Source organism: Rhizobium cerradonense (genome assembly GCF_030182455.1).
Classification (GTDB): domain Bacteria; phylum Pseudomonadota; class Alphaproteobacteria; order Rhizobiales; family Rhizobiaceae; genus Rhizobium.
Genome location: NZ_JAQJCK010000006.1, coordinates 113,089 through 228,431, shown reverse-complemented (window position 1 = coordinate 228,431; position 115,343 = coordinate 113,089). Strand labels below are relative to the sequence as shown.

At 59.0% G+C, this 115,343-nt stretch carries 97 protein-coding genes and 3 pseudogenes (2 of these 100 only partly in view); 61 read left to right on the top strand and 39 right to left on the bottom strand.

Annotation, left to right across the window (positions count from 1 at the left end):
* Positions 1 to 992: the 5' portion of an ABC transporter substrate-binding protein gene (locus tag PH547_RS16255; RefSeq protein WP_104826125.1), read on the bottom strand. Its footprint begins 124 nt before the window's first position; the window shows 992 of its 1,116 coding nt (coding positions 1-992); the start codon lies at positions 990 to 992; its stop codon lies off the left edge, out of view.
* A gap of 327 nt (positions 993 to 1,319) precedes the next feature.
* Here PH547_RS16255 and PH547_RS16250 point away from each other — a divergent pair, with 327 nt between their 5' ends.
* From PH547_RS16250 to PH547_RS16225, 6 genes are read left to right on the top strand one after another with little or no spacing between them, the layout of a single operon-like run.
* Complete coding sequence (locus PH547_RS16250) at positions 1,320 to 3,401, top strand: hydantoinase/oxoprolinase family protein (RefSeq protein ID WP_285168839.1); 2,082 nt, start codon at positions 1,320 to 1,322, stop codon at positions 3,399 to 3,401.
* A 10-nt stretch (positions 3,402 to 3,411) separates the two neighbouring features.
* Positions 3,412 to 5,079, top strand: a complete 1,668-nt coding sequence (locus PH547_RS16245; RefSeq protein WP_260304686.1) for a hydantoinase B/oxoprolinase family protein — start codon at positions 3,412 to 3,414, stop codon at positions 5,077 to 5,079.
* A complete protein-coding gene (locus tag PH547_RS16240) occupies positions 5,076 to 6,287 on the top strand; it encodes a pyridoxal phosphate-dependent aminotransferase (protein WP_285168838.1) in 1,212 nt (403 codons plus the stop codon). Before PH547_RS16245 ends, PH547_RS16240 begins: the two co-directional genes overlap by 4 nt.
* A 15-nt stretch (positions 6,288 to 6,302) precedes the next feature.
* A complete protein-coding gene (locus PH547_RS16235) occupies positions 6,303 to 7,115 on the top strand; it encodes an NAD-dependent epimerase/dehydratase family protein (RefSeq protein ID WP_285168837.1) in 813 nt (270 codons plus the stop codon).
* A 9-nt stretch (positions 7,116 to 7,124) separates the two neighbouring features.
* Positions 7,125 to 8,318, top strand: a complete 1,194-nt coding sequence (locus PH547_RS16230; RefSeq protein WP_285168836.1) for an NAD(P)/FAD-dependent oxidoreductase — start codon at positions 7,125 to 7,127, stop codon at positions 8,316 to 8,318.
* Positions 8,319 to 8,339: 21 nt separating this feature from the next.
* Positions 8,340 to 10,025, top strand: coding sequence for a thiamine pyrophosphate-binding protein (locus PH547_RS16225; RefSeq protein WP_285168835.1), 1,686 nt, complete (start codon positions 8,340 to 8,342; stop codon positions 10,023 to 10,025).
* A gap of 51 nt (positions 10,026 to 10,076) precedes the next feature.
* Here PH547_RS16225 and PH547_RS16220 read toward each other — a convergent pair whose 3' ends face one another.
* Entirely contained in the window at positions 10,077 to 10,808 is a 732-nt protein-coding gene (locus tag PH547_RS16220; protein ID WP_104826130.1) for a FadR/GntR family transcriptional regulator, read from the bottom strand.
* Between the two features lie 79 nt (positions 10,809 to 10,887).
* A complete protein-coding gene (gene ydiJ, locus PH547_RS16215; RefSeq protein ID WP_285168834.1) occupies positions 10,888 to 13,926 on the bottom strand; it encodes a D-2-hydroxyglutarate dehydrogenase YdiJ in 3,039 nt (1,012 codons plus the stop codon).
* A 97-nt stretch (positions 13,927 to 14,023) separates the two neighbouring features.
* Between ydiJ and PH547_RS16210 the strand changes: the two genes are divergently transcribed.
* Genes PH547_RS16210 through PH547_RS16195 form a run of 4 tightly spaced genes read left to right on the top strand, consistent with a single transcriptional unit; the run spans position 14,024 to position 17,073 of the window.
* Positions 14,024 to 14,773 (top strand): SDR family NAD(P)-dependent oxidoreductase, encoded by a 750-nt coding sequence (locus PH547_RS16210; protein ID WP_260304692.1) that lies wholly within the window; start codon positions 14,024 to 14,026, stop codon positions 14,771 to 14,773.
* Entirely contained in the window at positions 14,766 to 15,506 is a 741-nt protein-coding gene (locus tag PH547_RS16205; RefSeq protein WP_285168833.1) for an SDR family oxidoreductase, read from the top strand. Before PH547_RS16210 ends, PH547_RS16205 begins: the two co-directional genes overlap by 8 nt.
* 48 nt (positions 15,507 to 15,554) lie before the next feature.
* Positions 15,555 to 16,880: a DUF3422 domain-containing protein gene (locus PH547_RS16200; protein WP_285168832.1), complete on the top strand. Its 1,326-nt coding sequence runs from the start codon at positions 15,555 to 15,557 to the stop codon at positions 16,878 to 16,880.
* Positions 16,881 to 16,890: 10 nt separating this feature from the next.
* Entirely contained in the window at positions 16,891 to 17,073 is a 183-nt protein-coding gene (locus PH547_RS16195; RefSeq protein WP_260304695.1) for a hypothetical protein, read from the top strand.
* Between the two features lie 38 nt (positions 17,074 to 17,111).
* On the opposite strand, the gene PH547_RS16190 is transcribed toward PH547_RS16195, so the two are convergent.
* Entirely contained in the window at positions 17,112 to 18,134 is a 1,023-nt protein-coding gene (locus PH547_RS16190) for an Ldh family oxidoreductase (protein WP_285168831.1), read from the bottom strand.
* A gap of 60 nt (positions 18,135 to 18,194) precedes the next feature.
* On the bottom strand, positions 18,195 to 19,223 hold the full coding sequence (locus tag PH547_RS16185; RefSeq protein WP_285168830.1) for a trans-3-hydroxy-L-proline dehydratase: 1,029 nt from the start codon (positions 19,221 to 19,223) through the stop codon (positions 18,195 to 18,197).
* A 204-nt stretch (positions 19,224 to 19,427) separates the two neighbouring features.
* On the opposite strand from PH547_RS16185, the gene PH547_RS16180 reads away from it, so the two are divergent.
* Together PH547_RS16180 and PH547_RS16175 are read left to right on the top strand one after the other, a co-directional pair.
* Positions 19,428 to 20,126: a GntR family transcriptional regulator gene (locus PH547_RS16180; protein WP_260305280.1), complete on the top strand. Its 699-nt coding sequence runs from the start codon at positions 19,428 to 19,430 to the stop codon at positions 20,124 to 20,126.
* A gap of 606 nt (positions 20,127 to 20,732) precedes the next feature.
* Complete coding sequence (locus PH547_RS16175) at positions 20,733 to 21,734, top strand: glycine betaine ABC transporter substrate-binding protein (RefSeq protein WP_104826138.1); 1,002 nt, start codon at positions 20,733 to 20,735, stop codon at positions 21,732 to 21,734.
* Between the two features lie 61 nt (positions 21,735 to 21,795).
* Here the strand turns inward: PH547_RS16175 and PH547_RS16170 are convergent, their stop codons facing one another.
* Entirely contained in the window at positions 21,796 to 22,728 is a 933-nt protein-coding gene (locus PH547_RS16170; protein WP_285168829.1) for a LysR substrate-binding domain-containing protein, read from the bottom strand.
* Between the two features lie 252 nt (positions 22,729 to 22,980).
* Between PH547_RS16170 and PH547_RS16165 the strand changes: the two genes are divergently transcribed.
* Both PH547_RS16165 and PH547_RS16160 read left to right on the top strand, forming a co-directional pair.
* Complete coding sequence (locus PH547_RS16165) at positions 22,981 to 24,108, top strand: alcohol dehydrogenase family protein (RefSeq protein ID WP_285168828.1); 1,128 nt, start codon at positions 22,981 to 22,983, stop codon at positions 24,106 to 24,108.
* A 14-nt stretch (positions 24,109 to 24,122) separates the two neighbouring features.
* Positions 24,123 to 25,238 carry a mandelate racemase/muconate lactonizing enzyme family protein gene (locus PH547_RS16160; protein ID WP_285168827.1) on the top strand — a complete coding sequence of 372 codons (1,116 nt, stop codon included), beginning with the start codon at positions 24,123 to 24,125 and terminating at the stop codon, positions 25,236 to 25,238.
* A 96-nt stretch (positions 25,239 to 25,334) separates the two neighbouring features.
* Here the strand turns inward: PH547_RS16160 and PH547_RS16155 are convergent, their stop codons facing one another.
* The 9 genes from PH547_RS16155 to PH547_RS16115 form a co-directional block, all read right to left on the bottom strand.
* Complete coding sequence (locus tag PH547_RS16155; protein WP_104826141.1) at positions 25,335 to 26,387, bottom strand: proline racemase family protein; 1,053 nt, start codon at positions 26,385 to 26,387, stop codon at positions 25,335 to 25,337.
* Positions 26,388 to 26,471: 84 nt separating this feature from the next.
* Complete coding sequence (locus tag PH547_RS16150; RefSeq protein WP_260304701.1) at positions 26,472 to 27,485, bottom strand: Ldh family oxidoreductase; 1,014 nt, start codon at positions 27,483 to 27,485, stop codon at positions 26,472 to 26,474.
* Between the two features lies 1 nt (position 27,486).
* Positions 27,487 to 29,472, bottom strand: coding sequence for an oxidoreductase (locus tag PH547_RS16145; protein WP_285168825.1), 1,986 nt, complete (start codon positions 29,470 to 29,472; stop codon positions 27,487 to 27,489).
* Between the two features lie 30 nt (positions 29,473 to 29,502).
* Positions 29,503 to 30,744, bottom strand: a complete 1,242-nt coding sequence (locus PH547_RS16140) for a DUF3422 domain-containing protein (protein ID WP_285168824.1) — start codon at positions 30,742 to 30,744, stop codon at positions 29,503 to 29,505.
* Between the two features lie 26 nt (positions 30,745 to 30,770).
* Positions 30,771 to 31,847: a quaternary amine ABC transporter ATP-binding protein gene (locus PH547_RS16135; RefSeq protein WP_285168823.1), complete on the bottom strand. Its 1,077-nt coding sequence runs from the start codon at positions 31,845 to 31,847 to the stop codon at positions 30,771 to 30,773.
* Complete coding sequence (locus PH547_RS16130; protein ID WP_104826146.1) at positions 31,840 to 32,727, bottom strand: ABC transporter permease; 888 nt, start codon at positions 32,725 to 32,727, stop codon at positions 31,840 to 31,842. The genes PH547_RS16135 and PH547_RS16130 overlap by 8 nt, the downstream gene beginning before the upstream one ends.
* A gap of 95 nt (positions 32,728 to 32,822) precedes the next feature.
* Positions 32,823 to 33,824 (bottom strand): ABC transporter substrate-binding protein, encoded by a 1,002-nt coding sequence (locus PH547_RS16125; RefSeq protein ID WP_285168822.1) that lies wholly within the window; start codon positions 33,822 to 33,824, stop codon positions 32,823 to 32,825.
* A gap of 64 nt (positions 33,825 to 33,888) precedes the next feature.
* Entirely contained in the window at positions 33,889 to 34,683 is a 795-nt protein-coding gene (locus PH547_RS16120) for a pyrroline-5-carboxylate reductase family protein (protein ID WP_104826148.1), read from the bottom strand.
* Between the two features lie 12 nt (positions 34,684 to 34,695).
* Positions 34,696 to 35,325: a TetR/AcrR family transcriptional regulator gene (locus tag PH547_RS16115; RefSeq protein WP_104826149.1), complete on the bottom strand. Its 630-nt coding sequence runs from the start codon at positions 35,323 to 35,325 to the stop codon at positions 34,696 to 34,698.
* Positions 35,326 to 35,471: 146 nt separating this feature from the next.
* Here PH547_RS16115 and PH547_RS16110 point away from each other — a divergent pair, with 146 nt between their 5' ends.
* The 8 genes from PH547_RS16110 (at position 35,472) to gfa (ending at position 44,223) form a co-directional block, all read left to right on the top strand.
* Entirely contained in the window at positions 35,472 to 37,508 is a 2,037-nt protein-coding gene (locus PH547_RS16110; RefSeq protein WP_104826150.1) for an NADH:flavin oxidoreductase, read from the top strand.
* A 40-nt stretch (positions 37,509 to 37,548) separates the two neighbouring features.
* Complete coding sequence (locus PH547_RS16105; protein WP_285168912.1) at positions 37,549 to 38,154, top strand: dimethylsulfoniopropionate lyase; 606 nt, start codon at positions 37,549 to 37,551, stop codon at positions 38,152 to 38,154.
* 37 nt (positions 38,155 to 38,191) lie between these two features.
* Positions 38,192 to 38,941: an electron transfer flavoprotein subunit beta/FixA family protein gene (locus tag PH547_RS16100; RefSeq protein WP_104826152.1), complete on the top strand. Its 750-nt coding sequence runs from the start codon at positions 38,192 to 38,194 to the stop codon at positions 38,939 to 38,941.
* Between the two features lie 27 nt (positions 38,942 to 38,968).
* The gene (locus tag PH547_RS16095) at positions 38,969 to 39,910 is read left to right on the top strand and encodes an electron transfer flavoprotein subunit alpha/FixB family protein (protein WP_285168821.1); all 942 of its coding nucleotides are present in this window, start codon (positions 38,969 to 38,971) and stop codon (positions 39,908 to 39,910) included.
* 7 nt (positions 39,911 to 39,917) lie between these two features.
* Positions 39,918 to 41,582, top strand: coding sequence for an electron transfer flavoprotein-ubiquinone oxidoreductase (locus PH547_RS16090; RefSeq protein ID WP_285168820.1), 1,665 nt, complete (start codon positions 39,918 to 39,920; stop codon positions 41,580 to 41,582).
* 32 nt (positions 41,583 to 41,614) lie between these two features.
* The gene (locus PH547_RS16085) at positions 41,615 to 42,742 is read left to right on the top strand and encodes an S-(hydroxymethyl)glutathione dehydrogenase/class III alcohol dehydrogenase (RefSeq protein WP_285168818.1); all 1,128 of its coding nucleotides are present in this window, start codon (positions 41,615 to 41,617) and stop codon (positions 42,740 to 42,742) included.
* Between the two features lie 4 nt (positions 42,743 to 42,746).
* Complete coding sequence (gene fghA, locus PH547_RS16080) at positions 42,747 to 43,580, top strand: S-formylglutathione hydrolase (protein ID WP_260304708.1); 834 nt, start codon at positions 42,747 to 42,749, stop codon at positions 43,578 to 43,580.
* Between the two features lie 70 nt (positions 43,581 to 43,650).
* A complete protein-coding gene (gfa, locus tag PH547_RS16075; protein ID WP_260304709.1) occupies positions 43,651 to 44,223 on the top strand; it encodes an S-(hydroxymethyl)glutathione synthase in 573 nt (190 codons plus the stop codon).
* A 105-nt stretch (positions 44,224 to 44,328) separates the two neighbouring features.
* Here the strand turns inward: gfa and PH547_RS16070 are convergent.
* Positions 44,329 to 45,609: pseudogene (locus PH547_RS16070) on the bottom strand (M24 family metallopeptidase).
* A gap of 272 nt (positions 45,610 to 45,881) precedes the next feature.
* Here PH547_RS16070 and PH547_RS16065 point away from each other — a divergent pair.
* A complete protein-coding gene (locus PH547_RS16065; protein WP_260304710.1) occupies positions 45,882 to 46,766 on the top strand; it encodes a LysR substrate-binding domain-containing protein in 885 nt (294 codons plus the stop codon).
* A gap of 22 nt (positions 46,767 to 46,788) precedes the next feature.
* On the opposite strand, the gene PH547_RS16060 is transcribed toward PH547_RS16065, so the two are convergent.
* Entirely contained in the window at positions 46,789 to 47,280 is a 492-nt protein-coding gene (locus tag PH547_RS16060) for an Lrp/AsnC family transcriptional regulator (RefSeq protein ID WP_104826159.1), read from the bottom strand.
* Between the two features lie 288 nt (positions 47,281 to 47,568).
* Here PH547_RS16060 and PH547_RS16055 point away from each other — a divergent pair, with 288 nt between their 5' ends.
* From PH547_RS16055 to PH547_RS16045, 3 genes are all read left to right on the top strand, one after another.
* Entirely contained in the window at positions 47,569 to 47,778 is a 210-nt protein-coding gene (locus PH547_RS16055) for a hypothetical protein (RefSeq protein WP_104826160.1), read from the top strand.
* Positions 47,779 to 47,804: 26 nt separating this feature from the next.
* On the top strand, positions 47,805 to 51,509 hold the full coding sequence (gene putA / locus PH547_RS16050) for a trifunctional transcriptional regulator/proline dehydrogenase/L-glutamate gamma-semialdehyde dehydrogenase (protein WP_260304711.1): 3,705 nt from the start codon (positions 47,805 to 47,807) through the stop codon (positions 51,507 to 51,509).
* Between the two features lie 283 nt (positions 51,510 to 51,792).
* Positions 51,793 to 53,979 carry a methyl-accepting chemotaxis protein gene (locus PH547_RS16045; protein WP_285168817.1) on the top strand — a complete coding sequence of 729 codons (2,187 nt, stop codon included), beginning with the start codon at positions 51,793 to 51,795 and terminating at the stop codon, positions 53,977 to 53,979.
* A gap of 728 nt (positions 53,980 to 54,707) precedes the next feature.
* On the opposite strand, the gene PH547_RS16040 is transcribed toward PH547_RS16045, so the two are convergent.
* Both PH547_RS16040 and PH547_RS16035 read right to left on the bottom strand, forming a co-directional pair.
* Positions 54,708 to 55,367 carry an acyl-homoserine-lactone synthase gene (locus tag PH547_RS16040; RefSeq protein WP_283053274.1) on the bottom strand — a complete coding sequence of 220 codons (660 nt, stop codon included), beginning with the start codon at positions 55,365 to 55,367 and terminating at the stop codon, positions 54,708 to 54,710.
* 144 nt (positions 55,368 to 55,511) lie between these two features.
* Positions 55,512 to 56,255, bottom strand: coding sequence for a helix-turn-helix transcriptional regulator (locus PH547_RS16035; RefSeq protein WP_260304714.1), 744 nt, complete (start codon positions 56,253 to 56,255; stop codon positions 55,512 to 55,514).
* A gap of 881 nt (positions 56,256 to 57,136) precedes the next feature.
* Here PH547_RS16035 and PH547_RS16030 point away from each other — a divergent pair.
* From PH547_RS16030 to PH547_RS15985, 10 genes are all read left to right on the top strand, one after another.
* Positions 57,137 to 57,574 (top strand): lipocalin-like domain-containing protein, encoded by a 438-nt coding sequence (locus PH547_RS16030; RefSeq protein WP_260304715.1) that lies wholly within the window; start codon positions 57,137 to 57,139, stop codon positions 57,572 to 57,574.
* A gap of 49 nt (positions 57,575 to 57,623) precedes the next feature.
* Positions 57,624 to 59,075 (top strand): glycoside hydrolase family 15 protein, encoded by a 1,452-nt coding sequence (locus tag PH547_RS16025; protein WP_283053276.1) that lies wholly within the window; start codon positions 57,624 to 57,626, stop codon positions 59,073 to 59,075.
* On the top strand, positions 59,072 to 59,515 hold the full coding sequence (locus PH547_RS16020) for a hypothetical protein (protein WP_104826168.1): 444 nt from the start codon (positions 59,072 to 59,074) through the stop codon (positions 59,513 to 59,515). The genes PH547_RS16025 and PH547_RS16020 overlap by 4 nt, the downstream gene beginning before the upstream one ends.
* Before the next feature lies 1 nt (position 59,516).
* Positions 59,517 to 61,274, top strand: coding sequence for a GMC family oxidoreductase (locus tag PH547_RS16015; RefSeq protein ID WP_285168815.1), 1,758 nt, complete (start codon positions 59,517 to 59,519; stop codon positions 61,272 to 61,274).
* Between the two features lie 179 nt (positions 61,275 to 61,453).
* Positions 61,454 to 63,310, top strand: a complete 1,857-nt coding sequence (locus PH547_RS16010; protein ID WP_260304718.1) for a GMC oxidoreductase — start codon at positions 61,454 to 61,456, stop codon at positions 63,308 to 63,310.
* A 43-nt stretch (positions 63,311 to 63,353) separates the two neighbouring features.
* Positions 63,354 to 64,460 carry a ferritin-like domain-containing protein gene (locus PH547_RS16005; RefSeq protein ID WP_285168813.1) on the top strand — a complete coding sequence of 369 codons (1,107 nt, stop codon included), beginning with the start codon at positions 63,354 to 63,356 and terminating at the stop codon, positions 64,458 to 64,460.
* On the top strand, positions 64,457 to 65,002 hold the full coding sequence (locus tag PH547_RS16000) for a hypothetical protein (RefSeq protein ID WP_285168812.1): 546 nt from the start codon (positions 64,457 to 64,459) through the stop codon (positions 65,000 to 65,002). The genes PH547_RS16005 and PH547_RS16000 overlap by 4 nt, the downstream gene beginning before the upstream one ends.
* Positions 64,999 to 65,937 carry a myo-inosose-2 dehydratase gene (gene iolE, locus PH547_RS15995; protein ID WP_283053283.1) on the top strand — a complete coding sequence of 313 codons (939 nt, stop codon included), beginning with the start codon at positions 64,999 to 65,001 and terminating at the stop codon, positions 65,935 to 65,937. Before PH547_RS16000 ends, iolE begins: the two co-directional genes overlap by 4 nt.
* A 2-nt stretch (positions 65,938 to 65,939) precedes the next feature.
* Positions 65,940 to 66,956, top strand: coding sequence for a sugar phosphate isomerase/epimerase family protein (locus PH547_RS15990; RefSeq protein ID WP_285168911.1), 1,017 nt, complete (start codon positions 65,940 to 65,942; stop codon positions 66,954 to 66,956).
* Between the two features lie 48 nt (positions 66,957 to 67,004).
* Complete coding sequence (locus tag PH547_RS15985; protein WP_285168811.1) at positions 67,005 to 67,934, top strand: heme-binding protein; 930 nt, start codon at positions 67,005 to 67,007, stop codon at positions 67,932 to 67,934.
* A gap of 139 nt (positions 67,935 to 68,073) precedes the next feature.
* Here PH547_RS15985 and PH547_RS15980 read toward each other — a convergent pair whose 3' ends face one another.
* The 3 genes from PH547_RS15980 to PH547_RS15970 all read right to left on the bottom strand — a co-directional run bounded on the left by PH547_RS15980 (position 68,074) and on the right by PH547_RS15970 (position 70,425).
* The gene (locus PH547_RS15980) at positions 68,074 to 68,976 is read right to left on the bottom strand and encodes an NADP-dependent oxidoreductase (protein WP_350223738.1); all 903 of its coding nucleotides are present in this window, start codon (positions 68,974 to 68,976) and stop codon (positions 68,074 to 68,076) included.
* Between the two features lie 114 nt (positions 68,977 to 69,090).
* On the bottom strand, positions 69,091 to 69,513 hold the full coding sequence (locus tag PH547_RS15975; protein WP_260304725.1) for a DoxX family protein: 423 nt from the start codon (positions 69,511 to 69,513) through the stop codon (positions 69,091 to 69,093).
* A gap of 75 nt (positions 69,514 to 69,588) precedes the next feature.
* On the bottom strand, positions 69,589 to 70,425 hold the full coding sequence (locus tag PH547_RS15970) for a DODA-type extradiol aromatic ring-opening family dioxygenase (RefSeq protein WP_285168809.1): 837 nt from the start codon (positions 70,423 to 70,425) through the stop codon (positions 69,589 to 69,591).
* A gap of 130 nt (positions 70,426 to 70,555) precedes the next feature.
* Here PH547_RS15970 and PH547_RS15965 point away from each other — a divergent pair, with 130 nt between their 5' ends.
* Positions 70,556 to 71,500: a LysR family transcriptional regulator gene (locus tag PH547_RS15965; protein ID WP_285168808.1), complete on the top strand. Its 945-nt coding sequence runs from the start codon at positions 70,556 to 70,558 to the stop codon at positions 71,498 to 71,500.
* 30 nt (positions 71,501 to 71,530) lie between these two features.
* On the opposite strand, the gene PH547_RS15960 is transcribed toward PH547_RS15965, so the two are convergent.
* The 5 genes and pseudogenes from PH547_RS15960 to PH547_RS15940 form a co-directional block, all read right to left on the bottom strand.
* Positions 71,531 to 71,887 (bottom strand): hypothetical protein, encoded by a 357-nt coding sequence (locus PH547_RS15960; protein WP_283053293.1) that lies wholly within the window; start codon positions 71,885 to 71,887, stop codon positions 71,531 to 71,533.
* Positions 71,888 to 71,957: 70 nt separating this feature from the next.
* Positions 71,958 to 72,801 (bottom strand): annotated as a pseudogene (locus tag PH547_RS15955) (DUF3313 domain-containing protein).
* A gap of 224 nt (positions 72,802 to 73,025) precedes the next feature.
* Positions 73,026 to 74,456, bottom strand: a complete 1,431-nt coding sequence (locus tag PH547_RS15950) for an efflux transporter outer membrane subunit (RefSeq protein ID WP_285168807.1) — start codon at positions 74,454 to 74,456, stop codon at positions 73,026 to 73,028.
* A gap of 184 nt (positions 74,457 to 74,640) precedes the next feature.
* The gene (locus PH547_RS15945) at positions 74,641 to 75,930 is read right to left on the bottom strand and encodes a HAMP domain-containing sensor histidine kinase (protein ID WP_260304731.1); all 1,290 of its coding nucleotides are present in this window, start codon (positions 75,928 to 75,930) and stop codon (positions 74,641 to 74,643) included.
* A 2-nt stretch (positions 75,931 to 75,932) separates the two neighbouring features.
* Entirely contained in the window at positions 75,933 to 76,619 is a 687-nt protein-coding gene (locus tag PH547_RS15940; protein WP_260304732.1) for a response regulator, read from the bottom strand.
* A gap of 157 nt (positions 76,620 to 76,776) precedes the next feature.
* Between PH547_RS15940 and PH547_RS15935 the strand changes: the two genes are divergently transcribed.
* The 3 genes from PH547_RS15935 to PH547_RS15925 all read left to right on the top strand — a co-directional run bounded on the left by PH547_RS15935 (position 76,777) and on the right by PH547_RS15925 (position 82,388).
* On the top strand, positions 76,777 to 77,877 hold the full coding sequence (locus tag PH547_RS15935) for an efflux RND transporter periplasmic adaptor subunit (RefSeq protein ID WP_260304734.1): 1,101 nt from the start codon (positions 76,777 to 76,779) through the stop codon (positions 77,875 to 77,877).
* Positions 77,877 to 81,032 (top strand): efflux RND transporter permease subunit, encoded by a 3,156-nt coding sequence (locus tag PH547_RS15930; protein ID WP_285168806.1) that lies wholly within the window; start codon positions 77,877 to 77,879, stop codon positions 81,030 to 81,032. The genes PH547_RS15935 and PH547_RS15930 overlap by 1 nt, the downstream gene beginning before the upstream one ends.
* Positions 81,033 to 81,248: 216 nt before the next feature.
* Positions 81,249 to 82,388 (top strand): patatin-like phospholipase family protein, encoded by a 1,140-nt coding sequence (locus PH547_RS15925; protein ID WP_285168910.1) that lies wholly within the window; start codon positions 81,249 to 81,251, stop codon positions 82,386 to 82,388.
* A 17-nt stretch (positions 82,389 to 82,405) separates the two neighbouring features.
* On the opposite strand, the gene PH547_RS15920 is transcribed toward PH547_RS15925, so the two are convergent.
* On the bottom strand, positions 82,406 to 82,909 hold the full coding sequence (locus PH547_RS15920; protein WP_285168805.1) for a TetR/AcrR family transcriptional regulator: 504 nt from the start codon (positions 82,907 to 82,909) through the stop codon (positions 82,406 to 82,408).
* Positions 82,910 to 83,017: 108 nt separating this feature from the next.
* Here PH547_RS15920 and PH547_RS15915 point away from each other — a divergent pair, with 108 nt between their 5' ends.
* Both PH547_RS15915 and PH547_RS15910 read left to right on the top strand, forming a co-directional pair.
* Positions 83,018 to 83,785 carry an SDR family NAD(P)-dependent oxidoreductase gene (locus PH547_RS15915; RefSeq protein ID WP_260304736.1) on the top strand — a complete coding sequence of 256 codons (768 nt, stop codon included), beginning with the start codon at positions 83,018 to 83,020 and terminating at the stop codon, positions 83,783 to 83,785.
* Between the two features lie 9 nt (positions 83,786 to 83,794).
* Positions 83,795 to 84,145, top strand: a complete 351-nt coding sequence (locus tag PH547_RS15910; RefSeq protein ID WP_350223735.1) for a carboxymuconolactone decarboxylase family protein — start codon at positions 83,795 to 83,797, stop codon at positions 84,143 to 84,145.
* Between the two features lie 101 nt (positions 84,146 to 84,246).
* Here the strand turns inward: PH547_RS15910 and PH547_RS15905 are convergent, their stop codons facing one another.
* The 3 genes from PH547_RS15905 to PH547_RS15895 form a co-directional block, all read right to left on the bottom strand.
* Complete coding sequence (locus PH547_RS15905; protein ID WP_285168804.1) at positions 84,247 to 84,618, bottom strand: hypothetical protein; 372 nt, start codon at positions 84,616 to 84,618, stop codon at positions 84,247 to 84,249.
* Positions 84,612 to 84,857: a DUF1654 domain-containing protein gene (locus tag PH547_RS15900; RefSeq protein WP_260304737.1), complete on the bottom strand. Its 246-nt coding sequence runs from the start codon at positions 84,855 to 84,857 to the stop codon at positions 84,612 to 84,614. The genes PH547_RS15905 and PH547_RS15900 overlap by 7 nt, the downstream gene beginning before the upstream one ends.
* Positions 84,858 to 84,959: 102 nt before the next feature.
* Positions 84,960 to 85,241: a hypothetical protein gene (locus PH547_RS15895; RefSeq protein WP_104826189.1), complete on the bottom strand. Its 282-nt coding sequence runs from the start codon at positions 85,239 to 85,241 to the stop codon at positions 84,960 to 84,962.
* A gap of 177 nt (positions 85,242 to 85,418) precedes the next feature.
* Here PH547_RS15895 and PH547_RS15890 point away from each other — a divergent pair, with 177 nt between their 5' ends.
* The 4 genes from PH547_RS15890 (at position 85,419) to PH547_RS15875 (ending at position 88,929) form a co-directional block, all read left to right on the top strand.
* Complete coding sequence (locus PH547_RS15890; protein ID WP_260304738.1) at positions 85,419 to 85,886, top strand: MarR family winged helix-turn-helix transcriptional regulator; 468 nt, start codon at positions 85,419 to 85,421, stop codon at positions 85,884 to 85,886.
* 43 nt (positions 85,887 to 85,929) lie between these two features.
* Positions 85,930 to 86,907, top strand: coding sequence for a tagatose kinase (locus PH547_RS15885; RefSeq protein ID WP_285168803.1), 978 nt, complete (start codon positions 85,930 to 85,932; stop codon positions 86,905 to 86,907).
* Positions 86,907 to 88,178: a D-tagatose-bisphosphate aldolase, class II, non-catalytic subunit gene (locus PH547_RS15880; RefSeq protein WP_285168802.1), complete on the top strand. Its 1,272-nt coding sequence runs from the start codon at positions 86,907 to 86,909 to the stop codon at positions 88,176 to 88,178. The genes PH547_RS15885 and PH547_RS15880 overlap by 1 nt, the downstream gene beginning before the upstream one ends.
* A gap of 337 nt (positions 88,179 to 88,515) precedes the next feature.
* A complete protein-coding gene (locus PH547_RS15875; protein WP_483315548.1) occupies positions 88,516 to 88,929 on the top strand; it encodes an SgcJ/EcaC family oxidoreductase in 414 nt (137 codons plus the stop codon).
* 53 nt (positions 88,930 to 88,982) lie between these two features.
* Here the strand turns inward: PH547_RS15875 and greA are convergent, their stop codons facing one another.
* A complete protein-coding gene (gene greA / locus PH547_RS15870) occupies positions 88,983 to 89,465 on the bottom strand; it encodes a transcription elongation factor GreA (RefSeq protein WP_260304742.1) in 483 nt (160 codons plus the stop codon).
* A 316-nt stretch (positions 89,466 to 89,781) separates the two neighbouring features.
* Here greA and PH547_RS15865 point away from each other — a divergent pair, with 316 nt between their 5' ends.
* Genes PH547_RS15865 through PH547_RS15850 form a run of 4 tightly spaced genes read left to right on the top strand, consistent with a single transcriptional unit; the run spans position 89,782 to position 93,836 of the window.
* Positions 89,782 to 91,128, top strand: coding sequence for an LLM class flavin-dependent oxidoreductase (locus PH547_RS15865; RefSeq protein WP_285168801.1), 1,347 nt, complete (start codon positions 89,782 to 89,784; stop codon positions 91,126 to 91,128).
* Positions 91,129 to 91,153: 25 nt separating this feature from the next.
* On the top strand, positions 91,154 to 91,999 hold the full coding sequence (locus tag PH547_RS15860; protein ID WP_285168800.1) for an ABC transporter permease: 846 nt from the start codon (positions 91,154 to 91,156) through the stop codon (positions 91,997 to 91,999).
* A 50-nt stretch (positions 92,000 to 92,049) separates the two neighbouring features.
* Positions 92,050 to 93,054: an ABC transporter substrate-binding protein gene (locus PH547_RS15855; RefSeq protein ID WP_483315547.1), complete on the top strand. Its 1,005-nt coding sequence runs from the start codon at positions 92,050 to 92,052 to the stop codon at positions 93,052 to 93,054.
* Positions 93,055 to 93,065: 11 nt separating this feature from the next.
* Entirely contained in the window at positions 93,066 to 93,836 is a 771-nt protein-coding gene (locus PH547_RS15850; RefSeq protein ID WP_260304745.1) for an ABC transporter ATP-binding protein, read from the top strand.
* Positions 93,837 to 93,990: 154 nt separating this feature from the next.
* Here the strand turns inward: PH547_RS15850 and PH547_RS15845 are convergent, their stop codons facing one another.
* From PH547_RS15845 to PH547_RS15835, 3 genes are all read right to left on the bottom strand, one after another.
* Entirely contained in the window at positions 93,991 to 94,764 is a 774-nt protein-coding gene (locus PH547_RS15845) for an SDR family NAD(P)-dependent oxidoreductase (protein ID WP_285168799.1), read from the bottom strand.
* 195 nt (positions 94,765 to 94,959) lie between these two features.
* Complete coding sequence (locus tag PH547_RS15840) at positions 94,960 to 95,187, bottom strand: hypothetical protein (RefSeq protein ID WP_104826199.1); 228 nt, start codon at positions 95,185 to 95,187, stop codon at positions 94,960 to 94,962.
* A gap of 120 nt (positions 95,188 to 95,307) precedes the next feature.
* Positions 95,308 to 96,939 (bottom strand): MFS transporter, encoded by a 1,632-nt coding sequence (locus PH547_RS15835; RefSeq protein WP_285168798.1) that lies wholly within the window; start codon positions 96,937 to 96,939, stop codon positions 95,308 to 95,310.
* Positions 96,940 to 97,056: 117 nt separating this feature from the next.
* On the opposite strand from PH547_RS15835, the pseudogene PH547_RS15830 reads away from it, so the two are divergent.
* Both PH547_RS15830 and PH547_RS15825 read left to right on the top strand, forming a co-directional pair.
* A pseudogene (locus PH547_RS15830) lies at positions 97,057 to 97,287 on the top strand (methyl-accepting chemotaxis protein); the annotation flags it as partial.
* A 78-nt stretch (positions 97,288 to 97,365) separates the two neighbouring features.
* Positions 97,366 to 97,776 (top strand): hypothetical protein, encoded by a 411-nt coding sequence (locus tag PH547_RS15825; protein ID WP_285168797.1) that lies wholly within the window; start codon positions 97,366 to 97,368, stop codon positions 97,774 to 97,776.
* A gap of 172 nt (positions 97,777 to 97,948) precedes the next feature.
* On the opposite strand, the gene PH547_RS15820 is transcribed toward PH547_RS15825, so the two are convergent.
* The 3 genes from PH547_RS15820 to PH547_RS15810 are packed head-to-tail and all read right to left on the bottom strand — an operon-like array spanning position 97,949 to position 100,766.
* On the bottom strand, positions 97,949 to 98,710 hold the full coding sequence (locus tag PH547_RS15820) for an ABC transporter ATP-binding protein (RefSeq protein ID WP_285168796.1): 762 nt from the start codon (positions 98,708 to 98,710) through the stop codon (positions 97,949 to 97,951).
* Positions 98,707 to 99,747, bottom strand: coding sequence for a FecCD family ABC transporter permease (locus PH547_RS15815; protein ID WP_285168795.1), 1,041 nt, complete (start codon positions 99,745 to 99,747; stop codon positions 98,707 to 98,709). Before PH547_RS15815 ends, PH547_RS15820 begins: the two co-directional genes overlap by 4 nt.
* The gene (locus PH547_RS15810; protein WP_260304751.1) at positions 99,744 to 100,766 is read right to left on the bottom strand and encodes an ABC transporter substrate-binding protein; all 1,023 of its coding nucleotides are present in this window, start codon (positions 100,764 to 100,766) and stop codon (positions 99,744 to 99,746) included. The genes PH547_RS15815 and PH547_RS15810 overlap by 4 nt, the downstream gene beginning before the upstream one ends.
* Positions 100,767 to 101,000: 234 nt before the next feature.
* On the opposite strand from PH547_RS15810, the gene PH547_RS15805 reads away from it, so the two are divergent.
* The 4 genes from PH547_RS15805 to PH547_RS15790 all read left to right on the top strand — a co-directional run bounded on the left by PH547_RS15805 (position 101,001) and on the right by PH547_RS15790 (position 110,111).
* Positions 101,001 to 103,562: a patatin-like phospholipase family protein gene (locus PH547_RS15805; protein ID WP_285168794.1), complete on the top strand. Its 2,562-nt coding sequence runs from the start codon at positions 101,001 to 101,003 to the stop codon at positions 103,560 to 103,562.
* Between the two features lie 393 nt (positions 103,563 to 103,955).
* A complete protein-coding gene (locus PH547_RS15800; RefSeq protein ID WP_285168793.1) occupies positions 103,956 to 105,674 on the top strand; it encodes a thiamine pyrophosphate-binding protein in 1,719 nt (572 codons plus the stop codon).
* A 172-nt stretch (positions 105,675 to 105,846) separates the two neighbouring features.
* Entirely contained in the window at positions 105,847 to 108,693 is a 2,847-nt protein-coding gene (locus PH547_RS15795; RefSeq protein ID WP_260304754.1) for a peroxidase family protein, read from the top strand.
* The gene (locus PH547_RS15790; RefSeq protein ID WP_260304755.1) at positions 108,690 to 110,111 is read left to right on the top strand and encodes a hypothetical protein; all 1,422 of its coding nucleotides are present in this window, start codon (positions 108,690 to 108,692) and stop codon (positions 110,109 to 110,111) included. Before PH547_RS15795 ends, PH547_RS15790 begins: the two co-directional genes overlap by 4 nt.
* A 21-nt stretch (positions 110,112 to 110,132) precedes the next feature.
* On the opposite strand, the gene PH547_RS15785 is transcribed toward PH547_RS15790, so the two are convergent.
* The gene (locus PH547_RS15785) at positions 110,133 to 111,716 is read right to left on the bottom strand and encodes a Na+/H+ antiporter (protein ID WP_285168792.1); all 1,584 of its coding nucleotides are present in this window, start codon (positions 111,714 to 111,716) and stop codon (positions 110,133 to 110,135) included.
* A 241-nt stretch (positions 111,717 to 111,957) separates the two neighbouring features.
* Between PH547_RS15785 and PH547_RS15780 the strand changes: the two genes are divergently transcribed.
* From PH547_RS15780 to PH547_RS15760, 5 genes are all read left to right on the top strand, one after another.
* On the top strand, positions 111,958 to 112,212 hold the full coding sequence (locus PH547_RS15780; RefSeq protein WP_104826210.1) for a hypothetical protein: 255 nt from the start codon (positions 111,958 to 111,960) through the stop codon (positions 112,210 to 112,212).
* Between the two features lie 273 nt (positions 112,213 to 112,485).
* The gene (locus tag PH547_RS15775; protein WP_104826211.1) at positions 112,486 to 113,241 is read left to right on the top strand and encodes a transporter substrate-binding domain-containing protein; all 756 of its coding nucleotides are present in this window, start codon (positions 112,486 to 112,488) and stop codon (positions 113,239 to 113,241) included.
* 9 nt (positions 113,242 to 113,250) lie between these two features.
* Complete coding sequence (locus PH547_RS15770; RefSeq protein WP_285168791.1) at positions 113,251 to 114,612, top strand: GGDEF domain-containing protein; 1,362 nt, start codon at positions 113,251 to 113,253, stop codon at positions 114,610 to 114,612.
* A gap of 70 nt (positions 114,613 to 114,682) precedes the next feature.
* Positions 114,683 to 115,198, top strand: coding sequence for a hypothetical protein (locus PH547_RS15765; protein ID WP_285168790.1), 516 nt, complete (start codon positions 114,683 to 114,685; stop codon positions 115,196 to 115,198).
* A gap of 69 nt (positions 115,199 to 115,267) precedes the next feature.
* Positions 115,268 to 115,343, top strand: partial view of a hypothetical protein gene (locus PH547_RS15760; protein WP_104826213.1) — the beginning only. It continues 149 nt past the right edge of the window; 76 of the gene's 225 nt are visible here — the first part of the coding sequence; it begins with the start codon at positions 115,268 to 115,270; its stop codon lies beyond the right edge, outside the window.

The following is a 115,343-nucleotide window of genomic DNA, read 5'->3' as shown; positions in this document are numbered from 1 at the left end:
AGCCAAGCGGCCTGAGCCTTCAGGTCTTCGCCGGCCTTGAGCGCGGCAACGATTGCCTGAGCGTTCGCGTAGCCATACAGGACATAGTTTGCCGGGGTGATGTTCGCCTTCTTCAGCGCATCCTGAACGCCCTTCGTGGAGGGGTCTTCCAGCGGATCGGGTGTCGCCGAGTAGTAGACATTCTTCAGGTTCGCCGGGCCGCCGGCGGCGGAGACAAGTTCCGCCTGCGCGAAGGCGTCACCGGTGACGAATACGACATCGACGCCCTGTTCCTTAAGCTGGCGAACAAGCGGCCCGCCTTCCGGGATGAGGCCACCAAAGTAGACCGCGTTTGCGCCGGAGCTCTTGATCTTGGTGACAAGCGCGTTGAAGTCGCGCTCCCCGCGCGTCAAGCCTTCATAAAGGACCGGCTTGATGCCGCGTGCTTCGATGGTCTTCTTGACTGCATCCACCAGGCCCTGACCGTAGGTGTCCTTGTCGTGGATGAGAGCGATCTTGTCACGCTTCAGCGTATCCAGAATGAAGCTGCCGGCGACGACCGCCTGCTGGTCGTCACGACCGCAGCCACGGAACAGATTGTCAAAACCGCGATCGGTGACCGTCGGGTTGGTCGAGGACGGCGTCATTTCCAGAATGCCGGCATCGTTATAGACCTCGGATGCCGGGATTGTGCTGGACGAGCAGAAATGTCCGATCACGGCGTTTACTTTGTCCTGATCGACGAAGCGGTTGGCAACCGCGACGGCCTGCTTGGGTTCGCAGGCGTCATCGCCCTTCACCAGCTCGATCTTTTTGCCGTTGATGCCGCCGGCAGCATTTACGTCATTGATATAGGCCGACACCCCGTTGAACACCTGTTCGCCGAAGGTGGCGTTTGCGCCCGTGAATGGTCCGGCGACGCCGATCTTGATCGTGTCTGCCGCCAAGGCGTTGGAGAAGAGCAGGGCGGACGTGAGCATGGTCGCCGTCAAGAGCCTGGAAATCGATTTCATGGAATTTTCCCTCTGGTTGAAGCTACTTCGTTCAGGTTGATCAGATGCGGGTTCAGCCCGTATTCGCATGTTATTGATTCAAAGAACTACCTAATTTCATTAGGTAATTCTCGCTTTTTGGAGTTCGGGGCTTGGCGCTTTTTGCAGCGTTTTTAGCCCTCTTCCCAGTTGACAGTTATATGATAAGTGACATATACAAAGAACGTCAAGCGGAAATGTTGCGGCACCGCTTGTCGTGGAGGAGAATGCTCAGACGCGCGGCCGCATGGTTGCGGTCTCAACCGGATCTGACGCTTCGGGCGGAAGACAAAAGTGGGGAACAAGCTGGTGAACAACGCACCACGAAACTGCCGGGTCGGCGTCGACATCGGCGGCACCTTTACCGATATCGCGCTCGATCTGGGTGGCGCGCTTCACTCGACGAAGGTTTTGACGGATTACACGGCGCCCGAGCGCGCGATCCTGAAGGGTGTGAGGGCCGTCGCCGACATGGCGGGCATTGCGCTTTCGGAGATAGACATTCTCATTCACGGCACGACCCTTGCCACCAATGCGCTGATCGAGCGGCGCGGCGCGAAGACTGCCTTCGTGACGACGGAGGGTTTTCGTGATGTGCTGGAAATGCGCACCGAGAACCGTTTCGAGCAATATGACCTCAATATTTCCCTGCCGCCGGCCCTCATTGCGCGCGCCGACCGCTTCGTGGTGCGTGAGCGCGTCGATGCGTCGGGCAAGGTCCTCCTGACGCTAGACGAGGCCTCGGTGGCGGCTGTGGTCGAAAAGATCGCGGATGGCGGCTATGAGAGTGTCGCTATCGGCTTCATCCATGCTTATGTGAACGGTGCGCATGAGGTTGCCGTCCGCGACGCCATCCTGAAGCGTCTTCCGAATGTCTCGGTGTCGATTTCATCCGAGGTCTCGCCGCAGATGCGCGAGTTCGAGCGCTTCAATACGGTTTGTGCCAATGCTTATGTAAAGCCGGCGATCAAATCCTACCTCGATCGCCTCGTCGTCTCGCTGAAGGACATCGGCGTCGGTTGCCCGGTCTTCATGATCCATTCCGGCGGCGGCATCGTGTCCGTCGAAAGCGCCTCGGAATTTCCAGTGCGACTGGTCGAATCCGGCCCCGCCGGCGGCGCGATCTTCGCGGCTGATATTGCCCGTCATCACGGTCTCGACGCGGTTCTTTCCTTCGACATGGGCGGCACCACCGCCAAGATTTGCCTGATCGAGAACCAGGTTCCCAAGACGGCCAAGACTTTCGAGGTCGCGCGCACCTATCGTTTCCGCAAGGGTTCGGGCATGCCGATTTCCATCCCGGTCGTCGAAATGGTGGAGATCGGTGCGGGTGGCGGTTCTATCGCCTCCGTTGACGGCATGCGGCAAATCCGCGTCGGACCGCATTCGGCAGCGTCCGAACCTGGCCCTGCCTGCTATCAGCGCGGCGGCAAGAACCCCACGGTGACAGATGCCGACCTTATCCTCGGCAAGCTCGATCCGGAAAATTTCGCCGGCGGCGCCATCCGTCTTTCCATCGATGCGAGCCGCAGGGCGATGAGCGACGATATCGGATCGGTCATCGCGCTCGATCCGGAAGCGGCGGCTTACGGAACCTGCGAGATGGTGGATGAGAACATGGCCAATGCCGGCCGTGTTCACACCGTCGAGAACGGCAAGGACATTTCCGATTTTACGATGATCACCTTCGGCGGCGCGGGGCCGCTGCATGCGGCGCGCCTGTGCGAGAAGATGGGCATTTCCACTTTCCTTGTGCCTCCCGGCGCTGGCGTGGGCTCCGCCATCGGCTTTCTCAAAGCGCCGTTCGGCTACGAGTCCGTGCGCAGCGCCGTCTTCAATCTTTCGAGCTTCGATTTCGCCGAAGCCAACCGGTTGCTGGAGTCCATGAAGGCCGAAGCCCTCGGCTTCGTTGAAGGTGGTCTCGACAAGGGCGCACCGACCATCGAGCGCACCCTGTTCATGCGTTATGCGGGGCAGGGCTGGGACATTCCGGTGGCGCTTGAAGACGACCGGTTTGATGCGGCCAGCGCCAAAAAGATCACCGCTCTGTTCGAAAGGGAGTACGAGCGCTTCTTCGGCCGTGCCATCGAAGGCCTCGATATCGAGATGGTCAGTTGGTCGGTCAAGGCGAGCTCGCCGCTTCCGCCGGTTGATCGCGTTCCGCCGATCGCTGAAGGCAGCGTCATCAAGCCGAGCCAAACCCGCCGTCTGTTCGAAGCTTCGCAGGGCTCTTATCTCGAAGCAGGCATTCACGAGCGCACGAGCCTGAAGCCCGGCGACGTGGTCAAGGGCCCCGCCGTCATCGTGGAGCGCGAAACCTCCGCGGTTCTCACCTCTTCCTTCAAGGCAATCGTCCAGAACGATGGCTGCCTCCTCGTAACGCGGTTTTGAGGATAGCTACATGAACCAATCCATGATCGATATCCATATGCAGGTCATGTGGAACCGCTTGATCTCCGTCGTCGAGGAACAGGCGCAGACGCTGATCCGCACGGCCTTCTCCACCTCTGTCCGCGAAGCGGGCGACCTGTCCGCCGGCGTCTTTGACCTGGATGGTCGCATGCTGGCGCAGGCCGTCACCGGCACGCCTGGCCATGTCAACGCAATGGCGGAATCAGTCGCCCATTTCATCCGTGACATCGGCCCGGAGAACATCTTCGAAGGCGATGTCTACATCACCAACGATCCGTGGAAAGGCACGGGCCATCTGCACGACATCACCGTCGTCACGCCTTCCTTTCACCATGGCAAACTGGTCGGATATTTTGCCTCCACCGCCCACGTCGTCGACGTCGGCGGACGTGGCTTCGGTCCGGATGCGCGCGAGGTCTATGAAGAGGGTATCTTCATCCCGATCATGAAGTTCTTCGAGCGCGGAGAGCTGAACCGGACGCTGATCCACATTGTCCGCAACAATGTCCGTGAAAGCGACAAAGTGGTCGGCGATTTTCACGCACTTGCCGCCTGCAACGAGACCGGCCATCGCCGGCTCATCGACATGCTGACGGAATTCAATCTGGAAGATCTGTCGATGATCGGCGGCTTCATCCTCAAGCACAGCCGCGAGGCCACGCTGGAGCGGTTGAGGAACCTTCCGCACGGTTCATGGAACTACAGCCTCGATCTCGACGGCTATGACGAGCCGGTGCATCTGGCCGCAAAATTGACCATCGGCCCGGATGGCGTCGTAGTGGATTTCGATGGCACATCGGGCATGAGCAAGTTCGGCATCAACGTGCCGCTGGTCTATGCGAAGGCCTATGCCTGCTACGGCATCAAATGCGTCGTCGCTCCGGAAATTCCGAACAACGCGGCCTCCCTCGCTCCGTTTGACGTCGTCGCGCCGGAAGGCTGCATCCTCAACGCCAAGCGTCCTGCCCCGGTCGCCGTCCGTCACGTGCTCGGGCATTTCGTCCCCGATCTCGTTCTGGGGGCGCTTCATCAGGCGCTTCCCGGACAAGTGCCTGCCGAAGGTGCAAGCGCCCTCTGGAACTTGCATATGAGCGTGCGACCTGTTTCCGATCAGATCGGCGGCAAGGGTGCCGAAATCCTGATGTTCAATTCCGGCGGGTCCGGCGCACGCGCCTCGCTGGACGGGCTCAACGCAACGGCCTTCCCGAGCGGCGTCCATACCATGCCGATCGAGGCGACCGAAAATGTCGGCCCGGTCATCGTCTGGCGCAAGGAGCTGCGCGAGGGGTCCGGTGGCGCAGGCGCTCAGCGCGGCGGTCTCGGTCAGATGATCGAGATCGAAGCGGCCGAAGGTTACAGCTTCCGTTTCTCGGCGATGTTCGACCGGCTCAATCATCCGGCTCGCGGCCGCGACGGCGGACTTGATGGCGCATCGGGCGGCGTTTCGCTTGACGACGGCACGATGCTGAAGGGCAAGGGCCTGCAATTCGTGCCGGAAGGCCGGCGCCTCGTTCTGTCGCTTCCGGGCGGTGGCGGCTATGGCGATCCTGCCGAGCGCCCGGCCGAGGCCGTCGAGCACGATCTCAAGCACGGCTATATCACCAAAGAACAGGCCGCAGCCTATGGCAAGGGCGGCACCCGGGGAGGGCAGGCATGAACATGATTGCATTCGAAAGCAGCCGCACGGCCACCATCAAGTCGTCGCCGTCTATGGCGGTTTCCCTCGCCGCCAAGGCGATGCGGGCAAGGGGCGAGCATGTCGTCGATCTCTCGCTCGGAGAACCGGATTTCGATACTCCCGCCCACGTAGTCGAAGCCGCGATCGAGGCTATGCGCAAAGGGATCACCCGCTATACGGCCCCGGACGGCCTGCCGGAACTGCGCCAAGCAATCGTTGCCAAGTTCAAGCGCGAGAACGGCCTGGACTACGCAATGGACGAGATTTCCATCGGCAACGGAGCCAAACAGATCCTCTTTAACGCCTTCCTCGGCACGCTCGAGCCGGGCGATGAAGTGGTCGTTCCCGCACCCTATTGGGTTTCCTACACCGACATCGTTATTCTGCATGGCGGGACGCCCAAGGTTGTCCCTTGCGGAGTGGAAGACGCCTTCAAGATCACGCCGGAACGGCTGGAGGCGGCAATCACCCCTAAGACGCGTTGGTTCCTATTCAACTCGCCGTCCAATCCGACAGGCGCAATCTATACGGCTGAAGAACTGGAAGCGCTCGGCGACGTATTGGCGCGCCATCCGCGCGTTGCGATCATGTCCGACGAAATCTACGAGCATATCGTCTGCGGCGATGTGCCGTTTACATCCTTCGCCGTGGCGTGTCCGGCTCTCAAGGACCGTACCTTGATCGTCAACGGGGTCTCCAAGGCCTATGCCATGACCGGCTGGCGGCTCGGTTATGCCGCGGGTCCGAAAGAACTCACCAAGGTGCTGAACAAGCTTCAGTCCCAGAGCACAACATGTCCTTCCTCGATTACTCAGTATGCAGCCGCGGCAGCGCTGAATGGACCGCAGGATTTCGTGAGGAAAGCTGTCGAGGAATACAAGGCGCGCGGCGATCTCGTTGCACGGGGCTTCGGCGCCATTCCCGGACTTGAAGTGCGTGCGCCGGAGGGAGCATTTTATCTCTTCCCTAAATGTGCTCCCTATATCGGCAAGACGGCGCCTGACGGGACGAAAATCACCAACGACACGGCGCTGGCATCCTACCTCCTCACGGAGGGCAAAGTCGCCACCGTGCCGGGCGCTGCTTTCGGCGTCGAACCCTATATTCGCCTGTCTTTCGCAACGTCTCGCGAAAACCTCTCCCTTGCCATCGAATGGACAGCGGACGCGCTGGCCAAGCTTCGCTAATCAGGACGAATTCTCATGACCGACTACAAACGCACGCTTCTGACCGGCGCCGCCGGCGCTCTTGGAACCCAGCTCCGTAAATCCGGAACGAAGCTTGGGAAGATCGTTCGGCTTTCCGCGCGCAATTCCTGCGAAAACCTCGAGCCGCATGAAGAGGATTTTCCAGCAGACCTCGCTGATTTCGATGCGGTTTCCAGGGCCGTCGAGGGCTGTGAAGCCATCATCCACATGGGCGGCCAGGGCTTGGAAGCACCCTGGAAGACCATTCTCGATGCCAATATCGTCGGCAGCTACAACATCTACGAGGCGGCGCGGCAGCACGGCGTCAAGCGCATCATCTATGCCAGCTCCGTTCACGCCATCGGCTTTTACGATCGGACGGAAACCATCGACGGCAACGTGCCGACCCGCCCCGATAGCCTTTATGGCGTGTCGAAGACGTTCGTCGAGAATCTCGGCCGGTATTATTTCGACAAGTTCGGCATCGAAACCGTGAGCCTGCGCATCGGCTCGTCCTTCCCGGAGCCGACCGACCGACGCCATCTCATCACCTGGCTTTCCTATCGCGATTGCCGCCAGCTCGTCGAAAAGAGCCTGTCGGCCGAGCGCGTCGGTTTCATGGTTGCCTATGGAATGTCCAACAATAGCCGAGCGTTCTGGGATAACCGCACGGCGGCATCCCTTGGTTACAGGCCGGAAGACAGCGCCGACGACTACGCGGAAAAAGTGTTCGCAAAGACCAAGCAGGGTGATCCGAACGATCCCGCGGTTCGCTTCCAGGGCGGCAGCTTCGCGGCGGCTGGTCACTATGAAGACGAACACAAGTGAGGCGAGCCGATGCAAGCTTCCAGATCTGCATATGACGTGATCATTGTCGGGGGCGCAGTCGTCGGCAGCTCCGCAGCTTATTTTCTCGCGACTAATCCCGACTTCAAAGGATCGGTCCTCGTGATTGAAAAGGACTGGACCTATCAGCGCTCGGCAACGGCGCTGTCTTCCAGCTCCATCCGCCACCAGTTCTCGAACGCGATCAACGTGAAGGTCTCGCAGTTCGGCACGGAATTCATCCGCAATTTCAAGGAAAATGTCGCCGTCGATGACGACACCCCCGAAATCGGCTTCCACGAAGCGGGCTATCTCTTCCTGGCCGAGGATGAGCGTGGCGAGCAGGTCCTGCGCCGCAATCATGAAACACAAGTCTCTTGCGGGGCGGAAGTAACGCTTCTCGATCCGGAAGGCTTGGGCCGGCGATTTCCCTGGCTTAATCTCGAAGGATTGACGCTCGGCAGCACCGGCGAGCGCGGCGAAGGCTGGTTCGACAGCGTCGGTCTGCTGCAGGGCTTTCGAAAGAAAGCGCGCTCGCTCGGCGTCGAGTACATCGAAGACGAAGTCGTTGCTGTTGACAGGGAAGGAGACCGCGTCGTTTCCGTATCGACGAAGAGCGGCCAGACGATCGCCTGCGGCATGATGGTCAATACGTCCGGTACCAACGGCAAGAAGGTCGCGCGGATGGCCGGGCTCGACGTCCCCGTGGAGCCACGCCGTCGCTCTCTCTTCGTTGTCGACTGCCGCACGCCCTTGGAGGGTAAAGTTGGCCTGACCATCGATCCGACCGGCGTTTTCTTCCGCCCGGAAGGCAAGTTCTATCTGATGGGTACCTATCCGAAACACGATCCGGAAGTGGACCCGAACGATTTCGACGTCATGCATGACGAGTTTGACGAGGAAATCTGGCCGATCCTTGCAAACCGCGTGCCTGCCTTCGAAGCGATCAAGGTGGTCAACTCCTGGGCCGGTCATTACGACTATTGCACCCTCGATCACAACGTTGTTCTCGGACCCCACACGGACGTCAAAAACTTTCTCTTCGCCAACGGCTTTTCGGGCCACGGTTTGCAACAGTCGCCCGCGATGGGCCGGGGCCTGTCGGAGCTCATCACCTATGGGGGTTTCAAGACGCTCGATCTTGCGCCTTTCGGCTACGAACGGGTGGTAGCGAACCGACCCTTCCTCGAAGACGCCGTCATTTAACGAACAAGATAAGGGAACCCCATGAGGTACGAAACTTCAAAGCGCAGCGGCGGCCAGGTTCTGGTCGATGCCCTGCGGATCCACGGCGTCGATCGCGTGTTCGGTGTGCCGGGCGAAAGCTATCTTGCCGCGCTCGATGCTTTTCATGACGCAGAAGGTGCCATCGAATTCGTCATCTGCCGTCAGGAGGGCGGGGCGTCCTATATGGCGGAAGCCTATGGCAAGATGACGGGCAAGCCCGGCATCTGCTTCGTCACCCGCGGCCCGGGCGCAACGAACGCTTCCATCGGCGTGCACACTGCCTTCCAGGACTCCACGCCGATGATCCTGTTCATCGGCCAGGTGGCGCGTGACCAGATGGAACGTGAAGCCTTTCAGGAGATCGATTACCGGCGCATGTTCGGTCAGATGGCGAAGTGGGTGGTTGAGATCGAGGATGCGGCCCGCATTCCCGAATTGATCAGCCAGGCATTCCATCGCGCTGTCAACGGGCGCCCCGGCCCGGTGGTTGTGGCACTGCCGGAAGACATGCTGACCGACATGGTCGACGTTGCCGACACGCCGGCCTACCGGCGCGTCGAGGCCTATGCCGGCGAGCCGCAATTGCAGGAATTGCAGGCACTCCTGTCCAAGGCCAAGCGTCCGATGGCCATCGTCGGTGGCGGTGGCTGGACGCAGCAGGCGGTGGCGGATCTGAAAAGCTTCTCGGAAACTTTCAGCCTGCCGATCGCAGCCTCCTTCCGCTGCCAGGACCTCTTCGACAACACGCATCCGAATTATGCCGGCGACCTCGGGCTGGCGGCGGGACCGAAGCTGATTCAACATGTTAAAGACTGTGACCTGCTGATCTCGATCGGGGCCCGCCTCGGCGAAATGACCACCGGCGCCTATAGTTTGATCGACATTCCGGTTCCGAAGCAGACGCTTGTCCATATTCACCCCGGTGCGGAAGAACTGGGTCGCGTCTACCACGCGACATTGCCGATCAACGCCAGTGTCGCGGGCTTCTTGGCCCAGGCGGTGAAGCTCAAGCCTGCAGCGGCACCCGCCCGGACCGATTGGACGGCGGCGGCGCATGCCGACTATCTGGAAAACCTCAAGCATCCGCAGGTTCCGGGTCCTGTCCAGATGGGCGCTGTAATGGAATGGCTGCGCGGCCATCTGAAGCCGGACGCGATCCTGACGATGGGGGCAGGCAATTATACCGCCTGGGCGCACCGCTTCTATCAGTACCGTACCTTCCGAACCCAGCTTGGTCCGACCAATGGCTCGATGGGTTACGGTGTCCCGGCTGCGGTCGCCGCGAAGATCACTGATCCTTCGCGAACTGTCGTGGCCTTCGCCGGCGACGGATGTTTCTTGATGAACGGACAGGAGCTGGCGACCGCCATGCAATATGACGCACGCGTCATCTTCCTCGTCATCAACAACGGCATGTACGGAACAATTCGCATGCATCAGGAGCGCAACTATCCCGGCCGTGTGTCAGGCACCCGGCTGACGAACCCGGATTTTGCCTCGCTGGCCCGGTCCTATGGGCTGCACGGCGAAACCGTGGAGGTGACGGAGGATTTCGCCGGCGCCTTCGAACGTTGTGAAGCATCGGGCAAGCCGAGCCTGATCGAAATCCGGATCGATCCGGAAGCGCTGACGCCGAAGATGAGCCTTACGCAAATTCGCGATCAGGCAATCGCACAGGGCAAATAAAAAGACGATGCGCCGCCCGGCAAACGGGCGGCGCAGGCCACTTTTTCTCCGCTACTGCTCCGTTTCGCTGCTCACAGGCTCATCGAGCAGCGCGCGATAGCGATTGAGGCTTTCTTCCAGATGGGTTGCCAGCGCGCTTTTTGCCGCCTTAGGATCGCCTTGAGTAATGGCGGATAAAATGGCGGCGTGTTCCTTGTTGATCTTCTTCAGATAGGTGCCGTAATTGCGTGCGGATTGCCGATGCTTCAGCAGCAGATCGAAATTGATCCTCTCGATCACCGCTTCCAGAAAGTTTGGGAAATGTGGATTGCGGGTGGCGCGGGCAATGGCGAGGTGAAATTCGAAATCAGCGCGCGCTTCGACTTCCGCATCTTCCGTTGCAAGCGTTTCCAGCCGATCGTAGGCGCGTGCGATCTCAGCAAGAGCTTCCGGCGTACGCCGCGTAGCGGCAAGCGCGACGGACTGCATCTCCACACCAAGCCGGAGTTCGAGGATCTGCATGGCCGAGCGGATGTCCTCGATGCGGCCTATCTCGAAATTGAGGGCCTTGGCATCCTTTTCGCTCACATAGACGCCAGCGCCCTGACGCGCGGTGACCCGGCCTCCCACTTTCAGGGAGGTGAGCGCCTCGCGAATGACGGTCCGGGAAACGCCGAACTCTTCGCAAAGCTGCGCGCTTGACGGAATCTTCTCGCCGGGCGCATAAAGACCGGAATCGATGCGCTCACTGAGTTTCGCAACAACGATTTCCGCGAGATTTCCCCGTTGCGTGATGATCGACACCTGATTTTGCTCCGATTTTCCTGGGCCGAATTTAGCACATATCACATATCATGCCACATTTGATCGCGGCATGGTCGTGCTAATCTGCAATTATTTCATTCAGCACTTCAAACGGATGCGAGATTCTTTTGTGATCTATCTGCTTGACTTGAGACCGGCATGAATAACCTGTGGCCATCAGCATGTTGGTTTTATCCTCGGCTTCAATCTCGCGTTTCCAGCTCATTGCATAAAGCCGCTCCGAGATGGCGCGGTTGCGCGCTTCATGGCCGAAGGTGCCTGCCATGCCACAGCAGCCGACGTCAGCCGTCTGAAGTTCGATGCCTAACCTTCCGAACACCGCTTTCCATTGCCCCAGGGAAGCGGGCGCGTTCGTGCGTTCCGTACAATGGGCCAGCAATCGGAACCTCTTGCCTTCGGCGGTCGATGGCAGGGCGCCGAGCCTGTCGACATTGGCCGTTAGCCATTCCTGCGGCAAGAGGACGGTTGCCTTCAGCTTCGCACCGACCGCGCTTTTGTATTCGCTGCGATAGGCAAGTGTCATCGACGGATCGAGGCCGACGAGAGGCACGCCGCTATCGGACAGGCGATTGAAATAAACGGCGGATTGCCCTGCAGTCCTCTCAAAGCGGCCGAGATAGCCATGGACATGCAACGCCTTGCCGTTGGTATGATGGGCGGCGAGAAAGGGCGACAGGCCCATTTTCCGCGCCAGTTTTATCGCAGCGACGGCAACTTGCGGGTCGAAATGCTCCGTGAAGCTATCGGGAACGAAAATGACGCTCCGTTTCCGTTCGTCAGGCGACAAGGCTTCGATCCGGCTGGGGGTCGCGATCGGCACGCCCAGGCGGGCAGCCTCTCGCGCCAGGGAGAGGCGTGGAAGCAGCGGCAGCGCCGTCAGCCCGGCGACATGCATCAGCTTCTGGCCCACAAGCGTTCCCACGAATAGGTTGTATGCGGGACGCATCCGAACCATCAAGGGCAGAGTGGTCTCGATGGTCGCGACGAGCAGATCCTTCATGGGGCGCAGGTAGCGTCCGTAATAAAGCTCCAAAAACTTGGAACGAAACGATGGGACGCTGACCTTGACGGGGCATTGGCCGGCGCAGGCCTTACAGGCCAGGCACGTGTCCATCGCAGCGCGCACCTCATGCGAGAAGTCATCCCGGTTTTTGGGATTGAGTGAGTTCAAGGCGCGCCGGGCGAGATCAAAAACGGGATTGGCGCCGCGCGCCCGCTCTGCTTCCCTGCGCGGATCGACGCCCTTCTCGGCAAGGAGCCGCAGCCATTCCCGCATCAGTGCGGCACGGCCTTTTGGAGAGAAGCGTCGGTCGCCTGTCGCCTTATAGGAAGGGCACATCGGGCTTGCTTCGTCAAAGTCGAAACAGGCGCCGTTGCCGTTGCAATAGGCGGCATTGTCGAAGGCGGCGCGGATCTCGTTGCCGAGAACGCGGTCGACGCTGCCGCGAAGCGGCACCTCGTCTATTTTCAGAAGCGGTTCGTTTGAAGGCGCCGCGATCTTGCCGGGATTAAGCCGGTTCTCCGGATCGAATGCCCGCTTGATCTCCTGCAGGCAGGGATAGAGGTCGCCAAAGAATTCCGGCACATATTCCGAACGCACGCCCTTGCCGTGTTCGCCCCAAAGGACGCCGCCATATTTGCGGGTGAGCGCCACCACTGCGTCGCTGATGTTGCGCACCAATGGGACATGATCTGCGCGGGTTAGGTCGAGCGCCGGTCGCACATGCAACACGCCGGCGTCGACATGGCCGAACATGCCGTATGAAAGGCCCGCACCGTCCAGCAATGCACGGAACTCGCGAATATAGGCCGCGAGGTTTTCAGGGGGAACAGCCGTATCTTCGACGAAGGGCACGGGCCGGACCGGCCCTTCCACATTGCCGAGCAGGCCGACGGCGCGCTTGCGCATCGACCATATCGCTTCGATCTCGGCATGGCTCCGCACCACCGTGTAACCTCTTCGGCGTGCATTTGCACCGGTATCGATAGCTGCGGTTATCTCGGATAACTTGCGTTCAAGCTCGTCCTCATCGTCGGCGAGAACTTCGGCGATATTAATCCCGTTTGCCGATCCGATTGCATCATCGGGGAAAAACCGGGCGATGCTGTTCCAGACAATGTCGCTCTTGGCGAGCTTCAAGACTGTCTCGTCGATCGTTTCTACCGAAGCGACTTTGAGCGCCGCCAGGGTCCGGGCATCCTCCAGCGCCGTGTTGAAATCGCCATATCTGATGTTGATCAGCGCGGCGTGGGCCGGAAGCGGCAAAAGATTGAGCTCCGCCTCGGCGATTATCGCCAATGTTCCCTCCGAGCCGCAGAGAATGGCGTTGAGGTCGAAACGCCCGTCGGGATGCCGTATGTGGGCGAGATCGTAACCGGTCATATAGCGATTGAGGTTCGGAAAGACCTCTGCGATCCGGTCGTGCTTTTCTCTAGCGATCCGGTCGACCGTCCTGTGGATCTCTCCAATCCGGTCCTGGCGCGCTGCAGCCTCGGCAAGCGCTGCCGCATCCAGTGGGCGCGACCACCATTCGGAGCCGTCGACGAGCACGATACGCAGGCCGAGCACATGGTTGCTGGTCTTTCCGTAGAGACACGAGCCCTGGCCGCAGGCATCGGTGGAAACCATACCGCCGATGGTCGCGCGGTTGGAGGTGGAAAGCTCAGGCGCAAAGAAGAGGCCGTATGGCTTCAAGGCGCGATTCAACTGATCCTTGACGACGCCGGCCTGGACGCGAGCAACCCTTCGGACCGGATCTATGTCCAGTATGCTGTTCATATGCCGCGAACAGTCGACCACAACGCCCGATGTCAGCGATTGTCCGTTGGTGCCGGTGCCGCCGCCTCGTGGTGCAATCGCGATCGTGCGGAAGGCCGGTTCCGAAAGGACGGTTGCGACAATTTTCAGATCTTCGGCGCCCTTCGGAAAAAGAATGGCTGCGGGCTCGACCTGATAGATGGAATTGTCGGTCGCAAAAACCGTCCGCGTCGCGGCGCCGGTTTCTATGTCACCGTTGAAGCCTGCTTCAATGAGCCGTTCGAAGAAACTGGCCGGGGGCAGGGGCGTGACGAAATTCGCCCGCAGACGTGGAATCATCGGAAAACCTTTATAAAGCGCTTGAGCTTTGTCAAAGTTGGCATATAAGTGATAACATACAAATTAGGTGACGCAACGCAAAACAACGAGGTGGAACTTGAAGAACCAAACCGCAATCATCGTCGGTGGCGCATCTGGTCTCGGGCTGACGACAGCGAAGCTTATGATCTCTCATGGTGCAACCAAAATCGGCCTGATCGACCGCAATGAACAATTGCTGGCTTCGTCCGCGCAGGTGCTGCGTGCTCTCGGCGCAGAGGTGGCGACGGCGGTCGCCGACATCTCCCGCGCCGAAACGGCGCATCGGGGTTTCAACGAAATCGTCGGGCAGCTTGGTCGCATCCATGTCCTCGTCAACAGTGCCGCGATTTATCCGCGTCGGCCGATTCTCGAAATCACCGATGAGGAGTGGGATCTCGAAAACGCCATCAACGTCAAGGGCACCTATCACATGATGGTAGCTGCCGTACTTCATATGCGCCAGCATGTGAATGCTCCGGAAGTGACGGGACGCATCGTCAACGTCACCTCGGTCGACGCCTTCAAGGCACATCCCCAGAATGCCCACTATGCCGCGACCAAGGCAGCCGTGGTCAGCCTGACCAAATCTTTCGCTCAGGAATGCGCCAAGGATCAGATTCTCGTCAATTCGGTTGCGCCGGCCGGCTTTGCGACCGATCGCGCCAAGGAACTTGGCTTCCTGCCGGAACTGGCCAAGGCCAGCGCGCTCGGCCGCGCAGCTGAGCCGGTCGAAATGGCGGAGTGGATCGTCATGATGGCATCAAGCCGCAACACCTATGCCACCGGTGAAAACGTCGTCATCAGCGGAGGCTACATCTATGTCTGATGTCTATCGCACCGTGGTCGTAACCGGAGCGACCAGCGGTATCGGCAAGGCGATTGTCGTCGCTCTTAGGCAACGCGGATTCACGGTCTATGCGGTCGGCCGCAACGAAGATGTGCTCAAGGAACTCTCCGAGACCAGCGGTGCGATCCCGATCAAGGCGGATGTGCGCGATACGCAGAGGATCGCCGAAGCGCTGAATGGCATAGAGGTTGATATCCTCATCAACAATGCCGGCATCCTGTCGACCCGGGCATCCTTCCATGAGATCGATCTGGACGAGATCGACGCCATGATCGACGTCAACCTGAAGGCGCCGATGCGTCTCACGCGGGCGGTTGTGCCGGGCATGGTGGAACGCAGGCGCGGTCATTTGATTTTCATCGGCTCGATCGCGGGGCGGGCCGCTTTCCCGAATTCGTCGGCCTATGGCGCCTCCAAAGCCGGCTTGAGCCTGTTCTGCGACAATCTTCGTCTTGATTTGCTGGGGACATCGGTGCGCGTCAGCGAGATCGTCCCCGGACGTGTCGAGACCTCACTTTACCGCACCTCTATTCCGGATGGTCAGGCGAATGCCGTGCTCTATGACGGCTATCGCTCCATTCAGCCTGAAAACATCGCTCGCGTGGTCGAAAACATCATCGACCTGCCGGTCTTCGTCGACGTCTCGCGTGTCGAGGTCTATCCGACGGATCAAGCAGCGGGCGGGGGAACCATGGTCAAATTCCAGCAGTGAGAGCAGACCTATCTCCTTGATTTCTGTTCGGTATCTGGAGGGGGACCGATGGCAGACACCACTGCAATTGAAAGGGCGGCGCCTATGCTTTGGCCCCATGAGGACCGGGCGTTTGTGCTTGAGGAGGTACATGCCCGGCCGTTCAGGCCGATCGAAACGCCGGCACGTCTTTTGCATTTCGCGTTTCTTTCAGCGGGAGCCGAACGGGACACTGAGCGCGAAGCGCTTTCGCTTTACTGCCAGGAAAACGGCCACGACCCCATTCCGGCCAATGCGAGACATCATCGCGTGTCGTTCGGCGATATTCATCTTCGCTGGGAACGGCACAGCGAATTTGCGACCTATTGCTGGTATTACAAGCATCCCGCCCAGGCGGATTTTGCTGCGGAACCGGCAACTCTTGCTCCGCAGATGTATGCCATTCTCCAGCCAGGCCCGCACCTCGTCGCCATCGACCTGCACATAGTTGATGTGTCTTCGGCGCCCGATATCGATGCAATGTTCGCAAAGGAGTCCCTTTGCGTCATGACCGCCGAAAAAGGGGGCGTAATAGTTGCCACGGATTTCAAGCCGGACGCCGGCGGCTTCGTCAAAATTCTCGTGGTCAACAATGGCGTGCCCGCCATGCGGATTGGTGCGCTTGCCCAGAGACTGCTTGAACTCGAAACCTATCGAGTCCTCGCTCTATTATGTCTGCCCGAAGCTCAGCGTCTGGAGCCGTCCGTGCGCCAGATCGAGCGTTCACTGGTCGATGCAACGCAGGAAATGACGCAAACCGTCTCGCTGGAAGACAACGAAAGCTTGCTGGATAAGCTCGTCGTGCTTGCAGCACGCCTTGAAGCAGGTGCGGCGAAATCCCTGTTCCGCTTTGGAGCAAGCCGCGCCTATCAGAATATTGTTCTCGGAAGGATCACCGCAATCGGTTTCGAACCGGTGCCGGATCGCGAAACCTTTCAGGCATTCCTCAATCGGCGCATGGCGCCGGCGCTTCAAACATGCTTTTCGCTTGAGGAAAGGCAGGTCAACCTTTCGCGGAAGCTGGCGCGCGCGACCCAATTGTTGCGAGCGAAAGTCGATGTGGCGATGGAGCGACAGAACAGGGACATTCTGCAGACGATGAGCGAACGCGCTCAGCTTCAGCTACGTCTCCAGCAGACGGTGGAGGGGCTTTCGATTGCGGCTGTCAGCTATTACGTCGTTGGGCTGCTTGGCTATTTCCTTAAAGGTTTGGCGCATGGAATCCATGCATTCGACGCGGAATTGGCAATGGGATTAGTAAGCCCGATAGCTGTCGTCTTCGTGGCAACCCTTATCCGCCAGCGCACGAAACACTTCCATTCATCCAGCAATTCTCACAATTACAGCACTCGCTGAGGGTCACATCATGCGCCGCAAGATCGAAAATCAGCCGAACGAAGTCTCAGACCTTGCCGACAATTATGGGCCAATTGCCATCAAGGCGGTGCTTGCCGCCTTCAGCGTGAAGATGCCAAAAGCTGAAAAGACCAACACGGCAGAAGATGATTTTCCACGGCACCCGGACTTTCATGGCTATGAGGTAGACTAATCTTCGTCTTCCCTGTTGAGCGCCAGAAGAACGCCGTTCTATTGAGCGAATGAACGTAGCTGTTCGTAAGTGCTGGCGCTCAATCGGATGCCATCGCGCTCTGACGCTGCTCGTGTCCTATACCTTCGGTCTGACGGCAGTCGTGTTCCGCCGGACTGCCGGACCAATTCAATCAGATGGGCAACCCGGCTTGCAAATGCGTTATTGTTTCCGCACGTCGGATCAATAAGGATCAGAGCCTGCCCGGTTTTCGGGGTTTCTGCACCGGGATGAGTCGAGAAATCGACCTCCGTTGAAAATTGACCACCCGTTAGCCCAGATGCCAGAACCTCCACCATGAGTGAAAGGGCGAAGCCCTTGTGGCCGCCGAACGGAAGAAGAGAACCGCCCGCAAGAATTCTTTTCGGATCCTCGCTCAACTGGCCCTCGGCATCGACTCCGGTGCCCGGCGGAACGTTATGGCCCTCACGCGCCGCGATCCGCAGATCGCCATTCGACATTGCGCTGGTCGCGAAGTCGAAAACGAAGGGATCAGCGCCCGCAACCGGTGTTGCAAAGGCAATGGGGTTGGTTCCCATGATCGGCTTCGCACTTCCCGGAGGCGCAACGCATGCCAGTCCGGACACCATCGAAAGTGCGACGAAACCCTTTCTGGCAAACGGTTCAAGATCTTGCCAAAGCGCACTGAAATGATGCGAGTTCCGGATCGCGAGGACTGCCGCGCCGTATCTTGAAGCTTTTTCGATCAACAGCGGCGTGGCAGCCGCTAGTGCCGGTTGAGCAAAGCCGTTCCTGGCGTCGACGCGAACGAAGGCCTCGCCGCCATCTTCGATGGTAGGCACTGCCTTACCATCCACCCAGCCGCTCCCAAGCGTGGCAACATAACCGGGAATACGAAACACGCCATGGCTCATGCTGCCGTCGCGTTCACATCCGGCACAATTTTCGGCCAGGATCGCCGCATTCGCCTCGGAGACCCCGAAGCGAACAAAGATCTTGACCAATAGCAATTTTAGATCGCCAAAGCTGATACGGATGGAGTCTTCTGGATTTTCGATCATCCGATTAATCCTTCGAGACCGGCGTATGGCTCGACATGTATCAATGGCAAGATTTGCCTCCTAGATATCCATGGGCCAAGTGTCCGAGAGGCGATAACCCGCTTGAAATGGGTCGCTAGGATCGACCATTAGCTGTTTCGTACCGATCACCCACGCCCGGCCTGAAATGATCGGATTGATGCCGAGCTTGCCGTTGATGTCAACTTCACTGTCGATGCTGCAATGGAATTCCGTATCGAGCAACGAGGTGCCCACGAACTTGTCGCCCGGCTTCATCTGGCCCTTCGCATGGAGAATTGCCATTCGCGCCGAGCATCCGGTCCCGCAAGGGGAACGGTCGATCTTACCCGGACGTATGGCGACGGCATTCTTGCCCCAAAGCACGCCGTCCTTCATGACCACAGGATCGGTGATTTGGCAGAATGAGATGTGGCCCCAGTCGTTTGCCGGATGCTTGAAGCCAAGCTGTTCGTTCGCAGCTTCTGTGATCTTTACGCCAAGCCGGGCGATATCTCGAGCCTGGTCGGGCTGGAGCTGCAATCCCAGCGACGCCGCGTCGACGACGACGAAGCTGTCGCCGCCATAGGCGGTGTCGACAGTCAAGGTGCCAATTCCTTCGACTTCGAGCTTGGCATCGAGCTTATCGGCGAAGGAAGGAACATTCCGCACACGGATACGCTCGGCCTTGCCATTGCGGCACTCTGCCTCAACCTCGATCAAGCCGCCTGGCGGTTCCAGCACCATGCGCGTGATCGGTTCCTGCATCGGGATAATGCCGGTATCGAGAAGGACGGTTGAGACGCACATGGAGTTTGAGCCCGACATGGGTGGGGTATCGGCCGGCTCCATGATGATCCAGCCCATCTGCGCCTTCGGGTTCTTTGGTGGGACAAGAAGGTTCACATGTCTGAAGACTCCCCCGCGAGGCTCGTTCAGGACGAAGTTCCGCAGCGTTTCGTCCTCAGCGATCCAACGAGCCTGATCCCAGACGGTTGCGCCCGGCGGTGGGGCGACGCCGCCGACGATAACATCGCCGACCTCGCCTTCGGCGTGGCAGCTAACAACGTGCACAACCTTTGACGTTCGCATCTTCGTTCCCCATGGATTATGTCACATTCGCATCAATTTCGGATAACGTATACGATCTACGAAAGGTGAGTCAAGGCTGGCTTATGGAAGATGGCGTACGGAAGCATCTGCGACGTTGGACGTCCCGACAAATGCGGAAGCCTTGAGAACAAAAGTGGCCTACGATATTGCTCGCCTATCGAGAACCAAGGACGCGAACCGGGAATGCCGTTTAACTCAGAGCAGGCTACGAATTTGGGAAGCGTCCCAACGGCTTCGGACGTAATCGTCAAGTTCATCCGCGATTCCATCATTGATGGGACGCTCGACGAGGGTGAGCCGATCCGCCAGGACGAAGTCGCCCGCATGTTCAACGTCTCCAAAATCCCTGTTCGGGAAGCGTTGAAGCGCCTGGAGGCCGAAGGTCTCGTCGCTTTCCAGAGAAATCGCGGAGCGGTGGTGACGCCGACCTCCGAGCCGGAGCTCGTCCAGATTTTTGAGGTACGCGCGATCCTGGAATCCAGCGCGATAAAACTTTCAATTCCTCAAATGACAGAGGAGACTTACGCACAGGCGCAAGCCTATTGCGACGCGTTTGCTCAGGAAACGGACATCGGACGATGGGCCGAGCTCAATTGGCGTTTTCATTCACGGCTCTATGAGGATGCCCACAGGCCGTACATGGTGAACATGATACGGTCGGTGAATGATCGGATCGAACGCTACTTGCGGATTCAGCTCACGCTTTCGAACGGGCATCAGGTCGCCGACGATGAGCATCGTCAGATCCTCGAACTTTGCCGCAAGCGGGACGTCGAGGGTGCCGGCAGTCTTGTCTACGCCCACATTATGCGGGCGTGCCAATCTCTGATGGAGCACCTTCCCAAGGGCACCGCGTTGGCTCCCGCAACTAAGCGACCCTAAGGCGGACTTCTCCGCGGCGGACGGCGTTCGCCTCGCGATCACGTGTGTTCAGCCATCTCAGCGAGCATCTCTCGAAAATCGCTCCGGCGTTCCCGCCCGGCTGCAGATTCCCTCCGCGTCGGTGCAACGGCTGAGAAATTCTGGATCTTTGGCGAAATTCGTTGTTCTGGCAATAGCTTGGAATGTACATTAGAGTACACAAAACAACCATAGATGAAAATTTAATAGACATATATGTACATTTTGCTTGTTACGCTGATCCGCTTTTGCTAGAAGCTCTCCCAATCCGCTCGATGGGATGACGGGACGCGTGAGAACGCCGCTGGGGAAGGCCCTCGTCCATCGATGCACGACCGCTGTGAGTTTCCAAAAGAGGAGACGTGATGCGATGCCCATGAAAATCACCGGAAGCGGCGCGTTGTCCGACGACGCTTCAAATGATCTGCCGATGCCAAATCGTCGGCGAGGAGAATGACGCAATCTCCATCGGCTCAGGGCCGGCGTCACGCGGCTTTCAATCGATCGATAGACAGATGGGTTAACCTTCGGGACAGGTTCTGCGGCACCCTGTTCCTATCGACTGCCGCTAAGAATAGAGGGAACTCAATGAAGTATTTGCTTGCATCTACATGTCTCGCCGTCGGCTATTTGGGCCTGTCACTGCCTGCCTCTGCCGCCGGCTGTGGCACCGTCACCCTTGCTTTGCACAATGTTCAAAGCGCGGAAGTCCTGACGTATGTCGATAAGTTCATCTTGGAGAACGGTTACGGTTGCAGCGTGGAAACGATGCCCGGCGACACCGTGCCGTCGACGACGTCCATGGTTGAAAAGAGCGAACCTGACGTTTCGTCGGAGACCTGGGTTGATCTTCTGCCGGAAATCGTTCCTCGCGGCCTGAAGGAGCAGAAGATCATCGAGGCGGCAAAGGCGCTGCCGGACGGTGGTGTTCAGGGCTGGTGGATTCCGAAATACGTTGCCGAGGCGCATCCGGATATCAAGACGATCGACGATGCGCTCAAGCATCCCGAACTCTTTCCCGATCCTGAAGACTCGAGCAAGGGTGTGATCTTCAACGGAGCCCAGGGCTGGGGCGCAACCGTCGTTACCGCACAACTCTTCAAGGCTTACAACGCAACCGACAAGGGGTTCAACCTCCTCGACCCCGGCTCTGCGGCCGGTCTCGATGGTGCGATAGCCAAGGCTTACGAACGCAAAGAAGGTTTCATCACCTATTACTGGGCTCCGACTGCGTTGCTCGGAAAGTACGATATGGTGATGTTGAAGTTCACCGTTCCGCAGGATGCTGCCGAGTGGAAGCGTTGCATCACCAATCTTCAGTGCCCGGATCCCAAGCCGGCCGCTTGGCCCGTCGACAACGTCTACACCGTTCTGACGAAGAAGTTTGCCGACAGCGCCCCGCCGGAAGTCCTCGAATACTTCAAGACGCGCGGTTGGAGCAATGCGACCGTCGGCAAGGTGATGGCCTGGGAGACGGAAAACCAGGCGACCGGCGACGAAGGTTCCAAGCATTTCCTCAAGGAAAACAAGGATATCTGGACCAAGTGGGTTCCTGCCGACGTAGCAAAGAAGGTTGAAGCTGCTTTGTAAGTCTTAAGCGAGGGCGCGCGACGCTTCGCGCGCCCTAACTTATCGCCCACCGGCTTAAAGCCTATTTGCCTTTCCGAGGCATTGGTGCATCCCGCTCTTGCGCGGCGAGTTTCCTTATCCAGTCTCGAACTGTCTCCGCCGCCACCGAAAGTTCACGGTTACTGTTCCAGGTAAGGTAGTAGCCGCCGGGCGCCGGTATGACGAGATCGGTGAAGCGGACGAGTTCGCCCTTTTCCACGAGCGGCCCGACCAACCGATGCCAGCCGACCACCAGCCCCTGGTCTGCCATGGCAGCTTGCAGCGCCACGCTGAATTTGCCGAAGCGTCTCACATTCGCAGAGCTTGAGGCGACGCCTGCGCGCACCAATACCTCCTCCCAGCCCATCCAATCAGGTTCGACCCATTCGACGTTCAACAACGGAAGGTCACTCAGATCGGCAGTCGTTGCGCCTTGATGCCGTTCCGCAAATGCTGCGCTGCACACAGGATAGAGGCAATCGTCAAACAAAAACTCCGCCGTCTCGTCGATCCATGCGCCAAGGCCATAGCGGATTCTGAGCTCCACCTCGGCCCGGCGAAAATTCTTGACGTTATCGGAGATCAGGTGATCGACGGTTATTTCTTCAAAGGTCCGCCAGAAGTCCGGCATTCGCGGTACGAGCCACATCGTAGCGAAGACGTCGCTGCAAGCGATCGTGACGTTTCGAGCCTTGTCTCCACGTCGAATGGAATTGATGACATCTGAGGCGCGGGCAAATCCGGTCGCCAGGGCGTTGTATAACTCTTCGGCAGGCGCTGTCAGCGTCACTCCTCTCGCCTTGCGGGCAAACAGCAATACGCCAACATCGTCCTCCATGGCCTTGATCTGCCTGCTCACCGCCCCAGGCGTGACGTTCAATTCGGCGGCAGCCAGCGTGAAACTTCCATGTCGTGCAGCGGCTTCGAAAGCTGCCAGCGCCGTAAGGGAAGGAAGGCCGTAAAAGCGACGAACCAATTGTTTTTCTCCACTCTGGAACCGACACGATACGCCATCGCCACGCCGAGAGCGATGGTGAAAGGCTGCTTCTCCCAATCATTGTTGGGGAGGAGGCTCCCGTTGGAAATGCCTGACAAGATTGAGATTAACTCACAGCATTGCTGAGTTTTAAGTGCGTTGTCTTCAACCCGCAGATGCCGTTTTCATGCTTGGAGAGCACGCCAATTATCGGCGTCGTCCAAAGCCTCAAACAAGCAATAGTGGGTGAAGATGAGCCTGAACGAACCTGCAGCCACAAATCAGATTTCGGCGTCTTTGCCGGATCGCATGAGCGGTGTCGAGCTAGTTGGCCACGGTGGATTTGATAAGCTTCAATACCGGGACGATATTCCGGTTCCGAGGCCAGGCCCCGGCGAGATCCTGATCCGTGTTGCCGCCGCTGGCGTCAACAATACCGATATCAACACACGGATCGGATGGTATTCGAAGGCGGTAAGCGCAGGAACGGAAACCGGCGCGACAGAAGGTTTCCAGTCTGCGAAAGATCTCGATGCCAGTTGGTCCGGCACGCCAATGACATTTCCGCGAATTCAGGGTGCGGATTGCTGCGGCCGCATCGTTGCCGTTGGCGAGGGAGTGAACGTGGAACGCCTGGGCGAGCGCGTTCTCGTTCGCAATATGCTGCGGACCTATGTTGGATACCGGCCCTACGAATGTTGGACCTTCGGTTCCGAATGCGACGGCGGGTTCGCTCAATATGCGAAGGCGCCGTCTGCGGAAAGCTACAAGGTCGACTGCGATTGGAGCGATGTCGAACTCGCGTCCATACCCTGTGCCTATTCCACGGCGGAGGGCATGCTTCATCGCGCTAACGTAAGCTATGGCGAACGTATTCTGATCACGGGCGCTTCGGGTGGTGTTGGATCCGCGGCGATCCAACTGGCAAAGCGACGTGGCGCCTTTGTCACTGCGGTTGCCGGGCGCGATAAGGCCGATCAATTGCTCGCGCTGGGGGCCGACGAGGTTCTTCCCCGCGGCGAGAATATCGTCGAGAAGCTCGGGAAGGATTCGGTGGATGTCGCTCTCGACGTCACGGCTGGTCCGTCTTTCGGCGAGCTTCTGGAGGTCCTCAAAAGAGGCGGGCGATACGTCGTTGCAGGAGCTATTGCCGGCCCCATTGTCGAGCTCGACGTCAGGACCCTTTACCTCAAGGATCTGTCGTTCTTCGGATGCACATTTCAGGACGACGTCGTGTTCAAGAACCTCGTCGGTTACATCGAGCGTGGCGAGATAAAGCCAGTCATCGCAAAGACATATCCGCTCAAAGACATCATTCGGGCTCAACAGGACTTTCTGTCGAAAAGTCTCGTCGGAAAGCTCGTGCTCGTCATTCCGTGATTGAAGGATGGACCATGAAAGATTTGAAGATTGCCAAGATCGATGTTTTCAAGGTGGACCTGCCGTATGCGGGCGGAGTTTACCGCCTGTCCGGAGGGCGGGAATATCGAAGTTTCGATGCGACGCTCGTCCGCATTACGGCCAACAATGGCCTCGAAGGATGGGGCGAGAGCACGCCATTCGGATCGACCTGGATTGCCTCCCATGCGCTCGGCGTGCGAGCGGGGATCGCGGAAATCGCGCCGAGCCTCATCGGGCTCGATCCGAGACGTGTCGATCGGATCAACGATGCAATGGATGGAGCACTTGTCGGTCATCTTCACGCGAAGACGGCGATCGATGTGGCGTGCTGGGACGTGTTTGGAAAGGCGGTGGACCTGCCGGTATGCGATCTCCTTGGTGGCCGCACCGATGTCGCCATGCCCGTAATCTCTTCGATCTACATGGGTGATCCCGAAGACATGCGCCACCGGGTCGCACAGCACCGCGCGATGGGCTATATCGCCCATTCGGTAAAAATCGGAGACGAGCCGGCGATGGACGCCGCGCGCATTGCGGCATCGCTTGCTGATAAGAAGCCGGGCGAATTCTTTATCGTGGATGCGAACGGAGGCATGACCGTCGAGACGGCGCTTCGGATGCTGAGATTGCTGCCCGATGGCCTCGATTTCGTCCTCGAGGCACCATGCGCTACCTGGCGCGAATGCATTTCACTCAGGCGTCGAACCGATGTTCCCATCATCTTCGACGAACTCGCTACGGACGATGCTACGATTGCACATATCGTCGGCGACGATGCGGCAGAAGGGATCGGGCTGAAAATCTCGAAGAATGGTGGATTGACCCGGGGCAGGCGTCACCGAGACATCTGCGTAGCGGCCGGTCTTACAGTGAGCGTTCAGGAAACGACGGGTTCCGACATCGCCTTTGCCGCCATCGTGCATATGGGCCAGACAGTCCCTGAGAAGAACTTAAGATGCGTGCTGGAATGCCGCGATATCGTATCGATCAAAACTGCTGACGGCCCCTTCGAAGTCGTAGACGGCCGCGTGAGAGCGCCGAGCCTTCCGGGACTCGGAATAACACCGCGCCTTGAGGTGCTGGGTGAGCCGATAGCGAGCTATTGTTAGAGTAGAAACGGCGTCTTTGGGCGACGGCATTTCCATGCCGCCGCCCCTGATCCCAAGGCTCAATAGCTTGAGCCGTTGCTTTCTTTCGTCCGGCAATCAGGCCCAGGTATCTCCCACGGTGAAGCCCTCGACGAAGGGATCGTCATTGTCCAGGACGATCGTGTTGATGCCATAGATCCAGCTCGTTCCGCTGACTGTCGGCACCACAGCGTTCCGGTCGCCGATCTTGGCCTCTTCGACGAGCCTGCCGGTATAGATGTTTCCGAGAATTCCCTGATGGCGGAAATCCTGGTTGAGCGGCAGTTCGCCCTTGGCATGAAGCACCGCCATCTTTGCGCATGTACCAGTGCCGCACGGGCAACGATCCAGCGCACCCGTCCAAGTAGCCGGATTGTCCCATGAGAATTCCCCGGACGCCATGGTGACGGTGTTCTTCCAGTCCGCACGCGGATCGTCTGTTGGGCCGGAGAGTTGCGAAATGGTGATGCCGACGCCAGGATAATCCGGATGCGACACCGGCAATTGTTCGATGGCGGCTTCCCTGATCATGGCCGAAATTCTTGCGATTTCCCTGCCGTGCTCCGGCTTGAGCTCCAGCCCGCGGAACTGGCGAACATCCGCAATGGCATAGAACATCCCGCCCCATCCGACGTCCACGGTCACCTTGCCAAGGTGCGGCACGTCGATGACTGCGTCCAGATGCGCGGCAAAGGCGGGCACGTTTTTGAACGTGACGCTCTTCACCTTGCCGTTCTCGCATTGCGCGCTCACCCGGATAAGACCTGCGGGCGCCTCGAGAACCAGCTCCGTGACCGGCTCCTTCATCGGCAGCATCCCCATTTCCAGAAGCACGGTCACAACCGAAATCGTGTTTCCGCCCGACATGACGGGATATTCGATCTGCTCCATGATGATGTAGCCGGCCTGAGCCTCCGGATGGGTCGGCGGCACGATGATGTTGCAGCAATGGGCAGAATATCCACGCGGCTCGCGCAACAACAGTTTGCGCAATTGATCGTCATTGCTCTCGAGCCATTTCATCTTTTCGTAGACCGAATTGCCGGGGATATGGGGTATGCCTCCGGTGACAACACGCATGGGCGTGCCGGCATGCGTATCGATCGCCTGGATGGTGCGTTTGAATGCCATTTTCTTGTTCCTGTACTCTCGTGGTTCGATGGTTCGCGACGATTGGACGGAAGTCTCAGCCAGGGAGCTCCGATCTCTTTTTTGCTAGTTGCGCTCTGCCTGCAGCGACGCAAATCGACTGATGGACTCAAAGACGGTGCGCGGAATCTTAAGCTCCGCCGTCGGGGAGGGCGGGAAAGGAATTCCAGTGACGCCGGGAATGAAGACACCGTGATCGTGAAGACGAATGGTCTGCGCGTGAGCACGACGAATGCGCTCGTCTCCGAGACCTGGCATGATCGCAATAATGCTAAGGCCGACAGCGGGAGACGCATTCCCTGATCTGAAATCGGGAGTGTCCAGCGACCATGGCCCTCCGGAGAGGCCCGCGGAAAGCATCTCGACGAACAATGCCACGTTCCCTCCCTTGCGGCCGCCGAACGGCAGCAATGCTCCTGTCAGTGCCTTGGTGGCGTCTTGTGTCGGCTCGCCGTTTTCGTCGACAGCCCAACCGTCGGGGATCGGCTGACCCTGTTCGGCCGCCTGAACGATGTTGACGAAGGCGGTTGCGCTGGAAGCCTGGTCGATGACCAAGGGAAGGGTCTGGTCGCCAAGTGGAAAACCGAATGCCATGGGGTTCGTGCTGTAGACGGCCACACCGCCAGGCTTGGGTACGACCATTGCGTTCGCGTTTGTTGCAGCTAGCCCGATAAGACCTTCCCCGGCCAGCCTTCGAACGTAGTATCCGAGCTCTCCCGCGGTGTAGCTGTTGGTCTGCGTAAACACCGCGACGCCTAATGTGCGGGTGGTTTCAACCAGATCCGCAAAGGCAAGGTCAAAGCCGAGCTGGGCAATTCCGCCGTCGGCATCCGAAACCATGAATGCAGGGAAACTCCGTTGCAGACTGGGTTGCGAGTCGCCCTTGATCCGGCCTTCGGCGAAGGCATTGAGGTAATCCACGAAATGCGGGAAGCCCAGCGTTGCAGGACCAAAAAGCGCAGCCGACAATGTTGCGTCGACGAGGGAACGGGCGCTCGCCTGCGACGCACCGGCCGCTACGCAGGCGCGCATTGCGAGTTCTTCTGCTTCCGACCTACGGAGCGAGACCTCTTCTGCCATATCAAATCTCCAATCCTGTCTTTCGACCTTCGTAAAATGCGTAGGGAGCTTGTCGCGGGGCCGCGCAATCGCCGATCTGACGAATGGTGACACCCAAAGCCGACAGACCCGGCATCAGCCAATCCGCGGGAAGATTTGTCGTCGCCATGACCAGCGTATCCGCCTCTACAAAGTGATGTTCGCCGGTATTGTGATCCACGAGCGTTGCGCCGTTCCCCTTCCACTCGACCACGCTCGATTCGACGATCCACTGGACGCCGAGTTTGCGCAGGGCCTGTCGCATGGGGACGTCGGCTGCCGTTCGTTGAAGCTCTTTGCCGACGAAAGGATCAGGGGTGACGATGGTGACCAAATGACCGTCTTCGGCCAGCTTCCAGGCCGTGCCGCATGCCCTCCAGCCGCCGCCTTCGTCGAGAAGAAGAACGTGTTTTCCGGGTCTGACCTGCTTTGCCATCACGCCTTCGACGGTAAAGACGCCGCCCTTCTCGATGCCGGGTAAGGTCTCCACAGTCGGCAGCGCCTTCTGGAAGCCGGTTTCCGGCGAATAGGATCCCGTGGCCACAACGACCACATCCAACTCGGCCGCATTGATTTCCTCAGCTTCCACGTAGGTATTGAGCCGGACTTCGACGCCGAGGCTTTCGAGCTGGCGCTCGTACCATGCCAGGAGATCTAGTATCTGTGCCCGGCGTGGCTGGAGCCCCGCCAGCAGGAAGTTGCCGCCCAGGTGATTGGACGCCTCGGCGAGGACTACGCTATGGCCTCGCTCTGCGGCCACTCTCGCTGCCTCCAGCCCAGCCGGCCCTCCGCCGATAACGAGAACCCGTTTGGGGGCGTCTGTTTTTGTGAAGCGATCGCCGTTCCACTCGGACTCGCGGCCGGCAGAGGGATTGATCAGACAGCTTATCCAGTAATCGCGTGAGCGGCGGCCCCAACACATCTGATTGCACGAAATGCAGCCGCGAATGTCCTCAGGGCGACCTTCGCCGGCTTTCCGTGCCAGATGAGGATCGGCGATTTGGCCTCGCACGATCGAGACCAGGTCGCAGGCGCCCTCTCCCAGCACCGTCTCGGCATTCTCGGGTGTCCGGATGTGACTTTCTGCCGTGACGACCGCTTTCTTCACGACCTTTTTCAAAGTCGATGCCAGATCGGCCCCGAGCTTTTCAGGATAGATGAAAGTCGGCATCAGCTTGTAGAAGTCGAGATAGCCGCCCGATCCGCAGGTGACGTAGTCTATCAGGCCGAGCTCGTCATGGAGTTTGACGATCTCGGCGAGCTCCTCGCGTGAAAGAGCTGCCTTTACGTCAGGCTCGTCGCTGACGGCGATGCCGACGATGAAGTCAGGCCCGCAGGTCTCACGAATCCTGGAGAGTATTTCCCGAGACATCCGTGTGCGATTTTCCAGCGACCCTCCCCATTGGTCGTCCCGGCGGTTGCTCCAGGGCGTCCAGAACTGATCGACCATCCCGAGATAGGCCGCCCAGACCTCCACTCCATCAAAGCCCGCCTCGCGACATCGCCGTGCGGCCTGAACGAAGCCATCGATGGTTTCCCATATCTCGTTTTCGGTCATCGGATGTGAGCCGTCGCTATCGTGATAGCTCGGCAAGCCGGAAGGCGACCAATGAGGATGGAAGGAATTATCGGAGTCGCCGTGCGCGCCGACATGGTAGAGCTGCTGAATGGCAACGGCGCCGTTGTCTTTTATCGCCCGGACGACCTTTGCGAAATGCGGAATAACGGCGTCGTCCGAATGCCGGAAGTTGTGATGCGTCAGGACCGCGGACGCATGCACCGGCATCGGCTCGACGACAATCATCGCAGCGCCGCCGATCGCCCGCTCGGCATAATATGCCGCATGGCGTTCGGTCGGCAGACCCTCCAAGGCGAGGTTTGAGGTGTGCGCGCCGAAGACAATTCGGTTTCGAAGGGTACGGGAACCAATCTTTAGAGGCGCGAACAGGCGAGGAAACGTCTGGGACATGGTGTTGGCTGCCAAGATGAGTGTCGTTGGTTACGATGCGCTATGCGCTGCGATGCCCTTTCGGACATGCCGAATGCCCGCCCAGATCGCGAAGACTGCCACGGGAACGGTAAACAGCAGGCCGGCCTTTGCCAGATGGACGTCGAAGCCAAGTTCGCCGGCCGCCTCCAGGCACACCTTTGTCAGGCTGATGGCATAGTAGGTGATCGCGATGACCGAAAAGCCCTCGACTGCCTGCTGAATGTGAACCTGCACGCGTGCACGCTCTTCCATCGAGCTTAGGAGCGATGCGTTCTGGTCCTCAAGCTGTACCTGGACGGTCGTCCGCAGGAGATCGCCTGCAAGGCTGACACGCTCACCCACTTCGGAAAGACGCCGCTCCGTTGCATGGACGAAGCGAACGGCGGGCTGAAAGCGGCGGTCGATGAAAGTGCAGATACGCTGTCTGTCCTCCACTCGTTCTTCGCGCAGCTCAATCATCCTGCTTGCGACAATTTCGGCGTAGGCCTTTGTGGCTCCAAATCGTTGTTTTGCCTTTGCCGTCAGCTTCAAGACATCGGAAGATAGCTTCGTCACTTCCGACAGAAGCGCCTTGTCCACCTTTATTTCGCTCTGCATGTGCTCAATCAGAACGGTGAGGCGCCTGTCAAAATCCGAAAGTTGTTTGACCGTCTCACGCGCCACCGGCATGCCGAGCAGCGCCATCATCCGGTAGGTTTCAATTTCCAGCAGCCGCCTCACCATGCGACCCGTACGGTAGGCATTGAGGTTGCGGTTATAGACGCGAAATTCCACGAATCCGTCATCATCGAGACGGAAGCTCGAATAGACCTCCGCGTCGCCGCCGCCCACTTTCGATGCGACGTAGTCGACCCCGGGTTTTGGACGCGGCGCCTCCTTTTCGTCTCGCACCAGGACACGCACGGCAGCGATCACCTTGCCTTCTACGAAGCGAATGCAGTCGTAAAACGGCTTCGGCAATGCAGTCGGTTGGTCGATCGATGCCGGTGAGACGTAGGTCAACGTCACAAACTCGGTATGCGCCTCCCATTTCAATCGACCGTCGCCACATTTTCCTATGCCGTGGCTTCCCTGGCCTGTGATTGCGACATCATCAAGCTCCAGCAGTTCTGATGGGATGGGAGGAGCTGCGTTCTCCGAAACGATGGCGACGTGCCAGACATCGGTGTCGCCATCGAAATAAAGTGAAGGTCTTGCGTGGAGTTCCTGATGGAGTTCCCTGCGCAATGGATGTTCCGCGCCGACAAGCATCTGGTTGACCCTTTTCAAACAATGGATCAGCGCGCCATGGCGACCACGTCCCTTTGTCGTTCTTGACCTTGTGAACTGACCATTGCACAAGCGAGCTGGCGCAGCGTCACCACGCCGACAGGCTCGGAAGAGGCGCCTAGCACCGTCACATCACCATCCGGAACGGATGCGAGCAAGCGCACGGCTTCTTCCACCGTCGTCCCCGCGTGCACGGTAAGGCCGCTGGATGCTGTCGCGCCACGAAGAGGTGACATGATCGCCTCCACCTGGACGACGCGCCCGCGGTTTACTTCCTTGACGAAATTGGCGACATAGTCGTCGGCCGGACGCAGGACGATATCCTGGCTGGTTCCTTGCTGAATGATCTCGCCGTCGCGCAGAATTGCGATTTGATCACCGAGACGCAGAGCCTCGTCGAGGTCGTGGGTGATGAAGACGATCGTTTTTTTGATCTCCTTCTGGATGTCGAGAAGGACAGTCTGCATGTCCGTTCGGATCAATGGATCAAGAGCCGAATAAGCCTCGTCCATGAGCAGCACCGGCGCATCGTTCGAAAGAGCGCGTGCGAGGCCGACGCGTTGCTGCATCCCGCCCGAGAGCTGATTGGGATACTTGTCTTCAAATCCCTTCAGGCCCACTCGCTCCAGCCATCGCATGGCGACGTCGACGGCTTTCGAACGGGCGATCCCTTGGACCTCCAACCCGAAGACGGTGTTGTCGAGGACGCTACGATGCGGCAGAAGTGCGAACTTCTGAAACACCATCGCCGTCTGGTGCCGGCGGAACTCGCGAAGCTGGGTCTCGTCCATTTTGACAACGTCGACACCATCGACCAGCACTTCGCCCGCTGTCGGATCGATCAGACGGTTTATGTGGCGAATGAGTGTTGACTTGCCTGAGCCGGAGAGGCCCATGATGACCTGGATACAGCCCGATGGAATCTCGATATTGATGTCTTTCAGACCCAATATATGCCCGTGCGTTCGGTTGAGCTCGGCCTTGGTCATGCCCTTCTGAGCAGCCTCGATATGGGCTGCCGCATTGGGACCGAAGATCTTGTAAAGGTGTCGGATCCTGATACCGCCGAAATGATGATCAGCCATGAACGGTCTCCCGGTGCTTCTGGAGTCTTTTGCCGTATGCCTGGCTGACCCGGTCAAAGATGATGGCGATGCCGACAATGGCAAGTCCGTTGAAGATACCCAAGGTGAAGTATTGATTTGCGATTGCCTTGAGCACGGGTTGGCCGAGGCCTTGCACGCCGATCATCGAGGCGATGACGACCATTGCCAGTGCCATCATGATGGTCTGGTTGATCCCGGCCATGATTGTCGGCAAGGCAAGCGGCAACTGCACCTTGAAGAGCTTCTGTGATCGGTTGGTTCCAAACGCGTCTGCAGCTTCCAGGACATCCTTATCGACAAGCCGGATACCAAGGTCGGTGAGCCTGATCATCGGCGGAATAGCGTAGATGACGACTGCGATGAGGCCGGGTACGCGTCCGATGCCAAGAAGCATCACCACGGGGATGAGATACACGAAACTCGGCATGGTCTGCATGATATCGAGGATCGGGCTGACCAGCTTCTGAATGCGGTCGGAGCGCGACATCAGAATGCCGATAGGCAGACCTATGGCGATCGAGAGTACGGTGCAGACGAAAATCATCGAGATCGTGCGCATCGTGTCCTGCCACATGTCGAAATAACCGATCAGCAACAGCGTCACGAGACAGCCCAGGACGATCTTGAAATTGCGGCTCGCAAGCCACGCGACCGCCAGGATCAAGAGCGTGATGATCGGCCACGGGGTTTGGGTCATGAATTTCTCGGCCGCCATCAAGAAATGCTGCAGCGGCGTGAAAAAGCCCTCGATCGTGTCTCCGTAGGCTCTCGTGAATGCGCGAAAATTGTCGTCGATGAGCTTCTTGAGATCACGAAGCGCATCGTCGTTCATATGAGGGAAGGTGTAAAACCAGTCCATGCGGTTCCCCTTTTCTTAAAGAAGCCGTGCCAGTCTTTTTATGTTGTACGGCGGTGAGGAGCGGCGCGCCGTGCGCGCCGCTTGTTTACGGGCGGCTAGAGAGCGGCCTCGATCTTCTTGGCGGCGTCCGGAGTGACCCACTTCGTCCAGACGTCTTTGTTTTCCTTCAGGAAGTGCTTGGCGCCATCTTCGCCGCTTGCCTGGTTGTCCGTCATCCAGGCCATCAGACCGTTGACGGTCTGGTTGCTCCAGGAGCGCTTCTTGAGATAGTCCATGACTTCGGGGCTGACCTTCTCGGAAAAGGTCTTGGCAACCAGCGTGACGACATGGTCGGTCGGCCAGGCATTCGGCTTGGGATCGGCGCAGTCAGCCACTGTATTGCAGCGCTTCCACTCCGCAGGATCGTTCGGCACGCCTGCATCGAGCTTCACCATCGCGTATTTGCCGAGCAATGCCGTTGGCGCCCAGTAATAACCTACCCAGCCTTCTTTGCGCTCATAGGCTTTTGCAATCGAACCATCGAGGCCTGCCGCAGAGCCGGTATCGACCAGAGTGAAGCCTGCCTTGTCCGCATTGAAGGCCTTGTAATATTGCGATGTGACGATCGTGCCGCCCCAACCCTGGGGGCCGTTGAAGATAGCGCCCTTCTTGGCGTCTTCAGGATCTGGGAACAATTCGGGGTGCTTCAGCATATCAGGAATGGTCTTGATGTCCGGATGTGCGTCGGCAACATACTTCGGGATCCACCATCCCTGCACGCCGCCATCGGGAAGCGGGGATCCGACCTGAACGATCCTCCCTTCGTCGGTACCCTTCTTGACGACGTCTGGCAGCAGGTCGATCCAGGCTTCCGGCGCAATATCGGGTTCACCCTTCTCCGCCATGGAGGTGATCGTCGGAACGGTGTCACCAACGGTGATATCCGCTTCGCATCCATAGCCTTCGTTCAGGATGATCTTATCGAGATTGGAGAGGACTTCCGCGCTTTGCCAGTTCATGCTGGCGATCGTGATGTTGCCACATTCGGCGGCACTCGCAATGGAAGCTCCGCTTACCAGTCCAAACAACATGCAGGTCGATGCCAATAGCTTTTTCATTATCGTTCCCTCAGTTTAGCGGCTTGTCTTAGGGGCGGGGCGCCGCAAACCCGCATTCAGGCTATCAGGAAATCTGTCCCATTTTTATTGATTTTGCGAATGCTGCGGACAAACCATTTTGTACCGCGGTATCGAAGCCGGAAGCGCGCATTTCCTCGATCGCTGCTGCAGTTGTGCCGCGATAATCGAGAAAGGTGCGAACGATGTCGTCGGGATTTTCATCCCGCTTTTGCAGCAAGCCGCCCGTGCCGACCAGAACAGCGTTAACGGCGCGGTGCGCGACTTTTGGTTCCAGCCCGCGCGCGATCGCATCCTTCAGCATGGCAGCGGCGAGCAGGGCGGGGAATGCCGGCCCCGCGCCCGAAAGACCGGTCAGATAGTCGATGTCGCCTTCGCTTGCGACCTCGTCCTGCATTCCGCAGGCGTCGAATATGGCTCGAACAGCGGCCTTGTCTTCACCTGTCGCATGCTGCGTGGCGATCCATGGTGTATAGGAAAGCGCCACTTCCGCGGCTGCGTTGGGAAGTGCACGGACAACGCGCGGAGTATTGTGGTGATGGCAAAGCGCGGCGAGGGAGACACCGGCCATAACAGAGATCACCAACTTGCCTTTGGCATCGATACGCAATTGCCTCCAGTCGGCAGGTCGCACGGAAAGAAAAATGATATCGGAACGGTCTGCCAACTCTTGATTGTCGACGGTCCAGAAAGCTTGCGAAAACCTGTCCGGCCGCGTGCTTCGATAGGAGAGGGCAAGATCTTCGTCGCCGACGACGCCAGCGCTTACCAAAGACTCTGCAATCGCCCCGCCAAGCCAGCCTGCACCTCCAACGATACCGATCTTTCCTAAACCGCTCATTCTTGCCCGCCGTTAGTCTGGCTTGTAACCGTGCCGCGCAAAGAAGCGGTCCAGCTCTCTCTGCTGCGGCACCTGGCCAGTATAGATTGCGATATATTCAGGTATGCGCTTCATACGCAGACCGATTTCCTCGTTGGACTGCATCGAGATGTAGCCGATCTGCACCAGATAGGTTGTTCTCGCGCGCACGTCTGCGGCGGCGGCTTCATAGCCGAACCGCATGAACATCCGCGTAAGCGCCTCTACTCTTGCCTGGTCCGCGCGCTGAACCTCTTCGAGAATTTCCGACGATTGCAGTGCCCAACTGCGCACTGCGAACTCGAACTGCGAGTCGAAAAGGTCCTTATTCAGCCAGCAATCGAAAACATTGAGCATGGCTTCCGCCAAGGATTCTGCATATGCCTCCGACTGCTTGATAATGTTGCCGGTGTTCTTGTCTCTCCATCTTGCAAGCAAAGCGCCCAGCAGCTCCTCCCGATCCTTGAAGAACCAGTAGAAGCTGGTGCGGGAAAGCTTGAGCTTCTTTGCCAGCGGCAGGATTTTGACCGCATCAACTCCGGCGTCGATCAGCGAGCTGTATGCCGCCTCCAGCCAGCCTTCCTGCGATCCGCGCCAACCACTGTCGTTCAAACTCTGGTCCATGACCTATCTCCTATCAAATTGCGAAGGCCGACACAAGGAAAATGTACATCAGTGTCGAAATTAGAGACTAAAATGTTTTCCGCATTGACACGTATGTACATTTGCGCATAGCGTCATTGTGATGTTTCTAATCCGGAGCCCGACATATGTCGAACGATCCTCTTCTTCAGCCCTATAAATTAAAGCATCTGACGCTGCGAAACCGCATCATCGTGACATCCCACGAGCCGGCATATCCCGAGGACGGAATGCCGAAGGAACGGTATCGGGCTTACACGGTGGAGCGGGCGAAGGGCGGAGTGGCCTTGACGATGACGGCGGGATCTGCGGCCGTTTCGCGCGACAGTCCGCCGGTCTTCAACAACCTGCTCGCCTATAAGGACGAGATCGTTCCCTGGATCCGCGAAATGACCGATGCCGTTCACGAAGAGGGCGCGGCGATCATGATTCAGCTCACCCATCTCGGGCGCCGCACCCGTTGGGACAAGGGCGATTGGCTGCCGGTCGTGGCTCCATCGCATCACCGCGAGGCGTCCCACCGCGCCTTTCCCAAGAAGATGGAAGACTGGGATATCGAGCGCATCATCAAGGACTTTGCGGATGCCGCCGAACGCATGAAAGCGGGCGGCATGGACGGGGTGGAGCTGGAGGCCTATGGCCATCTGATCGATCAGTTCGCGTCTCCGCTCACCAACGAACTCGACGCTCCCTATGGCGGTCCGCTGGAAAATCGGATGCGCTTCTGTTTCGATGTCTTCAAGGCGATGCGTGAACGTGTTGGTGACGACTTCATTCTCGGCATTCGCTACACCGCCGACGAATGTCTTCCCGGCGGGACCGGTAAGGCAGAGGGTATCGAAATTTCCAAGCGGCTGCGCGATAGCGGTCTGGTCGACTACCTGAACGTCATCCGTGGTCACATCGACACCGATCCGGGCCTGACCGATGTCATTCCAATTCAGGGCATGGCCAATTCGCCGCATCTCGATTTTGCCGGTGAGATACGCGCCGCGACGAACTTCCCGACATTCCACGCCGCAAAAATTCCGGACGTTGCCACCGCCCGCCATGCCATCGCGGCGGGAAAAGTGGACATGGTCGGAATGACCCGCGCTCATATGACCGATCCGCATATCGTGCGGAAGATCATCGAAAAGCGCGAGGAAGACATTCGGCCGTGCGTCGGCGCAAACTACTGTCTCGACCGCATCTACCAGGGCGGCATGGCATTCTGTATCCACAACGCCGCGACCGGCCGCGAGCAGACAATGCCTCATATCGCGTCGAAGGCTGACACCCGGAAGAAGGTCGTCATCGTCGGCGCCGGTCCTGCCGGTCTCGAGGCTGCCCGCGTCGCCGGGGAACGCGGCCATGACGTCGTCGTTTTCGAGGCGGCGAACAATCCGGGCGGCCAGATCCGGCTTACCGCGCAGAGCGAACGCCGGCGAGAGATGATCAGCATCATCGACTGGCGCATGAGCCAGTGCGAGAAGTATGACGTCAAGTTCCACTTCAATACCTGGGCGGAAGCGGAAACGGTTGCTGCGGAGAATCCGGACGTCGTCATCATCGCGACGGGCGGCCTGCCGCATACGGAGGTATTGTCGAAGGGCAACGAACTCGTCGTGTCCTCGTGGGACATCATCTCCGGCGACGTGAAACCCGGCACGAACGTTTTGATCTTCGATGACGCCGGCGATCATGCGGGATTGCAGGCTGCCGAATTCCTGGCAAAGGCTGGCGCGAAGGTCGAGATCATGACGCCCGACCGCTCCTTCGCGCCGGAAGTCATGGCGATGAACCTCGTTCCTTACATGCGCTCGCTGCAGAAGCTCGATGTCACCTTTACCGTGACGTTCCGATTGGAGTCGGCTGAGAAGAATGGCAACCAGATCGTCGCCCATGTCGGAAGCGACTATGGTGGTGTCTCCAAGCAGCGTGTCGTCGACCAGATCGTCGTCAATCATGGCACCATTCCACTGGACGAACTGTATTTCGAGCTGAAGCCGCTCTCCAGTAACTTCGGCGAAATATCGCACGATGAGCTTCTCGCAGGAAAACCCCAGTCCGTCGTTCGCAATCCGGAAGGAAAGTTCCAGTTGTTCCGGATCGGTGACGCCGTCGCGGCTCGCAATACGCATGCAGCGATCTACGATGGCCTTCGGATCGCGAAGGACATCTAGCGCGGGAGGACGGTTGGTCGATCCGGCGGGAGGGGATGGAATGAGCCAAAGAAATGAGGACCTGCAGCACTTCATCGACGCTGCTTTCGTAGCCTTCGACAAATGTGTGAAGGATCCGCAGGGTCGCCGCTCGATCGCGGAAATCTTTTCGGCGCTGGAACGTCCAGGCATGCAAAGGGAAGGGAATGGCAGCCGTCTTCCGGTCTGCGCGTTCCTTGCCGACGCCTTGTCCGTCCACACGTCCGATCCTGCTCTTCGGCGCATAATGGAGCTTTTTCGGCGAGTTGAACCTCAGCTCGAGTGGAGACAGCGAACCAAGTATGATGCCGCCACGGCCAGCGAGAATTTCCTTGATGGCCACGCCAATGCGATGATCATTGGCCCGGGCGGTTTGGAAATTCGCAACGACCTCTGGTTCGGAGTGACCCTCTTGGCGCCCAGAGTTCGCTATCCGGATCACAATCACCCTCCTGAAGAAACCTATCTCGTGCTGTCTGATGGCGAGTTCCGGCAAGAGGACGGGGATTGGTTTTCGCCCGGTATCGGCGGGTCGTTCTATAATATCCCCGGTATCAAACATGCCATGAGATCGGTCGACACGCCTCTCTTCGCCTTCTGGGTGTTGCTTGCCGAACGACCGCACTGAACGGCACCAATCTTCGGAACAATGAAAGGGGTTCGCCATGAAGATTCTCGTCCCGGTGAAGCGGGTGGTTGATTACAACGTGAAGATCCGCGTGAAGGCGGATGGCACGGGTGTCGAGCTTGCGAATGTGAAGATGTCGATGAACCCATTCGACGAGATCTCGGTCGAGGAAGCGCTGCGGCTGAAGGAAGCCGGCAAGGCCGAAGAGGTGGTGGTGGTGTCGATTGGCCCGGCCAAGGCCGAGGAGACGCTGCGGACGGCGCTCGCCATGGGGGCCGATCGTGCGGTGCTGGTCGAGACCGACGATCAGGTCGAGCCGCTGGCGGTGGCGAAGATCCTGAAAGGGGTCGCCGAGGCCGAACAGCCCGGCCTGATCATCGTCGGCAAGCAGGCGATCGATGATGATAGCAACCAGACCGGCCAGATGCTGGCGGCATTGCTGGGCTCGGCGCAGGCGACGTTTGCCTCGAAGATCGAGATCGGCGATGGCAAGGCGACTGTCACCCGCGAGGTCGATGGCGGCCTGCAGACGATCGAGGTCAAGCTGCCGGCGGTGGTCACGACGGACCTGCGCCTCAACGAGCCGCGTTATGCCTCGCTGCCGAACATCATGAAGGCGAAGAAGAAGCCGCTCGACAAGAAGGCACCTGCCGATTTCGGCGTCTCCACCGAGCCGCGCCTGAAGGTGCTGAAGACCGAGGAGCCGTCGGGCCGCAAGGCCGGCGTCAAGGTCAAGTCGGTGGCCGAGCTCGTCGAAAAACTCAAGACCGAAGCCGGCGTGCTTTAATCCAGTCCGAACGAGGAGTTAGACACCATGGCCATTCTTCTTCTGGCTGATCATGACAGCAACCACCTTTCCGACCAGACCGCCAAGGCGCTGACGGCGGCGACCCAGATTGCCCAGGGAACGGGAAGCGATGTGCACATCCTCGTCGCCGGCGCGGGCGCCAACACTGCGGCCGAACAGGCAGCGAAACTCTCCGGCGTCTCCAAGGTACTGGTTGCCGACGATGCCAGCCTTGCCAACAATCTCGCAGAACCGCTCGCAGCCCTCATCGTGTCCCTGGCTGGCTCCTATGACACCATCCTGACGGCGGCCACCTCGGTCGGCAAGAATGTCATGCCGCGGGTTGCCGCTTTGCTGGATGTCGCCCAGGTCTCGGAGATCATCGAAGTCGTCTCCGCCGATACCTTCAAGCGGCCGATCTATGCCGGCAATGCCATCCAGACGGTACAGTCGACCGATGCCAAGAAGGTCATCACCGTGCGCACCGCTTCCTTCGCCTCTGCCGCAGACGGTGGTTCGGCCGCGATCGAAGCAATCCCGGCGGTCGCCAATCCCGGCCTGTCCAGCTTCGTCGCCGATGCGCTGTCGGCGTCCGACCGTCCGGAACTCACGTCTGCCAAGATCATCATCTCCGGTGGCCGGGCGCTCGGTTCGGCAGAAAAGTTCAAGGAAGTCATCCTTCCCGTCGCCGACAAGCTTGGGGCTGCCGTCGGCGCATCCCGCGCTGCCGTCGATGCCGGCTATGCCCCGAACGACTGGCAGGTCGGCCAGACCGGCAAGGTGGTGGCACCACAGCTCTATATCGCCTGCGGCATCTCCGGTGCCATCCAGCATCTCGCCGGCATGAAGGATAGTAAGGTCATCGTCGCCATCAACAAGGACGAAGAGGCCCCGATCTTCCAGATCGCCGACTACGGCCTCGTCGCCGATCTTTTCGAGGCCCTGCCGGAACTCGAAAAGGCGCTGTGATATCGCAATGACCGACGCTAGCGAGCTGCCAGAACGCGAAAGCATGGAATTCGACGTGGTGATCGTCGGTGCGGGGCCGGCTGGTCTTGCGGCGGCGATCCGTCTGAAGCAGGTCAATCCCGATCTGACGGTCGTCGTGCTCGAGAAGGGCGCGGAAGTCGGCGCCCATATCCTGTCGGGTGCCGTCGTCGATCCCATTGGCATCGACCGGCTGCTGCCCGGCTGGCGCCAAGAAGACGGCCATCCTTTCAAGACCAAGGTGACGGACGATCACTTCCTGGTGCTGGGGCCCGCCGGCTCCGTCCGCCTGCCGAATGCGCTGATGCCGCCGCTGATGAACAATCACGGCAATTATATCGTCTCGCTCGGCAACGTCTGTCGCTGGCTCGCCGAAAAGGCGGAGGCCCTCGGTGTCGAGATCTATCCCGGCTTTGCCGCCACCGAAGTGCTTTACAATGACGAAGGTGCCGTCATCGGCGTTGCCACCGGCGACATGGGTATCGACAAGAACGGCGAGCCCGGCCCGAACTATACCCGCGGCATGGCGCTGCTCGGCAGATATACCCTCATCGGCGAAGGCGTGCGCGGTTCGCTTGCCAAGCAGCTGATTGCCCGGTTCAAGCTCGATGAGGGACGTGACGTACCGAAGTTCGGCATCGGCCTCAAGGAACTCTGGCAGGTGAAGCCCGAGCACCACAAACAGGGCCTGGTGCAGCACTCCTTCGGCTGGCCTTTGGGCATGAAGACCGGCGGCGGCTCGTTCCTCTATCACCTCGAAGACAATCTCGTCGCCGTCGGCTTCGTCGTGCACCTCAATTACAAGAACCCCTATCTCTATCCCTTCGAGGAGTTCCAGCGCTTCAAGACGCACCCGGCGATCCGCTCCACCTTCGAGGGCGGCAAGCGCCTCTCCTATGGGGCGCGCGCCATCACCGAAGGCGGCTGGCAGTCGGTGCCGAAGCTTTCCTTCCCCGGGGGCGCGCTGATCGGCTGTTCGGCCGGCTTCGTCAACGTGCCGCGCATCAAGGGCAGCCACAATGCGGTGCTGTCGGGCATGCTGGCGGCCGACAAGATCGCCGCGGCGATCGCCGCCGGCCGCGCCAATGACGAGGTGATCGAGATCGAGAACGAATGGCGCCAGACGGACATCGGCAAGGACCTGAAGAAGGTCCGCAACGTCAAGCCGCTGTGGTCGAAGTTCGGCACGGCGATAGGCGTGGCGCTCGGCGGTCTCGACATGTGGACGAACACGCTGTTCGGCTTCTCCTTCTTCGGCACGCTGAAACACGGCAAGACCGATGCGCAGTCACTGGAGCCGGCGGCCCAGCACAAGCCGATTTCCTATCCGAAGCCGGACGGCGTTCTGACCTTCGATCGTCTCTCGTCGGTGTTCCTGTCGAACACCAATCATGAGGAAGACCAGCCGGTGCATCTCAAGGTCAAGGACATGGACCTGCAGAAGCTTTCCGAGCACGACATCTATGCCGGCCCGTCGACGCGCTACTGTCCGGCTGGCGTCTATGAGTGGGTGGAAAAGGACGGCAAGGACATCTTCGTCATCAACGCCCAGAACTGCGTGCACTGCAAGACCTGCGACATCAAGGACCCCAACCAGAACATCAACTGGGTGCCGCCGCAGGGCGGCGAGGGGCCGGTCTATCCGAATATGTAAACCACGAACGAAACGAGAAGGGAACCACATCCATGGACGTACGCGCCGCCGTAGCCGTTGCCGCCGGTAAACCGCTGGAAGTCATGACCGTTCAGCTCGATGGCCCGAAGGCCGGCGAGGTGCTGATCGAGGTCAAGGCGACCGGCATCTGCCATACCGACGATTTCACCCTGTCGGGCGCCGATCCGGAGGGCCTGTTCCCGGCGATCCTCGGCCATGAGGGCGCCGGCATCGTCGTCGATGTCGGCCCGGGGGTGACCTCGGTCAGGAAGGGCGATCACGTCATTCCGCTTTATACGCCCGAATGCCGCGAATGTTATTCCTGCCTCAGCCGCAAGACCAACCTCTGCACCGCGATCCGCGCCACGCAAGGCCAAGGCCTGATGCCGGACGGCAGCTCGCGCTTTTCGATCGGCAAGGACAAGATCCATCACTATATGGGCTGCTCGACCTTCGCCAATTTCACCGTGCTGCCGGAGATTGCCGTTGCCAAGGTCAATCCCGACGCTCCCTTCGACAAGATCTGCTATATCGGCTGCGGCGTCACCACCGGCATCGGTGCGGTCATCAACACCGCCAAGGTGGAGATCGGTTCGACGGCGATCGTCTTCGGTCTCGGCGGCATCGGCCTCAATGTCCTGCAGGGCCTGAAGCTTGCCGGCGCCGACATGATCATCGGTGTCGACATCAACAACGACCGCAAGGCCTGGGGCGAGAAATTCGGCATGACGCATTTCGTCAATCCGAAGGAGGTCGGCGACGACATCGTGCCTTATCTCGTCAACCTGACGAAGCGCAATGGCGACCTCATCGGCGGGGCCGACTACACCTTCGACTGCACCGGCAACACCAAGGTGATGCGCCAGGCGCTGGAATCGTCGCATCGCGGCTGGGGCAAGTCGGTCATCATCGGCGTTGCCGGCGCCGGCCAGGAAATCTCGACCCGTCCCTTCCAGCTTGTGACCGGCCGCAACTGGATGGGCACGGCCTTCGGCGGCGCCCGTGGCCGCACCGACGTGCCAAAGATTGTCGACTGGTACATGCAGGGCAAGATCCAGATCGACCCGATGATCACCCACACCATGCCGCTCGAGGACATCAACAAGGGCTTCGACATGATGCACAAGGGCGAAAGCATCCGCGGCGTCGTGGTCTATTAAAGCCATGAAGACCATATCGAAAGAGAGGTCGTTCGGCGGAACGCAGGGCGTCTACTCGCACGCGTCGCAGGCATGCGGGTGCGAGATGACGTTCGCCGTCTACGTCCCACCGCAGGCCGCCGAACGCCCATGTCCGGTCCTCTGGTATCTCTCCGGTCTCACCTGCACGCATGCAAACGTCATGGACAAGGGGGAGTACAGGCGGCTTGCTGCACATCTCGGGATCATCGTCGTCTGCCCGGACACAAGTCCCAGAGGGGATGCGGTGCCGGACGAGCCGGAAAACTGGCAGATGGGCAAGGGCGCCGGCTTCTATCTCGACGCCGCGCAAAAGCCATGGGCCGAGAAATATCGGATGTACACCTACATCACCCAGGAGCTGCCGGCTCTGGTTGCTGAGGAGTTCCACGCCGACATGGAGCGGCAAGGGATTTTTGGCCATTCGATGGGCGGGCACGGGGCGATAACCATCGCCCTCAAGAATCCGGATCGTTACCGAAGCTGCTCGGCCTTCGCACCGATCAGCCGCCCGAGCGTCTCCGGATGGTCGAAGCCGGCATTGGAGAAATATCTCGGACCCGACCAGCAAAGCTGGCGCGAGTACGACGCCTGCGCGCTGATAGAGGACGGACGCAGATTTCCGGAAATGCTCGTCGATCAGGGGACTGCTGACAGCTTTCTGGAAGATGGGCTCCGCCCGAACGAGCTGAAGGCCGCGTGCGACACCGCCGGCATCTCGCTTCGCCTCAGGATGCAGGAGGGCTACGGCCACTCCTACAGCTTCATCTCGACTTTCATGGACGATCATCTGCGCTGGCACGCCGAGAGGCTAGCGTAGAAGGCTCAAGAGAGAACTACAGCTCGGTCGCGGCATTCTGCCGTGACCCAGGAGGAAGGGAGAAACCTCAATGACGAGCATATCAATACATCCGACGGTCGACTCCGGATATCGGGCGACCGACGCATCCTTTTCCGGAGGCACCCTCATCTGCAATTGCGCAAGCAACCCGGTGAAGGTCCGCATCAAGGGCGACATTGCGCACAATCACGCCTGCGGCTGCACGAAATGCTGGAAGCCCGAAGATGCGGTATTCTCTGTCGTCGCCGTCGCGCCGACGGAGAATGTCGAAGTTCTGGAGAACGGCGACAAACTCGCGGTCGTCGACCCGTCGGCGCTGATCCAGCGCCATGCCTGCAAGGAATGCGGCGTCCATATGTACGGACCTGTCGAGCGCGATCATCCCTTCAAGGGACTGTCTTTCGTTCATCCCGAGCGTTTCGAAGGGAAGGGTTGGGCCGCGCCTGGCTTTGCCGCGTTCGTTTCGTCGATTATCGAAAGCGGATACGACCCAGCCAAAATGGATGCCGTGCGAGCCCGTCTGAAGGAACAGGGGCTTGAGCCCTATGATTGCCTGAACCCGGCGCTGATGGACTATATCGCCACCTGGACAGCCAAGAAAAACGGCGTGCTGGCCGCCTGAGAATAGATCAAATCATGCAAAGGCCGCCTGGCAAACCACCAGGCGGCCATTACCATCAGCGAATTGGACACTGCGGTATCAGATACCTGTCCGCAGTCCCGTGCATCAATTCTCCTCCCAAGGGAAGGTATCCAGCCTTTCCGCACCGTTCGCGGTAATGAGCACCTGGGTTTCCAGTTTGATACTCTCTGATCCGTCTTCGGCGATGAGACTTTCGACGTTCAACACCATGTTCTCTTCCACGACGCCGGCGAAATTCTCGTCATAATCCGGATGCAGCAACACGCCCGGCCACTCGTCGCACATGCCTGTTCCATGCAGCGCCAATGTATAGCGATAGGGTATGTATTTTTCCGGAATGCGCCAGGATCTTTCATTGAATTCCAGGAAGCTCAGTCCGGGCTTCAGCAGGGAAAGATTATGTTCGATCTGCTCCCTTGCCGCCGAATAGAGCTCGCGCTGCTTGGGTGTCATCGCCACATGGCCGCAAGTTCACGAGCGAGACAAGTCGGCACAATATCCGTAGGGGCCAATCATATCCGTGTCGAAGGAGATCATTTCTCCGGATTTCACCATGTAGTCCGAGCATTCCTGGTACCACGGGTTCGTTCTGGCCCCCGCGGTCAGCAGCTTCGTTTCAAGCCACTCGCCGCCGCTGCGCGCGTTCTCGAAATGGAGTTCCGCCCAGATCTCGCGTTCCGTCCGGCCGGGTTCTGAGGCCTCATACATCCGCGCCATGCCGGCCTCGCAAACGCGGATGGTCCAGCGCATCAGTTCGATTTCCTCGGCACTTTTTATGGACCGCGCCCGCTCCGCCAACTCCTGGCCGTCGAGCAGTTCTATGCCTCTCTTTTGCAGCGCAAAAGCGCCTGGAGGGTCGAGCCGGTCCACGGCCAGGCGGTGATTCCGACCTTTTTCCCTCAGGATGTCGGCGATCTCGTCAGCCCATCCTTCTAGTCGTTCTTCAACCAAATTGCCTGCGGTGAAGAAGATCCAGGATTTTGCCGGCCGGATTTCATCGACACAGGGAAGACCTTGGTTGAGGTGTTCCGAGCCCTCGAACTCAAACATGATCGCTGGTCCGTCGGCCAGGATCAAAGCGTAGCGGGCTGGATTATGCATCGTCCAGATGCTCATATTCGACGAGTCGAAAGCATATCTTATGTTCACGGGATCATAGAGAAGCAGGGCGGAACAGTTGGCTTCCTCCATCTTCATACGCAAACGACCGAGCCGATAATGCCGCGCCGTATCGAGAACATGCGCCGGAATGGAACTGCGGAGCGGCCGATCGGCGCCTTCTGGATTGAGATATGCTTTCTTTCGTTCGTCTTTGAAAACGGTTGTGTGATCATGACTGCCGATAAGTGCAGAGGCATTTTGCATTCGAGGCGTTCCTATAGGTCTGTGGATGCAGTGGATTTGCCGGAGGACGGATCTTCGGCGGAGCAACGGGAACCAAAGATGAGGTAAACGGTTGGCGCTGTGTCGGACCGCGACTTTGGGCAGGATGGGAGGAAGAGGCCCTTTTTCTCAACGGCAAAAATAAGCCGCCTTGACATAATGGAATGTAATGCAAAAAACTGCTGAGGCTGGTGCGGCTGCACCCCTCATCAATAAGGTTTTCCATGGTAAGTCTGCGGCGACGATTGCCTCCTTTGACCGGATTGACTGCATTTGAAGCCGTGGCTCGCAATGGCAGCTTCACGCGTGCGGCAAGCGAGCTCGGCGTTACGCAAGCCGCCGTCAGCCGGCAGATTCATCTGCTCGAAGAAATGCTGGGTTTCGATCTTTTTCGGCGCTTGCACCGCAGGATAGAGCTGACTGAAAAAGGAAGAACCCTGTCGACGGCCGCAACCACCGCCTTCAACCTTCTTGCCGAAACGATCTCTGAAATCACCAAGGAAGAGGCAGCCGAAGGGCTGACGATTTCCGCCACCGTCGCATTCTCACATTTCTGGCTGCTGCCGAAGATCTCTTCCTTCTCGAAAGTCTGCCCAGACAGCGCGCTTCGCATCATTACACAGGACAACGCGACCAGCCTTGGGAGCAGCGACGTGGACCTCGCCATCCGTTATGGCAATGGCATGTGGCCGGATGGACAGGCTGAACTGCTTTTCGATGATGAGATCTTTCCGGTCTGCAGCCAGGAATATGCTGAGAACCTCGGAAAAATCGGAGATCTTGCCGAGTTGGTGCGCTATCCGCTCATCAGCTCCGACACCGACGACCCAAGTTGGACAGGCTGGAACGAGTGGCTCGCTGCGTTCTCGGTGGAAGCACCCAAGCGCTCCCTCGGCATGCGCTGCAGTTTTTATACCGAAGCGGTTTACGCTGCATTGAACGGGCAGGGGATCGCACTCGGCTGGCGGCGCCTCGTTCAGGATCTCTTGAACAGGAAAGCGCTTGTTCGGCTGACCGAGCAGTCGATCGCGACGAGGAACGGTTATTTCATTGTTGTTCCGCGGCGAAGCGCAAAAAATCCGCATGTCGCTCAGTTTACCGCGTGGTTGAAAGAGACAGCGCATGCCATGCAGCAATGACGTTGCTGTCCGATGATGGCCGCTACAAGCCGCTTGTCTTTATTCGGCCGCCTTCCTTGACTGTTTCCATCGCCACACTTGTGGATGTGCTCGCCACGTAGGGGAGGGTCGATATTTTTTCTCCGAGGACGTGGCGGTATCGGCGGATGTCCCGTGTTCTTATCTTGATCAGATAATCAAAACGCCCTGCGATCATGTGGCATTCTTCCACCTCCTTGATCTTCCTCACTGCTGCATTGAAGCTTTTCAACGCGTCTTCCTTGGTACTCGTCAGCTTCACTTCCGCGAAGGCGACGTGATCGAGCCCAAGTTTGGCGGGATTCAAGATAGCCGAGAATCCCACGATGTATCCTTCGTCCACGAGTCTCTTAAGGCGAAGCTGACAAGGGGTTTTCGATAATCCGATCCGGCTGGCCAGATCCGTAATCGAGATTCGGCCGTCCTCGGTAACGACTTCGAGGATCTTCAAATCAAACTGGTCCAATTCACTAGTTTGAGCCTTTTCTGTAGACATTTTGCAATCCTATTGCCGTTCAAATAAGTGAATACATCAATCATTCGGCCTTAATCAAGTCTGAATGACTTTATCTCCTCGGTTATGATGAAGCGAAGCCGGTGGAGGAAGAAGTCCAGATGAATTCCGCAGCCAAGAAGGTCGAAGGATTCCTTCAAAAACGCGCTCATCGACATACCGTTCGGCGGATCAAACGATGCGCTTTGCATCTCAATCAGATTGCAGAGGCCTATGAGGCGGTCGGCATCTGATTTTGCCTATTTCGCTCGCGTCAAAAGGGGATCACGGATGTATAACTACAATAAGAAACGCGAAGTCAGTCAGGAGCCGGATCTGCTGGCTCACTATCGGCCGGTGGCGATCAGAGCGGTGGCGGCTGCGCTCGCTGTTAAGGCGAGCAAGCCGGATGCGGTGCCGCTTCGAGACACCGAGTATTCAGGTCCGGCCTGGCTGGACCATCCCGACGACGGCGAAGCCGGCGTTTCATTCATTCGCTAATCGACACATCGTTCACAGGTATTCCCATGCTAGACGCGGTACCCAATTCCACCTCTTCCCACGACGGCGTGTCACCCTTTGCTGACTTCGCGCCGCCCATTCGACCGCAATCCGAACTTCGGCAAGCAATTACCGCTGCCTATCGCCGGCCGGAAACCGAATGTCTGCCACCGCTTGTCGCTGCGGCCCGTGTCTCCGAAGCAAAGCGCTATGACATTCGCAGCACTGCCCGCACCCTGATCGAAGCGCTGCGCGCCAAGCATAAGGGCACCGGTGTTGAAGGGCTTGTGCACGAGTACTCGCTGTCGAGCCAGGAAGGCGTGGCTCTGATGTGCCTTGCCGAAGCGCTCTTGCGCATTCCCGACACCGATACCCGTGACGCACTCATTCGAGACAAGATTGCCGAGGGCGACTGGTCGTCTCACATTGGCGGCGGCAAATCGCTGTTCGTCAACGCTGCTACCTGGGGGCTTGTAGTCACCGGCAAGCTGACCTCCACCGTCAACGACCGCAGCCTTTCGGCAGCGCTGACGCGGCTGATCGCGCGCGCCGGCGAGCCAGTGATCCGCCGCGGTGTCGACATGGCAATGCGCATGATGGGCGAGCAGTTCGTCACCGGCGAAACAATCGAGGAGGCGCTGAAGCGCGCCCAACCGCTGGAGGCCCGCGGCTTCCGCTATTCCTACGATATGCTCGGCGAGGCGGCGACAACGGCGGCTGATGCCGAGCGCTATTTCCGCGATTATGAAAATGCGATCCACGCGATCGGGAAAGCCGCGGCAGGGCGGGGCATCTATAATGGGCCCGGCATCTCCATCAAGCTCTCGGCACTACATCCACGCTACAGCCGCTCGCAGTCCGGTCGGGTGATGAGCGAGCTGCTGCCGAAAGTGAAGTCATTGGCTGCGCTCGCAAAGGGATATGATATCGGCCTCAATATCGACGCCGAGGAAGCCGACCGGCTGGAGCTTTCGCTTGATCTTCTCGAGGAGCTTTGCTTCGATCCCGCTCTCAAGGGTTGGAACGGCCTCGGCTTCGTGGTGCAGGCATACGGCAAACGCTGCCCGTTCGTGCTCGATTACATTATCGATCTGGCTCGTCGCTCTGAGCGTCGGATAATGGTGCGCCTCGTCAAGGGTGCCTATTGGGACGCCGAAATCAAGCGCGCCCAGCTTGATGGCCTTGAGGATTTTCCGGTCTATACCCGCAAGATCTATACCGACGTCGCCTATGTCGCCTGCGCACGCAAGCTGCTTGCCGCGCCGGATGCGGTGTTCCCGCAGTTTGCCACCCACAATGCGCAGACGCTTGCTACGATCTATCATCTGGCGGGTCCGGATTTCGAAGTCGGCAAGTATGAGTTTCAGTGCTTGCATGGCATGGGCGAGCCGCTTTATGACGAGGTCGTCGGCAAGCAGAAGCTCGATCGCCCCTGCCGGATTTATGCGCCCGTCGGCACGCATGAAACGCTGCTCGCCTATCTGGTCCGACGTCTCCTGGAAAACGGCGCCAATTCCTCCTTCGTAAACCGTATCTCCGATCCGAATGTTTCGATCGACGCACTGGTCGCCGATCCCGCTGAAGTCGTCGCGGCAATGCCCGTGGTCGGCGCACCCCATGAACTGATCGCTCTTCCTGGCGACCTATATGGCAGAGCTCGTGCCAATTCCTCCGGTCTCGACCTGTCGAGTGAGAAGACCCTCTTCGAGTTGTCGCAATCGCTGGCCGCGACGGTCCAGACGCCATGGCACGCGCTTCCCATCCTCGCAGACGGTTCGACTGATGGGGTGACACGGCAGGTTCTCAATCCAGCCGATCACCGCGACGTCGTCGGGACGGTCACTGAGCTCAAGGTCGAAGAAGCAGCCCGCATTGCTCGCATGGCTGCCGAACACGCCCCACAATGGGCTGCTGTTCCCCCGGCAGAGCGCGCGGCATGCCTGGAGCGGGCCGCCGACATCATGCAGTCCCGTATCGAGACGTTGATGGGGATAGTCATGCGCGAGGCAGGGAAGTCGGCGGCCAATGCCGTTGGCGAGGTTCGGGAAGCCATTGATTTCCTGCGCTACTATGCCGACCAGGCCCGCAAGACGCTCGGTCCGGCGCATGCGCCGCTTGGACCGATCGTCTGCATCAGCCCGTGGAACTTCCCGCTTGCGATCTTCACCGGACAGGTGGCGGCAGCCCTCGTGGCAGGTAACCCAGTGCTTGCGAAGCCCGCTGGCGTGACGCCGATCATCGCATCGGAAAGCGTCAAAATCCTGCACGAGGCGGGAGTGCCACAGGGGGCGCTGCAATTCGTACCCGGTAGCGGTCGCCTTGGTGCTGCTCTTGTCGGCGCTCCCGAAACGGCAGGCGTCATGTTCACGGGGTCGACGGAAGTCGCCCGCCTCATTCAGGCGCAGTTGGTCGAGCGCCTATCGGCCACCACAGGCAAGCCCATTCCGCTGATTGCCGAAACGGGCGGCCAGAACGGCATGATCGTCGACTCGTCCGCACTTGCCGAGCAGGTCGTCGCCGATGTGATCGCCTCTGCCTTCGATAGCGCCGGCCAGCGCTGCTCGGCATTGCGCGTCCTGTGCCTTCAGGATGATATTGCAGACCGAACTCTTAATATGCTCAAGGGCGCCTTCAAGGAGCTGACGATCGGCCGCACCGATCGGTTGAACATCGACGTTGGTCCGGTCATCAATGACAGTGCCAAGACCGAGATCGATCAGCATATCGAACATATGCGCGGTCTTGGCTGCAAGGTGCATCAGTTGCCGCTCCACGAGGGCGCCGTGGCCGGGACGTTTGTGCCGCCGACGATCGTCGAGATCCGATCCCTTTCCGACCTCACCAGAGAAGTGTTCGGGCCGGTTCTGCACGTCATTCGCTACCGCAGAAACGGGCTCGATCGCCTGATCGATGATATCAACGCTTCCGGCTACGGTCTCACCTTCGGCCTTCATACCCGGCTCGATGAAACGATCGCGCATGTGACGAGCCGCATCAAGGCCGGCAACCTTTATGTGAACCGGAATATCATTGGAGCGGTCGTTGGCGTTCAACCATTCGGTGGACGTGGCCTCTCCGGTACCGGTCCGAAGGCTGGTGGCCCGCTCTATATCGGCCGCCTGGTTCAGAAAGCGCCTGTTCCGCCGCAGCAGGATTCGGTTCATACCGACCCGGCATTGCGGGACTACATCATCTGGCTGGATCGTCGGGGATTGTCAGCGGAAGGCGAAGCGGCCCGTGGCTATGCAAGCCGATCGGCGCTGGGACTGGAACGCGAGTTGGTCGGGCCTGTTGGCGAACGCAATCTCTACGCGCTTCATCCTCGCGGCCGAATCCTCCTGGTGCCGGAGACAAAGACCGGTCTTTTCCGCCAGATTGCCGCTGCTCTGTCGACAGGAAACCAGATCGCTATAGATGCGGGATCCGGTTTGGAATCCGTTTTGCCGGACTTGCCATCATCCGTTTCGAGCCGCATTTCCTGGACGTCGAACTGGGAGAAGGACGGGCCGTTTTCGGGTGCGCTGGTGGAAGGGGATCGGGCTAGGGTCCAGTCCATCAATCAGAAGATTGCGGCTCTTCCCGGCCCGCTCCTCCTGGTGCAGGCGGCGACCACGGATGAAGTAGAGAGCGACCCCGACGCATATTGCCTCAACTGGCTGCTGGAAGAGGTGTCGACCTCGATCAACACCGCGGCAGCGGGCGGGAATGCAAGTCTGATGACGATCGGATAGCCCGTTGTAGATCATATCGTGTGGGCGCGTTGCTTGCGCCCTCACGATCATCTCTTTGATGTTCAGATTTCGCCCATCGCGAACGCGGTCGCATGAACCGTCGACCGGTCCGTGTTTGACGAAATCCTTCTCGACTGATGCGTTCGCCCGATCCGCTATCAGAATGAGAGCCTATGCGCATAGCTCCGCACTTTTTGAAAAGTCACTCTGCGATTCTTCACGAGAAATTTATTTTCTTTTGAAAAAAATTCGAAAGATGCAGAAATGGAGCATGCGGATACCAATGAAGACGCTTTCGGGGAAGCTCGTAGTTGCAACCGGTATTGCAGTTGCGACGATTTTGCTTGGGTATACAGCAATCAACACAATTTCCGCCAAGGTCAGGACCGAACAGGAAGTCATGCTCAGGGCGACGGAGCAGGCAGCTTCTGTCAGCCAGAGTGTTGCTGTTCAAATCACCGAGGCGACTTCGGCAGGCAAGGCGCTAGCGTCATCGCTGGTAGGTTTTGTCGATGGCGGATCAAGAAAGCGGGCGGATATTGTTGCCATGCTAAAGACGGTGCCGCCGCAATACTCCAATGTATTCGGCGCCTGGATGTGCGAACTTATCGACGGGAAGTCCCCAAAGCCAACCTCCGGCGATGAGGGATTGAACAAGGAAGGTATTTTCACGCCTTATTGGACCAAGGGCGACAGCGGCCAGATGGAGTTCTCGACTTGGAAAATCGATCCCAAGCAGGAATATTATCGCGTTCCGCTGGAAACCGGAAAGCCGGTCATCACCTCTCCCTATCTCACCAACATGAAGAAGCTGGTCACGTCGGTTTCCGTCCCGATGACGTTGGATGGGCACGTCGTCGGGTTGGCGGGTGTTGACATAAAACTCGATGATCTGACAGCGGCGCTCAACACCATGCATCCGTTCGGAGACGGGCGTGTGATGCTTGTGGCCAATGATGGAAAATGGCTTGCGCATCCGAGCCAGGATAATCTCATGAAGGACTATGGCGACGTCGGCGCCGATCTGGTCAAACAAGCGCTGGCGGATGGCAAAATGCGCGTCGTCCCCGGGATGCCTGACGGCGTAGTTCGCCTTGTCTATCCGTTTAGCGCTCCCGGAATGAATACGACCTGGGCCGCGATTCTTGACGTTCCCGCTTCGGCCTTCGCGACACCTGTTCGCCAGCAGATGTATAGCGCCATCCTTGGCGGCTTCGCTATTCTGGTCGTGACGCTCGGCGTCATCCTGATCGCGAGCCGAAGCCTGATCGGCAAGCCGCTGACGAATGTGCTGGCCCATGTCCAACGCATGGCCGATGGGAACTATCGTGACGCGATCGCGGTCGGCAAGAGGAGCGATGAGCTCGGAAGCCTCATCTCGGCTCTGGAGATGTTTCGCCAGGAACTCGCCAACGGCGACAAGATGAAGGCCGACCAGGAAATCCTGCAAGGCCAGATCGAATTGGATCGAAAGACGCAGCGGGATCACGAAGTTGCCAAGGCCGAGGACCTTCGCCAGTTTGTTGAGACCGTGCAAACGCGATTTGAACGCCTTGCTTCCGGCGATCTCACGGTGCGTATGAACGAACCGGTCGCCCCGGAATTCGAGATGATCCGGCAAAATTTCAACACCGCCATCGCGGCTCTTGAGGAAACGATCCTCAATGTCGTCCAGTCAGTCTACACGATCAGGGGCGGGCTCAACGAGATTTCCAATGCATCCAACGATCTCGCGCGGCGCACCGAGCAGCAGGCAGCCTCTCTTGAAGAAACGGTCGCGGCGCTTGGTGAGGTTACCCGTGGCGTGAATGAGACCGCAGACGGCTCCCGCAAAGCGCAAGGCGTCGTTTCGCACGCGCGGGCAGATGCCAAAACCGGTAGTGACGTCGTTTCCCGCGCAATCTCGGCGATGATGGAGATTCAAACCTCCTCCAACAAGGTCGGCAATATCCTGCGGGTGATCGACGAGATTGCCTTCCAGACAAATCTGCTTGCTCTGAATGCCGGCGTCGAAGCTGCGCGGGCCGGGGAGGCCGGCAAGGGCTTTGCAGTTGTGGCTCAGGAAGTTCGGGAACTTGCGCAAAGATCGGCCCAGGCTGCCAAGGAAATTGCCGCGCTGATTTCGCTGTCGTCGTCACAGGTCGGAGCAGGTGTCGATCTCGTCGAGGAGACGGGAACATCTCTGTCGCACATCGTCACCAAGGTCAGCGATCTCACCGAGACCGTAAACGCAATTGCAGCCAGCGCTGCGGAGCAAGCGGTAAGTTTGCGAGAGGTTTCGGCGGCTGCGGACTTGATGGATAAGGTTACGCAGCAAAACGCGGCGATGGTTGAAGAGACGACGGCTGCCGCAAGAAGCCTTGCCGACGAAACAAATTCTTTGGCCAATTTCGTCGCACGGTTCAAACTGAGCAAAGCGCGCGGCTCCGTTGAGCACATAAGGGAAACGAACTTCGCCTTGGCGAGCTGACTGATCGCCCAGCTATCATTTGGGCAGCAGATACGAGAACTGCCCAGGCAGAAGGCGTGCGGAGGTCAATGGTAGCGTCATATCGCCTGCCGATTTGTCGATCGGCAGGCTTCATGCCCGAGATCCTGGGGCGATCGGCGCCGCCGCGCTTCACGGCGCTTTTTCTTGCAAGCTAGTGGACCTTTCTTTCGACCTCAGTTTCAGTTGCTACGCTGAGCATTTGAAGCAGATATCGTATCAATGTGACGTCCTCGGTGGACGTCTGGTTTTCAAATACCTGCGTGATGATCGCTCTCAAATTATTGGCCTGGTCGTGCACCAGCTCCTTAATATAGATTTCGGATTCCGCAAAAATTGCATTTTCGTTCTGTTTATCGCTTGTCATCTCACACCAACTGGTCCTGAAGCGTCTTTCCGGTTTGTCCGGCATTCTGCAGCCCTCAATTCTCGATCGAACTGATCGATCATGCGTTGCACCCATGGCTCATTGTAAACGTCGTCGCCGTCTCGATGGCGATCGCGTTCTTGGACGGATCTAATCTGCTCGACCAATGCTCGCAGCAGTGACATAACCCCCTCATTTCAGCTCGTTTCCGGAACGGAGCGACCTGGCGCATCTCGTTTGAAATCCATCGGCCGCGTTCGACAATCGACGCTTGCAGCGCCTTCCGATCGCATAATGTCGCCTGCTTCAAGCCGGCTCGCGCTTGCAAATCTGGCCATTGCTTTCACTTAGCCAAATAGGCGCTTTCATTGTGGTTTGAACGAGCTCTTGCATGAGCCAAATAGGGGAGGTGGCTCAAAGTAGTCTCGGGCTTCAGCGGGTTACGAAGCTCTGGTTCCAGCAAGAGGGTTGTTCCCTGGATGGAGTAGAGTTGATGATGCTTCATCAAACCGGCCATCGAAGGCTTTGCTTGGATCGGCACAATCAAGCCGCCCTCCAGCAGTGATGGCAATCCGAGTTTGGTTACCTGCCAACCCGTCGAAATCAGCAGATCCACCAACTTTGGATGCGTTTCGACAATCACCGAAGTAATGCCAGCGACAAGGCAAAACTCCATGACGCCGGTCATCAAGACATGGGAGGCCGGCACCTGATTGATCAGTATGTCACCTTCCGCGACACATCGGGTCCACTCGAAAATGTCTGGCGAGCGTGGCCATGTTCCGCCGTTCATTATCTGAGGGTATACGTCCGACAACAAATGCGGTTCTGTCGTCGGGAGCAATCGCGTATATCCGACAACGGCATCTTCGTGAAAGAGGGCGAGATGCACGGCGCGATCGCGATCGAACTGGTCAATTTCCAATCCGTCGCTTCTGCGAATGGCTTCCCAACCGAGCCTTTCCACAAATTGCTCGTGCCGAAAGCGCCAAATTTTCTCCATTGTTTGCTCGTTCGTTGCCGAGCAACCGACGTAGACTTTTATCATCCTTGCCCCTGATTTTACGGCAAGAATGCATGATAGTCCCTGTGATTTAAATGAGTAAAAATACCCAGCTTTCAGTCGTTAGCCGACTTCTAAGACCCTTTAGCGAAGTATTCCGAAACGAAAACTTTCCGCTATCATCTGCGCCGAATTCACGACATTCAGTTTGCGCTGAACATTCAGGATCTCATTCTGAATGGTGCGGTGCGAACGTCCCAGAATTTCGGCGATCTCGATGGCTGTCTTGCCCGCCGCGCACCATTGAATGATCTCGCGTTCCCGCGCCGTGATGCGCAAGAGGCTTCGGTCTCGCGATCTCGCCTCCTTTGCCATGAGGCCACGCAGGGCGTTGTGGGCGTAGATCGACAGAATATGCAACGCCCCTCTGGCGGCGTTGGAGAGGTCCACCTTTTCGGCACCAAATGTAACAACCGCCTGGAAGCCACTCGCTGTGTGCAACGGCACGCTGTAGCCGTCTTTCATTTTGAATTCTCTGGCTTCGTTCATGACGCGTCGCCCGTGACGGCCAAGCTCTTGATCTCGCAGCGCCTCGGACCAAACGAAAGCGCCGTCCTGCATCTTACAGAGCTGGATAATGGGATCGGCGTGAACGTAATTGTTCGACAAATAGTGTTCAAACCATTCCGTCGGCCAGGCATTCAACATGAAGTAGGAATCGATGCGTTCTGTGGGCAAGGGTATGCCGGAAATTGCAAAACAGTTGAAACCGAAGTGGCGTGCGGATCTGTCCAGGGATCCGAGTATGTCTTCCTTGCTTTTTGCGGCTGTTGTTTCCGACAAAAAGTCGAACATTAGATTTGCGGTTGCCACTGCTTCGCTGTTCACTCGCCCCTCCCCAGGATTTCAGACAATGTAGGGCATATTAGCTCAAGGAAGTATTATTTTCATGACCGCATCCCGCCGAATGCTGTGTGTATATGATATTTTTATAATAAACTTGAATACAGAAAGGAAGGTCATTGGCGAGAGCAGGGCGGTCCGCATGATCTGATGGACATACCACATCCCATGAATTGCACGGCTTCGCTTCGCTTTCATGCTCCTGGTCCGCGCTGGCAGCTTCGCCACAGGTCCCCTTGTCCAATCGAAAATGCACTTAAAGGTAGGCAAAATTGCTTATTTACCGTTGCGTAAGGTAGCTGTTAAATCCGACATTAAGGGAAGGAAATAACAGGCAAACGGGTGCGGGCTTACCGGAGGCCAACGATGGTCTTTCGTTGGAGGCAATGCCGTGCAGAATGGCATTGCCTGGCCGATCTTTCGGCATCTGGGAAAGAAATTCCAAAGAGCTATGCAGGCGGGATCGAACTCGCCGCTTAAACCTCCGATACCGACGGAAGCGCCGACTTCCGTCGGCACCAATAAAAATCGTCAGCTTTCAGAATCGATCCTCAACATCACTGGGTCGATGAGGCGGTGAAGCTACGGCTTGGCCGCAGCCAGGAGAGACCGGCAACGGGCACGCAGCATGTGCGGCCTGTTTCGCGAAATTATGACGTGTGACTGATGGAGGGGCACTTGTCCTGCCTCATCGATCAGTCTTCAGGCCTAATGATGAGACGTTTGCGCCGAGGTCTTAGCGATCTCGTGCCGAAGCGCCAATGCTTGAATTCCGAAAGTCGAACCAAACTCAAAGCCTTGCGTCACGGTCGTAGACGACCGTGCGGGGCGCAGCGATTACGTTTCCGGCAAGCGGAGAGGGGCCCATGAACAGCCTTAAAGGATCTTGGAAACTATCAGGATGGCGCAGGACGACCAGCAAGGGGGATGTTTCCTATCCGCTTGGTGAGGAAGCATCGGGTTTGCTTGTCTACACGTCGAGCGGCACGATGATGGTGCAAATGACGGCCGCAAACCGTCCGGCTTTCGAAACCAGCGATCCTCTCGGGGGGAGTGCAGAGGAGCGGGCGGCCGCATACTCAACGTGCCTCGCTTATTTCGGCAGCTACAGGGTTGCCGAAGGCAAGGTCACGCACCGGATCGAAGGCAGCTCCTTTCCCAATTGGTCGGAAACCGAACAGGTTCGCCCCTACGAGCTTAAGGGCGACGAACTGATCTTGCGCACGCCCCCTTCTGAGAGCGGCGGAATAACCACCGTAAACGAGATGTCCTGGATCCGCGTCAAGGGACCAGCCGACGCCTGATCCACTTGGGCGCGGCTGCGCCTCATTCATGCATTCGAGGGAGGAATAGATGAACATCACCAGCACCATCCATCATACGGCCCGTGCTCGGGCGGGAGTGCCGCTTGCTTTGGGAAGGCAGCACCCGAAAGCGGCCTATCAACAAACCGATCTGGCAGCTCTCGCCAAATATTTCATTCTGCTGATGCTGCGCAATGTCACGAGCGACGGCTATGTCATCGAGGATCCCGCCAATCCCGGGCAATATTCGGTGCCGGGATGCATTATCGCCGCGCCTTCCTTTCCTTCCAACACACCCGGCGTCGATCAAGACTATGTCTATAATTGGGTGCGCGACGCTGCGATCACCGCCATCGAGATCGCGGCTGCCGACTTGCCTGCAACCCCAGGCGGAGGCGTGCCGAGTCTCACGGATTATGTCAGCTTCGCCAGGCTCTGTCAGAGCAATGCCCATCCGACGCTGGGGCATGCATGCTTTACCGTGGCCGGTCAGCCGCGTCCCTGGACCGAACAGAATGACGGCCCCGCCATTCAGAGCCTCGCCCTCCTGCAGGCCTATCCTCAGTTGGACGCAGCGACACAGGCCATCGCAAGACAGGTCATCGAAACAAATATCTCTTATCTCCTCGGCGCCTACCAGCAGCCAACCACCAATCTGTGGGAGGAGCACGAAGGTCTGTCCTTCTTTGCGCGCTCGGTTCAGCTCCGCTGTTTCCGGGAGGTTGCCGCCAATAGCTACGGCATCGGCGTTGCCGCCAATGTCCCAACGGCAATTGCCTGGCTTGAAAACGCCCTCCAGGATCATTGGAACGGCTCGTACTATGTGACGATGCTGGCGCCGGGCGCCGGTCCCGGCGTTTCCATTGTTTCCGGCGACCTTGGCTACGATCCAAACATCGACATCATTTCAGCCTGTGTCTATGGAGCGGTGCCGACAACCGACACGAGGTTGCTTGCGACGGCAGCCCGCCTGCGCAGCCAGTGGGCGGACCCCAATTCCAATTCGTTCTACCCGATCAATGGTACGGATCAGGCACGCGGGATTGGTCCTCTCCTCGGTCGCTATCCGGGCGACACCTATGACGGCGATGTCGCCCATCCCGTCGCCGGCGGGCATCCCTGGGCCCTGTGCACATGCAACTTTGCGGAGCTTTACTATCGTCTCGCAAACGACGTCGATCACGCAGGCAAGGTTCCCTTGGACAGTCTGTCCGAGGATTTCTTCGCACAGGTTGGGGTGACGAGCACGACCTCCATTGCCGATGCGTCCGCCGCGCTGCGAAACGCGGGTGACGCTATGCTGCGCGCGGTTGTCTATCACAGCGATCGTTATGAGTTGAGCGAGCAGTTCGACGGCACGTCCGGCTACGAAAAGAGCGTGCACAATCTGACATGGAGCTACGCATCATTTCTGTCTGCGGTGCGCGCCAAAACCGGCGGAAGCAAATTGTCCGGTAAGGCCGCCAGCAAGTCCGCGCGGACGTCCGGAGGCAAGAAATGAGCGAGCGCTTTGCAAGCTTCATTGCTCTCTCAAGCGTGCTGACCGGTTTCAACGCGATGCAGCTTCACGCCACCGGCCTGGCGGAAACCTATCTCGGCCTGCTGGATCAGATCGTTCCCGTCGATATCGTGAACGATCTGCTCGAAAGCCTTCGAGAACTGCCGGCGAACCGGGATGGTGAGCGATCAGCGGCAATTCTTAGGGATCCGCAACTTGGGCCGATCGCGCGCAACGTGATCATGCTTTGGTACTGCGGCACCTGGCAACAATTGCCTGCGGGATGGCGTACCGCCTTTGGAGCATCGCCGCTCGACAAAACCCATCTGGTCTCCGGTGCGGCCTATCAGGCCGGCCTGCAATGGCTTGCGGCGGGTGCCCATCCGCCGGGAGCCAAGCAGCAAGGTTTCGGCGCATGGGCCTTGGCGCCCGCGGGGGGATGACATGACGACCGAGATGTCCTTTGACGTGGTGATCGTTGGCGCCGGTGTTGCCGGCGCCCTGATCGCCAAGCGTCTGACCAAGGCCGATATGCGGGTTCTGCTGCTTGAGGCAGGACCCGGCACGACGCGCAGCTACAACGAGTACACGCAGCATCTGGAGCACTTTTACGCCGCAAACAGCAAAGGCCCGGAATCGCCGTGGCCGCCGGCGGTCGCCGCCCCGCAACCGGACACGGCCGATTTGCGTTCGAACAACGGCTATTTCGTCCAACGTGGGCCGAATCTCTATGGCAGCAGCTACACGCGGCTATGGGGTGGATCGACCCTCCACTGGCTTGGCGTGTCGCTGCGCATGCTGCCGGAAGACTTCCGCATGCGATCGCTTCACGGGGTCGGGCGGGACTGGCCCATCGATTACGACACCATCGCACCCTATTACGAGCAGGCCGAACACGAAATCGGCGTTTCCGCCGACGTCTCCGAACAGCACTATCTCGGGCTTCGCTTCTCCGACGGCTACGACTATCCAATGCAGCGCGTCCCGCCCAGTTTTTCGGATCGGGTACTCGGGGCGGCGGTTGACGGTATGGAGGTTCAGCTTCAGGACGAGTCGTTCCGGCTCAAGGTCCGAGGCTATCCGGCGGCTCGCAATTCGCTGCCGCGAAAGTCCTACCGGCCGGTGGGCACCGGCTATCTCGGAGAGCGCTGCGAAGGCAATACATCCTGTACGCCGATCTGTCCGGTGCAGGCGAAATATAACGCCAGCAAAACCCTCGCTCAGGCGGCTTCGAACCGGCTGACTCTCATGACACAGGCAGTGGCCTCGAAGATCCGTATCGATCCGGCAAGCGGCGAAGTGAAGGGGATCGAATATCAGCGCTACGAGGATCAGACCTCGACGGAGGCAAAGACCTTCGTCGCAAAGGCCCGGGTCTACGTTTTGGCGGCCCATGCCGTGGAAAATGCCAAGCTCATGTTGGCTTCGGGTATCGACGGTCCGCGCGGTCAGGTCGGCAAGACCCTCATGGATCATCCGACGCTCTATGCCTGGGGGCTCGCGCCCTCTTCGATCGGTGCCTATAGAGGCCCGCAGTCGACGGCCGGCATTGAGGATTTGAGGGGCGGCGCGTTTCGCTCAAAACACGCGGCATTCCGCTTCGACATCGGCAATGACGGCTGGCGGGCGAGCACCGGAGCTCCCGATACAGCGGTTTTGCAGGCGGTGATGAACGGCGGGCTCTACGGCTCGGCGCTGCGTGGGGAACTGGAAGCGACGCTGCCGCGCCAAATCCGCTTCTCCCTTGCGGTCGAACAGCTTCCCGATGCTGCCAACAGCGTCAGTATCGATCCGCGCTATCGCGACCCCCTCGGCAATCCGCGCCCCGTGATCGATTACAGGATCGATGACTACACGCTGGCCGGAATGGCGGCCGCCTCCGGCGTCGCCGAAGCCGTGTTTCATCGAGCCGGAATAAAGGATTGTACCGATCCGGATAAGGGAAGCTGGTTCCCCACTGTCCAATATGAGGGGCGCACTTTTAGCTACCACGGCATGGGGCATTTTGCCGGCACGCATGCCATGGGCGCGGATCCCGGCGGCTCTGTCCTCGATATGGACCAGCGGGCCTGGGAGCATCGGAACCTTTTTGTCGTCGGTTCCGGCAGCTTTCCAACGCTTGGCACATCCAATCCCACGTTGACCCTATCGGCTTTGGCGTTGCGGACGGCGGATCGGTTGATCGCGACCTTCGCACACTGATCGCATTTGCGCGTGCCGGCAAAAGCCGGCCGACGAATTCATCTATCCGGAGCGGTCCTTTGATCGCGCCACGCAAAAGGGAGCAAGCGGAATGCATCTATCATGTCGGCTGCGCGCCAACCGGAAAGAAGGGCGAGAGAGCAGCACCCGTTTTTCACCGCATAGAATGGAGGTGCGCCATGCTGTTTGCTATTGACTCTGCGCGAAGGACCGACGCCGGAGCCGTCGCTGCGGACGGAAATTATGATGCGGTGGTCGTCGGCACCGGCATCTCGGGCGCCATCATCGCCAATGAGCTCAGCAAGGAGGGCAAGCGTGTCCTCGTCCTGGAAGCTGCGTCCGGAACGAACCGGACCTTAGCCGGATATGATGCCCTAGTAACCAACTTTTATAGTGCAGCAAGCAAGGACAACCAGTCGCCCTATCCGGTCAATCCCAATGTTCCGATGCCGCGTAGCGGGGAGCTGCGCAAGCTCCAGCCGGGCGAAACCGACGCCTCGACCTATATGGTGCAATCCGGCCCCTACGTGACCGACACGACCTATACGCGGATTTTTGGCGGCACGACCATGCACTGGGAAGCCAAAACGCCGCGACTGTTGCAGGAGGACTTCAAGTCGAACGCACTGTACGGTCAGGGGCTCGATTGGCCCCTGGACTATCGCGATATCGAAGCGGACTATCAGACTGCCGAGCGCGAGATCGGCGTGTCGGCCGATGTCGAGGACCAGAGCTATCTCGATATCACCTTTCCCCCCGGTTACGTCTATCCCATGCGGGGTCTGCCGCTTTCCTACCTGGACCAGAAGGTGGCAGAGGGCATCGACGGAACCACGGTCGAGCTCCGCGGCGAGACCTATCCCGTCAAGGTGCGGCCCTATCCCCAGGGACGCAACGGCATCCCCAATCCAGCCTATGACGGTGGCAAGGGATATGTGCCGGTCGGTGCGGTCAATACGCACGAGGTCGAGGAGGGGGGACGCTGTCAGGGCAACACGAACTGCGTTCCGATCTGTCCCGTGCAGGCGCGCTATCATTCCGGGAAAACGCTGGCGAAAGCATTCCAGACCGGCCGCGTCGATCTCCTCGCACAGGCTGTCGCCTCGCGCGTTCTGATCGACAGTGACTCGGGCCGGGTGACTGCACTCGAGGTCAAGGTCTACAAGAATGAGGCCTCGGCTGAATATGAAACGATCGCCGTCAGGGGCAAGATCTTCGTGCTGGCCGCAGGCGCCATCGAAACGCCGCGGCTGATGTTGGCATCGGGCCTGCAGAGTTCGAGCGGGCTGATCGGCCGCAACCTGATGGATCACGCCTATTTGCTGAGCTGGGCGCTGATGCCGGAGGTTTGCGGCACCATGCGTGGCACGAGTTGCACCGGCGGCATCGTGGATTTGCGCGGCGGGGCTTTCAGGCGGCATCAGGCGGCCTTCAGCGTCGATATCCACAATGATGGCTGGGGCTGGGCTGTCGGCTCGCCCTATTCCGACGTCACTGAGCTCGTAGACCAGCATAACCGCTTCGGCGGCGATCTAAGGCAGGGCCTGATAGACCGCATTTCGAGCCAATTGCTGCTCGCCTTCATGATCGAAGTGATGCCGGTCGAGAGCAATCGCGTCACGGTCGATCCGAAATATACCGATCTGCTCGGCAATATGCGGCCGGTCGTCTCGTTCACGGTTCCTGAATACACGATGCGTGGTGCCGCCTATGCGCGGGAGTTCGCAAAGACCATGTTTGCCCGGCTCGGTGCAGCCGACCACACCCGCTACGACCCCAGCGATTACGGCTACGTGAACTACGAGGGCCAAGGCTATGCCATCCGTGGCGGCAACCACCTGGCCGGCACCCACATCATGGGATCGGACAAGCAGAGGTCGGCGGTAAACATCGACCAGCGCTCATGGGAGCACGACAACCTCTACCTAGTCGGGGGCGGGAGCATGCCCACCATCGGTACCGCCAACGTCACCTTGACCCTCGCCGCACTGTGCTACCGCAGCGCTCGAGCAATGCTGAAACAGTTGCAACGATAAGCCTCGGACCGCTTCCGCGCGCACAACAATCGGAGAAGCCAGCATGTCTGACACTATTACAACGCTTCATGCTCTCAAGGAGCATCTGTACGCAGCAATGCAACTGGAACATGCAACCATTCCGCCCTATCTGACGGCGCTTTATTCGATCAAGCCCGGCACCAACGTGGATGCTGTCCAAGTCATTCGGGTGGTCGCGGTTGAGGAAATGCTGCACTTGACGGTTGCGGCAAACCTTCTGAACGCCATCGGCGGAACCCCTGATCTGACCAGGCCAGGATTCGTGCCTTCCTACCCCGCTCATCTTCCCGACGGTGAAACAGATTTCAAAGTGAGTCTGGCGTCATTCAGCAAGGAGACGCTTGCGATCTTCAAGAAGATCGAGCGTCCGCGTCTCGCCCCGGGATCACAGAAGCTCGTGAAACGCCTGTACCGTGGAAGCGTGTCGGTGCTTGCAAGCTATCCGGGCGCCAGCGACATGCAATATTACAGCATTGGGGATTTCTACGCTGCCATCGAAGACGGATTCGAGCGTCTTGAGAAGGAAGCGAATGCCGCCGGTAAGACGATTTTCATCGGGGATCGGAAGCGCCAGGTCACATCGGAATATTACTACTCCGGCGGCGGCGAGCTCTTTCCCGTCATTGATATCGAAAGCGCAAGATCGGCGATTCGCCTGGTGATGGAACAGGGTGAAGGTGCCGGTGGCGGCATCTATGACCATGAGAGAGAACTCGCGCATTACTACCGCTTCGACGAGCTGGACAGAGAGCGCTACTACCAGCCCGAGGACAGGCCCGGCCATCCGACCGGCCCGACCTTCAGCGTCGATTGGCAGGCGGTTTATCCGGTCAAACACGATCTGAAACTCTCCGACATCGACGGTAATAAGAGCCCCGAACTCTACGAAGCGGCGCTCTCGTTCAATCAAACCTATGCGGAATTCCTGGAGCAATTGACGCTGGCTTTCAACGGCCAGCCGCAGTTGCTGCTGCAGGCAGTGCCCAGAATGTTCGAATTCAGGAATCTGATGGGAGACCTGATCCGCAATCCCCTGCCCAACCACCCCGGCCAATATGCGATGGCGACGTTTGAGATTGGCGACAAAGAACTGGTGCGCGGCGTGGCGATCGAGGAGGCGCAGGCATGAGTACCAAAGATCATTCCCACCACTTTCTTGCCTTCTCGACGGAGGTGAGCGCCTTTGCCACCTTCGAATTGTGGGCCACAGGCCAGGTAGAAGCCTACCTTGCGACCGTCACCGCCGCGATTGGCGACGAGATCCTGAACGAACTGCTTTTCACTTACGAAAAGATCTGTCTAGAGACGGAAGGCCAGCCTTCGTCCAAGCGGAAGGCACGTCTGCGCCGGGAGATTTTTGGAAGCGAGAAACTTGGCCCGGTCGCGCGAAACATCATCAAGCTCTGGTACGTCGGCACTTGGTACGAACTGCCGACGGCCTGGTTCGAGGCGTTCGGTGTCAGGTCAAAGGACGTGACCTTTGTCGTATCGCCGGCGGCCTATGCCGAAGGCCTGATGTGGAAGGCGATCGGAGCCCATCCCGCGGGGGCGAAGGCCCCGGGTTACGGGTCATGGGCGTCCCCGCCACGGATTCCGGCATTCGCGGGCGAGCATGCGAATGCGCAAGTCAAGGAAGTTCAAGTCAACCGCAACGAAGGATTGGCAAAATGAGCACGCAAACACCTCGACTCTCCCCCGATAAAGTCTGGCTTGGAATCACGCCGACGCTTTGGTGGAATGATGATTTCATCAATATCGATATCGGCATTCCCTTCGAGCAATGCATCAGTGAAATGGCGCTCGCCGGCTATGTCGGCTGCAGCATCGGCCACAAATATCCGACGAACCCCAAGGTTCTGAAGGCGGCACTCGACCTGCGTGGTCTGCGCGTCTCTGAACCATGGGTCAGCACCTATTTCACGATTAAAGCCATGAAAGAGCAGACAATCGCAAAGGTTCGCGAGCAACTCGCCTTTCTGGAGGAGATGGAGCGCGGCAGCACGGATCCGAGGAGAGCGGATCTTGTCGTGGCCGAGTTCGGCCATGCCGTCAATCCGCTGCCATTCGCGCTGTTTCCGAATTGCCCGACGTTGACCGATGAACAGTGGGATCGGTTGGTGGATGGACTGCATCAGATTGGCAGGATTGCCAGGGAGGAAGGTCGGCGCCTTTGCTATCATCCGCATCTCGGCACCGGTGTGATGATCGCTTCGGCCGTCGATCGGCTGATGGAAAGGACCGATCCGGATATCGTCCATCTGTTGCTGGATACCGCCCATCTTGCCGCCGCCGGCGTTGATCCCCTGGCTGTCACCAAGAAATACGCTTCCCGCATCAAGCACATCCATCTGAAGGATATCCGCGCCGATGTCGTAAGCCGCGTTCATGCCGAAGGGCTCTCCTTCGAGGCGGCCATCGAGGCCGGCATATTCACCGTTCCCGGAGACGGCTCGATAAAGACCTTCCCACAAATTCTTGCGATGCTCGCCGAAGCCGATTTTGCCGGTTGGCTGGTGATCGAGGCCGAGCAGGATCCGGCAAAGGCCAATCCGCTCAAATACGCCAAGATGGCGCGCGCCTATCTACAAGAGACGCTTGGGTGGTAGCGATGGATCAGGGCGCAAAAAGAGAGATCCTGCTGAGCCTGTTCATGTTCACGGCGGACCTGCGGCCGAATGATCGGGCCTATACCCAAACGTTAATTGAGCACATCAAGGCTCTGCTCGCCATGGGCTACGACGGCTTCGACCTGCCGATCGCCGCCCAGCAGACCAGCGACCATCAGGCCGAGATCGACAGCTATGCCCGCTTCAGGCAGGCCTTGGATGCCGCCGGCCTGGAAACGGTACGCTTCACGACCAATGTCGGGACAACCCGGACCTTTGATCCCACGTCGCCTTTCCGCGAACAGCGGGAAGGCGCCCTGGCCTATCTGAAGTCCCGCGTCGACATCACGTCGATTCTGGGTGGCAAGACCGTCATGGCGGGGCCGATCGTCTTCCCTTATGGCGTTTTTCCGACACTCGATTCCGGTACGCCGCTATGGAGCGACGCGCTGCAGGATTGGCTTGAACCTCGCTACAGGCTCGCGCGGCCGATTATCGAGGAACTCGCCAATTATGCGGAGAAGAGGGCGGTCAAGCTCGCGATCGAGCCGGTGGACCATTGGGAAACACCGGCGCCGAACATGGTCTCGGACGTGCTCGATTTTCTGGAAGGGGTCGGCAGTTCCCAGGCGGGCTTGACCATCGACAGCGCCCATGTGGTGCTTGGAAGCAGCGGACCTGCGGCTTTCCAGAACGACTTGCGCAACACCGTGGCGCAGCGTCGTCTGAACTACATACATATTTCTGCGCCTGATCGAGGCGCGTTGAAGGACTGCTGGATCCCCTGGGAAAGCTTCCTTGCGCCGATCCTGCCGGTCTATGACGGCCCATTCCTGATCGAAGTCTTCAACGCGGTGCCGGCTTTTCTCGGCGGCCTGCGTCTAACCCGTCGCAAGTTCTGGATTCCCGGCGAGGATCAGCCGGTGGCGGACCAATCCAGTGCCTACGACGTCGCCCGCGACGGTTTGGAAACCCTCCGGGAGGAATTCGCCAAGCTTGAGTATCTTTCGGCGCTTTAATCGATCCGCTGACACCGACCAATATCACAAAAAGGACTGGTGACGACGATGAACGAAATACAGCCTTCACCTCTTCACATGCGGGGCCTGACCACATTGCGGCGCGTGGCACCGTCTCAGCGGGTCACCGCCGATCGACTCGGCGCCCTGGCGGATCTCCCCGGTTTCTGGGAAGGGACGGGTTTTAGCCTTATTGCTCGTCCCGATTATTCCGGTCGCAGCGAAAACGGCTTCTACCTTCAACTCAATCTGTTGCATGAAACGATCGAATTCACTTCGATCGGCTCCCCCGTCTTCAATCGTGGCAGCGAGCAAGGCGATATCGCCATTTATGGCGTCACCTATCTGCATCGCGTCACGGACGGCACCAATGGCGGCGCGCTTCATATCGAACCCGGCATGTGGCTGACTATCCCGGCAACCACTGCGCCAAAGGCCGATGCGAGCATTGCGAGGTTGGGCACGATCCCCCACGGCAACGCCTTCTGTACGGTTGGTTTCGTACAGCATGCGGAGTTCAACAAGGTGCCGGAGATTCCGCCGGCCAATACGATACCCTTCCCCATAGACGGCAAGCCGCCGGAACCCGGCAGCAAGAATCCGTATCCGGAATATGACCTCGCCATTCCGAGCCAATTCCGAACCAATCCTGTCCCGGCAGGCATTGTTCAGGCGATGATCGATGACCCGAACCAGGTGCTGCGGGATACCTTGAACCATCAGGTCTTTGAGCAGGGGCAGACGCTCAAGCAGATCACACGGTTGATAACCTCCACGGCCGGCGGCATCGCAAATATCCCGTTCATCACCACTAATGCCAATACGCTCGATCTCGACTCCGTCTTTGCCATCGAAACCGTCGTAGACGCTCTGGGGAACGAGTTTCTGCAACTGCAATATTCGCAAACCGGTTTGCTGAATTTCAAAGGCAAGAGCTTTCCGCACGTAACGGTCGGAACGTTGATCAAAGCATTTTAGGCTGGTTTAGCGAAGTGCCGCTATGCGGTTGGAGCCGGTTCTGCGACCAGAACCGGCTCCCCGTGACATTATCGTTCTCTCCCCGCAATGCCGGCCGGAACGGCTGGGACGAAACCTCATCGCGGGAGGATTTTTCCCATTAATGTTTCAAAACGACCTTCCCTTGAGCTCCCGCGGCGACCGCGTTTTGGGCCGCACCGATCTCTTCGAGTTGGAAGCTGTGCGATATGGGTATCACGAGCAATCCCCGCGCGGCTGCGTCCAGCACCGCGTCGAGCGTGGCAGCATCGGTTCGATGGTAGAGTTCGTGGATGATCACGCGGTTGTCGGTGTTGGCGCCTTCGGGCACCGGAACGATGCTGGCGACTTGACCGCCGTCTTTCGCATGTCCGATGAGGTTTTGAGCCACAGGCGCCGCGGCGCTGATCGCGTAATCAAAGGTTGGGCTCTCGGCCGGCACCGTGATATCCAAGGCTTCTCCCGCTAGCTCCTGCGCCTCATTCAACCGCTCTGGCCGAACGCCGGCGACAGGTTTGGCACCTATCTGCTGGAGGTATTGGATTGCGGCGCGGCCGACAGAGCCGAGCGCACCCGAGATCAATACACGGTCGCCTGCCTTGATACCCAAGGCGTCCACCGTCTGCCGCCCGGTAAGGCCAGCCTTAACCAAGGCCGCTCCCTGTTCGAACGTCAGTGCGGTGGGCAGCTTGGCAACGGAGGTTGCGGGCACGAGCCCGAATTCGGCATGGGCTCCCTTACCATTCGCTGGAAAATCAGCGACGACCCTGTCGCCGACCGCGAAGCCCGTAACGCCCTCGCCGATTTCCGATACCGTGCCAGCGGCGTCCCCGCCCAGTACTGCCGGCAGCGGAAGCGGTATGTACTGAGCCATAAAACCTTGGCGCAGGATGAGATCGAAGGGGTTAACGGCCGAAGCTTCGATTTTGATCAGGACTTCACCGGCTCCCGGCTTCGGTGTCGGAATATCACCGATCTCAAATTGCTCGATACCGCCATAGGATTTCAGAAGAGCAGCCTTCATTGCTTGCCTCCACAGGTCTGGTGTTGCTTTCACAAAATTCCGGTCTTCCGCCACAAGCTTGATCAGATCGCGCAAGCGCGATACGCCCTTGCTGTGCGACGGAAGAGCGTTGGCTTATGCGTTCTTGGTGGCTGAGATCTGGTTCGAAGACGAGCGTCGGATGTTGTCCAATGCCCAGCTACCGGCGCCGGCAAAGGCGATGAAGAGGAAGATGAAGCAGAACATGATGGCTGGCTCGCCCATGTTGAGCGCGGGCCAGAAACCCTGCGGCGCATGCGCCATCCAGTAGGCGGCGGCCATTTCGCCTGAGGCGACGAAGGCGGCGACGCGCGTGAAGAGACCGGCGGTGATCAGCAATCCAGTGACGATCTCGATTGCGCCGGCGATGAGCATGATGGCCGGCAACGGATAGGGCACGCCCGGAATTGCCGCCGGGAACTGGAAGAACTTCATCGTCGCGTGTTCGAGGAACAGCAGTGCGGTCACGATCCGCAAAATCGCGAGGACATGAGGCGTCCATTTCGTGGTGTTCAACATGATATTTCTCCTAAGTGGCCGTTGAGATCGTCAAGCGGCAGTGGTGTTAAGTTCGAAGTTCTTTTCAGAGCTTCATCATTGGCCTGACGCGGCGATGGGCGCATAGCCGAAGCGGAAGCTGGAAGCCGTGAGCCCGCCTGCGAAGTCATTCTGATGATAGGTGACGGCGCCGGGTTCATCTCTTGCGGCCCCGACTGCCACCATCAGCGGGATGAGATGATCCTCGCGTGGATGCGCAGCACGGGCAGATGGTGCCTGCTCCCATTCGAGCAACAGCTTCGCTCGCTCATAGGGAGAAGAGTGGACCAGCGTCTGCTGGAGCCACGCATCAAACTGGCGGGATGGCTCGTGGCCTTCATTGCCCCGCATGGCCCTCAGATTGTGATAGCTGAGGCCGCTTCCGATGATCAGCACGCCTTCATCGCGCAGCGGCGCCAGCGCGCGCCCGGCTTCAAGATGCAATGCCGGATCGTAGCTCACGTCTAGCGAGAGCTGAACGACAGGCACGTTTTCCTCGGGATAGAGCGGCTTCAGGATACTGAAAGTACCATGGTCGAAACCACGGGTCGGATCGAGCGCAGCCTCAATGCCGCGTCCCTGCAGCAGAGCCTGCACGCGCTTGGCAAGCTCAGGCTGGCCCGGCGCACCATATTTGATGTGATAAAGATATTCGGGGAAGCCGTGATAGTCGTAGACCATCCCCGGCTGGGCGCCTGAAGATATGGCAAAGCGCTGCTCTTCCCAATGGCCGGAGACCACCAGGATCGCCCGGACTGCATTGCCGAGTTCGGCGCGCATCTCGACTAGCGATTGCTCGAGCTTGTCGAAGTTACGGCGGAATCCATCGGTGATATAAGGCCAGGGACCGCCGCCATGGCTGACGAAATAGGTCGGAAGACTAAGCTCATTCATATGATCTGCCCTTGTCGAACTGTGCGGATGCCGCATGGCATCCCGGCTTGATGGTCAGACCTTGAACTTTTCGCCAATGTTGATCAATGTGCCTTACATTGAAGAACCATTTCCTCAGAGTTGACGATCAATGGATACCTTGACGAGTTTGCGCGTCTTTTGCGCGGTGGCTGAACTTAAGAGCTTCACAGTGGCTGCAGATCGCCTTGGCCTCTCGCCCGCAATGGCGAGCAAACATGTGATGCACTTGGAAAGCCGGCTGGGAACGCGGCTGCTGAACCGAACCAGCCGGCACGTCAGCATGACCGAGAGCGGCATGCTCTATTTCAACCAGGCCAGGCAGATGCTCGACGGATTGGATGAGGTGGAAGCCGCCGTGAGCAACGTCACGGTCATGCCCCGCGGAACACTAAAGTTCAGTGCCCCGGTATGGGCCGCAAATTCGCTCATCGCCCGCGTGCTTGCCGAATATCAGCAGCGCTATCCCGACGTGCGCTTCGACATGGATCTTAGTGGCCGGATCGTCAATCTGGTGGATGAGGGCTTCGATCTCGCTTTGCGGGCGACCGCACCCGAGCGGCTCGATCCGAGCCTTGTCGCACGCCCCTTGATGCAGGTTGCCTTTCATCTCGTGGGATCTCCCGGCTATCTGTCACGAACAGGGCGTCCGAGCGAACTGGCTGATCTCAATGGTCACGCGCTGCTGGCCTATAGCGGCATGAACGTGAACGGCGGCTTGGCGATCAAGGGAACAGAGGGACCGGAAACGGTGAATTTCCGGCCCGTCATGCAAAGCGAAAACGAGATTATGCTGCATCTGGCCGCGCTCGAGCATATGGGCCTCGTCTTTTTGCCGATATGGATGACGCAGAATGACATTGCCGAAGGGCGCCTGGAGTTGGTGCTTCCCAAGGCCGTGACATTCAACGCCACTCTTCATGCCGTTTATCCCAGCAAAAAATACCTTTCAGCCAAGGTTCGCACCTTCATCGACTTTATCGCTGCGCGAAAGAACCTCTGCTCAGCGGCAGCCGAAGAACGGTCGGCCGGGGAGGTTCATTCCATTGATTGGTGACTTCCGGGCGGCAAACGCGACCGACAACCCCTAGCGGCTGAACTTCAGATCCGGCTTGTCGCCATCCCAGGACTGGAGTCCGCCCGAGACCTCACGGAATCTTAGGCACTTCGTTCCCATCTTGCCGGAGAGGCACATCGCATCGCCCTTAACCGTCCAGGTGACGGAGAGCGCAAACGGCAGGGGGCCGCGTATGCTTCCAGTGCCATCCTTGTTGAGCGTGACTTTGAGGGTCTTGCCATCGGGCGCGTCGGCCATCCAGGGAGCTCCGTCGGCAAGCATGGCAGCGGCCTTTTGGGCCGGAAGATAAGCCTGCCCTTCCGTCGCGAATGCGGGGTTTGAAGCAAGAATCGCGGCGATTGCCGCAAGCTTCAGATGCATCTTCATGGTCGATATCCTTTCCTTGTTCTATTCGTTTGGAGCCTTGTAGGCTCATGCTGAGGGGCAGTGGCAACGTCTACTGCGAAGCGGCCGCTCCTTTGTCGCTCCAGCCCGGCGGTAGGCCCAACTGGCCGGCGACCGCTCCCGTGATGCCGGGGGAAGATCCGAACGCCTTGCAGGCGTCGTATTTCGGAGCGCCACCGAGCGATGCCTTTATCTTTTGCATCGACGGCATGGTCGGCGTTCCCTTGAATGGATCGCGACCTTTGACCAGCATGCGGGCTGAAGTCGCCGCCGAATGCGGAGGAGAGGGAGTAGGCATCCCCGACTGTGGAGATCCGCGCCCTTGTCGTCAGCATATTCGCCCCGCGCGACCAAAGCATCGCCGCTTTCTGCGTCCCATCCTGGCTGACCGCTTCCGCTTCGACGGACAGCCCGCCGAGGCCAATTGGAAGCCTTGGAATTGGAACGGCGAGTGCGACCGATGCGCCGAGCGATGCGACGGCGGATGTTGCGGCGGCCGTCCTATTTGTTGGAACGATATCGGTGACCGTGGCATGGACGACGAGATCCGCCGGATGGTTGGCAGCCACGATCTGAAAACGGTCGCTGAGGCCAACGCAAAGAGCTCGGTCTATGGCGTTGGTGACAAGCGCAAGACCCTTCGGGTCCAATGCACCGCTGTTGCCGAGCTGTGCCGATGTCGGCATGATGCGTACCGTGCGTGCATTGAGAACTGACGCTGGGTCCACCCGCAGCTTCGCCTTGGTCAGCGAACCTCCCGATGCCGCCATATCCGTATAAGAACTGAGAGAAGTACCCTGGTGCAGGGGCACGCTCGCACAAGAGGGAAGTATTGCAAGCGCAGCGGCGGCTAAGGTTTGTCGGCGGACGTCAGCAAGCCTAAGGCAAAAACTCATGTGGCAAATCTTCTGAACAGGGATCGTAGCTGTGCTTTAGCAATGCCGGCGTTAATGGCCGTAAAGGCAGTGTAAAGTTGGGTAAAACTGGAGAAGAGCGGTCTTTCCGGAGGCAGGATGGAGACCGATCTATTGCCGACTGAGCACGGCAGATCGCCCCGCTATGGGATAGCGTCGGTACGACAGCTCAATACTCAAGCGCTCGCTTCAATTACCATTGCGGCTCATGGTGTCGCTGCCGGTGCCGCTGAGTTCAACGTCGCTTCTTGAGAACGATAACCCGCACCTATTGCGACGTGGAGGTCAACATAGTCCTTGGCAAGCGTCTGAATGGCTTCGGCAAGACTTGCCTGCGCATCGGAAACGTCACGCTGCGAAGTCAGGACGTCGAGCAATGAGGATGCCCCATCTTTGTAACTCATGGTCGAAAGCCGCAGAGATTCCTGCGCCGTCTTGACCTGATTGCGTAGCGCCGCCTCAGCCTGTGCATCGCGACGAATGGCAGAAAGAGCGTTTTCCACCTCTTCCGCCGCGCTGTTCACCGTATCCTTCCAGGCGAGATACGCTGTTTTGGCCTTGGATCTTGCGCTGTCGACATCGGCACGCAGACTTCCACCATCGAAGATCGGCAGGTCAAGGGTAGGGCCGAAGGACCAGCTGGTCAGGCTTCCGGCATTGCTTGCCGTCGAGCCGACCCGGCTTGGAGAGATCGAGCCGGACAGGGAGATGGACGGATAAAGCTTAGCCTCGGCAACGCCGATATTGGCAACGGCCTCCGCCAATTCGCGCTCGGCCTTTCGTATATCGGGACGATTGCGGATCAGATCGGCCGGAACGCCGGCTTGTATCGTGCCGTTGAACACTGGCTGTGCAGCATCCTTGCGCAGCTCCGCCTTCATCGTCGATGCCGGCATGTTAAGCAATGTCGCTATATGATGAACTTCGCTATTGAAGCTGTTTTCAAGGCCGGGGATCTCCGAGCGCGTCGATTGCACCAAACCTTCGGCCTGGACGACGTCGAGACGGGAAGCGGCGCCCGCACTCGATTGTTGCTTGGTAAGATCATATGTCTCGAGCCGGGATTTCAGGTTCGCGTTGGAAAGCGCGATGCGCTCTTGGTAGTAGCGTGCATCGATGTAGCTCGACACAATATCCTTCATCACGGAGAGTTTCTCGTCATCAGCCGAAGCGTAGGCTGCGTCCAAAGCAGCGCGTGCGCTCTCCGTCGCGCGACGGTACCGGCCGAATAGATCGAGCAGCCATGAGGCGCTAACCTCGCCGGCGGTTGTGTTGGTGGTGCCTGTGGTCGTGCGCAGCGAACCTTTTTCACCTGAAACCGTATGCGACGCGCTGAGGTCGAGGCTCGGTAATCCGCCAGCGCCGGCGGTGACGACATTTGCGGAGGCCTGATTGATTTCCTCCAATGCTTGCTGCACATCGAGGTTGCGGGACAAGCCGCGGGCCACCAGACTGTCGAGTTGCTTGTCGCGATAGGCTGTCCACCACCGGGTCGTTGAAACATCGTTATTGCTCTTGGCTCCCCCTTCCGTGAACTTTGCCGGAAGCGGCATCTGCGGGGGGACATGATCCGGACCGCTCACGCATCCTGCCAGCATAAGCAGCAACGCCAGTGAGGAATAGCGCAGGGATATCATTCAATTTCTTCCTGTGTGGCAGACGAAAGAGCGCTTCGTCGAAGGAGGGCATTTGATCGAATCCCAGGAACAGGGATCGCGGCCCAGGTGTAGCCACGCCAGCGTTAATGGCCGTTAAGACAGTGTAAAATTGGGTAAAGACACGCGCGGCTGTGGCGCCATGCGTCCTGAAGGTCGAGCCGGATCAGGCGCGATCGCTTGTCGGGCCAAACATCGCCGGCCGCCGGGGGATTTCAAGGGTGAGAGCCAGACCGCCGGCTGCCGGCAGCGACGCGGCGACCCGCCCGCCGTGACGCTCGACCGCCTGCCTGGTGATTGCGAGGCCGAGGCCATATCCACCTTCCGGCACGGCGTCGTCGCCACGGGAGAACGGCTGGAAAATGCGTTCGAGCTCATCTCGCCCAACACCCGGCCCTTGATCCGTCACGCGGATCTTGAGGAGATCAGTCGTCGTCTCGCAGGAGACCGATATGCTCGAATGCGGGGCGGTATATTTGACGGCATTGCGAATGACGTTTTCAAGCGCCCGATAGATCAGCTCGCCTTCGACTTCGGCCAGGAATATGCCGCCGACATTGGAGGTAATCGAGACCTCCCGTGCCTGAGCTTCGAATGCCGCATCGCCGAGGATCTCGTTCAACAGCTCGATGACATCAAGGGATTGCGTTTTCAAAGGCAGGCTGGCTCCGGCGTTCAGGCGGGCAAGCGTCAGGATCTCCCCCACCAGCACATCGAGTCGTTCGACCTCGCGATCCATGCGGTCCAGCATGAGGTCGAGTTTCGCCGGGTTCTGACGAAGCACGCCCACGGCGGCCTGCAGGCGGGACAGGGGCGAACGCAGCTCATGGGATACGTCATGAAACAGTCGCTGCTGCGCATCCTGGAGCTCCTGCAGCCGCGCGGCGCTGGAATCGAAATCATGCGCGAGCGCGGTGACCTCGTCCTTTCGGCCGGCCATCTTGTCTCCGATGCGGAAGTCGAAACGGCCATGGGCGAGCGCACTCAGGCCGTCACGCAGATGAACGACCGGGCGAATGAGATATCGGGCGAGCGCGCCCGCCGATATCGTGGCCGAAATCAGGATCGTGATCCACGGCATCAATGGAGCCAAGGTCTCCAAGCTGAAACTGATCGGAGTTGACAACGAAATGCGATAGCAAACTCCGTCCCTCAAGACGGATCTCGTATCGGCCGTTTTCTCCTGTTTGCAGGCGTTGGCGTCGGCGACCTTGGAAAGGGTCAGGCCGAGCGGTCGCGTCTTTTCACTCATGCGCACGAAATGCGCGGCCGCGTCTTCGCCGTCCTGAACCAGAACGTTCTCAGTCAGGTTCAGCACCAGCGTCCGGCGTTCCTCCTCAAGTTCCTTGGCGAAGGGCACCGCCTGAAGCAGCTTGACGATAATGATGATGACCGCGACGGTTGTCGCCAGGGTCAGCCAGATGATTGTGAAGAACTTCCAGAAAAGCCGGGGCATGGTCAGTCCACGAGAAGTTGATAGCCCTGGCCCCGGACGGACTGTATCCAGGATTGCCCGTCCTCTCTGAGCCCGAGTTTCTGACGAACGCTGCTGATATGGACGTCGATGCGGCGATCGAACGGCGTGAGCGGCTTTCCGAAGGCGCGCTTCGAGATGTCCTGCTTCGACACGAGTTGGCCAGCGCTGCGGGCAAGGACTTCGAGCAGGCTGAATTCGGTGCCGGTCAGTTCCAACGTCTCGCCGCGCCATTCAGCGGTGCGGCTGCCCGGATGGATCACGAGCTGGCCAGCCCTCAGCGTATCGGTCGATGCGCCGGCCGCCGGCTGTCCCGCCCGGCGCAGGATCGCCCGCAGCCTGGCCGCAAGTTCGCCCGGCGAGCAGGGCTTCGGCACATAATCGTCGGCGCCGAGGTTCAGACCGGATATGCGATCGATGTCATCGCCTCTTGCCGTCAGCATCAACACGGGAACCCGGCTCAATTTTCTGATGCGTTGTAGAACTTCTATCCCGTTCATGCGCGGCATCATGATATCGAGCACGATGATGTCGACCGTATTGCCGGCGGCGGCGGCAATAGCCGCTCGACCATCCGTGTCTGTTGCGACGTCATATCCTTCCTCGGCCAGATATTCCTGCAGAAGCGTCGTCAGCTCGACATCGTCGTCGATGAGGAGAACCTTGTTCATTCACGTCGTCCGTCATTCCTATCTGTCATCCATACAATACAAATGCGAACGCGGGGCCAAGTTTTACCCAGCTTAACACTAACTTGACCGCACTTAACGTTCGTCCGGCTACTGATCGACGTGGGGCATTGGTCGCGCGGCAGGAATAGCCGTGCCCATGCCAGACTTGCCAAGGAATGCATCGTTGAAAAAGCCGTCCATAACATTTGCCACCGCGCTCGTTGCGGCGGCGCTTCTGTTTCACAGCAGCAATGTCGCAGCCGAACAGGCCGCCGCGCCCGCTCTCACCGTCTCTCTGACGATACCGTCGCAACGGGACTGGCCGGAAACCGTTCCCGCGAGCGGCTGGCTGAAGCCGTGGCAGGAAGCGATCATCGCCTCCGAGACGAGCGGCCTGCGCATCACTGACGTCCTGGTCGATGTCGGGTCCGTGGTTACGAAGGGGCAGACGCTGGCCCGGCTTTCGCAGGAGAGTGTGCTGGCAGACCTTCGTAAGCAGGAGGCGGCTGTCGTGACCGCCAAGGCAAATCTGACGAAGGCCAAGGCGAATGCGGATCGGGCACGGCAGCTCAGTTCGTCCGGGGCTCTCTCCGACGAGAAAATCACTGAATATTTCGCCGACGAGCAGACGGCGACGGCAAGCTTGGCATCCGAGGAAGCCGCGCTCGACAGCGAAAAGATCAAGCTCGGGCAGACGACCATCACCGCCGTCGACGATGGCCTCATAACCTCGCGTTCGGCCAACCTCGGCGCCGTCGTCTCAACCGGCACCGAGCTGTTTCGCATGGTCCGTCAGCAGCGTGTCGAATGGCAGGCCGAAGTATCGGCGCGCTATCTGCCGCGGATTTCCGAAGGCTTGAGCGTTGCGATCAACGGGCCGGATGGGCATGCCATCGAAGGCAAGGTGAGGCTTGTCGGGCCTTCGGTCAGTACCGACACGAGCCGGACAATCGTCTATGTCGCGCTTCCAGCCGATGCCCGTCCGCGCACCGGCCTTTACGTCACGGGCAACATCGAATTGCAGACCACGCCGGCCCTGACCGTACCCGAAACGGCGATCGTGTTCCGGGACGGCATCAGCTACGTCTTCGCGGCAGGCGAGGACAACCGGGTGCGCAGGGTTCGGGTGGAAACCGGCCGTCGCAATGATGGCGAGGTGGAAATCATCTCCGGCATAGATGCCTCGTCGAAGGTCGTGACCTCGGGCGGAGCCTTTCTGTCGGACAATGACCTCGTGAAGATTGCGGGGAAAAACTGATGAATTTCTCCGCCTTCTCGATCCGCAACCCTGTCCCGGCGATCCTGCTGTTCATCATGCTTGCCGCCGGTGGGCTGCTGGCCTTCAAGCATCTGCCGATCCAGAATTTTCCTGATATGGACCTTCCGACCATCAGCGTCACCGCCACGCTCGATGGTGCTGCGCCGACGCAGCTTGAGACGGAGGTTGCCCGTACCATCGAGGACAGTCTCGCCGCGCTGAGCTATCTCGACCATATCACCACGACGATCACCGACGGCACCGTCTCGATCAAGGTTTCCTTCAAGCTGGAGAAAGACAGCGAAGCCGCCCTCAACGAGGTCCGCAATGCCGTCGACAGCGTCAAGGCTGATCTGCCGTCGCAGATGGAAACGCCGAGCGTCACCAAGGTCACGGTACAGAGTTCCGCACTGGTCACCTATGCTGTCCGCTCAACCGCTCTCAATGAGACCGAACTGTCCTGGTTTGTCGACAATGATCTGACCAAGGCGCTGCTGTCGGTGCCGGGCGTGGGGCAGGTCAACCGCATCGGCGGGATCGACCGCGAGGTTCATGTCGATCTCGATCCATCGACGATGGCGTCGTTCGGAGTGACGGCGGCGACCGTATCGGCGCAGTTGAAGGCCGTGCAAGCCGACACGTCCGGCGGCCTCGGCGAGGTCGGCGGCTCTCGTCAGACATTGCGTACGCTGGGCGCGCTGCCCTCTGTCGAGGCGCTGAAGGGACTCAGGATTCCCCTGGCCAATGGGCAGCAAGTCCGACTTGACGATGTCGCATCCGTCACCGACAGCTTCGCGGAGCGCTCCTCGATGGCCTATCTCGATGGCAAGCCGGTGATCGCGGTCGAGATCAAGCGTTCGAACGGGTTTTCGGACAGCGGGGTCGCAGCCGGCGTCGACGCTGCGATCAAGACGTTCGCAGCCGCCCATGCCAATGCGCAGATCGATGAAGCCTACAGCACGATCGGACCGATTATCGATAACTATGACGGTTCGATGCACATGCTGTATGAGGGGGCGATCCTGGCGATCGTGGTCGTCTGGCTCTTCCTTCGGGACTGGCGCGCAACGATCCTGTCGGCCCTGGCGCTGCCCTTGTCGGTCATCCCGACCTTCCTCGTCATGTATCTGGCGGGCTTCAGCCTGAATATCGTCACCTTGCTCGCACTGTCGCTGGTGGTCGGAATCCTCGTCGACGACGCGATTGTCGAGATCGAAAACATTGCCCGCCACCTTCAAATGGGCAAGCGGCCGCTCGATGCTGCAATGGAGGCTGCCAACGAAATCGGCCTTGCGGTCATCGCGACCACCTTCACGCTGGTCGCCGTCTTCCTGCCAACGGCATTCATGAGTGGCATACCGGGCCTCATATTTCGCCAGTTCGGCATCACCGCCGCTGTTGCCGTTGTCGCATCGCTTGTCGTTGCCCGTCTGCTCACTCCCATGATGGCGGCCTATTTCATGAAGGCCCATCCGTCGGAGCAGAAGGATGGCCGCATCATGCGCGTCTATATGGCCGTCGCGAAGGCTGCCCTCAATCACAGGAAGACCACGGTGGTCGTGACCGCTGTCGTTGTTGCGCTTTCACTCGCCACCATTCCCTTGCTGAAGTCCGGCTTCCTGCCTGCTTCCGACGATGCGCGCGCCCAGATCACGCTCACCATGCAACCCGGCGCCACCATCGAGCAGACGGATGCGATGACCAGAAAAGCCGCCGATATCGCCGGCAAGCTGCGCGACGTCACGCATGTCTTCTCCTCGGTCGGCTCGACATCCTCCGGCGGCGGCCCGGACACCAGCACCACGAGCGATGTTGGCTCCGCAACGATCGTCGTCGTGCTGACGCCCATTGATGAGCGCGACCGCAAGCAGTCGGAAATCGAAAACGATATCCGACAGGCGCTCTCCGTCCTCCCCGGCGTGCGTGTGGCGGTCGGTAGCGGCGGCAACGGCACCAAGCTCGATATCACTCTTGCCAGCGACGACGCCAATGCGCTCGACAGCGCAAGCACGGCACTGGAGGAGCAACTGCGCACGCTGCAGGGCATCGGCGCGGTCACATCGACAGCGGCCAGGCAGGCGCCGGAAATTCAGATCACGCCCGATTTTGCCCGCGCCGCAGCGCTCGGCGTGACGTCGAATGCGATCGCCAGCGCCGTGCGCGTGGCGACGAACGGAGAATATTCTTCCGATCTGCCGAAGCTCAACCTGCCGCAGCGGCAAATCCCGATCGTCGTCCGCTTCTCGCCTGAGACGCGAACCAATCTCGATGACATCAAGAACATGCGCGTCGCCGGCACCAACGGCAATGTCGATCTCGGATCGATCGCCGATATCCGCATCGGCGGCAGCCCTTCGGAAATCGACCGCATCGACCGTATGCGCAATGTCACCGTTTCCGTCGAACTCAACGGCCGCATTCTGGGCGACGTCAACCGCGAGGCGAAAGCGCTGTCGGCGCTCCAGCACCTGCCGCCGGGCGTCACGCTGGTGGAACAGGGCGAACTTCAGCGCAGCTCCGAGCTGTTCCAGAGCTTTGCCCTCGCAATGGCGATCGGTGTGTTCTGCATCTATGCGGTGCTCGTCCTGCTGTTCCACGATTTCCTGCAGCCGTTGACACTTCTGATGGCCCTGCCGCTCTCGCTCGGCGGTGCGCTGGTGCCACTTGTGGTAACCGGCACCAGTTTCTCGATGCCCGCCGTCATCGGCCTTCTCATGCTCATGGGCGTGGTGACGAAGAACTCCATTCTGCTCATCGAATACGCGATCATGTCGCGTCGCCAAGGCATGTCCCGGTTCGATGCGCTCGTCGATGCCTGCCACAAGCGCGCGCGGCCGATCGTCATGACCACCATTGCCATGGCCTCGGGCATGCTGCCGGCCGCGCTCAGCCTGATGGGCGGAGATTCGAGTTTCCGGCAGCCAATGGCGATTGTGGTGATTGGCGGGGTGATGATGTCGACACTGCTCAGCCTCATCGTCATCCCGGTCATCTTCACCTTCGTCGACGATCTGGAAAACGTCCTCAAACGGCTGCTGCGTTGGCTCGGGCTGAGCCATGAAAGTGCCGATGACGCGGCGCCGCATGCTGCATCCAATGACCGGGAGGCGATCGCCTTTAAGCCCGATCAGAAGCAGGCACGCGGCCACAGATGATCTCCTTTCGGCAGCCGTCGGTCCAATGCATCTGCGTCAAACAGAAGCAACGCTTGCCAATGCTTACCGCAACCTCTTCGGTCGCGTTCCTCCCCCGGGAACGAGGCCGCGGGACGTGTACCCCCCGCAGGCGGCGTCATGCCGCCTGCCGTCCTGCTCTCCAAAGGTCATAGGCCGATGAACCTCCGGTCGTTCGCGTTTTCCCGCAACAGCCCGATGCGGGCGCTTCTTATCGGACTCCCGCTTCTGCTTGCCCTCTCCGGATGCATGCAGACCCTAGACAGGGCTCTGGATGCAAAGGAGGCGGACAAGGCCGCCATTGCTGGCTACGGCGAAATCCGGGCCTATCTCGATGACCGGTTCGATGAAGTCCCGCGCGATCTCCATGATTGGGCACCGGTGACGACGCGCAAGAAAGCCGCCGCCCTGATGATTTCAGGTGGCGGTGCGGGTGGTGCGTTTAGCGTCGGCGTGCTTTCGGCATGGAGTGCCGCTGGGAACCGTCCGCAGTTCGACATCGTAACGGGTGTCAGTACCGGCGCCTTGATCGCTCCTTACGCATTTCTCGGATCGGCCTATGACGATACCCTGGTGGACCTCTACACCAGTGGCGTTGCGCAAGAGTTGGTCCGGACCAAGGGCTTCGTCGGACTGTTCGGGTCGAGCCTGCTGCGAGCCGGACCATTGAGAGGAATGATCGAACGCTACATCACGCCCGCGATTCTGCAGCAGGTTGCCGCTGAGCATCGCAAGGGTCGCCGCCTCTTTGTACTGACCACCAATCTCGACAGCCAGCGCGCCGTCGTATGGAACATGGGCGCGATCGCCAATAGCGGGCGCCCCGACGCCCTGAAGCTGTTTCAGGATGTATTAACGGCATCGGCGAGCATTCCCGGCGTTTACCCGGCGGTCATGATCAAGGCCGAGTCGGGCGGGCGGCAATTCGAGGAGATGCATTCGGACGGCGGCTCGGCGTCGCAAGTCCTCATGATGCCGCAAGCTTTTCTCACCAGTTCCAATCGCCTCTTGCCCGTCAAAGGGAAGGGCATCGATTTCTACGTGATCGTCAACAATGCGCTCATGCCTGAATTCGCCATCACGCCTGACAGAACGCTTCCTGTGATCGTAAGGGCCTATTCGATCTTCATCAAATCGCAGACGCAGAGCGCGTTGACGGCTCTCTATAACTATTCGCGGCTGACGGGCGCCGGTTTCCATCTCGCCTCGATTGACGCGCCGGTTCAATATTCGATGTTCGATCCGTTCAACACCAACTATATGCGGGCGGTTTATAGCCTCGGATACGCCGAATTCACCGCGGGGACTCTGTGGAAGGACAAACCCGTGTTTCGCTAGGGGCGCTCGCCTAGAAACTACGCGAGGGCGGCGCTGCCGCTCTCGAATATGGACTGGTCGTCGAGGATGTTAGCCGCAAGCATAGCGCCCTCAAGGGTGGCGAGAACCTGCACGGCGGTGTCTCTGGTTAGGCCGTCTTTCATCAGCTTCTCGATTCCGAGGACAAAGAATCTTTTCACTTCCTCCCTGACCTCGTCCGCCAGATCGTATGACGTCACCGCCAAGGCACCGCAGAGGCACATTCTGCCGTCGCGGTGCAAGGCTGCACGGAAAACCTGCCGCCAAGCTTGGACGACGTCCGTGCCCTGAGCCAACTCATTCTCCACCGCTTCCAGAAAGCGATCCGTGTAGCGGCGAGCGACCGCTGCAGCCAGCTTCTCCTTAGCCGGGAAATGGTAATGCACGGAGGAAGCCTTCACGCCGACGTCGGCGGCGACATCGCGGAAGCTGAAACCACTATACCCTGCACTGCGAATCCTTTCTTCGGCCGCGTCCAGGATTGCACTTGCTGTATCGTTCATTACGCACGTCCTCTCTATCTAGTGTTAGATAGGGCTTGCGCATGGGAGACGCAACAACTATATGCCTCATATCTATCTAACGTTAGATAGGCAAATTGGAGATAGGCAATGAGATTTAAAGATAAAGTCGTCGCCATTACCGGCGGTGGGTCCGGCATCGGCAAGGAAGCGGCAGCTCGTTTTATCGGGGAAGGCGCGAGAGTGGCCCTCAACGGGCGCGATCTCGGTAAGCTTGAAGCCGCGGCGCGAGAAATCGATCCAAGCGGCACTAAAGTCGTCGTCTCCGCAGGCGACATCGCCTTGCCCGAAACCGGAGCGGCACTCGTTGACGCCGCCGTTTCACGTTTCGGCAAGCTCGACGTTCTCGTCAACAATGCCGGCGTCTTTAACCCGACGCCATTCCTCGATCTGACGGAAGCGGACTACGACTGGTATCTGGATACTATCCTCAAGGGTAAGTTCTTTACCGCCCAAGCCGCCGCCAAGGCGATGAAGGAGAAGGGCGGCGCTATCGTGCAGACCGGCTCCATGTGGGCCATCCAGGCGATCGGGGCGACCCCGTCGGCCGCTTATTCCGCCGCTAACGCCGGCGTGCACGCCATGGTCCGCAACCTCGCTATCGAGCTTGCTCCCTACAACATCCGCATCAACGCCGTCGCGCCGGCCGTCGTCGAGACGCCCGTGTACAACACTTTCCTGTCGGACGATCAGGTCAAGCAGGTTCTGCCTACCTTCAACTCGTTCCATCCGCTCGGCCGCAATGGTCAGCCGCGCGATGTGGCCGAAGCTATTCTGTTCCTCGCTTCCGAGCAGGCGTCGTGGATCACCGGGACGGTCCTTCCCGTCGATGGCGGCGTCACCGCCGGCCGCCAGTGAGGAGCCGAAATGAGCAATATGCAGGATTGGAATGCCTACCGTGACGCCTTGATCGGCCGTGTCGGCGAGTTCGCCAAGCTGAGCCCGGACGTCTTAAACGGTTTGCATGTGATCGAAGGCAGCAGCAACAAGACTGCTATACTGGAGCCGAAGATGCACGAGATCATCGCTCTGGCAGTTGCGGTCACGACGCGCTGCGATGGGTGCATCGCCGTTCACACGAAGAAGGCGGTCGAACTCGGGGCTTCAAAGGGCGAGATCGCCGAAGCGTTGGGAGTGGCCATCGCGCTCAACGCAGGCGCTGCGCTCACCTATACGGCCCGCGTGTTCGACGCGATCGAGGCGTTGCCTGGAAAATGAGCGCGAGCCGAGCGCAAGGCGCTGCAGTGCGCTCGGCTCTTCCTTGGAAATTTCTGGCCGGTAAAAAGACACTGCCGATGGCACAGCGCGGAACCGAAACATTATTCAGCGTCTGCGGATGCCTGACTGCGATCGATATGCAGGATGATCTTCTCCGGACGCTCGCCATCCTTTTGCAAGAGAATGATCACAGTGCATTTTTCGTCGCCTTGGCGAAACGATAGCAGCCGACCCCTTGTCTTCGACAGGACGTCTTCCACCACGTCGGTGCAATCGTTCAAGCGATTCGGTGCAGGATTTGGCCGCAGCGCTTGTGCATGCGCCGAGATGGCCAGAACCGAAACCACCGCCAAAGCGCTCCAAAACGAATTCATGCCATCCCGGCAGCTTATCGGAGATAAGCTGCGAAACGGGCTGGATTGATCCATTCGTAATCTCGACAGCATAATTCCCGCTTCTGCTCTGCTCAGCATCTTGGCAGAGCGTCAACACGGTTGAGTGTCAGCGTCCACTCGTCCGGGCCTCCCTTGTCGTGGACATAAACAGATCGGCCATCGTTTTCGGCGATTTTGAGCAGCATCACCACCCAATCTGAAGGCGCCTCTCCGGGAAGCTTCTGTTTCTCCAGCCACCGAATGAGATATCCTAAGTCGCCGAAGCCCTTTTTGGGTTCAATGTGCGGCCGATAGAGCGCCCAGAGATAAACGGTCACATAGATCCTCTTTGCAGTGTGCCGTTGCTGACGAGTGATTGCAAATATCCGCCAAAGATTCCGCAGCCTCGATTATCCGAGATTCAGGAACCGAAAGCGGAATCAGGCTTCCTTCTGGATTGGCCTGGCGGGATCCAGATCTTGGATATGCCCTGCAGATCCGCTCAACACGACATCTCCCCCCTTGTTGATCAGCTTGCCGTGGATCGTTCCGCGAATGATCACGAACGCACCCTTCTCAACAATGAGATCGTGCCCGATGCTTCCATGGAGTTCGAACCGTCGGCCGGCGGGAACCGTTACCGTGCCGGCGATAGACCCAAAGAACCGTACGTCGCGATCCAATACGATTGATCCATCGATATTGACATTGAGATCGTCCAAGCGATGCCCCTTTCAGTCACGAAGTTTTGGGATAAGGTTCGCGAGCGCTGCGTGTGGTGGCACGCGGCGCATATGGACCTAGCCTAAGCGCTCAGTGTGGCGCGCCCGCGAACGTCCTCCCAAAGCGGACGTCATGAAAATATATCATGTCATGATATAAATAAAGGAAAAATGTGCATGCCCTCGGGAAAGCGGTCCGGTCGGTCACACAAAAACGAACTTGAGACCCAGCCCCTGGATCCGGGTATCTACGAAGGCCTTGCGGGCGTCAGGCTCGCCATGCGGCTATTTCTTTCTTTCAGCGAAGCCGCGGTTTCCGAGGCGGGAGTGACATCACAGCAATATCAGGCGCTGTTGGTGATCAAGGTCGCGCCTGGAAGTCAGATCATGGTGCGTGAACTTGCCGATCAAATGCTCCTGCAGCACCACGGCGCGGTGCAGCTCGTGGACAGGCTCGCGACGGCAGGGTTCGCCGTCCGCATTCCCTCGGAAGAAGACAAGCGAAGCGTGCTCATCGGCCTCACTCCGAAAGGAGAAGAGTTGGTCGAGCGCTTGGCAAGAACCCATCTGAAAGGAATGCTGGCAAATGAACGGCTATTGGTCGAATCCCTCAAGAGACTGCGGCGTCTCTCGAGATTGGGCTAATTGCGGCTTGGTAATGACAACAGCTATCGAAAGCAGGATTGCAATGGCTTCAATACTGGCTCCCGACGAACTGGGTCCTACCGTGTGCGTAGGAGAAATCCTTGTGGAGATCGTGGCCACGACGGTCGGCGATGGATTCCGCGATGCGCAGCCCCTAATCGGACCGTTCGCCAGCGGCGCGCCGGCAATCTTCATATCACAGTGCGGGCGCCTCGGAGGTCGCGCGGCCATGGTCGGCGCCGTCGGCGACGACGATTTCGGGCGGGTGAATACCGATCGGCTCAAGCGCGACGGCGTCGATGTCTCGGCCATATCGATCGATCCCGAATACCCTACGGGCAGCGCCTTCGTCCGTTACCGCAAGGACGGATCGCGAGATTTCGTTTACAACATCGCAAAATCCGCCGCCGCGCGCTTCGGCTGGACCCGGCACGTCAGCGATCTCATCAATCGCAGCGGACATCTGCACGTCATGGGTTCCGCACTCTCCATGCCGAGCGCCCGAGAGGTCATCGACAAGGCGGTCGACGTCATCAAGTCCCGCGGCGGCACACTGTCGGTCGATCCGAACATTCGGAAAGAACTGAGGCTCGACGAAGATACCGAGCGTCGATTTGCGAAGCTCGTTGCGGCTGCTGATCTGCTTCTGCCTTCCGGCGAGGAACTGGAACGAGCAGCCGGCGTGGAAGGCGAAGACAATGCGGTCCGACGCCTGCTCGAACTTGGTGTGAAGGAAATCGTACTGAAGCGCGGAGCTGCCGGCGCGACCTATTTCAACGGAAAAGGAGAGCGCATCGATATACCGGCTTTCGCCGTCGAAGAGATCGATCCTACGGGTGCTGGAGATTGTTTCGGTGGCGCTTATCTCACCTGCCGCCGGCTCGGCATGCCGGCGCAAGACGCTCTCACTTATGCTACGGCGGCTGGCGCGCGAAACGTGACCGTGCGCGGCCCGATGGAAGGAGCCGGCACTCGTGAAGAACTCGATGCATTCATCTCCGCAACGGAAAGGCGTTCCTGATGCAGATCCATCTTAGCGAATTGGCCGCACTGAGGATCGCAGGCCGTCCGAGGGGGATCACATCCGTATGTTCCGCCCATCCCGTCGTGTTGCGTGCGGCACTTCGCCATGGACGCCAGCATGCCAGTACCGTCTTGATCGAGGCCACGTGCAATCAGGTCAATCACCGAGGCGGCTATACCGGAATGACGCCCAAGGATTTTGCCGCGCTTGTTGAGAAGCTCGCAAAAGAAGAGGGTTGCCCCGGTCATCTCGTGGTGCTCGGTGGTGACCATCTCGGTCCGAATCCGTGGCGAGACCGCCCGGCCGAAGAGGCCATGGCCGAAGCGGAGAAAATGGTCGCCGCATATGTTGAGGCCGGATTTCGCAAGATTCACCTTGATGCGTCGATGGGCTGCTTGGGCGAACCCCAGGCGCTTGACGACGAAACCACGGCGCATCGCGCGGCGCGTCTTGCGGCGGTCGCCGAAGCCTCGGCGAGGCGCAACGGCGGCGCGATGCCCGTCTATATCCTCGGCACCGAAGTTCCGCCGCCCGGCGGTGCGGATCATGCCCTTACCGCCATCGAGCCGACCGCGGCGTCTGCCGCCAGGCAGACGATCGATGTGCATCGTCAAGTCTTTGAAAAGGCGGGTCTGCAGGAAGCATTTGCACGCGCCATCGGCTTGGTCGTCCAGCCGGGTGTCGAGTTCGGGAACCACAATGTAATACTTTATGATCGCAGCAAGATCGAAACCCTCCAACAGGTTCTGACCGACGAGCCGCAATTCGTGTTCGAAGCGCATTCGACCGACTACCAGGGTACGCGGTCGCTCGGTGCGCTGGTAGAGGATGGCTTTCCTATTCTGAAGGTTGGTCCTGAACTGACATTTGTATTGCGCGAAGCCCTTTACGGACTGGATTTGATCGCCTCCGATCTCGTGCCGGGCTACGGTGAGCGCCCGCTCCATGCGGCGATGGAAGCCTTGATGTCAGCGCACCCGGACAATTGGAACCGTCATTACCACGGAACGGAAGGGGAGAAGCGATGGCTGAGGCACTACTCGCTTTCCGACCGGATCCGATATTACTGGACGTCAACGGACGCCCAGTCTGCAGTCGAACGTCTTTATGACGCGCTGCGGGGGCGGGCAGTACCCATTCCGCTGTTCTGGCAGCACATGCCGGCCGCTCAGCAATTTGCTGAAGCGCCGCTCGATCCGGAAGAGGTTTTGATTTGGCGGGTGACGAGAAGCCTCGCGGACTATCACGCGGCCTGCGGCGCCGGCTGAGAAGAGCGCGGCAGGCAACGTGCGGAGGACACGGGACTGTTTGCCCCGGCAAAGCTTGCATCGCGATAGAGGCGCGCAATTCGCGAATGGGTGATGATATGCTATCGTAACCTGCGCCTTCCACGAATTCTTGTTGTTTAAACTTCGACGTGCCTTGGATCGCATGCCATCCGTCATGGGCAATTCGGCATATGCGACTTTGGCCATGCGGCAGACGCGACGCGGCGGGCGGCAAAGCATCTCTGGATAGTCGGCGTGAATATCGCCGGAAAAGACAAATCATTTGAGGGAGATTGAAATGAAAAAATATCTGCTTGCCGCTTCCGTGATTGCTCTTATGGCGACGCCGGCCCTTGCCGAAGAATGCGCGCCGATCACCAAACCCCAGGTGGAACAGTTGTTTGATCGCTGGAACGCCTCGCTGGCGACGCTGGATCCTGAAAAGGTCGTCGAAAACTATGCGCCGGACGCCGTCCTCCTGCCGACCCTGTCGAATAAGCCGCGGCTGACGCAGCAGGAGCGCAAGGAGTACTTCGTGGACTTCCTGAAGAAGCACCCGCAGGGGAAGATCAACAGCCGTACGATCAAAATCGGCTGCAACGACGCGCTTGATACCGGCATCTACACCTTTACCTTGAAGGGCGGGGCCAAGGTACCGGCGCGCTATACATTCACCTACGAATTCAAGAACGGGAAGTGGCTGATCTCCTCGCATCACTCCTCGGCTATGCCAGAGAAGCACGCGGGTTAAGCGGCCTGAGGCGGGAGCACCGGGCTATTGCGGTGCTCCCGCAAAGGATACCCTCAGGCGATCGATACGATCTCCAGTTCATGGTCGCCGACCATGACTGGGTCGCCGACAGATTTTCCCATCAGGGACCGGGCGACCGGTGAAACATAAGAGATCGTCCCTTGTTTGGGCTCGGCTTCGTCTTCCCCGACGATGCGATAGGTCTGCACGCGCCCGTCATCGCGGCTGAAGGTGACAGTGCTGCCGAAAGCGACGGTCTCGTTGGATGTTGGGGCCGCTATCACCTCAGCAGTGCGAACCCGCTCGTTGAAATACCGCAGATCGCGAAGTGGTACTGCCGTTTGGCGCCGCCGCTCGTTTACATCCTCGACAGCGCTTGCGGCTTCGTACTGTTCGCGGGCCTCCTGCAGCGCGGCGTTGAGCGCCCTCAATCCTGCTTCGGTGACGAGGTTTTGATAGGGCGAGATAGCGCGGTCGGGAAGCTGCGTCTCCGCCGCCGTTTCCGCACTTTCCTCTTTTGTAAACGCAACAGCCAAAACAAACTCCGCAAGGCAAACGATCCTGTAACAGGATGATATAGTCGGCCAATTATGAAAGCCAAGACGCGAGCGCGCAGACGTGGCGAGAAGTTATTTAGCGCGACCTAAGGCATGTATGTTGCCATGACCGACTGGCATAGTCGGCTGCCTCATCGGTGGGTGACAAATTCCCTATTTCTCCAGCTTCTGGAAAAACTTTCTCCATCAGACCGATGGCTGCAAAACAGATAGCCTATTAAATCCATCGATTATACCGCAATACTTAACATACGGCTTTTGGCCCGGCTAAAACTCAAAATGCGGAGAGGAACTCATGACGAGACAGATCAAGCTTGGTGCATTTCTTCCCGGCGGCGGCCAGCATATCGCGTCCTGGCGCCATCCGGACCAGCCGGTCGACGGGGCGGTCAATCTCAAGTTCCACATCGAACTCGCGCAGGCAGCCGAACGCGGCCTCTTTGATGCCTATTTCCTGGCAGACGGCCTTGCGATCGCCTTCGGCGCCGGCATTGAGGGCGGAAATGCGAGGGTAGTCGGTTTCGAGCCGGTCACGCTGTTTTCGGCGCTGGCGCCGTTTACGAAGAACATCGGCTTTATCGCCACCTCATCCACAACCTATGAAGAGCCTTACTCCGTTGCGCGCAAGTTCGCCTCACTCGATTTGATCTCCGGTGGCCGCGCCGGTTGGAACGTTGTCACCACCGCCACGGAAGCCGCCGCGAAGAATTTCAGTCTCGACCGGCAGCCGCCCCATGCGGCCCGCTACAAGCGGGCGGCCGAACATGTCGAGGTCGTCAAGAAGCTTTGGGAAAGCTTTGACGACGACGCCTTCATTCGCGATAGCGCAAGCGGCGTTTATTTTGACATCAATAAGGTGCACCGCACCGATCACCGCGGCGAGCATTTCAAGGTCGAAGGGCCATTGAATGTCCCGCGTTCGCCCCAGGGGCATCCCGTCATCGTGCAGGCCGGACAGTCGGAAGACGGGCGCGGACTCGCAGCAGCCAGCGCGGAAGTTATCTTTACGGCACACCAGAAGCTTGAGACCGCTCAGGAATTCTATCGCGATATCAAGACGCGTGCGCGCAGCTTTGGTCGCGACCCCTCGCATGTGCTCGTCATGCCGGGCGTCTCACCCTTTATCGGCCGCACGGAGTCAGAGGCGCGCGAAAAATACGAGCAGCTCACAAGCCTGATCATCGAAGAGGATGGGCTGGCGTTGATTAATGCGCTGAGCGGCGGCGAGCTGGATCTTCGGGGCGCCGATCTCGATGGCCCGCTGCCTCCGGCGCCGCCGACAGAGGGCATGAAAAGCCGCCAGGAACTGATCCGCCGCATTGCGGACGAAAACAATTTCTCCATCCGGCAGCTTTACCAGTGGATCGCTTCCGCGCGTGGCCACTTCACCATCGTCGGCTCTGCGGTTCAGGTCGCGGATACTCTGCAGGAATGGTTCGAAAACGAAGGCGCGGATGGCTTCAACATCCTGCCGCCATGGCTGCCCACGGGTCTCAATGATTTCGTGGAACTCGTCATTCCCGAGCTGCAGCGCCGCGGTCTGTTCCGCACTGCATATGAAGGCAAGACCCTCCGCGAAAATCTGGGCCTGCCTTTCCCGCAGACTCGTTGGGCGATCGCCTACACAGAAGCCGCCGAATAACCGAGACAGGATAGGGGAAAAGCTCATGGCGCTTGAAACTGAACAACAGGCTATTTTTGAGAGCTATCGCGCACCATATTTCTCGCAGAGCAGGCTGGTACGGGAAGCAGGGGCGCTGTTGCGCGGTTTCATCTCGCGCTATGGCCTGATCATTGTTTTTGTTGCTCTCTGGCAGATTTCTCCGTCGCTTGGCTGGAGCAATCCAGCGGTTTTGCCGCCGCCGGATGCGATCCTGCGAGCGCTCTGGAACGGCATCAGCGGCGGCCCGCTGCTGGGCGACATCGCCATCAGCCTCCAGCGCGCCGGTATTGCATTTGGCGCAGCAGTCGGCGTCGGCATCCCGCTCGGGCTGTTCATGGGGCAGGTCCGAACTATCGAGCGCAGCCTTGATCCGATCCTGCAATTGTTTCGACAGACCTCCGCACTGGCGCTCTATCCCGTGTTCATCCTGTTGCTTGGCCTTGGCGAGGCATCGAAAATCTTCGTGATCTTTTGGGCGACGCTGTTCCCGACACTTCTCGCCACGATTGGGGGCGTCAAGCAGGTGGACCCAAAGCTGGTGGAAATGGCGCGTGTCTACGGTGCCAAGCCGCTTACCGTGTTTCGCCGCGTCGTCCTGCCGGCTTCCCTGCCGCAGATCTTTGTTGGGTTGCGGCTGAGTGCCACGACCTCGCTTCTGCTGCTCATCGCCGCGGAAATGATCGGCGCCAATTCCGGTGTCGGATTTCAGGTGATGAATGCCCAGTACAATTTCCAGATCCCGCTGATGTTCGCGGCGATTCTATTGCTCGCACTTCTCGGGCTGTCGGCGAATTTCCTCCTCGAGGCATTGCAGGCTCGGCTCTGCCGTTGGTCCAATCCCCGAGACTGAAGCCTGAAACGCGCCACCATTTTCCATCTCATCCGATCTATGGAGTTCACATGCAGATTTCGCGTCGTTCTTTCGGTATCGCCGCAGTCGCAGCCGGCATGCTTATGGCCGTCCCGGCAAGTGCTACCTTCGCTGCCGAGACAGATCAGGTCACCATCCGCTACCTCGCAAGCCAGGGCGGTCTTGCCGCTCATGAGCTTGCCGATGCGCTCGGTTATTTCAAGGGCACCGGCGTGACGGTAAAGGATGTCGGTTATGCCCAGGGCGGTCCGGCCTCCCTCTTCGCGCTGGCGTCGGGCAACGTTGAGGTCGGCGGTGCTGCGACCGCCGCGGTGCTGAACTCGATCGCCGGCGGCAACGATTTCGTCGCAGCCTATCCCTCGAATGGCATCGACAAGGTAACCGAGAGCATCTTCTATTCGCTTGACGGCAGCCCGATCAAATCGATCAAGGATCTGGCCGGCAAGACGATCGCCGTCAATACGCTTGGCGCCCATCTCGATTATACCGTGCGCGAAGCGCTGCATTCTGTCGGCCTGCCGGAAAATGCGGCCAAGCTCGTCGTCGTTCCGGGTCCCCAGCTCGAACAGGTTCTGCGCTCCAAGCAGGTCGATGTGACAGCCTTCGGCTACTGGCAGAAGACCTATGAAGGCGTTGCGCTGAAAAACGGTGGTCTTCAGAAGATCTTTGGCGACACGGACGTGCTCGGTGAAATCGCCGGCGGCTTTACGGTGCTGCGCCGCGATTGGATCAAGCAACACCCGCAAGCGGCCAAGATCTTCGTTGAGAAGTCGCAGGCCGCGCTCGAATACGCGCGTCTTCACCCTGAAGAGACCAAGGCAGTAATCGCCAAGGTCTTGGCCTCGCGCGGCGAGAATGCGGATATTGCGCAATATTTCACAGGTTATGGCGTGCGCGAAGGCGGCAAGGCCGTGCCGCGCGACCTGCAATTCTGGATCGACATTCTCGCTCGCGGCGGCGTTCTGAAGCCTGGCCAGCTCAAGGCGGAAGACATTCTCTACGATCCGGCGACCTTCGCCGTCGCCGGTAACTGAGGAGCGGGCCGATGGCTGTCGCTGAACTAACCTTGCGCGGAGAGGTGACGATCAAGAACCTCTCCAAATCCTACTCGATCAACGGCCGCCATCTTAATGTGCTGCAGGGGGTCAGCAACCACATTCGCGCCGGCGAAAGCCTGGCGATCGTGGGCGCTTCGGGTTCGGGCAAGACGACCCTGCTCAGGGTTCTTGCCGGGCTCGAGAATGCGGATAGAGGCGATGTGCTGATCGATGGCCAGCCCGTTCACGGCGTCGGCACAGATCGCGCCGTGATCTTTCAGGAGCCAAGGCTTCTGCCCTGGCTCACAGTGCTCGACAACGTCGCTTTCCCGCTCGAAAATCAAGGTCTTAAGAAGGCTGAGGCGCGTGCGCGTGCACGCCACTATGTCCAGCTCGTCGGCCTCGGCGAATTCGCCGACGCCCTGCCGTCGCAGCTTTCGGGTGGCATGGCTCAACGCGTCGGTATTGCCAGGGCGCTCGCCGTGAAGCCTGAAATCCTGCTGCTCGACGAGCCGTTCGGCGCGCTCGATGCCATGACCAAGATCACCATGCAGGAAGAGCTGGCTCGCATCTGGCGGGAGGAAAAGGTGACGATGATCCTCGTCACGCACGATCTTGAGGAGGCGGTGTACCTCGCTGACCGGGTCCTCATCCTCTCCAAGGAAAAGGGTGGCCGCACCCGCGAGATCGAGATCGACCTTCCGCGGCCGCGGAACCGCAGCGAGGCGCGCTTCGTCAGGTTTCGCGAACAACTGTTGAACGCCTTTGGGCTGCACTGAAGTTTGGTTAAGTAGCCTTTGAGAAGGAGAATGATATGGCCAAGCGTGACGGTCAGTTGAGCCTCGGCGCGTTCCTTTTATACACCGGCCAGTCTCTCTCATCCTGAGAAAGTTCGCCTCGGTCATCGAGGCGCCTTTTTCCGGGATTCATGCGCTACGCCTTGAACAGCCTTACCCCGGTCATATCCGCCAGCTTGTCCATGAGCCTGTCCTGATACGCCGAGTCCGTGACCTCTGCGGCGGGCTGGCGTCGTTGGCGATGGTACCAATAGGCGCCGCTGATCTTGGCGGCTTCATCGTCGCTGGTCGCGAGCCAGGTCTGGGTCTGATGGCCCATCTGAAGATCATCGGGCGCTCCGGCCCCGCCCATCTTCGTCGGTACCCAGCCGGGGTCTACCGCATTGCTGAGGACCTCCGGCCAGTGGCGTGCAACGGCGGCTGCGAGCGTGGCGACATGTAGCTTGCTTTCCGAATAGGCCTGGCTTGTATTCCATGAGCGTTGTTTCCAGTCGATATCATCGATGGACCCGCCGCCGCTCTGATGCATGCCGCTGCTGAGGTAGATCAAGCGATCGGGTCGTTCGATCAGGGCCGTGAGTAGGTAAGGCGCGAGCGTATTGACCGCCAAGATTTTCGCATGGCCTTCGGCCGTCTCTCCGCGGCTTCTCTCGAGGTAGATGCCGGCATTGTGGATGACGGCGTTCATACGTCCGATCTCGTTGACCTGATCCGCGATGGACCGCGTCCCCGCATCGTTGCTGAGATCGCCGATGACGACTGCCAAAGCCCTGGATTTCAAGTGGGCGACAGCCGAAGCTCTGTCACTTGAGCGCGCATGCAATACGACTTCATGACCGTCGTCCATGAGGGCACGCGCCGCCGCCAAGCCGAGACCATCGGTGGATCCTGTAACGAAAACACGGCTCATGGTAATCACCTTTCATCGCTGATTGCCCTTGCTCGCCCGAACGGCGATCCAGTAAGCGATTAAAATACTTAAATGACACGCGTCGGTTCGGCACCGCAAAGTGCAGTTCCGGGTAATGCCCGGACGAGCACTATGACCTGATTTCCCTCTGCCGGTGCCCGGTGGAGGGATTTTTTGTGGTTGTGGCGCAAATGCCTAACCTTCGGCAGTCTTGAAGGGGTTCTCGGCGGTCCATTCGGTACCCAGCGGTTCGCCGCAATTGTCCCAACCACCGGCCTCGTCCATGACCTGCCATCGGCCCCTCTTGCCGCGCTTGGCCTCATCGCTGTTCGGCTTATAAGGTAAAAAGCGGTATGGTTGGATTATGCGCCGGTAGATGACGGTTCCGTCCTCCGGCATTTCATCGGTTCGCCAGTCCACCATGTCTTCCCTCTCGCTCCATTTTCCGCCGTTTTTGGGCGGCGGCGATTATGCCATCGATGCTCACAGCAAGACCAGCGAGTTTTGCCTCAGCGTCATAGCGATAGAGCAGGGATGTCGCCTTCAATGATGTAGGTCGATCGGCGTCTTGTGGAAGACGTCGTCCGAGGGTGGAATGGCCTGGCGCTCGATCATGCGATGCACATGCGGCGGGTCGTTGCCGCCGTGGAGAGCCCGCAGCCGATCGGTATTTTCCGCATCTGCCTGCGTGCGCCGCTGGTTGTGGCGGATATATTCGACCCAAGTCGGTGTGTGGTAGGTTTCCGTCCAGATGCCGGGTTTTTCCAGATCGCGCATCAGGGCCCAGTTTCTGGCCCCGTCGCGGATACGAATCCGCCGCCGCTCGGCCATCAATGTCAGAAATTCCGGCAGGTCGTCGTCGCTGATCTGATAATCGACAAGGATGACGATGGGGCCACTGCGCGGTTTGATGTCCAGGCCAAGGGAAGGTTCGATGAAGCGATTCAACGGATCAAGATTTAGCGAGGCAAAGGCCGGCATGGAGAAACGCAGACCGATGGCAATGCCGACCAGCATGACCGCGGCCGAGCCGTAAAGCGCATTCGAGACACCATATCGATCGGCTGCAATACCCCAGAGCCAACTGCCGCCAGCAATGCCGCCAAATGTCACTGTCTGATAAAGCGACAGGGCGCGGCCGACGACCCAGCGCGGTGTTGATAGTTGGACGATCGTATTGAACAGCGAAAGTGCCAGCACCCAGCAGGCGCCGGAAACGAGCAGACCGGTGCAGGTAGGGATTACGAAGGGGCTCGACGCTGTCAGCGCCATGCTGCCCGCAAATCCGGCGAAGGCATAACGGATGATCGTCTCGCTGCTCAGCGCCTCGCGAAGCCGGGCATTGAGCGCGCCACCGCCGATCGCTCCGATGCCGAAGGACCCCAGCATGAAGCCGTAGGTAAGCGGTCCCCCGGAAACCAGATCGATCGCGACGATCGGTAGAAGGGCGAGCACGGAGCTTGCTCCGACACCGAAGATGAAGCCGCGGACAAGCACTTTTTCGAGATTCGGCGACATCGAGATGTAACGGAGCCCCGCAAAGATCGCGCTGCCCAGATTTTCGCGCGGCAGCGTCGATGTGGGGAGAGCGGGCTTCCAGCGCATCAGCGCGTAGATGAGCGGAAAATAGCTGACGGCATTGACGGCAAAGGCGGCGGCAGCGCCGGCAGCCGCAACGATGATGCCACCAATCGCTGGGCCGACGCTTCGGGTCATGTTGAAGCCCATGCTGTTCAGCGTCACGGCATTCGGCAGATCCTCACGGGGCACCATGTCTCCGACCGACGCCTGCCAGGACGGATTGTTGAGCGCCGTTCCGCAACCGATCAGGAAGGTAAAGAGCAGAAGCAGCCAGGGGGTGATCCAGCCAAGCAGGGCACATAAAGTCAGGATTACGGAAACGGTCAGCATCAGGCACTGCGCTGTCAGCATCACGCGGCGGCGGTCGAAATTGTCGGCAAGGGCGCCGGAAACCAGCGAAAACAGCATGATCGGCAATGCGGTCGAGGTTTGGACCAGCGCCACCATGTCTTCCGATGAAGTGATGGTCGTCATCATCCAGGCGGCGCCGACGGCTTGGACCAGCCCGCCGAAATTCGACGCAAGGCTCGCGACCCAGATCCTGCGAAAGGTCTCGTGCTTAAGCGGCGCAAGCGTTGACGAATTCGATGACAAGGTTCCTCCAGCCCGTCTGATTCCCCCATCGCTTCAGTATATGACGAAGCTATGCGGTGACTAGGCAGAATTAGCTGGCGAGTGCGTCTTCTGAAGCGGCTGCATCCAGTAGTAAGAACCGAGGCGGCACGCGCGGCAACCCAGCAGCGCGCCGAAAGGAAGGTCGAGCAGTTGTGCTTGGCGATCACCAGATTGGGCGGAGATTTCCAGCGGCTGACGGCAGACGACATATCATTCCCGCTTTCGGAGCAATTTACGGTCGAATACGAGGCGCTGCGCGAAGAGTTTAATGCTTCACTCCGTCAACTGGGCGAGACGATCTTCGCTCCCACCGAGGAGGACTACAGCCCTCAAATTGTCATCCATTATTAACGCGCCGGTCGTATGGAGGTTATGAGCTGCCACTTCTAGTTTGAAAGGATCTTTATGAAGGCGCTTTTCATCGCACTCATCGCTGCCGGTGTTTTTGTTCCGCCGGCGTCGGCTCAATCGACGATTACGCGCGCGAAATCGGATCATCTGATCGAAACATACCGCGCTTATATCGGCCGCGACGACCTTTACAATTCCGGTGGCGCTCGCCTGAGGGAACCGTGGCAGATCATCCGCCAAGACCGAGCAAACTTCTATGTCTATGGTGGCCGCGATCGTGGAGACGAAGCGGACACGTTTTTCGCCGACAAGCGTAACCGTGAAACGCTTGAAGCGATGCTTGCCAGCGGTTCCATCTCGCCATCGGCTGCGAGCATGATCGTTCAGGGCAATATTTGGATCAACGTCAGTATTTATGGCGATGGCAACATCGGCGATAGGCTGGATGTTACAGTTTCCGATTGATGGTCCGGCAATCTCTACCGCGATTATCGTGTACGCCGCTATGCCTTGAGGTCACGCCACCAAGGGAGATTTTGTGGCGATAACGAAGCGCGGCCGGAGAATTCTTGAGAGACCCACCGCCCGCATCTGCACGACGGAGACCAGCCGATCCGGATGCGCGCGGAAGCAATCCTCACCGAAGATAGTGGATATGCGGTCGTAAGTGATGAGGCGACGTCTCTACGCGGGCTTCGACGGAAAAGACGTCTCTCAGAAGGTCCTCGGTCAACACGACCTCCGGCGCACCGGAAGCGACGACCCTACCTTGCTGCATGATGATCAATTGGTCGCAGAACATGGCCGCATGGTTCAGATCATGCAAAGCGATGATGCTGGTAACCGGAAGAGTGCAGACAAGCCGCATCAGGCTGATTTGATATTGGATGTCGAGATGATTGGTGGGTTCGTCGAGGATGAGTTCCTTCGGTGACTGCGCCAGGGCTCTCGCCAGATGCGTGCGCTGTTTTTCGCCCCCCGACAGGCTTTGCCAGCGATCATTGCGCTTCTCCGTCATACCGGCGCGTTCGAGCGCGCCTTCGACGGCTTTTTCGTCGGCCGCAGTCCAGCCCGAAAACATGGGCAGGTGCGGAAAACGGCCGAGCTTTACGACGTCGATAACCCGCAGATTGGCATTGGTCGTGGCGTGCTGTTCGACGAAGGCGACGCGCCGAGCGATCGAGCGTCGGCCGATCGTCGCGATGTCCTTCTGGTCGAGCGTGATGCGACCGGAGTGTGGCCGCTTCAGACCGGCGAGAAGACGCAGAAGCGAGGTCTTGCCGGAGCCATTGGGTCCGAGCAGCCCGAGCATCTTGCCTGGCTGTGCCTCAAATGAAACGCCGTCGAGAACGGTCTTCTTACCGATTCTCCAGACGACGTTATCTGCCTTAATAGTCATGACGCACGCTGGAACCGGTAGAGAATGATCGAGAAGATGGGCACGCCAACCAGCGCCGTGACAACGCCGATCGGCAGGACCTGATGCGGAACGAGGACACGCGACGCAATGTCGGCGAGCACCATGAAGATCGCGCCCGCCACGGCGCAGGTCGGGAGAAGACGGATATGCAGCGGCCCGACGAGAAAGCGCGCCGCGTGCGGCACAACGAGGCCGAAGAAGCCGATCGAGCCAACTATGCTGACGATCGTCGCCGTCATCATTGCCGTCAGAACGAATAGCGCGATCCGCGCTCTCGCGACATTGACGCCGAGCGAGGCGGCCGCCTCGTCGCCGAAGGCGAAGGCGTCCAATACGCGGGCATAAAACAGACAGGCAACGAGCCCGATACCGACGACGATCGAAACCAGCGTAAATTCCGGCCACCGCACGCCGCCGAAACTGCCGAGCAGCCAGAACATCACATCGCGGGCTTGCTGGGCATTGCCCGACGTCGTGACGATATAGGAGGTCGCGGCATTGAAGAGTTGCGATGCGGCAACACCGGCGAGGATGGTGCGGTCCGCCCCGCCGCGCGTGCCGTTCGATAGCAATGCGACCAAGAGGAAGGCCGCGAAGGCGCCGGCAAAAGCCCCGGCGGACAGGGAAACCGCGCCGGCGCCGACGCCGAGGATGACAATCGCAACGGCGCCTGTCGATGCGCCGGCCGAGATGCCGAGAACGTAGGGTTCGGCAAGCGGATTGCGCAGCAGCGATTGCATGATCGCTCCTGAGAGTGCGAGGCCGGCGCCGCAGAAGACGGCCACCAGCGCCCGGCTGAGGCGATAGTCCCAGATCACAGCCTCATGGATCTTATTGAGTTCCACCGCCGTCCATCCCATGCGATTGGTAACGGCGGAAAAGGTCGTGGCGAGCGGGATCGGCAGATCGCCAATCCCGACGCTGATGCCGACGACGAGACCGATGACGGCAAATGAAATCAGCAGCAGAATGCCGAAGGCAAAAAACTGCTGAAGAGAGCGACGCGTTTCGGTCACTTCAGAAGACCAAGCGCCTTCAACTGCTCCGCCACCTGTTCGGCGCCATAAACCGTCCGGACGGTCGGATTCATGGCCTGGCCGTCCATGATCACTATCGCCTTGTTCTTGACCGCCGCGATTTGGCTTACGGCTGGATCAGTGGTCAGGAACTTGATCTTAGCTTCGGACTTGTCGAGTTCCCAACGGTTGCGGTCGAGATTGGCGACGACGATGACATCCGGATTGGCCGCGATGATGCTTTCCCATCCGAGTGTCGGCCATTCCGCTTCCGCGGTGATGGCATTGTGCCCGCCGAGCAGGTCGGCGATAAAGCCGGAGGCGCCATTCTTGCCGCCGAGATAGGCGTCGGCCGACGGGCTGGGGCTCGAGAACCAAAAGACATAGGAGAGGTTCTTGCCGTCCTTCGAAACGCTGGAGCGAAGTGCGGCCTCACGCGCCTTGAAATCGGCAATCAGGGCCTGGCCACGATCGGCGACGTCGAAGATTTGCGAAAGCTCGTCGATTTCCTTGAAGAGAAGGTCCGTGTTCCAGAGCTGAGCGCGGCTGCCGTATGCGTCCTTGGCATCCTTGGTGCTGAGGCAGGTGCTGGGTGAGAGATAGGTCGGGATGCCGACCTTGTCGAAGTCTTCGCGCTTGGCGACCTTGCTGCTCGGTCCGATCAGGCTCGGCAAGGCAGCCGCCACGAAATCGGGATTTTCCGCCAGGATCGATTCGAAGGTTGGGAATTCGACTGTCAGCAGTTTTACTTTGGAATTGGCTTCGGCAAGCTGCGGCAAGACCTTGCTCGGCCAGAAAGCGGTACCGACCATCTTATCCTGAAGGCCCAATAGCAGCATGATTTCCGCGCTGTTCTGGCCAAGGCCGATCGCCCGCTCCGGCGCCTTTTGGAAGGTAACCTGCCTGCCGCAGTTTTCGATGGTCAGCGGATATTTCGATGTGGCGAATGCCGGGGCTGCGGTAAGGCCAAGCACGGCGCAGAGACCGGAAACGGTGAGAAGTGATTTCAATAGGGTCACAAGAAAGGTCCTGATTGTTCTGTAGCCTTACAGGCCGGGCGCAAATGCCGGCGGTATAGCCTCTTCGCTGCATCAAAAACAAGACCTTTTAAGTCATATTTTGTTTGCGCCCGGGAGTGGCCGGGCATTGCACCCGTTCCAGACAGGTAAAATGCTTCATATGTCGCGAAACATTTCTGCTACAGTTGCAGCGCGCATTTGAACGACAACCATTCTTGGCGATTGGTGGGACGCATGACCCTGGATTTCGAAGCGATCTTCAAACGCGAGCTGGATGTCATCAACTTCCGGCGCCAGTCACTTCAAAATGGCGGCGTGGAAGAAAAACAGGCTGAGCGCCATCCCCCAACGGAAGGCGCGGAGAGGGCGAGGTTCCACATCCCTCGTCATCCGGCGAAACTGTCGCAGGATCATGCGGAGACTGGCAAACGCGGCACGGTCCGAATGGAGACGGGCAGCAACCTGACCGGGCTTTCTTTTTCCGGTGGCGGCATCCGCTCGGCCGCCTTTTGCTTGGGGGTCTCGCAGGCGCTGGATGCAATCACGCATGATGGCGAGCCACGGGTCTTCGACGCCTTCGATTATTTCTCCACGGTTTCTGGCGGCTGCTACATCGGTACATCCATCGTCTCGGGTATGATGCAGGAGCCCTACACGTTTCCCTTCGCCAGCAAGCTCGATTCCCAGGAGACGCCGGAAATCCAACATCTGCGGAACTATTCGAATTTCCTCGTTCCGAACGGAACCATCGATTATTTGACGAGCGTAGCGCTCCTGATGCGTGGATTGCTGGTAAACGCGCTGATCGTCCTGCCTGCCCTGCTTCTCCTTGCCGTGTTCACCGTCGCCTGCAATCCCCATTCCACTGATTTGGGGCAGCCGGATATTTTCGGCTTTCCACTGAGCGGCGGCTGGCTTCCTTTCATCACCATCAAGGGCCTGGAAGCCTTTACATTGACGATCAATGTTACCGCCGTCGTCCTCTTCCTGATGTTCGTCAGCGCGATCGCAACCTCCGTGACATTTCAGACCAGCCGGCTGATGACGCGAGAGCGACTTGCGTGGATTCTCGGCTGGCTCGTGGTGGCGATTGCCGGCGCCTTTCTCATCGAACTGCAGCCACTCATCCTCAGCGGCATGTTTGCGTATGCCAAGAACGGCAAGGTGGACATCGCTGGCTTGGAGGACGGGAGTATAAAGAGTGCCCTTCAGGCAATTGTCCACGTTGTGCCTGCACTTGCTAATGCTTTGCTTCCCGTAGCCGTGGTGCTGATCGGTGCCGCACAGAAGCTGGCAAACATCGCAAGGTCGACGCTTGGAGAGGCGACCTGGACGGCAACGCTGCAAAAATATGCGAGCCGCATGGCCCTCTATCTGGCGGCACTCGTTGTGCCGTTGCTGTTGTGGGTCTCGTATCTTTATCTCTGCTACTGGGCGATTGCACCTGAAGTCGGTCCGGCCACGGTTTCTCCGTCGGCTCCTGTCGCTTCCTCATGGCTCTCGGGTGTATTTGTCGGCATCATGAACTACATTCCCGGGAGCGGACGGCTCGGCATGGTCGGCTTCCTTTATTTATGGGCCGCCTTGGTGCTCGCCTTTGTCTGCCTGTTCATTGGTCCCAATTCCAACTCGCTCAACCAGCTCTACAGGGATCGTCTCAGCCGGGCCTTCCTGTTTGAGCGTGTGCGTCTTGGAAGCAACAAGCCGTCGGTTGATGTCGACCGGTGGAAATTCTCGTCGTTGAAGCCGTTCGATGCCAAGAGGGATCATTGGAACCAGGGCGCGGCCTATTCGCCCTATCTTCTCGTCAATACGACGATCAATTTGATCGGGTCGAAGGCCCTCAACAAGCGCGGTCGCAACGCCGACAATTTCATCTTTAGCCCGTTGCATATCGGTAGCCAGGCAACGCGCTATGTGGCGACTAAGGAGATGGAGGATGCCGTTCCATCGCTCAGCCTTGCGACGGCGATGGCGACGTCCGGTGCGGCGGCGTCGGCGAATATGGGAAACCACACCGTCAGAATATTGACCTTCAGCCTTTCCTTGCTGAACGTCCGCCTCGGCTATTGGCTGGCCAATCCGGCAAAGCTCGACGCGTTGCGCCGCTGGTGGAACCGGTGGTGGTCGAATTTCGGCACATGGTATTTTGCCAATGAGACCGCCGGCCGTTTGGACGAGAAGAAGCTGAACGTCTATCTGACCGACGGCGGTCATATTGAAAATCTCGGCATATACGAATTGCTGCGCCGCCGCTGTAAGGTCATTCTGGCCGTCGACGCGGAAGCCGATCCGAGCATGACGTTTGAAGCCTTCGTGAAGCTCCAGGTCATGGCGCGTATCGACCTCGGCATTCGCATCGAGCTTCCTTGGCAGGATATCCAGAGGAGAAGCCTGGAAGTGACGAGGGAGATGGCCTCGAACAGGGGTGAGCCGGCAAAATTCAGAGGACCCCATGCGGCCGTCGGAATCATAGAATATGGTGAGGATGAAAAGGGCATATTGCTCTACATCAAATCATCGCTGACCGGCGATGAGAACGACTACGTCATGGACTATAAGAGGCGGAACCCGACGTTTCCGCACGAGACGACGCTGGATCAATTTTTCAGCGAGGAGCAGTTCGAGGTCTATCGCGCACTCGGCTTTCACGCCGTTCAGCACTTTCTCAGCGGGACCGATGATTTCGCGCAGCCATCGACCTTGCCGGCCGGCTGGAGCGACGAGCTTGCCGCGGCTCTCGCATTGCTCAATGTCCCGCCGCAGATGCGCGCGGCCTTCAATGCGCGACTTTAGAAGGCATGGGAGAATAGATATACGATCATAAATTGCTTTAGGAATTTGCGTTACGTATTGTTATGACCGGGAAAACGGGGACAACCATTCAGGACTATTTCCTTGCGGTAATCTGAGGTTGAAGTTTATTTCAAAATGCGCAAAGATGGCCGCAACGATAAGGGAATGCGCCAACATTCCGCCTGATGGCAGTTTCGTTCGACAGCATATTTCAGCTTCGGTTGCTTGGATTTCACGCGCGGAACGCGACGGGTCTCACCAAGCGGGTTTGGCTCTTAATAGGTACTTCCGAATATTCTGGACTTGAAATGCAGGAGCAGTGTCTTTCCGCATTGACAATGTAGTTGGGAATTGGACGCGCCGGTTTATCTGTGCGTTTGGAGGGCATTCTCGATGAGAGTCTACGAAGCGATCGTGAAGGCACTTGAGGGAGTAGGGGTCGGCGCCGCTTTCGGCGGAGCGGGCGAAAATGCCGCCGGTCTGATGCTTGCCCTCAAACATTCCTCAATCAAGCCCATCATCGCCCGGCACGAACAGGCAGCTTCGTTCATGGCCTGTGGATATGCCATGCATTCGGATCATTTGGGCTTTTGCTTTGCGACCGCGGGGCCAGGCGCCTTCAATCTGTTTTCCGGACTGGCCGTTGCCATGTCGGATTCCTATCCGGTCCTGGCCGTTTCCGGCTATGCCTCCCTCGACTGGAAGGGAAAGGGCGCATTGAATGAAACCTCGGGTGTCAGTCGCACTCCGGATTCCCAGGCGATGTTTGCAGCCACCACGAAAAAGTCGTTTCTGCTGACAGATGCCGCCAAGACCTGCGATGTCGTCGAAGAGGCCGTCAACCTAGCCTTCGAGGGCCGACCCGGCCCGGTTCACATCCATGTCCCGGAAAACCTGACGCATCATGGCGTCTCCGTTGACAACTACCGCGATATCAATCTCCAGCGGCGTCCGGTGGTTCCGGATTCCAAGCGGGTAAGCGAGGTGGCCGAGCTTCTGGCGGATGCTATTGCCAAGGATAGGAAGATATTGGCATTGATCGGCTTCGGTGCCGTTCGCAGTGGCGCCGGGCCGGAGTTGACGGAACTTCTTGTGCGCTACCAGATCCCCTTCGCGACGACGCTCGATGGAAAAGGCATCATTTCCGAGCGTCATCCGCTCTCTGTCGGCGTGTTCTGCGATAGCGGCCACAGCGCAGCCTGGAAGGCTTTCCTTGAGGCCGATGTGATCCTCGCGGTGGGCAATTCCTTCGCGCAGCATGCCACCTTCAATTTTCGCGATGATCTGCTGATCGGCAAGACGCTCATCCACATCAACATCGATAGCGGCGAGATAGACAAGGTCTACAAGGCCGATGCCGCCATCATCGGCGATGCAAAACGTGCGGTTGCGGCACTCAACGGAGAAATATGGCCGAAGGCTGCAGCTATGCCATCGAGACCCACCGAAGGGCGCGACTATGACGCGGAGCGCATCGTGCATCTCCTGGATGACATCCATCCCGGACAGCTTGCCCAAGCCGTCTCCAAGCGCCTGCCGAAGAATGCCATCGTGCTTGCAGACGCGGGCGCACACCTTGCCTGGCTCGGCTACTATCTGGAACTTTCGCCGGGACAGCTCTTCCGCAAGCCTGGCGGATTCGGGCCGATGGCGGGACATGTCAATGGCGCGCTCGGCGCCAAATGCGCCAATCCCGATCGTCCCGTCATCGTCGGCTGCGGCGACGGATGTTATCTGCTGTCGGGCTTCGAGCTGCTGACCGCCGTTCAATACGACATCCCTGTGATCTGGATCATTTTCAACGACGGCGAATTCAAGCTCATCAAGCTCTATCAGCTCGAAGCCTATGCGGAATCGGGTTTGGTCGAATTCGGCAATCCGGACTATGTCGCCTATGCCAGGGCCTGCGGTGCTGAGGGATACAGGGTGGAGACGATCGACGAGTTCGAAAGAGCCTTCGACGAGGCGCTCGCACTCGGCAAGCCGGCGATCATAGACGCCCACATCACACGACTTGCGCTGCCGCATTACAGCCCTTCGCCGAAAGGGCTTCTGTCCGGTATCGCAAAAATGGTCGAGGACCGGATTTTCCCCGGTCGGGGTACGCAATAGCCACTTTGTTGGTCGGCGCAATGCGCCGAAATCGGAAGGCGTTTCCTGTCGCATCGCGGACGGCGCCGGGAAACGGGGGATCATCGTCCGTCGCTTTTCAATCCCATGCATTCCCATCGATGCGATGTGCCGGAAGCCCATTGTTCGATGCGTTCACGGAGGGCGAACGAGAATGGAGTGGAGTGAATCCTATCAAGGGGGCGTGGAAGCCGAGCGCTTGATGTTCGAGCGCCTCGCTCAGGATATGATGCGTGTCCAATATAAGACGCGCAGCTATGCCAAGGCCGCCGATATTCAGCGCGCGTTTCACAGCAAGGCGGTCTTTGCGGCCATCGACGCCGAGCTGACATTCGTCGATGACTTGCCCGAAGATCTGAGGGTTGGGTTTGCCGAGCCTGGCAAGAGCTATCCGGCGATCCTGCGCCTGTCCAATGCCAGTGGTTATGGTCAGCCGGACTACAAGCCCGACCTGCGAGGCTTGGCCGTGCGGATCAATGTCTCGGATCAGGAGAGCCACGATCTCTTAGCGACCAATTTTCCGGTTTCCCACGCACGCGATGCCAGGCAGTTCGTCGCCTTCGCCAAGGCGACGGCGGGCGGAGGCTTGAGCCGGCTCTTCGGCGTGATCGGCCTCGCCCTGACTTTCGGACCCTCCGAAACCATACGGATGATCCGCAACGTCACTACAGGCCGCAACCGGAAAATCCGCAGCCTGGCGCTCGAGACCTTCTGGAGCCGCGGTGCCATCTGTTGGGGCGAAAGGCGGGCGGTGCGCTATCTCTTCCGTCCCGCACCGAACGCATCGCATGCCCCCGACCCTTCCGAGACGGATCCTAGCTATCTCTCCACCGAACTCGCACGGCGGCTGGAGGTGGGCGATATCCGCTATGAACTCTGTCTCCAGCTTTTCGTCGATCGGAAGTCGACGCCCATCGAGGACACGTCCATCGAATGGATGGAGACGGCCTCGCCTCCGATCAAGGTGGCAGAGCTCAAGGTCAGCAAACCGAAGACCGGTGACGCCGAAACCATCGCCAATGCGCGCCTTGTCGACGAACTGGCTTTCAACCCCTGGAACACGACCGATGCCTTCAGGCCGCTCGGCAATCTAAACCGGGCGCGCAAAGTGGTCTACGACGCCAGCTCCGCCTATCGCCACAGTTTCCGTTGGACAAGCCCGGTGCCGTTCCGCAACCGGCTGGCGGGAAGCATTACGCGTAGCGCTTTTCTGGTCATCAACCGGTACATTGCCTGGCACCGACTGCCGCTGCGGTTGAGCCTGCTCAATCTCGATGCTTTCCGCTATGTCTTGCGTGAAAAGAACCTGATCGGAACCGATCCCCTCGAGGCGCCGCCGGTCGCCCGCCCGACGCCACTACCGGCGATTGCCGAAGGCGAGCGGCAGATGCGAACCTATGACGGCACGTTCAACGATCTATCGGCGCCGAAGATGGGCGCCATCGGTTCGACCTTCGGACGCAACCTGACACCGGCTTTTGCGCCCGAACTGTTCGACACGCCCAATCCGGTGGTGGTTGCGCAGCAACTGCTGCATCGCGACTCGTTCATTCCGGCGCGCTCGCTCAACATCCTCGCCGCCGCGTGGATCCAGTTTCAGGTCCATGATTGGGTCAACCATGCCCGCCATCCCCTGGGGGAAAAGGACGTCGTCGTCGGTCTTCCCGCCGGCATGAAATGGACCAGTGAGGTCGGCGGCAAGCCGGAAGACGTGATGCGAATTGCCGGCAACATGGAGATCAGCGGCTATGACGGCAAGCCGCCCATCTATTTCGGCAATGCCGCCTCGCACTGGTGGGACGGATCGGAGGTTTACGGTCCCGATAGCAAGAAGGCCAAGGACCTGCGCGAGGGCCCGAAGATACGCCTGGTCAACGGGCACTTGCCGGTCGATGTCCACGGCTTCGAAGTGACAGGCTTCAATGAGAGCTGGTGGCTCGGCTTGAGCGCCATGCACACGCTTTTTGCGCGTGAACACAATCTGCTCTGCGACGAGCTTCGGCGCCAATATGGCAATTGGGACGACGAACGCGTCTACCAGACCGCCAGGCTGATCGTCTCGGCGCTGATCGCCAAGATCCACACGGTCGAATGGACGCCGGCGATCCTTGCTACCAAGGCGATTGAAGTCGGCCTTTCCAGCAACTGGAACGGCCCGCCCGCCAATGACTGGCTGACGAAGGCCGGCCTCTGGCTAATCGACGCGCATGCCTCTACCGGCATTCCGAAGACGATGCCGGATCATCATGGCACGCCCTATTCGCTGACCGAGGATTTCGTCACCGTCTACCGCATGCATCCGCTACTGCCCGACGACTACTGCTTCTATAACCACATGACGGGCGCCAAGATCGCCGAAAAGAGCTTCATGGACATACAAGGCCCGGGCGCTGACGAGATCATGCGGCAATATGGCCTTCGCAATACGCTCTATTCCTTCGGAACGGCGCATCCAGGCGCCATCACGCTGCATAATTTCCCGCGCGCACTTCAAGCCTTCACGCGCGACAAGGAGATCATCGACCTTTCCGTCGTCGACCTCGTGCGGACGCGACGCCGTGGCGTGCCGCGCTACAATGATTTCAGGGCCGGTCTGCATCGGCCGCGGATCAAGCATTGGGAGGAACTGTCGACCAACCCGGAAGACGTGCGGCTGCTCAAGGAGATTTATGGCAACATCGACCGCGTCGACACCGTGGTTGGCCTCTTTGCCGAACCACCGCCTGCCGGCTTCGGCTTCAGCGACACCGCTTTCCGCATCTTCATTCTCATGGCGTCGCGCCGGCTGCAGAGCGATCGCTTCCTGACGGTGGATTTCCGTCCGGAGGTCTATTCGCCCTTCGGGATCGACTGGATCGCCAACAACGGCATGACGAGCTTGATCCTGCGGCATTGCCCGGATCTCGCGTCGATGCTGCCGCGCAATGCCAGCGCCTTCGTGCCCTGGCGGCCGGTCCTTTTCGGCGGCGAAAAGCAGGATCTGGAAAAGAGGGCATCATGACCGACCGACCCGGAGCAGATGATCTTTCGCCAACAGATGCGGTCGCGGCCAGAACCTCGACCGGCAACCGCGGTCTCGACGCGCTGTTCCGCAGGCCGCTCATCGAGACGATATGGCGCCGGCGGACCCATCGCGTGAGCCAGGGAAGCTCGGTGCTGGCCGGCACGATGAGCTATGAGTCCCAGCAGCCGCGTGAACCCCTTTCAGAGCTTGAAGAGGCGATGCTGATCGCCATCACCGGTTCGACGGGGCTCACCATGCCCGACCGGCCTTTCGAGGACCCGGCCACGCATCAGCCGATCATGGCCAAGCCGAACCTTGTCATGGAGGGGCGCACCGCCGGCAGCCCCGACAACGCTCAGGGCACCCATTTCTTCATGATCAACGACAGCGGCACCTATTTCATCCGCAAATTGCCGCCGCCGCCGGACGGCGAAAAAGCGCTGACGGCGGAACGGCTGATCGCCCGGGCGGCAGAGGCAAAGGTGCGCATTCTCGATCACCGCCTCGATGTTCCTGACGGCAAGCGCGCCTTTCCCGCCTATCTCGATTCCAATCGCTTCCTGTCGAACCTGCCGGGCACCACGATCTTTCTGCCGGTCGTCGATCTCTCCCGGCAATATATCAACGGCATGATGTATCTTCTGACCCAGCCGGACGGCGCCCGGCCGGCAATCGTCGACGACCGCAATTTCTATCGGCTCGCCGGTGTGAAGCGCTGGGTGGACAAGGGCTTTCTGAACAAGGATATCAAGATCCCGCTGGGCGTCATTGGTTCGCTACGGACGCAGATCGAGGCCGACCTGCTGTTGCAGAACATATTCCTGACCGCCGATGCCATGGGGCTCGGTGCCTGGATCCATGGCTCCATAAGCCCGCCCGTCCTCGTCGGCGATCCGAAATTTGTGAAGACTTACGGTCCCCTGCTGGGGTTTGACGTCGTCACGCCACGCTGGCGACTGATGGACATTCTGCGCTGGCAGGTGCCCTTGCCACGTTACGCCAACTTGCGCAGCAATCCGATCGGACTGCGTTTCAAGGGGGAACACCTGATCAAGGGCATGTCGCCGCCCTACTACGACAGCATGGCCGACGCCGTTACCGCCGTCGTGGAGGAGAAATTCGGCAAGAACGGCCTCTTCAATGATCAGGCACTCTTTGCTGAGATCTACAAGGACGATTACGGCAAACGCTATCTCGCGGAGGCTGCGGTCTACAACGACGACGTGATCGGCTGCGCGCGCGACATCTGCACCTATATTTACGAGACGCATGGCCGGTTCCCCGCGCATTGCGATGCGATCCATGTGCCGGGCGTCTGGCTGCAGGCGCATCACATCGAGATCGACTATTACGACCGGTTCTTCAGAAACGGGCTCACGGACGCCCACCGTTCCCATAGCCAGGACTGGCACTGACGAGAGCAGGAGCGCCCGCGGTCATGACTTTGCGGAGATCGCGCTTAGCTCCTCGAGATCCAGGTCTCGCTCCAGTTCGCGCAACGTCTCGTCATCGATATCGCCGGCGCGATGAAGCCGTATGAGTTCGCGACGCCCTGTGGCAACCGCTTCGAGAACCACATCGAAATGGGCCTGGAGCATAGGCGAATATTGTTCCGTGCGCGCTGCATAATCGACAATTGCCACAGCCCTGCGCTGATATCGCTCCAGCAATTGCGGATGAATGAGCTTCCCTTCACTGTCATAGGCCAGGCTTTTGACGGTCGCAAATTGCGCTTGGGCCATGGCAGCTTCGGCTTGGCTCATGGTGAGGCGCGCCTTCTCTGACTCCGGCTCGCTCAGCCTTGCCCAGGTGATCACGCGCCCAAGCGTTGTCCCTTGGACAAGCACAGTTCCGACAATGACGGCGAACGACGTGACCAGGATGAAGTCCCTGCCGGGAAAACCCTCGGGCACGCTCAGCGCCAGGGCCAACGTGACGACACCACGAACGCCGGCCCAGCTTAGGACGGTTACACCCCGGACGCCGAGCGGCGTATGTCGATCAAGCCCCAAAACATTGCAAAGTTTGATCACAAGGTCGGATCCGAAGACCCAGCCGAAGCGCGCCAGGGTGAGTGCAATCAGGATGACCAGTATCGGCAATCCCATCGTCGCAGTGACAACGCCGAAGCCGCCCCCGCGTTCGACAACGCCCCGCAGCGACAATCCGATCAAGATGAAAACCGCGGCTTCCATCAAAAAGATGATCACCGTCCAGAATGACGTGCCGCGCATGCGTGTCGACGCCGAGAGAACCGTATGCTGGTGCCAGCTCGCGATCAGGCCGGTGGTCACCGTTGCGATGACGCCGGAAACATGGATTTGTTCGCCAAGCAGATAAGAGGTCCAAGCCAATAGCGTTGTGGCGGCGATCATCAGATATTCATCGTGCAATTGCTTCACGAACAGGACCCAGACCGTTCCGACGACGATGCCGACGAAGGCGCCGCCTGCCGCCAAAAGCAAAAAACTTCCTGCCGCATCGACTGTGCTGAAAGCACCGGTGACACCGGCAGCGACGGCGAAACGGAAGAGCACCAAGCCGCTGGCATCATTGAGCAGGCTTTCGCCTTCGAGCAGGATTTGCAGGCGCCGGGGCAACTTTACCCGTTGCAGGATAGCGCGAGCGGAAATCGCGTCCGGTGGCGAAACGATCGCGCCTAGTGCCGCGCATGCGGCCCAGGGCAGCGATGGAAACAGCAGATGGGTCACCACGGCCAGGACGGCGCATGTAAAAAACACCGCGCCAATGGCGAGCGAGGCAATGCCGATCAAGTGGCGGCGCAATGGACGAAGCGCAATAAACCAGGCTCCGTCCATGAGTAGTGGCGGAAGAAAGATGACGAGCACCAGGCCAGGATCGACCGTAATTGTGGGCAGACCCGGCAGGAAGGCAAGCAACGCGCCCCCGGCAAGCAGCGCCACAGATGGCGGCAGCCCGAACCTGTGGGCGGCGTAATGCAGCGCGATGATCGCCACAAACATTCCGATAACAAGTTCAAACAAATGTGTGGGGTCCATGCGCCTGCGCCCTGATACAACTATCGCGGTGGGTTTTATTACAAAGCGCCTTTCGTCGAAACGCAATCGTCTATCAATCGTATGAGTCTTTCTCGCAACACCCGGCGGGCAATTCGCGGCTTGAACGGTTTGCGCTGGATTCCAGCGATTCAGTCGCGGTATTCGTCAGAATAAGAGGCGATTCGCATCGGCAGGACAGTGGCTGAGGGCGTCCGCCCGAATCTCCCTAAACAGGATACTCATGAACGCGGACATGATAGCCGCATGGGCGGCGCAGAATGGATTTCATTCACTGGATTCGTCGAATTTTCGTTGGCATGACGAGGCGCGCACGATCACCATCGAGATAAAGCGGTTGTCGGTCGTACTGATCGACGAAAGGCCAGGATCGCGTCCGCGCCTCATCTCGCGGCTGTTCAAAGATATGCGCTCCGCAAGCGAGAGTGGCCGGTTCGAGAGACTTCTGCTGGACGGCTATCTACCGAAGGCCTTGTGAAACGGCGTTTGAAGAAGGCAACTCCAAGCCGTATTCCTGTGGAATTGGCAATCCCATCGTTCGAACTGAAGCTTTTCCGCCCCTGCATGCGTTCTGTCATAAGCTGACAATCATGCGGAATATCGCTCAATCACCAATATTACCAAAGCAATGGGGAGAGGATTAGCATCCTTGTTGCACTCGCCGGCGAAAGCATCGAAATTGAGCAGGCGCTATCACTCTTTGTTATCGGTTTCCTCCTAATATCTTCACAATACTATGGTGGGGAAACAGATGATTGCTCGGCTTCTACTCGTTGCCTTATTCTTTGCAGGCTCCCTTGGCCTGGCAATGGCGGGCGATCAGCTTCGCATTGCCACCGAAGGTGCGTATCCGCCCTTCAACTTCAAGGACACGTCCGGGCAGCTCGCCGGATTCGATGTCGATATCGCCAAAGCGCTCTGCCGGCAGATGCAAACCGAATGTTCGCTCGTCGCCGTGCCGTGGACGGAGATCATTCAGGGTTTGGCGGACGATAAATACGATCTTATCGTCGCCAGCATGGCCTTTACCGACGAGCGAGCCCAGAAGATGGAGTTCTCCGCGCCATACTACCGTTCGCATTCGGTGCTGATTGGCGACTCGGACAAGTTCCAGGATAGCGCGCCGGCGGCCCTCACTGGCGTTCGCATCGCGGCGGCAACGGGAACCATTCAGGCTGAATATTTGCAGAAGGCCTATGGTGCGAGCAAGGCCGTGCTGGCGAAAGATCAGCCGGCGGCCCAACACCTGCTACTGGATAATAAGGCTGACCTTTTGATCGGCGATGCCATTGAGCTTCTCAGCTTCCTGCAGACGCCGGAAGGCGCGCGCTTTGGTTATGTCGGTGATCCGATTTCCACCGAGTTTCTCCAAAGCTCGGCGCATATCACTGCAAAAAAGGGAAATGCAGCTCTCATTCAGAAGGTGAACGACGCTTTGAAGCAAATCAAGCTCAATGGCGTCTATGATCGCATCAACGATGCCTACTTCCCCTTCAGCATTTATTGAGCGACTGGCATGGATGATATCAAAGGGTCGAGTAGGCGCCAGCTCTCGCTCAGCTTTGTCGGTCGGCTTGTTCTCCTGGGTGTTGTCAGCTACTCGCTGATCGCCGCCGGGATTTCGCTCGTCCTGCTGAATAGAATCGAGACCCAAGCAAACTTTACCCGTGATACCCAAATCCCGCTCATCCTGACACAGACGCGGAATGCGGTAAAAATCGAACGTCTCTCCTCTCTCCTGCGCTCCATCTATCTGGCGAAAGATCGCAGATTGGAGCGGCAAATCCAATTGCAGATTCAGGCCCTCACGCAGGGATTCTCGTTCGATCAAAATGCCCGTCTCATCGAAGGGTCGCGGCAAATCGCCGATGAAACCAAGATCATCGCAAAACTTCGTCAGCAGGCCCGCGACCTGCGCGAGGGCGAGACGTCGTCTGCCACAGCCGCATCGGATGCCGACGATGTCGATAAGCTGACGACGCAATCCTATGACCGCGCCATGCACACGATCGATGCGATGGCCGCACAGTTAAGCGGCGATGCTGCGGTCGTGGCCGACGATCTCGCAAGCGAAATCCAGCGAAGCGCAGGTCATATGCAGGTCGGGTGGATTTTGATCCTGCTCGTTCCAAGCCTTTTCGCCACCGTCTTGCTGATCGCCGCAAGACGTCACCTCACGGCGCCTATTGTGGCCGCGATCGATAATCTGGAGCGCATTGGAAAGAACGAGCGGGTCGTCAGTCTAAAGCGCGCTCCGCGCATCGCGGAACTGGCAATGATCGATGCTGCGATCGTGGCTTATGGACAGGTCTCAGACGATCTGCACCGCACCAATGCCATTCTGCATGGCTTGGCGGAACAGGATCCGTTGACCGGACTGGCAAACCGCCGGACCTTCGAGAACCATCTCACATCGGCCTTGAGCCGGCGATCCACCGTCTCTCCTGATCTTTCGATTATTATGGTCGACGTCGATCACTTCAAATCCGTCAATGACACATTCGGCCACCTGGTTGGCGACAGGGCTCTCGCGGCCGTCGCCGATGTGCTGAGCAGTTTGCCCTGGCACGCCAACAGTCTCGTCGCACGATATGGCGGGGAGGAGTTCGTTATCGTCCTGGAAGACTGTTCGCAGCAGCAGGCGGTCGAGCGCGCAGAAAGCCTGAGGCGTTCCATTCAGGAACTTTCGATCGAGACGCATGGGGGGACGTCTTTACGACTGACCGCTAGTTTTGGCCTCGCAGTGGCAAGCCATGCCAGCGATGCGCCGGCGGAAATTGTTGCGGCGGCTGACGGCGCCCTCTACAGCGCAAAGAGAAACGGTCGCAACAATGTTCAGGTCGCATCGCGGCCCGGCGAGATGTCAAAGGCCAGTTAAGTCCTGCGGCGTTCATTACGTCGTCTTCGATCCGGCCGCCGGACACCCCAATCTCGATTTCGGAAAGCATGTGAGGCAGCAGACATCAGCTACTGCCTACATCGGCTATGGGCAGTTTGACGACGTTGCGGGGTTTGCTGCCTGGTCCTGCTTCATCGTTGTCGTGTTCTTCGATGTCGACATTCCGTTGCAGTCGCTGGCCTTTCCTTTGTCGTTGCTGGCGCCGTTGCCAGCCGCGTCGCCGCTGTTGGTGCCGCTGGTTGTATTGGCACCGGAGCCCTTGTTGCTGTTCATGCCGTTGTCAGATCCGGAGCCTGAAGGTGTCGAGGTCCCAGAACCCGCTCCGGATCCGCTACCGCTGGTGCCGGACTGTTGGGCCAGTACCGACGTTGCAAGGCCGAGGGAAAGAGCTGATACTGCCAGGATTTTCAAGAACATGATTTTCTCCTTGGATGTTCTCTGTTTGCCGACGTCGAACAAATATCGGCCTGGCATGTTCCAAAGATTCCCGCTCAGCAACGCTAACAGATCATGCTTCGATGATCTTGGACAGCGAGCGAACATTGCTATTGGGGTAGTAGATTAACTGCTTCGAAGCTCCGTTTTGCTACAGTAGGTTCGCCTCGAAAACCCGTCGGCGAAAGAGAGCCTGAGCATGCAAACAGTCATGGATTTTATGAAGGCTGCTGTGGCGCTTATCACAAGCCTCATTGTTTTTGTGTTCTTTATCT

Coding starts and splice junctions, on each gene's coding strand:
- PH547_RS15880 (WP_285168802.1), top strand. CDS start 86,907: ATGCAGATCCATCTTAGCGAATTGGCCGCACTGAGGATCGCAGGCCGT.
- PH547_RS16145 (WP_285168825.1), bottom strand. CDS start 29,472: ATGTCCCAGACGTTTCCTCGCCTGTTCGCGCCTCTAAAGATTGGTTCC.
- PH547_RS16045 (WP_285168817.1), top strand. CDS start 51,793: ATGAAGACGCTTTCGGGGAAGCTCGTAGTTGCAACCGGTATTGCAGTT.
- PH547_RS15960 (WP_283053293.1), bottom strand. CDS start 71,887: ATGAAGATGCATCTGAAGCTTGCGGCAATCGCCGCGATTCTTGCTTCA.
- PH547_RS16020 (WP_104826168.1), top strand. CDS start 59,072: ATGAGCGAGCGCTTTGCAAGCTTCATTGCTCTCTCAAGCGTGCTGACC.
- PH547_RS15925 (WP_285168910.1), top strand. CDS start 81,249: ATGCGGGCGCTTCTTATCGGACTCCCGCTTCTGCTTGCCCTCTCCGGA.
- PH547_RS16240 (WP_285168838.1), top strand. CDS start 5,076: ATGAACATGATTGCATTCGAAAGCAGCCGCACGGCCACCATCAAGTCG.
- PH547_RS15825 (WP_285168797.1), top strand. CDS start 97,366: ATGAAGGCGCTTTTCATCGCACTCATCGCTGCCGGTGTTTTTGTTCCG.
- PH547_RS16165 (WP_285168828.1), top strand. CDS start 22,981: ATGAGCCTGAACGAACCTGCAGCCACAAATCAGATTTCGGCGTCTTTG.
- PH547_RS15840 (WP_104826199.1), bottom strand. CDS start 95,187: ATGGTGGACTGGCGAACCGATGAAATGCCGGAGGACGGAACCGTCATC.
- PH547_RS16195 (WP_260304695.1), top strand. CDS start 16,891: ATGCGCCGCAAGATCGAAAATCAGCCGAACGAAGTCTCAGACCTTGCC.
- PH547_RS16245 (WP_260304686.1), top strand. CDS start 3,412: ATGAACCAATCCATGATCGATATCCATATGCAGGTCATGTGGAACCGC.
- PH547_RS15800 (WP_285168793.1), top strand. CDS start 103,956: ATGAGAGTCTACGAAGCGATCGTGAAGGCACTTGAGGGAGTAGGGGTC.
- PH547_RS16130 (WP_104826146.1), bottom strand. CDS start 32,727: ATGGACTGGTTTTACACCTTCCCTCATATGAACGACGATGCGCTTCGT.
- PH547_RS16085 (WP_285168818.1), top strand. CDS start 41,615: ATGGACGTACGCGCCGCCGTAGCCGTTGCCGCCGGTAAACCGCTGGAA.
- PH547_RS15950 (WP_285168807.1), bottom strand. CDS start 74,456: ATGATATCCCTGCGCTATTCCTCACTGGCGTTGCTGCTTATGCTGGCA.
- PH547_RS15860 (WP_285168800.1), top strand. CDS start 91,154: ATGGCGCTTGAAACTGAACAACAGGCTATTTTTGAGAGCTATCGCGCA.
- PH547_RS15990 (WP_285168911.1), top strand. CDS start 65,940: ATGGATCAGGGCGCAAAAAGAGAGATCCTGCTGAGCCTGTTCATGTTC.
- PH547_RS16095 (WP_285168821.1), top strand. CDS start 38,969: ATGGCCATTCTTCTTCTGGCTGATCATGACAGCAACCACCTTTCCGAC.
- PH547_RS16030 (WP_260304715.1), top strand. CDS start 57,137: ATGAACAGCCTTAAAGGATCTTGGAAACTATCAGGATGGCGCAGGACG.
- PH547_RS15770 (WP_285168791.1), top strand. CDS start 113,251: ATGGATGATATCAAAGGGTCGAGTAGGCGCCAGCTCTCGCTCAGCTTT.
- PH547_RS15920 (WP_285168805.1), bottom strand. CDS start 82,909: ATGAACGATACAGCAAGTGCAATCCTGGACGCGGCCGAAGAAAGGATT.
- PH547_RS15910 (WP_350223735.1), top strand. CDS start 83,795: ATGAGCAATATGCAGGATTGGAATGCCTACCGTGACGCCTTGATCGGC.
- PH547_RS16140 (WP_285168824.1), bottom strand. CDS start 30,744: ATGCTTGTCGGCGCGGAACATCCATTGCGCAGGGAACTCCATCAGGAA.
- PH547_RS16025 (WP_283053276.1), top strand. CDS start 57,624: ATGAACATCACCAGCACCATCCATCATACGGCCCGTGCTCGGGCGGGA.
- PH547_RS16005 (WP_285168813.1), top strand. CDS start 63,354: ATGTCTGACACTATTACAACGCTTCATGCTCTCAAGGAGCATCTGTAC.
- PH547_RS16105 (WP_285168912.1), top strand. CDS start 37,549: ATGAGCCAAAGAAATGAGGACCTGCAGCACTTCATCGACGCTGCTTTC.
- iolE (WP_283053283.1), top strand. CDS start 64,999: ATGAGCACGCAAACACCTCGACTCTCCCCCGATAAAGTCTGGCTTGGA.
- PH547_RS15915 (WP_260304736.1), top strand. CDS start 83,018: ATGAGATTTAAAGATAAAGTCGTCGCCATTACCGGCGGTGGGTCCGGC.
- ydiJ (WP_285168834.1), bottom strand. CDS start 13,926: ATGATTCCACGTCTGCGGGCGAATTTCGTCACGCCCCTGCCCCCGGCC.
- gfa (WP_260304709.1), top strand. CDS start 43,651: ATGACGAGCATATCAATACATCCGACGGTCGACTCCGGATATCGGGCG.
- fghA (WP_260304708.1), top strand. CDS start 42,747: ATGAAGACCATATCGAAAGAGAGGTCGTTCGGCGGAACGCAGGGCGTC.
- PH547_RS15985 (WP_285168811.1), top strand. CDS start 67,005: ATGAACGAAATACAGCCTTCACCTCTTCACATGCGGGGCCTGACCACA.
- PH547_RS16100 (WP_104826152.1), top strand. CDS start 38,192: ATGAAGATTCTCGTCCCGGTGAAGCGGGTGGTTGATTACAACGTGAAG.
- PH547_RS16115 (WP_104826149.1), bottom strand. CDS start 35,325: ATGGACCAGAGTTTGAACGACAGTGGTTGGCGCGGATCGCAGGAAGGC.
- PH547_RS16180 (WP_260305280.1), top strand. CDS start 19,428: ATGCCGTTTAACTCAGAGCAGGCTACGAATTTGGGAAGCGTCCCAACG.
- PH547_RS15965 (WP_285168808.1), top strand. CDS start 70,556: ATGGATACCTTGACGAGTTTGCGCGTCTTTTGCGCGGTGGCTGAACTT.
- PH547_RS16235 (WP_285168837.1), top strand. CDS start 6,303: ATGACCGACTACAAACGCACGCTTCTGACCGGCGCCGCCGGCGCTCTT.
- PH547_RS16200 (WP_285168832.1), top strand. CDS start 15,555: ATGGCAGACACCACTGCAATTGAAAGGGCGGCGCCTATGCTTTGGCCC.
- PH547_RS16185 (WP_285168830.1), bottom strand. CDS start 19,223: ATGCGAACGTCAAAGGTTGTGCACGTTGTTAGCTGCCACGCCGAAGGC.
- PH547_RS16110 (WP_104826150.1), top strand. CDS start 35,472: ATGTCGAACGATCCTCTTCTTCAGCCCTATAAATTAAAGCATCTGACG.
- PH547_RS15890 (WP_260304738.1), top strand. CDS start 85,419: ATGCCCTCGGGAAAGCGGTCCGGTCGGTCACACAAAAACGAACTTGAG.
- PH547_RS16225 (WP_285168835.1), top strand. CDS start 8,340: ATGAGGTACGAAACTTCAAAGCGCAGCGGCGGCCAGGTTCTGGTCGAT.
- PH547_RS15970 (WP_285168809.1), bottom strand. CDS start 70,425: ATGAATGAGCTTAGTCTTCCGACCTATTTCGTCAGCCATGGCGGCGGT.
- PH547_RS15930 (WP_285168806.1), top strand. CDS start 77,877: ATGAATTTCTCCGCCTTCTCGATCCGCAACCCTGTCCCGGCGATCCTG.
- PH547_RS16230 (WP_285168836.1), top strand. CDS start 7,125: ATGCAAGCTTCCAGATCTGCATATGACGTGATCATTGTCGGGGGCGCA.
- PH547_RS15875 (WP_483315548.1), top strand. CDS start 88,516: ATGGCGACGCCGGCCCTTGCCGAAGAATGCGCGCCGATCACCAAACCC.
- PH547_RS16010 (WP_260304718.1), top strand. CDS start 61,454: ATGCTGTTTGCTATTGACTCTGCGCGAAGGACCGACGCCGGAGCCGTC.
- PH547_RS15775 (WP_104826211.1), top strand. CDS start 112,486: ATGATTGCTCGGCTTCTACTCGTTGCCTTATTCTTTGCAGGCTCCCTT.
- PH547_RS16190 (WP_285168831.1), bottom strand. CDS start 18,134: ATGATCGAAAATCCAGAAGACTCCATCCGTATCAGCTTTGGCGATCTA.
- PH547_RS15940 (WP_260304732.1), bottom strand. CDS start 76,619: ATGAACAAGGTTCTCCTCATCGACGACGATGTCGAGCTGACGACGCTT.
- PH547_RS16125 (WP_285168822.1), bottom strand. CDS start 33,824: ATGAAAAAGCTATTGGCATCGACCTGCATGTTGTTTGGACTGGTAAGC.
- PH547_RS15980 (WP_350223738.1), bottom strand. CDS start 68,976: ATGAAGGCTGCTCTTCTGAAATCCTATGGCGGTATCGAGCAATTTGAG.
- PH547_RS16160 (WP_285168827.1), top strand. CDS start 24,123: ATGAAAGATTTGAAGATTGCCAAGATCGATGTTTTCAAGGTGGACCTG.
- PH547_RS15935 (WP_260304734.1), top strand. CDS start 76,777: ATGCCAGACTTGCCAAGGAATGCATCGTTGAAAAAGCCGTCCATAACA.
- PH547_RS15795 (WP_260304754.1), top strand. CDS start 105,847: ATGGAGTGGAGTGAATCCTATCAAGGGGGCGTGGAAGCCGAGCGCTTG.
- PH547_RS15845 (WP_285168799.1), bottom strand. CDS start 94,764: ATGAGCCGTGTTTTCGTTACAGGATCCACCGATGGTCTCGGCTTGGCG.
- PH547_RS15785 (WP_285168792.1), bottom strand. CDS start 111,716: ATGGACCCCACACATTTGTTTGAACTTGTTATCGGAATGTTTGTGGCG.
- PH547_RS16060 (WP_104826159.1), bottom strand. CDS start 47,280: ATGTCTACAGAAAAGGCTCAAACTAGTGAATTGGACCAGTTTGATTTG.
- PH547_RS15975 (WP_260304725.1), bottom strand. CDS start 69,513: ATGTTGAACACCACGAAATGGACGCCTCATGTCCTCGCGATTTTGCGG.
- PH547_RS15885 (WP_285168803.1), top strand. CDS start 85,930: ATGGCTTCAATACTGGCTCCCGACGAACTGGGTCCTACCGTGTGCGTA.
- PH547_RS16040 (WP_283053274.1), bottom strand. CDS start 55,367: ATGGAGAAAATTTGGCGCTTTCGGCACGAGCAATTTGTGGAAAGGCTC.
- PH547_RS15905 (WP_285168804.1), bottom strand. CDS start 84,618: ATGCTGAGCAGAGCAGAAGCGGGAATTATGCTGTCGAGATTACGAATG.
- PH547_RS16205 (WP_285168833.1), top strand. CDS start 14,766: ATGTCTGATGTCTATCGCACCGTGGTCGTAACCGGAGCGACCAGCGGT.
- PH547_RS15805 (WP_285168794.1), top strand. CDS start 101,001: ATGACCCTGGATTTCGAAGCGATCTTCAAACGCGAGCTGGATGTCATC.
- PH547_RS16155 (WP_104826141.1), bottom strand. CDS start 26,387: ATGGCATTCAAACGCACCATCCAGGCGATCGATACGCATGCCGGCACG.
- PH547_RS16055 (WP_104826160.1), top strand. CDS start 47,569: ATGTATAACTACAATAAGAAACGCGAAGTCAGTCAGGAGCCGGATCTG.
- PH547_RS16135 (WP_285168823.1), bottom strand. CDS start 31,847: ATGGCTGATCATCATTTCGGCGGTATCAGGATCCGACACCTTTACAAG.
- PH547_RS15790 (WP_260304755.1), top strand. CDS start 108,690: ATGACCGACCGACCCGGAGCAGATGATCTTTCGCCAACAGATGCGGTC.
- PH547_RS15855 (WP_483315547.1), top strand. CDS start 92,050: ATGCAGATTTCGCGTCGTTCTTTCGGTATCGCCGCAGTCGCAGCCGGC.
- PH547_RS16150 (WP_260304701.1), bottom strand. CDS start 27,485: ATGGCAGAAGAGGTCTCGCTCCGTAGGTCGGAAGCAGAAGAACTCGCA.
- PH547_RS16015 (WP_285168815.1), top strand. CDS start 59,517: ATGACGACCGAGATGTCCTTTGACGTGGTGATCGTTGGCGCCGGTGTT.
- PH547_RS15850 (WP_260304745.1), top strand. CDS start 93,066: ATGGCTGTCGCTGAACTAACCTTGCGCGGAGAGGTGACGATCAAGAAC.
- PH547_RS15945 (WP_260304731.1), bottom strand. CDS start 75,930: ATGCCCCGGCTTTTCTGGAAGTTCTTCACAATCATCTGGCTGACCCTG.
- PH547_RS16000 (WP_285168812.1), top strand. CDS start 64,457: ATGAGTACCAAAGATCATTCCCACCACTTTCTTGCCTTCTCGACGGAG.
- PH547_RS15780 (WP_104826210.1), top strand. CDS start 111,958: ATGAACGCGGACATGATAGCCGCATGGGCGGCGCAGAATGGATTTCAT.
- PH547_RS16090 (WP_285168820.1), top strand. CDS start 39,918: ATGACCGACGCTAGCGAGCTGCCAGAACGCGAAAGCATGGAATTCGAC.
- PH547_RS15820 (WP_285168796.1), bottom strand. CDS start 98,710: ATGACTATTAAGGCAGATAACGTCGTCTGGAGAATCGGTAAGAAGACC.
- PH547_RS15865 (WP_285168801.1), top strand. CDS start 89,782: ATGACGAGACAGATCAAGCTTGGTGCATTTCTTCCCGGCGGCGGCCAG.
- PH547_RS16120 (WP_104826148.1), bottom strand. CDS start 34,683: ATGAGCGGTTTAGGAAAGATCGGTATCGTTGGAGGTGCAGGCTGGCTT.
- putA (WP_260304711.1), top strand. CDS start 47,805: ATGCTAGACGCGGTACCCAATTCCACCTCTTCCCACGACGGCGTGTCA.
- PH547_RS16175 (WP_104826138.1), top strand. CDS start 20,733: ATGAAGTATTTGCTTGCATCTACATGTCTCGCCGTCGGCTATTTGGGC.